We start from the raw sequence: 115,343 nt of genomic DNA, 5'->3' as shown, positions 1-115,343 counted from the left end.
AAAGTAATAACAGTGGACTTAAGATAATTCCTCCGCCAATTCCAATCATGCCGGAGAGTAAACCGATAGCCGCTCCCGAGAAAATGCCTAAGACAGCAGGCAAACTCCTTTGAGTAGCCTCTTTCAACGAAATCACCATTCGAATAACTGCTAAAAAAAGACAGGCCCCTAAAATCTGTTTATACGTCGAATCAGTCAATGGAATACGTGCGCCTAAAAAAGCGGCCGGAATGGATCCGAGGGCAAAAGGCCAAAACAAAGTCCATCTAAAGAAGCCTTGCCGATAAAAGGCAAGAAATGACATCAACGAAACACCCAGATTTAATAACAAAGCCGTTTGTTTCATGAGCGGCGGTGCGATAGCAAATAGAGCCATCACGGCAAGGTAGCCGCTGGCGCCACCGTGTCCCACGGAGGCATATAGAAAGGCCATGATGGCCAATAGAATAATTAATTCCACACTATTTTCGGATGGCTAATTGGAAATATATAAACATCTTTTCCCAGTCTGCTACGCGAATACGCTCTTCTTTGATGCGAGAGGCAGGCAAATCTTTAATCTTTTCAAAAAGGCGAATATAATACTCATAGGCTAACAAACAGCCTTTACGGGCGACGGTAGGTAAGCGGTGAATACCACGTAGACCCGCGTCAAAATCCAATTGAATATCTGCTTCGATTTCCTTTTTCTCCGCATCCGTGAAAGTCGTAAAATCGACTCCCGGGAAATACACCCGACCTCGTTCGTCGTAATCAGAACGGATATCTCGGAGGAAGTTGATTTTTTGGAAGGCAGAACCTAAGGCGCACGCATCCGCCTTCAAAGACTCGTATTCTGCTGTATCTCCTTCACAGAAAACACGCAAGCACATCAAACCGACTACTTCCGCTGAACCATAAATGTATTGCTTGTACTCTTCTGGATTATAATCGCGTTTTGTTAAATCTAACTCCATCGAGTACAAAAAAGCGTCAATCAATTCCCGTTCCATCCCGAACTTGTTCACCGCCCATTGAAAAGAATGAAGTATGGGATTTAAACTAATTCGCTCCTCAATGGCGCGGTAAGTATCTTCGCGAAAACGCTGCAATAAGGCAGCTTTGTCCTGATCGTGAAAGGTATCCACAATTTCATCCGCTAATCGAACAAAACCATAGATGGCATAAATGGGATCGTGCACTTTTTCATCCAGCGTTCGAATACCTAACGAAAAGGACGTCGAATAGGCCTTCGTCAATAACTTACTCGAGGCAAGGGAAACTTGTAAGTATAAATCCATATTATCCTTTTAATTCTTTATCGACCTCAGTGGCCACCACAATCCCTGAAATCAAGGATGGCGGCACGCCAGGACCTGGAACCGTTAATTGACCTGTATAATACAGGTTATCTAGGTGCTTGTTTTTCAAGGTAGGCTTCAAAATTGCCGTCTGCATCAGCGTGTTCGCTAAGCCATAGGCATTGCCTTTGTAGGCGTGGTAATCCGATTTAAAATCCCGGTGTGCATACGAACGTTTGTATAGGATTGAATCGCGAATAGAGACGCCACAATGTGCTTCTAATCGATCCATTAATTGTTCGAAATACTTCTCTCTACCTTCTTCTGTATCCTCTAAATCTGGAGCCACTGGAATCAATAAAAAGATATTTTCACATCCTTCCGGAGCGACAGATGGATCAGTCACCGATGGTGCTGAGGCATAAAATAAGGGATCGGAAGGCCAAGCCGGATCGGTATAAATTTCGTGCGAATGCACGGTAAAATCACGATCAAAGAATAAGTTGTGGTGCTTTAAATTAGGTAAGCGCTTCGAGATTCCTAGATAAAACAACAAAGAGGAAGGTGCCATCACGCGCTTATCCCAATAAGCCTCATCGTAATTACGCAATCCATCGCCTAGTAATTCTTCTACGTGGTGGTAATCTGCGCCAGCCACGAAAGCATCCGCCTTTTGTAATCCGGCAGCCGTCTTAACTCCTATTACTTTTCCTTTGACGATTTCGAATCCTTGCACTTCAGCGTTATACGTAATCTTGACCCCTTTTTCCTCTGCCAAGGCCACCATCCCTTTGACGATATGGTGCATGCCCCCCATTGGATACCATGTACCTAATTTGATTTCTGCATAATTCATCAGCGAGTACATCGCGGGTGTATTTTGTGAAATCGCCCCTAAAAATAAAATAGGGAATTCCATCAATTTCAATAAGGTAGGCGAAGTAAAGAATTTGCGGATATGCTTGTAAAAGGACGAGAACACATCGATGCGAATCGCGTCAATAAGTAGTTTAAGGCTTAGGAATTCCGTGATTTTCCGAGAGGGTTTCCAAACAAAATCTTGAATTCCCACTTTGTATTTGTAAGCGGCCTGCTCCATAAACGCATCTAATTGCGCCGCTGCACCCGGTTCATAGGACTCGAATAAGGTTTTCAAATCCTCATAATTAGCTGGAAGATCGATTTTTTCCGTCTCTGACAAGATCACTGAATAGGATGGATCCAAGCGAACTAAATCATAATAATCCGCTGGTTTTTTCCCGAAACGATTAAAATAAGTCTCAAAAATATCCGGCATCCAATACCAAGACGGCCCCATATCAAAAGTAAAACCTTCCGATTGGAAAACACGAGCACGGCCACCTGCGTGATCATTCTTTTCTAAAATTTGGACTTCATATCCTTTTGAAGCTAATTCTGTCGCTGCTGAAAGCCCAGAAAAACCTGCTCCTATGACGATTACTTTCTTCATAATTACGCTAATTTAACAAATATACCGATCTTTCTTTTGGCCCAAAGCCTAAAAAGAAAAAGTCAGATAAAATCTGACTTTTTAACCTCCTTCTGTTAACCAAAAAACTAATCAAAACCTATTAATACTAACCTAAGCGTACATGTGAAGATGGTTCTTCAAATCACGTCTCGCCATAAATATTCTATTTTTAACAGTACCAATAGGTAACTGCAATTCTTCTGCAATCTCATGGTATTTAAATCCCTCGAAGTAAAGCATAAAAGGGACTCTGTACATCGAATCTATTTTCGACAAAGCACTTTGGATATCTTCATTGATAAAAGAATTCACTGCTTTGTTTTCCTGCAATGATTCCATCGAGTTAATGTAATGTAAATTATCAGTCGTGTCGATAAAGGTGTTACGTCTCACCATACGTTGGTATTGGGTGATAAACGTGTTTTTCATAATCGTAAATAACCAAGCTTTCAGGTTTGTCCCGTCTTGGTATTTATCCCGATTCGTGAAAGCCTTCACTAAAGTATCTTGCACCAGGTCATTTGCATCATCTCCGTCTTTCGTCAAACGAAGCGCGAATGGGCGTAAAAACTTTGAAAAAGTGCCTATTTGGTAAGTAAACTCAAGAGCTGTCATATCGATGTTCTATTTTGTTCAACAAATTTATAAAAAGATTAAACAAAACAAATACTTTGTTTAAAAAATTTCAAAAAAAATTAAACAAAAATTTTAGTTGCCAAAAAAGTCGCGTTCATCGATAGAGAAAATCCATTCATCTTTTAAGCAAAGGAAGATTCGCATAAAAGCAGGTTTTAACCTATCTTTAACCCTCTTATTCCCATGAAATACCTTTACCTACTTCTTGTACTCTATTCGTTTTCAAGCTTTTCGCAAACGAATTGCCACTGCACCTTAAAAGGTATTGTGGCATCGAAAGAGAATAAAGAAAAGGTTCCTGGCGCCTATGTCTACCTGAAAGGCACGAAGAAATCAACGACTTCGGATGCTAAAGGGGCTTTTATTTTAAAAGATCTTTGTCCCGGAAAATACACGCTCGTCTGCCAAATGGCCAGTTTTGACCTGATCGAAACAGAAATTTATCTAGAAGACGAAAAAGAAGAAGATTTTCTATTAAGTACGCACGACGAACATTTGCAGGAGGTTTTTGTCCAAGGAAGAAAGCAAGAAATTACGTCTCAAATGAAGTCAGCCTTGAGCGCGGAGGAACGCTCTCAAAAAGAAGGTTTGTCCCTGGGAGAAATGCTAAAAGGACTGACAGGCGTTCAGAGTCTACAAACGGGAAGTTCCGTTTCTAAACCCGTGATTCATGGCTTGCACTCCAGTCGCGTGATCATTTTAAATCAAGGAGTCAGACAAGAAGGCCAAAACTGGGGCAGCGAACACGCGCCTGAAATCGACCCCTTCGTATCTAAAAACATTCAAGTAATCAAAGGTCCTGGTGGACTTCGCTATGGTGGAGATGCTATTGGTGGCATTGTCATGCTGGAACCCAATGCGCTACCTGACAGCTCTGCCATTCATGGATCCGTTCAAAGTATCTATTTTAGCAATGGTCGGCAGGGCGTTATTTCCGGACTCTTAGAAGGAGGAATCCCTCGACTGAAAGGCTGGGGCTGGCGCATTCAAGGTACTTTAAAGGATGGCGGAAACGTCCGAACAGCTGATTACTACCTCAGCAATACGGGGGTGAAAGAAGAAAATGTTTCGATGGCCATAGGCTATAAATCCGCTGGATTCGGAGCGGATTTATTCGTCAGCCGATTCCATACGGTCATCGGTATCTACGAGGGTTCTCATATTGGAAATATTTCGGATTTAGAGCGATCCATTACGCTGTCTCGGCCTTTAGCGGCCTTTACACCGGCTGAATTTATCCGTCGAATTGATCGCCCTAATCAGGATGTGTGGCATGATTTGGCCAAAGTCAAAGCCTTCTACCACCTCCCTAATCAAGCTACTTTACGAGCGACCGTTGCGGCACAATCAGATGAACGCTGGGAATTAGATGTATTAAGGGCAGGAAAAAACATCAATACACTCCGTTTTAATTTAAATACGCATAGCGGAGAGCTCGTGTATGATGAAACGAACACGAATAAGCGCTGGAAGGGACAGGTTGGTTTCACCTTTCTGGATCAAGGCAACATCACTTCCGGCAATAAAGTCCAAAACCCTGTCTTAACCACCAGCCTTCTTCCTAATTATTCCTTACAAAATCTAGGTGTTTTCGCCATCGAAAGAAGAGTAACAGAAAAGTGGGAACTAGAAGCGGGTCTGCGGTATGATATAAAAGAAATAGAAACGCATCGCCCCAAAGCCAATTTCTCCCAAAGTATTCTTCGAAGCAAACACCATTTTGCAGGCGTTTCGGGCAGTCTAGGCTTGACTTACCATTGGAATCCCTTGACGGAATCGCTATTCACTATTTCGCGTGCCTTCCGGGCACCCGGTGCGAATGAATTATTCTCAAACGGCGTTCACCACGGTGCCGGAGCCTATGAAATAGGGGATCCTACTTTAGAAGGAGAAACAGGAACGAACTTCAGCTTTTCAACGAATTACAAGCCGGAGCGTTGGGACATTGAAGTGGGATTGTATTCGAATCACATCCGCAATTTCATCTATTTACGCCCTTCTGTGATCAATTTGAATGCCGTATATGCGACCACGGTTAGAGGGGTCTTCCCCATTTTCAGCTACCAGCAAATCGATGCTCGTTTTCAAGGAATAGATTTCCAAGCGACTTATTCGCTTAGTCCGCGACTAACGGTGCAACAAAAGACGAGTATCGTACGGGCTTTTGACACCCTAAACGAACAATACCTGGTCAATATACCAGCTGATCGATTTGAATACCTCCTCCGGTATGCTTTTAAATCGAATAAGGCCTATGTGAGCGGTGGAATTACTCAGGTGTCCAAACAGACACGGGTGGAAGGGGGCTCTGATTATGCTGTCCCGCCTGCAGGGTACTTTTTAGTACAGGTGAATGGGGGGATGACGTATAAAAAGCTAGAAGTAAACCTGAGCGTTTCCAATGCGTTAAACGCCGCTTACCGCGATTACCTTAATCGATTCCGCTATTATGCAGATGATCAAGGTAGAAATATCAGCTTAAAAGTTTCGTATTCGATCTAGCGACGAAGCTTTAGCGACGAAGCCAGGATTCTGGATTTTGGCGCACCGTATTTTTCCAAACCTGGAAATTAATCTCTGCCGTTCCATCCTCATCCGAGGCTACAGAACCGATGCGTTGACCCGTTCTCACCCGCGTTCCTACACTCACAGATACATTCGCCAGCTTACTATAGACGGTAAAATAGTCACCGTGTTGAATCGCCACCACCATATTAATCCCCGGAATATTGACCACGGATTGTACTACGCCATCGTACACGGAGTGTACCGGAGAACCAGGGGAAGTTTGAATATCAATTCCATTGTTATTGATCATCACCCCTTTTAACAGGGGATGTTTATGAACGCCAAAGTGATCCGAAATAAAACCCGATGGAACCGGGAATGGCATTCGACCGCGCAGTGCCGCAAAGGAACTAGCTAATTTTGCTTCATCCGCATTCATATAATAGGTATTGCTTTCGATCTTTTTCTCCTCGACCGCTGCCGCTGGAGCGGGTTCCGCTTTCGACTTTTTAGCCTCCGCAACAGCTGCCTTCTTTTCTTCTTTAGGAGACTCCTTCTTTTCTACTTGTTTTTCAGCCAAGATCTTCGTCGTCTCCCCTTTCTTTAGTTCCGGTAAAGTAGGTTTAGCTACCTCCACTTTCTTCACTTGACGTGCTTGACGAAGCTTGCGCTCCCTTTCAATACTTTTTTGGATCTCCCGCTGTACAATTCCTGCAATTAAATTATCCAATTTGCGAACGGATAATTTCTTTTTTTCTAATTCAATTTTTAATTTCTTCTCTTGTTGGGTTAAGACTGTGACTACTTGGTCTTCTTTGGTTTTCAAGACCTCTAACTTCTTCTTCTCCCCTTCCTTCTCTACAATGACCTTTTGCTCCTCTTGTTTCTTGAAGACCACTTTTTGCTCTTTCGTCATCAAATCTTGACGCGTCTTAAAGATCAAATCTGCCTGTTTCTTTCGATTCGTGGAATAGTGACGTAGGTAATCAAAACGTCGAACAAATTCTCCTAAATCGTTCGAAAGCAACAAGAAACTCATCTTATTGTACACAGAGGATGTTTTTTGAGCCTCATAAATCATCAAAGCGTATTGCTTCTTCAATCGCTCTAATTTTGCCTTTAACACATCGCCTTCATTTCGCAATTTCTGTGCCTCCTCTGCTAAAATTTGTTGATTTTGTTCCAAAACCGAAATCTGCTTTTTCTGCACCCCGATCTGCTCTTTCAGTACATTGAGTTTTCCAATCGAGGCTTTTTTCTTCTTGGATGTTCGCGAAATGATGGAATTCAGCTCCTTAATTTTGGACAAATTATCTTTCTTCTGCTGCTCTAAAGCGGCTTTCTTGTCTGCCTGAGCGAAAGACGAACTCGTAAATAGGAACGCGAATAGAAGGAAAAGGTATTTCAAGGCTTTAAGAGTTTGGCTGGCACTTTAAAAGGGAATTCCAAAGGGGTATCTAACAACTCTACTTTGGAATATTTAATAGATATCAAGGTCTGATTCACCTGATTTTCTTTGTTCTTTACATCTAAGGTAATCGAACTAGAGAACGGGAAAATCGCTGAATTTAAACTCGCAAAATCCTCGTAATCTAAGGTTAACTTGTTCGATGAAGGCAAATCACTCACGGACAATTTCTTTAATTTCCGATTAGGCCCCACCCAATTATTCACCTCCACGTGCCCCTCTAGCTGTTTGACTAAGAAATTTTCGTTCTCTCGAACGACACGGCGCGTATTATTTTTCTTGTAGGGCTGGTCGCCTACAATCATATTTTGAATCAAATCATAACTTACTTTAAAGCCCAAACTTGTGCTCAAACTATCGTAAGTCAGATTCGTGTATTCGTTGTTAATCTTATGGTAGAATTGAACGCGTTCTTTAGTGAACAAAACAGCAGCACCAGAAATCATCGAAACGGAAATATTCGCCCAAATAATACTGTCCTTCTTCATCCGAATATCTACGATGTAATTATCCGTGTTCGTGCGTGTTTTCCACATCACCTTCGATTTCGCCTTTAAATAGGTAAAATTCAAATCATCAGAAGTGGACTGTTGATCAAGGACATCTGCCTGGGGAAGCGCCGCCACGACGGGAACAGAATCTACCTGTATGGTATCCACCTGCACCGGATTTGTCGTAGCCACTGTCGCTTTAGGTGCGCAGGCACCCAGCAGAGAAAGAAAAACTAGACTGAAAAGAATCCGCATAGAAAGGAATTTTGGAAACAAAAATAGCTCAATTTTCGGGAATTTGACGCATTCGAATCTTTTTATCTACAGATTCACGAGCCGGATCTAAGCGAAGTGCCTCCTTCCAAGCCTCTAGTGCTTTTTCCACTAATTTCAAGCGAAAGAGCACATCGCCATAATGTTCCCATAAGGTGGCAGACGCATTTTCTTTATCTTTCAACGCCGCCTCCATCGCCACGCGCGCTTCCGGATAACGTTTCAGTTCAAATAACACCCATGCCCGCGTGTCTAAATAGGTGCCGTTACGCGGGTGATCCGCCACTAAACGGGCAGAAAGCGAATCGGCTAAGGCTAATTTCTCCTTCCTGATTGACAAGAAATAGCTGTAATTATTGAGCACATGGTCATCTTTCGGATTCGCAGCTAAGGCTTTATCGAAAGCGGCATCGGACGCTGCATGATTGCCTAAAGCCTGGTAAGCATCTCCTAAAATAGGAAACACCCAGGGAGCCATTCGAGGGTAATTTTCTAAAGCCTCTAAGGCGTGTTCCACCACGGCCTCTTTTCGATTTAATTCCCAGTCCAGTTGAATGATGCGCACCCAAAGTTCTTCTTGAACAGGCCCTAAATTCGCTGCTTGTAGATAGTAGGTATTTTTATCGGCGAGGTCTTTCGACTCATCGCCTTTAGACAAAAAGACGAATTGCTTCACCCGAATCATGTCGGGTTCTGCATCGAAGCGATGGTCGTCGTAGGCCAGCAGTTTTTCGAAGCATTCCAATGCCTTTTTGTATTCCTTGTTCGCTAAAAGCAAGTCTCCATATAAAAGACCATAATCAAACGAGTAAGGCGATAACAGATGTGCTTTCTCCGCGTTTGAGCGGGCTGAGGTGAGTTGTTTGTCGGACAGATAGCTTTTGGCCAAATAATAGAAGACCGCCGGCTCCTGCGACTTCACTTTCGCGAGCTTCTCGAAAACAAGAATTGCCTCGCCAAAATCCTCCTTCATATACGCCCGCATCCCATCCACCATGAGTTCTTCAGACTGCGCAGCCACAGAAAAAAACCCACCTAAAAGTAAAATCAAATAAGTGAGTTTTCGCATCATTTTAAGCTACCGTGACATTCACGAACAAGTTAGACTCCTCAAAAGTAAGTTCCGTCGAAGCCGAATCCACCCATTCCAAACTCAAGGCTTGCACCTCCTGCGAGATATAGGCTTTGAATTCGTTCAAGCTGGCCGTCCATTCTTCGTCCGAACGCTGCACTTGGATATATATTTTGTCTGTCACATCGAAACCAGAATCTTTACGTAAGTTTTGGATACGATTCACAAATTCACGTGCGTTCCCCTCACGAACTAATTCTGGCGTTAAGGTATTATCTAACGCGATCGTCAATCCACCCTCGCTTGCCGTCAAATAACCCGGCATATCCTCTGTCAAGATTTCAATGTCCGCTAGTGCGATCTCAAAACCTTGAATCTTCGCAGATCCAGCTGATTCGATCAACGCTAAATCCTCCGAAGACATTCCCGTGATGGCCTCCGCGACCACTTTCATATCTTTCCCGAACTTAGGGCCTAAAGCCTTGAAATTAGGTTTCACTTTCTTGTTCAATACCCCAGAAGCGTCATTTAAATAATTAACCTCCTTCACGTTTACCTCTGATTTGATCAGATCTTCCACGCGACGAATTTGGTCTCTCACGGACTCTTGCAAAACCGGCACTAAGACTTGCGCTAAAGGCTGACGCACTTTCAAACGGTGCACCTTGCGAATCGAGTGAACCAGCGAACAAATACCTTGCGCTAATTCCATCGACGTTTCTAATGCTGGGTTTTGTAGGCTCGGATTTACCTTCGCGAAATGCGTTAAGTGAACCGATTCCTTACCCGTCAAATTCTTGTACAACCATTCTCCGTAGAACGGCGCGATCGGCGACATTAATTGCGCCACCGTCTCTAAACAATGGTATAAAGTCTCATAAGCCGCTTGCTTGTCCGCGTTGATTGCCTGGTTAGCCGTCTCCGGATTCCAGAAGCGTCGGCGTGACAAACGAACATACCAGTTAGACAAATGATCACACACGAAATCTTGGATCGCACGACCTGCTTTTGTAGGCTCGTAGGTCTCAAAAGCCTCATCGACCTCCGCAATCAAATTCATTAATTTGGATAGAATCCAACGGTCTAATTCCGTTAAATCTTCCTCTTTAATGCCTTTTTGCTCAAACCCATCGAGATTAGCATAAAGAGCGAAGAAATTATAGGTATTTGTCAGTGTGCCAAAGAACTTGTTGCGCACCTCCGTAATCCCAGCTAAATCAAATTTCAAGTTATCCCAAGGCTGCGCATTCGTGATCATGTACCAACGCGTCGGATCCGCTCCGTAAGCTTTCAGGGTCTCGAATGGATCGATGGCGTTGCCTAGGCGTTTGGACATCTTGTTTCCATTTTTGTCCAACACCAATCCCGTCGAAACGACATTCTTGAACGCCACAGAATCTTCCACCATGCTCGAAATCGCGTGCAGCGTAAAGAACCAACCACGCGTTTGATCCACCCCTTCCGAGATGAAATCCGCCGGATAACTCTGCTTGAATATATCTTGATTTTCGAATGGATAGTGCCACTGCGCAAACGGCATCGCACCTGAATCGAACCAAACGTCGATCAAGTCCAATTCCCTTGTCAACACATTTCCTGTCGCTGAAAGCAAGAATACCTCATCCACAAATGGACGGTGCAAGTCTGCCTCTCCAGCTGCTAAAGCCTTTAAAAAAGCTGCGTTACCTTTTGCCTGAACGTCCGACAGAGCCCCTGAAGCCTGCGCCTTCTCAATCTCCGTTTTCAATTGCTCTAAAGAACCGATGCAGATTTCCTCCGAACCATCTTCTGTCCGCCAAATAGGCAACGGCGTTCCCCAATAGCGAGAACGAGACAAGTTCCAGTCCACTAAATTCTCTAACCAGTTCCCGAAACGACCCGTTCCAGTCGACTCCGGTTTCCACTGAATCGTCTTGTTTAAGGCGATTAATTTATCTTTTACCGCCGTCGTCTTGATGAACCAGGAATCCAATGGATAATATAAGACCGGCTTGTCCGTTCTCCAGCAATGTGGATACGGGTGATCAAATTTCTGTACGTTAAACGCTTTATTTTCCGTCTTTAATTGAATCGCAATACGCTCATCCACTGACAAATACTTGTCGCGGCCTTGCTTCACGCGCTCCGCTTCTTTCTCCTCATCCGTTAAGTAAGCTTCTTTTACGGGTTCCAAAGCGTAGTCCGTCACCTGAGCCACAAAACGGCCCTGGCGATTCACCAATGGCACTTCTTTGCCGTTTTCGTCGGTAATTAATAGCGCTGGAATGTTGTTTTGGGCGGCTACTCTAAAGTCATCTGCTCCAAAAGTCGGTGCGGTGTGCACCATTCCCGTTCCATCTTCGGTCGTCACAAAATCTCCTAAAATCACGCGGAACGCTGGCGCCGATGGCTGCACGTAGGGCATCAATTGCTCGTATTCAATTCCTTCTAAATCCGATCCTTTGCAAGTCGCCACGATCTCGTATGGAATCGCCTGTGGCTTTTTCTCGGCTGCTTCGTAGGCTGCAAAGTCGCCGTTTTCAGCGGCTGCTTGGAAGTAGTTTTTGACTAAGTCTTTGGCTAACACCACATACACCGACACGTAGGTGTACGGATTAAAAGTCTTCACTAGCACGTAGGAAATATTCTTTCCTGCGGTTAATGCCGTATTCGATGGCAAGGTCCAAGGCGTGGTCGTCCAGGCCAATAAATAGACCGGCGCATCGCCTGACGCCTTGAATAAAAACTCGGATTTCGCGTTCTTGATCGCCTTAAATTGCGCCGTCAAGGACGTATCCTTTACATCGCGGTAGCAACCCGGCTGATTCAATTCGTGGGACGAAAGACCCGTTCCCGCCGCTGGCGAATACGGTTGAATCGTGTAACCTTTATATAATAATCCTTGATCGTATAAACGCTTCAATAAGTTCCAAACACTCTCAATATAGTTCGCCTGGTAAGTCACGTAGGGGTTTTCAAGATCCACCCAGTAACCCATTTTCTCCGTCAAACTATTCCATTGATCGGTGAATTTCATCACCGTCTCGCGGCACTTTTTGTTATATTCTTCGACCGAAATGCTCTTGCCAATATCCTCTTTTGTAATGCCTAATTCCTTCTCCACCTGCAATTCTACCGGCAAACCGTGTGTGTCCCAGCCCCCTTTACGCTTCACCTGCTTCCCTTTTAGGGTTTGGTAGCGGCAAAAAATATCCTTAATCGCCCGCGCCATCACGTGGTGAATACCCGGCGTTCCGTTTGCAGAAGGAGGTCCTTCAAAAAACGTAAACGTAGGCTGTCCCTCTCTGCTGGAGATCGACTTTTCAAAGATGTTATTCGCGTTCCAGAAATCTAGAATTTCATCTGCCAAAGCGGCGTAATCTAAATTTTTGTATTCCTTAAAGCTCACAGACGTGTGGGGTTAAAATGAAAAAATTGGCAAAATTGAGGCAAAAATACAAAATTATACGGAACATCTCACGTGAAGATTTGTATTCCGAACGCAATTAACTAGGTTTGAATATGAAGAAGGCCGAGATTCGAAAAATAGTGTTGGCGCAGCGCACACAACTAGCGGAAAAAGAATTCCTGGAGCGCTCCCAGCGTGTCATCGAAACTTTGGCTCCTTTTTTAAATCCCGCGAAAACCATCGCCAGCTTCAAAGCCATCCCCCATCGCAATGAAATTAGTTTAGATTCACTCGAAGGCGACTTTGCTTTTCCGCGCGTTATTTCAGACGCGGAGGGTTCGATGGAGATGGTGCTAGCGGCAGAATTTGCTAACTCGGACTGGGGCATTCCCGAACCAGTGGGCGGGACCGTCGTAAAACCGACCGATTTCGATATTGTCCTATTGCCCCTTTTAACCTTTGATCTAAATGGCAACCGGGTAGGTTATGGTAAAGGTTTTTATGATCGCTACCTGGTGAATTGCCGACCAGATTGCCTTAAAATAGGCATCAGCCTGTTCGAGCCAGTGGATCTAATCGAGGAGGTGGAAAGCCATGATATACCCTTGGACATTGCGATTTGCCCAGCGAAATTGTACGATTTTCGCTAGTTTTCCTTTCGATTCCCCATTTTAAGCCCTAATTTTGTGGACTAAAATCCCAGCTTTGCTTTGAAAATCAGGAGCTTACTTTTCTTTCTACTATTGGCCTCAGGCGGCGCTCTGGCGCAGGAAAAGAAATTAATTCCCATTGAAGAAGTGCAAGGGGTTTGGACGAGGAAATTTATGTATGACAGGCAGTTAGTTGACCATCCTTTGGCATTACAAATACCTTTAATGGAGGCCAGAGACCCAGAAGTCAATGTCGAATTCTTGAAATTCAAACGTCAACGTAAACTTTCTGGCTGGTTAGCCGGTTTCTCTACTGTGTTCGCTTTTTCTACCTATTTGAGTAAAGGAAGCATATCAGAGGGCTTTTACTGGTCAGCGGTGGGAGGCGTAGCGTTAGCAAACGTCTACATCGGAGCCGTAAGTAACAGACACTTCAACAAAGCGTTAAAACGATATAATGAATTAAGTAAGGCTCAAATGGGCTTAAAATTAAGCTCCTCGGGGCAAACAGGAGTATCAGTAGGAATCACATATCCATTATAAAATAAACAGAATGAAAGTTGCAGTTGTAGGCGCCACTGGACTAGTAGGCGGAGAAATTTTGAAAGTATTAGCGGAAAGAAATTTTCCTGTCACGGAGTTAATCCCGGTAGCATCCGAGCGTTCGATCGGCAAAAAGGTGAATTTTAAGGGCCAAGACTTCACGGTGGTAGGCTACGAAACAGCGATTTCGATGAAACCAAACGTGGCTATTTTCTCTGCTGGTGGAAGCAGTTCATTAGAGATGGCTCCTAAATTTGCGGCGGCTGGCATCACCGTAGTAGACAACTCTTCCGCTTGGCGTATGGACCCTACTAAGAAATTAGTCGTTCCAGAAATCAATGCGAGCACCTTAACTCCAGCAGATAAAATCATTGCAAACCCGAATTGCTCGACCATCCAAATGGTAGTCGTGTTAAATCCTTTGCACAAAAAATACAAAATCAAGCGTGTGGTCGTTTCTACTTACCAATCCGTAACAGGAACGGGTAAAGCAGCTGTCGATCAATTATTTGATGAGCGCGCTGGAAAGACGGATTACGCGAAAGTATATCCGTACAAAATCGATTTAAACGTTCTTCCTCAAATCGACGTGTTCTTAGAAAACGGCTACACGAAAGAGGAGATGAAGATGATTTTAGAGACGAACAAAATCATGATGGACGACTCCATCAAGGTGACAGCCACGACGGTTCGTATCCCTACGATAGGTGGACACTCCGAAGCGGTGAACATCGAGTTCGAGAACGATTTCGACTTAGCTGAAGTTCGTGCCATCTTAGAAAAAGAAGAAGGAATCATTGTTCAAGATGATCCGAAGAACTTAGTGTATCCAATGCCGATCACGGCACACGGTAAAGATGAGGTTTTCGTAGGTCGTATCCGCCGCGATGAATCTCAAAAGAACTCGTTAAACCTTTGGATTGTTGCCGATAACTTGCGTAAAGGAGCTGCTACAAACGCGGTTCAGATCGCCGAATACTTAGCTGCACACCACTTGATCTAATGACTAGACTCAGCGTCAATATTAATAAAATTGCCACCTTGCGTAACTCGCGAGGTGGTAATAACCCGGATCTGATCCAGGTGGCGTTGGATTGCGAACGTTTTGGCGCACAGGGCATTACGGTGCACCCGCGTCCAGATGAACGCCATATTCGCTACGCGGATGTGTATGCCTTGAAAAAAGCGGTGAAGACGGAATTTAATATCGAAGGAAATCCATTAGAAGCCTCTTTTGTAGAATTGGTCTTAGCGGTTAAACCGGAGCAAGTGACCTTAGTCCCTGATGCTTTAGGCCAAATCACCTCCAACCACGGCTGGGATACCATCGAACACCAAGAATTATTGAAGCGCCTGATTGCTCCCTTTAAGGAAGCGGGCATTCGCACCTCTATTTTCGTGGACCCTGTTTTAGAAATGGTTGAAGCCGCTGCCACGACAGGGACTGATCGCATCGAATTATATACGGAACCTTATGCGAATGATTTCCCTACCAATCCGACGCAAGCTGTTGCTGCTTACCGAAAAGCCGCTTTTAGAGCCCATCAATTAGGTTTAGGCATTAATGCCGGCCACGATTTAAGTCTAGAAAACTTAGCCTTTTTCCAGGCAAACGTCAATCCTCTGGACGAAGTCTCCATTGGACACGCACTCATTTGCGATGCCCTTTATTACGGATTAGAGAATACGATTCAACTCTACCGCAGACAATTGAAATAAAAAAAGGGCTTCGTCACATAACGAAGCCCTTTTTTTTATGAATGAAGAATAATTTACTCTACATCACCAGTTAATACCACAGCACCACCAGCTACAGATAATTTGATCGTTTTTACTTTTCCAGCCGCACGGCCAAAAGTAATTTCCGCCTCATATCCTTGCAAAGTCGTAGCAAACGTATCTGGAGTAGATGCCGCTATTAAAACAGCGCCTTCAGATGGATTGGAATCAGATGAGATTAATAATTTACCGTCTTTAGAAACGACAATCATTTTCTTCACGTATTCGTTATCAGCCATCTTATAAGAAGCTGCGTATTCAGATCCACCAGCTGATGCAGCTGCACCTGCTTTCACGCCTTCTAAGGTTTGACCTTGCGCTTCGATTTTTAATTTAGTTACCGCACCACCTTCACGTGTGAAGACGATGTCGCCACCCATTCCGCCTAATACAAACGCATCTGCTTTCGCTCCAGCCGTCAATTCCGTATCTGGAAAACCTTCTGCAGACATGATTAACTTACCTTCTTTGTCCGCTAATTTCAAGACTTTCACATAAGGATTATCGCTCATTGTGTATTCGCCAGCATAATCAGCGGCTTTTTGAGCATTGGAAACGAAGGCCAAACAAGTCAGGGCCAAAGCTGACACAATAGAACGTAGATTTTTCATTTTTTCTTTAAAGTTTAGGAGTCCAAAATTAAGGATTTAAATGAGCTTCCAAATTTTGTCACTCAATTTTATTCAAAATCGATTAAAATTTTGGATGTAAAAAAGATTTCTATCATATTGCGTCACAATCAATTCGCCCAATTAGACCCTACTGCATGAGATAAACCTCTACATTAACCATTTTACTTTTTTATGAGCAAAATACCCGTTAATGATGCAGCGTTAATTTCTGCCTACATTCAAGGTGATTCTAAGGCATTCGAAACACTACTAAATCGTAGTAAATCAAAAGTATACACGACTATTTATTTAATTGTAAAGGACCGCTACATCGCGGAAGACCTTTTGCAGGAGACCTATATCAAAGCTTTGGACGTCATCAACCAAGGCAAATATAACGAAGAAGGCAAATTCCTTCCTTGGATCGTCCGCATCGCACACAATATGGCGATCGATCACTTCCGGAAAGAGAAGCGCTATCCCAAAATCGTGTTAGATGATGGCTCGCCGCTGTGGAACAGTTTTCAATTTGCAGAAGAAAGTTCGGAGGACAAACAATTAAAAGAAGATATGATCGTTAATATCAGGGACTTGATAAAAAAACTTCCTACTGAGCAACGCGAGGTCCTCGTGATGCGCCATTACGAAGAATTAAGCTTCCAAGAAATCGCCGAATTAACCCAAGTTAGTATCAATACCGCATTAGGGCGTATGCGTTACGCTTTAATTAACCTTCGTAAAATGTTAGACAAACAAGAGTTAGCCTATGACAAAAAGCTTTACCCCAAATGACCTGATTAAACACCTTTATGAACCTGAAACAGGGTTCCTACAAACATTAAATGAAGACGAGAAGCAAGAACTTGCTCGTTTAAAACAGGTCCAAAACTTGCTGAATTCGGCTTACACAGAGCCCTCCGAAAGGAGCCTCGAGAAAATTCTCGAGCACGCGCGTACTTCTAAAAAGCCCCTAGCACACTAGGGGCTTTTTTATTCGAAAATTCTGGGTAATTTTAGCAAAAATCAAATCCTATGGACGCAGCTAAAGTTGACTTATTCATCATGACACATGCGAAGAGCTTCGAAACGCATCATTTGTCCTATATACGTGAGAGATTGCTTGCTCTAGATGATTCACAATGGATTATCCTCCAAAGCATAAACATAAAAGACCCTACCGTTTCACTGATTGTATCTATTGTGGGTGGTCATTTCGGTGTAGACCGTATTCTCCTGGGAGACATTGGTCTAGGCGTCGGAAAGCTGATTACGTGCGGAGGATTGGGTATTTGGACCATTATCGATTGGTTTCTCATTATGGATGCCACCCGTGAACACAATTTCAAAACACTGCAACCATATCTAGTTTAATGAGCCGGAAGAAGCTCTATTTCATCATTCTACTTTCTTGTAGTGCCGGTTTTTTCTACCTGTGGACAGGATTTGCCTTTACCTGTTTTTTCAAAACCATCACCGGCATTCCTTGTCCCGCTTGCGGAACGACGCGCTTTATCCTGGGCGATTTCACTCATGGAAACCCGCTTGGGATTATCGTAGGGGCAACCATGTTATTACCCATTCTTGTCATTTTTGACCTATTTACGCGTGGTGATCGGGTATTTCGGATGTATATTTGGCTAGAGGAAAAATTTCGACAGCCCGTGGTGGCAGTTATTTTGATTGTATTGCTTGTATTAAATTGGGTTTGGTCAATATCTAAGGGATTATAATGTTAAAAAAAGAGCGATTTCAGGCATTTGTGGAGCACTTTTCCACTCGTTTTCCAGAAGCGGAAACCGAGTTGCATTATTCGAACCCATTCGAACTACTAGTCGCGGTGGTATTGTCCGCGCAATGCACGGATAAACGTATCAACCAAGTTACTCCTGCCCTATTCAAGCGTTTCCCAAATGCTAAATCCCTCGCAGATTCGAGCGTAGAAGAAATTTTCTCCTACATCCGCTCCGTTTCTTATCCGAATAATAAGGCAAAACATCTGTTAGGTTTAGGCCAAAAAATTACCGACCAATTCGCCGGCGAAGTTCCTGAAACGATGGAAGACTTGCAAAGTTTACCCGGCGTGGGCAGAAAAACGGCGAACGTTATTGCTTCCGTCATCTATAATCAGCCCGCCATGGCGGTGGACACGCACGTTTTTAGGGTATCTCAGCGACTGGGCTTAGTCCCCAAAACAGCCAATACACCGCTAAAAGTAGAGATGGCCTTAATTAAAAATTTACCTGACGAAGTCATCGCAACGGCCCATCACTGGTTGATTTTACATGGACGCTATGTCTGTTTAGCTAGGACACCTCAGTGCGCGAAATGCGATATCACGCATTTCTGCGCCTTTTACCAGAAAAACCACAAGGAATGAGTCCGATTGAGATCTTAGCAATCATAGCTTCTTTAGGTGGCGTAGTTCTCAGCATGGCGAAGAAAAGCCTTGCTTGGGTTTGCAACATCATTGCCTCAGGTCTTTACGGGTACATTTTTTATCAAAATGGTCTGTATTCCGACATGGAATTACAGGGTTTCTTTATCCTAATGGCCATCTATGGCTGGTGGACTTGGTCGAGATCTGAGCCAGATTGGGTGCCTGAAAAATCGAGGCGCAGCACCTTATTTACCGGATTAGCGGTGGCCTTTCTTTTCGGTGCAGGATCCGGCTTTTTACATCAGCAGTATTTCCTCTCGGTCAGTTTTCCGTTTCTAGATGCTACCCTAACTGGGCTAAGTATTTACGGGACTTGGCTGGCAACGCGACGTAAAATAGAAAACTGGATTGTCTGGATCGGAGTGGACATCGTCTACGTGGGAATGTATGTAAACAAAGGGTTATGGGGCACGGCGGCACTTTACCTTGTCTTTATTGCTTTGGCCTTAAAAGGCTACATCGACTGGCTTAAGCCCCTGAAAAACAGGGACTAAAAAATTTGTCAGAGATTTTATCGGATTCATTACCTTATTAAGCTCAGCCTTTTTATATTTGTGTTTAGGTAAAAGACTACAATTTAGATAGATTTATGGCCAACGAAGAAAAACAAAGATATTCTGCCGAAGAATTAAAAGAGTTTGAAGAAATTATCCGTGCTAAATTAGATGATACGAATGCTGAATTAAAGTATTTACGCGAGTCATTGAATAAAAAGAATGATACGGGTACAGACGCTACCTCCGGAAACTCGAAAGTGATGGAAGACGGGGCTGACACCGCGGAGAAAGAAAACTTAAATCAATTAGCTGTTCGTCAGCAAAAGTTCGCGAAGAACCTGGAAAATGCCTTAATGCGCATTAAGAATGGGACTTACGGGATATGTATTGATTCAGGAAAGTTAATTTCCAAAGAACGTTTGCGTTTAGTACCGCACACGCAACACTCGATTGAAGCGAAGTTAAAGCAAAAATAAACCATGGGTTTTTTCGAAAATAACCGCCTTGTAGAATTGATAACGAATTATCTCAAAACGCAATTTGAGCTTATCAAGTTAGACATTCAGGAAAAATTAGAGGAGATTCTTGTTCGAATTTTCAAACTTATTTTTGTGGCAGCGGGTTTCACAATTACCCTATTTTTCCTTCTTTTAGGAGGATCGGAGTGGATCAACCAAGTTTTAGAGAGCCGTTTTATCGGCTATTTCATCATGGCTGGCATCATTGGCCTAGCCAGCCTATTTCTTTTCTTATCCCTAAAACCGAGCGAAAATGAGTCAGAATAAAGAAAAGAGAGCAGAATTAGAAAGCCAAGCGGCTGAAATTCAAGAGCAATTAACTGAGACCGTTACTGAATACAAAAAGGTAGGCAACCAGCTGTTAATCGCAGGCGGCATCGTAGCAGGTGGCTATTTACTTTATTCCATGTTCTCGGGCTCGAAAAAGAAAGGCTCCTTCGTGAGCGATGCGATTAAATCTTACGCCCTGGCGCTCGCACTTTCCTACGCAAAGGACTTACTAATAGATTACCTGGCATCATTGGAAGCAGAAACCGAAGCCGCGGTAACAGTGGAAGATTCTACCGTCAACCCCTGATTACTGACTACTGTCCACTGTCTACTGACTACTGGATACTGACTACTAATTCTCCATCAAATACGCCTTAATAAACTCATTAATCTCCCCGTCTAACACCGCATCTGTATTCGATGTCTGGTAATTTGTGCGGTGATCTTTCACGCGGCGATCGTCTAATACATAGGAACGGATCTGCGAACCCCACTCAATCTTCTTCTTGCCAGCCTCCACTTCGGCGCGCGCAGCGTTGCGTTTATCGATTTCGATTTGGTATAATTTAGACTTCAAAAGGCGCAATGCCACTTCTTTGTTCATTAATTGCGAGCGTTCTTGCTGGCAAGCGATGATGATTCCAGAAGGTTTGTGAGTTAAACGAACCGCGGTTTCGACTTTGTTGACGTTTTGGCCACCTGCACCACCGGAACGGAAGGTATCCCAATCGATATCCGCTGTATTAATCTCAATTTCGATGGTATCATCTGCTAAAGGACAGATATAGACAGATGCAAATGAGGTATGGCGGCGTGCATTCGAGTCGAAAGGAGAAATACGCACTAAGCGGTGCACACCGTTTTCTGATTTTAAATTACCGTAGGCAAATTCACCATCTACTTCGATAGTGACGGATTTGATTCCCGCTACGTCTCCAGGATTTTCATCCACTAAACGAACCTTAAAGCCGTTCTTTTCTGCCCACATGTGGTACATGCGCAATAACATGGCTGCCCAGTCTTGGGATTCGGTTCCACCAGCACCCGCATTGATTTCTAACACAGCGCTCATATTGTCGCCTTCGTCAGACATCATTTTGCGGAATTCCAAAGCCTCCAGATTTGCCTCCAGTTTTTCGCCTTCTGCATCCACTTCAGCCTCAGTGGCTTCACCCATTTCGTAAAATTCCCAGATGGTTTCTAAATCACCTTGTGCGTTCGCGAGTTTATCGAACCCATCCGTCCAAAACTTCAGCCCACGCATCTCGCGCATCGTGCCTTCGGCTTTGTCAGGATTGTTCCAAAATTCGGGATCCAAGGTGACCGTCTCTAGTTCAGAGATTAAATATTTCTTGTGATCGTAGTCAAAGATACCTCCTTAAAGCCTCTATTCTGGCTTTCAGGTCATTGAACCTGTCTCTAGTCATGTGTTTTTCTACTTAATAAAGTGCAAATATACCCGATTTTGTGCTAAATTGCGGCCTCATTCATTTAAATCAAGCAATAAAATGGCGCAACAATACGATTTGATCGTGGTAGGCTCAGGCCCAGGGGGTTATGTAGCAGCTATCCGAGCTTCTCAATTAGGTTTAAAATGTGCAATTGTAGAGAAAGAATCCTTAGGTGGTATTTGCCTAAACTGGGGATGTATTCCTACCAAAGCCCTTTTGAAATCTGCCCAAGTTTTCGAATACATCAAGCACGCGGCTGATTACGGAATTACCGTAAAAGGCGCAGAAGCTGATTTCTCTGCGGTTATTTCCCGTTCTCGTGGCGTGGCGGATAGCATGAGCAAAGGCGTTCAGTTTTTGATGAAGAAAAATAAGATTGACGTGATTATGGGTTTTGGAAAAATCCAACCTGGTAAGAAAGTCGAAGTAACAGACGCAGACGGGAAGAAAACCGTTTACGAAGGAAAAAATATCATGATTGCAACGGGTGCTCGCGCTCGTGCCTTGCCTAATGTGCCTATCGACGGCGAAAAGGTGATTGAATACCGCAAGGCGATGAGCTTAGAGAAACGTCCAGATTCGATGGTCGTGATCGGTTCAGGTGCGATCGGAGTTGAATTTGCCTACGTTTATGCGGCGATGGGAACGAAAGTAACGATCGTAGAATTCATGCCAAACATCGTTCCTGTAGAGGACGAAGATGTTTCGAAAGAATTAGCGAAGCAATACAAGAAAATGGGTATCGACATCTTGACGTCTTCGAGCGTGGAGTCAGTGGATACGAAAGGAAAAGGTTGCAAAGTGAGCATCAAAACTCCAACGGGTAACCAAGAAATCCAATGTGATATCGTTCTTTCTGCGGCGGGTGTAATCTGTAACTTAGAGAACATCGGTTTAGAAGAAGTGGGTATTATCGTAGACAAAGGCCGTATTCCAGTAAACGCTTGGTACGAAACGAATATCCCTGGTTATTTCGCGATTGGCGATGTGACTCCGGGTCCGGCTTTGGCACACGTTGCCTCAGCGGAAGCGATTATTTGTGCAGAGAAAATGGCTGGTCACAAGACGGAAGCTTTGGACTACACAAACATCCCAGGTTGTACGTATTGCAACCCGGAAATTTCTTCCGTAGGTATGACCGAGAAGAAAGCCAAAGAAGCAGGTTACGATATCAAAGTGGGTAAATTCCCATTCGTGGCTTCTGGAAAAGCTACGGCTGCCGGCGCTCGAGATGGTTTCGTGAAAGTAATTTATGATGCCAAATACGGTGAATTATTAGGCGCTCACATGATCGGTTACAACGTAACAGAATTGATCGCAGAGGCGGTTGTGGTTCGCAAGTTAGAAAGCACGGCTTACGAGATTATGAAAACAGTTCACCCTCACCCGACGATGTCAGAGGCCTTCAAAGGCGCGACAGAAGCGGCGTATGGAGAAGCAGTGGATTTGTAATCTTCAGCATTATATAAATAGAAAGAGGAGCTCAAAAGGCTCCTCTTTTTTTATGGCTGAAAATAGGCCTCTGTTCCTCCTTCTAGCCAATCGGCTCCTGGAATAAGTTTTGCAGCATCAGCGGATCTGCCTCCTCCTTTTCCACAAACCGTTACCACTTTTCGGGAGGTCGGAATTTCATTCATCCGCTCGGCTAATTCCGTGAGAGGAATGTGTAAGGCTGACGGGATATGTTTCGCATCGTATTCTTCCTTTGAACGAACGTCCACAAGAATAATGCGATCAGTATTCAAATTGGATTTTACTTCTTTTTGTGTAATCATGACCCAATTTGGGCATTTTTTCAGCAAAAAAATTTAACAAATGTAAAAATCAATTCAGACGCATCTGAATGCTTTTGTAGTCAATCTTACTTTTAGGATCGTGAGCCTGAATGGCAATGGTCCCAGGTTGAATTCTTTTCTTGTCTGCTGGCTCATCGTATTCGACTACAGTTCTACCATTTATCCTCGTGGTGATGTGTTTCCCCTCTACTTTTATGTATAATTCGAACCATTCTTCGTCGTGCACTAATTTTTCCGCGGTGTCGATAATACCATAGAGACTACCCGTTCTGCGCCAATCCGTGTGGGAATTATTGACTTGTATTTCGTGGCCTTGAGAGGGCCAGTCACTGGGTTGAAATGCCGTACAAACATATAAGCCAGAGTTCGCTCCAGGATAGGTTTTAATCAGGGCTTTTACTTCGAAGTTTTTAAAGGAATGGTCTCCAACAGGTCCATCATAGAAAAGATGTCCGCGGGGGCCTTCGATGCGTAATTCGCCGTCCTTTACTTGGAATGAACTTGGATTTTCACTGGCTTTCCAGCCTGTTAAGTCGCGGCCGTTGAATAGTTCGACCCATTGGGCGTGGGCGGAGAAGTTTAGTAAAAGAAGGAGGAGGAAGAGGTTTTTCATGTTAACTTATAGGTTTAATTTATGGAGGTAAATATTAACTTAAAAGTTTAAAAATGAAATAGTGGCGGAGGATTAATCTACTTTAATTATTTCTTCACCATTCTCCCATCAAATACCAGCGCCTCCACTGAGAAGACCTTGATTTTAACACTATCAGGATGAGCAGGATTAATGAGGTAATTAAATTCTGGAGGCACAATACTACTCGGTACTTTTAGGACAGCAGCTGATTTCAGCGCAACAAAATCGTCGCCTATAAACTGAGTTTCTAAAATAGGTGGTTTGGAGTCCCAGTTTTCAGGCAAATCATTTACATTCAGTTCTACTATTTTTATTTCGTCTGGTATCTCTATTTCAACATAAAATCGATCTGACGGCAGATCTTCAGATAGATCAATGTGAACGGAAACTTCTAGAGTAGCAAGGGCTCGAGATGCAGAGGTATAAACTACCGAAGTGTTTAAGCTATTCCATCGATAACCTTCCATTCTGGACGCACCTTCACCTGACAATGTGGTATCTAGGTATTTTTCCCGCTCAATTCGATATACTTTCATTAGGCAAAATTTCCAAATTCAATTCGATTCAGACAATTTCGAACTTCTTGAATGCCTGTGTTAGAGTCCAATAAACTTTCTGGTGTATTATTTCCCAACGAATAATTGGGCTTTTTCATCCAACGTTGAAATTTATCCTCTTCTTGATTAAAAACTTCGATTCCATAATCAACTAATTCCGTCAGAAGTAAAATAACTTCACTATCTCTACCATTCAGCAGTGATTTTTCTCTTCTTTTTTTATTGTAGGTTGTTTGAGGTAGGCCAAACATAGTTAAAACTGATTTTACCGGAACGTTAATGCGCTTACTAATTACTTCAATGGAGGAATAAGGAACACCTCTTCTTATAATGTCGACTCTATCTAATGTAGATTGCCATGCATATTCAATCCCCTCAGACTCGAATCGCCATTTCGGCGTAGAAGCTGCAGCAACTCTTGCGCGTCTTATACTCTTTCGCGTATCAAAAATGGCAGGTTCATTCATTTCCTTTTTCATGTGTGTAGCATTTATGCTGTAAATGTACAATATAAATGCTATCTTAGTTATGAAAGGGGAAATTAAATTATGTAATGATTTCAAATAAATATTGGCTAAATCCTGAGAGCATCTTCTATCTCTTTTTCAATATTATCGAATTGATTTACGAAATCACTTAAATCCGGATTCATCCATTTCAATAAATCATACAATCCATTTTGAATGTGTTTTGCATGTTTGAAATCAATATTCATTTCATTGAAACAGATTGCTTCATTATGGTAAATTCGATTTCTGAATTCTCTGATTTCTTTTAGAGTAAGAGCTAAATAATTTCGATTGACTGCTGACGGCTTATTGGGAAAACAATGAATGACATAACCTTCTAAAAGCTTATAATGCTTGGGTTCAAAAAGACAAGTCCAAAAGCCAAATGATTGCTCTGCCAATATTTTCCCTTTCATACCTTTAGCTCTTAAGTCAGTTTGTGCTTTATGCACTTGAGTTTTTAACCAAAACTTTGGCCCTAATGAAGCGTCATTCATAAAGCCAACTTTCTGATTAATTATCCATTCGCTATCGGAAAAATAAATGCCAAGTTTATCATCAATACCATTTCTTAGAAAGATCTCAAACAAATTCAATACAGGATAAAATGCTTTTGATACTCTCAAATTAGCTCCATAAAGCATCATTGCTTTTTCTTGCGAGTAACCACAACTAACTAAATATCTTTCTAATCTAGATTTCGAAACAAAGTTCTCAAAGGCGCTGTATTTCATTTATGTAAGAATTTTATTTCTAATTGGAAATCTTGTGTACATTTGTATTGTGATGGTTGGTAAAGCCTCTTTCTGAAAAGGAACGTAACCAATCAGAAGATTTTAAAAAAACCGCTGAGAAATCAGCGGTTTTTTTGTGCCTGAAAGTATAGAATAGTAGTCAGGAGTCCTAAAACAAGATCCTAGATATTGGAGATTATCAGTTACTTGATACCGGATAAAAGGGAGTGACAGCTCCATTCCATTCCGCTGTCAGCCCGCAGGGCATCTAGCACAAAGCCTTTCACCATTCGCTTCGCGAATAGTGCCGCCTTTTTATTTTCATCCGCTCGCCCAAGCAAGCTTGGCTCGCAATGAAAAAAAAAAGCCTCTCAGCTAACGCTGAGAGGCTTCGTAGAGGGGAAGGATCTACGTGTACCCAAAAAGAACAGAACCCCTATGTTATTCAATCAGCTAATTTTTGGAAAAAATCGATTTATTTAAACAATTGTAGCACAAAAGTTATTAAATCCGTTTGTATAAAATTGAATCAATTTGCAAAAATGTGGGCTAGATGTGGACTAGTTTATGTACATTTGAATCGATTATATAATACACAATGGCTTCGATTAACCTTATTCTACAAGGAACTAAAAATCCAGCAGTTATCTATATCCGTTTGCGCGACGGCAGAAAACTAGATATTAAAGCTAAAACGAACTACCACATTAATCCAGCTAACTGGGATGAAAAGGAACAAAGACCAGTCAAAAAACTACTTAAGAATATTGATTATGCTAATTTAGACACGGATTTAAGCGGTCTGAAAATATCCTTGTTAACTGAATATAATAAATCAAAAGGAGTTAAGACGATTGATTCCAAATGGCTTAATGAGTTCATTAACCCAACCGAACCCGAATCAAAATACCCATTAAATCTGGTCGACTATATTGATACGTACATTGAATTCAAGAAGAAAGATGTTAAAGAGACAACCATTAAAAAATGCAAAGGGATAAAAGAATTGCTTATCCGATATGAAAAACACACCAAATCCGTAATTTTTATAAAAGATATTAATCAGGATTTCAAGGTTGGCTTTGAGAATTATTGCGAAGAAATGGGTTACGCCAAAAACACCACGGCTAAAAACCTAATTTATATTAAAGCATTTTGTAATCATGCAAAATCAAATGGCTTAGAAACTCATTTCCAACTTGACAGCGTGAAAATCAAATACAATAGAGCTAAACATATTTATTTGAACAATGAAGAAATTGCCAAAATTGAAAGCCTCGAGGATAAAAGTTTAACGGACGGTTTAGTAAATGCTAAGTACTGGCTATTAATTAGTTGTTATTGTGCTCAGAGGGTTTCCGATTTTATGCGCTTTGACAAATCGATGATCAGGCATGAAAAAAATAGAAAAGGGGAACTTAAGCCGCTCTTAGAATTCACCCAGGTCAAAACTGGTAAAATAATGACTATCCCACTTCACTCAAAAATTATTGAGATATTAGAAAAGTTCGACGGCAACTTTCCAAAAAAGATATCTGACCAACGATATAATGACCACATTAAGAATGTATGCAAAGCAGCAGGAATAAACGAATTAACATTAGGTAAGTTATTTAATCCAGAAACCAAACTCCAACAAGAAAAATTATACGAAAAGCATTTACTAGTATCATCGCACATTGGAAGAAGATCGTTCGCGACTAATAATTACGGCAAAATCCCCACAACCTTTTTAATGCAGATGACTGGTCACGCAACAGAATCAATGTTTTTAACTTACATAGGCAAAAGCAACAAGGATATAGCGATTGAAATGACCGATTTTTTTTAATATCCCGGTAAACTATTTACATAATTTAACCTGAATTATCCATGTTAAAATATACATTAAAAGAGTACAAGGAGGAATTTGACATAAAATTATCCGAATATTTATCGTCATTCGAAGACAATACTCCTGTATCGTTTATTGACCAACAAAAAGCACTTTTCACAACCTACAATAATGCACTACTATTAATTGCCGATGAATTAAAGAAATACGGGGAGCTTGAAGCCAATAATATCTTCTTGTCAAACACTGCTTTTGATGATCTAAAGAAGATAGCTAGTGAAACGTACGATGATATCAGGATAGAAGAAAAATTCAAACCCTTGATAAAGGGGTTTCAGACTTTGGAAGAATTTCTAGTAGACCGCGATTCCAGTTCAGAAAATCATTGTACTAGAATTGACTATACTAAACTAAGGAATCATTTAAATAGCGTTGGTAGGATATTAGAGTTTTTATCGACTAAGTATTTAAAATATCAAAGCGAACCTTCAAAAGATGATGAAAATGATTCGCCAATTTTTATAGAAACGCAAGAATTCGATATTAAGGCAAATGTAGATGGAAATCAACAAATTATTAATGACCATTTAGGTCCTTTTGAATCTTACTTATCTAGTGATGATTATATTTTATTATCCAACTCATTGATTCATTACTTTAATTCAGGCAGTTTCCCCACACTTGAAAAAAAAATAAATTTTAAGACAATAAACAAGAAATGGATTGGTTGGGCATTAAAAGAAATTTTCATTAGTATTTCTACAGCTAAATTAAGCTACGATCTTCTCTCATTTGCGCAAAGAAACATTAATATTTTTGATAAAGAGGTTATTGATAAGAAGCATTTTCAGGATTCAAATCTCTATAAATCTTTTACCGAAAAACCTAAATCATATAAATACCGCCAAATCCACCTAAAATATTTAGAAAACCACTAAAAACACTTTTTTATCGCCTTTTGACCACCAAATCCACTCCTGAATTTTGAGCCATAATTTAAACAACATAAAATTATGGTTACTAATTCGGTATTACTCGAAGCCCTAACCGTTGAGGAACTAAATCAACTAATAGGCACGTCCGTTAAAAACGGCATCACTGAAATTCAACAGGAATTTCATTCAAAACACCAATCAGAAGAACTTCTCACTCGAGAGGAAGCTTGCAATTTTCTAAAAATAGATGGCTCGACCCTATGGTCTTGGACAAACAAAAAGAAAATTAAGGCGTATGGTATTGGAGCACGTCGCTATTACAAGCGTAGTGAACTGTTGGAATCTTTAACCTTATTAAAAAAATAAGCGATGGAAGAGACCTACTTAAACCCCAACCAAGACAAATCGCTCCAAGTGAGCCAATTGAACCTGGAGGCTGTAATCTCTAGGCTTCCTAAGACGTTACAAGATTGTGTAACGGAATTCAAAACGGAGGAGCAACGGTTGATTGCTACGTATGCTGTCATTGCACTTACTGGCTCATTAATGCCAGAGGTATGCATACGCTATGCGAACAAAATTGAACACCCTTGTTTGATGCTACTCATTTCAATGCCCCCTGCCTCTGGTAAGGGTGGCTTGAATTTGATGTACAAGCTCGTGGAGGAGGTAAATTCCAAAATGCGTACAGAGAATGATGAGGCAATGCGTTCTTATTTACGTGAGCTGAAGGAAATTGAGGAACAAAAGGATAAATCCATTCCTCTGCCAAAGCCTCCAAAGCAACCACTTCATTTGATTCCTGGTAACACCACATCGTCGAAAATGAACGAACAGCTAGCTGAGAATGATGGCCTAATTGCTTCTCTAATCATGGAAACAGAGACAGATGGACTAACAATGATGCTCTCTAATAAGATGGGAGAAGCAAATTCCATCCTATTTAGGAAAGCATTCCATCATGAATACGAGAGTCAACTCAGAAAGCGCAAAGGCGAGCACTTAGTTATCTCACGTCCTAAGCTTGTCATCATTGTCAGCGGTACACCATCTCATATTAAGAGCCTATTTAGAGGTAATGAAGATGGATTGTTTAGCCGCTTCATGATTGTTACAGGAAATAGTCCCCTTGTTTGGGAGGATGTACGTCCAACACCTGGTAAACGATCTTTGGATGAGGCATTTGCTGAATTAGGCAAGAATTTCACGGCTTTATTTGACCATTATAAAGACAAGAAGCTTGAAGTACAATTTAGTTCGTATCAGTGGGATAAAATCAATTCCGTAGGAGAAGATTATATGATCCATTCGGTTGAAGAAGCTGGTGATTATGCTTCCAGCATAGCTAAGCGACACGCGAATATGCTTTGTAGAATAGCAGCTATACTTACAGCTGTACGGCACTATGAAAGCAAATCAACCTCTGAGGCAATTTACTGCAATGGTGCTGATTTCGAAACAGCTCTTTGGTTAATTGATCAATCTGCAAAGAATGCCTTGGAGGTTTTCAAGCAGTTAGGTGAATTTACCAAGGGAAGCACTAAAAAGGAAGCGTTTTTTAACGCTATGCCCCAAACCTTTGTCCTGTCTGAGGTGGCAAATCTGTACGCGGATTTGAATATCAAAAAGCGAACAGTAAATAGGTACGTTCAGCAGTTGATGAAAGATGGACTTCTTGAATGCCTCTCTTACGCGGTATATAGAAAGATACCTCCTAAGAATTAGATGAATGGCGAACTGACGTAGTGGCAAAGTTCATTCTGAAGTGAGCCACTACGCCACTGCGCCATCTTATGTGTTTAGGGCTAAATGCCCATTTTACTAACCGCAACCAGATGTCTGGTATGCATTAAATTTTAAAAATATGAAGAATACTAGTATAGAATGGACTGATAAGTCCCACAACTTTTGGCACGGATGTACCAAAATTAGCTCAGGATGCAAATTCTGTTATATGTTTAGGGATAAGGATAAGTATAAACAAGACGGATCTGAAATCCGACGATTAAGCGATCAAACGTTTTACAGTCCGCTTTCAATACATGAACCGTTAAAGGTATTTATTAACTCGTATTCTGATTTTTTCATAGAGGAAGCTGACGATTGGAGAGCTGACGCGTGGGAAGTGATACGTGATACCCCGCATTTAACATGGCAGATATTAACGAAGCGACCAGAACGAATCTTAGAATGTCTACCCAACGATTGGGGTGATGAGGGATATCCTAACGTTTGGCTAGGTGTTTCGATTGAAGAGCAAATGTATTTTCATCGAGCAGAGACTCTTGCCAAAATACCAGTCAGGGTTCGATTTATCTCAGCAGAACCGCTGTTAGAAGAACTAGATATGCTAGTTGTTAAGAACGGGAAACGTATCATCGATGATTTTCATTGGGTAGTAATAGGCGGTGAATCAGGTAATGAATATGGACCACATCGTTACAGACCATCTGAGATCTCTTGGTATGAACGAATTGTTCAGGATCTAAAATTACGAACAGAAGTTGCTGTGTTTGTCAAGCAGCTTGGTAGTCATCTTAGAAAAACGATGCGATTACAGCATTATCATGGTGGCGAACTGGCGGAGTGGCCAAGTAGTCTACAAATTAGGGAGTTTCCTGAGTAAATTAATGTTAAGAATGGAGGGGCTAATGTCCCTCCATTAATTCATAGATACCACATATGGTTTGTGTTTTTGTAAATAGTTTTCCCATTCTTCACGTGACCCCCGAAAGACATTAAGGTCTACTTTATGAGTAATAGCGGAAAGGTTTGCATCAATATTAAATTGCCAAAAAGTACAATCCATCATCGCAGGTCGCCAAGTATTAGTAGAACTAAGCCAAAGGGTGTGATCGTTAAAGTCATTGCTGATAAAATCTGAGTACCCAATTCCATTTGTATATATAATAGGCTTCATTCCAGTTTGGTTTTTTATTTCTTTCATGAAAGCTCGCAAACGGTCAATTACTTTTTCTCTTGAAACGACCGGGTTGTTGTCATATTCCACATCTACAATCAAAGGCATTTGCAATTCTTTACCATGCAAATGATTTAAAAAATGTTTTGCCTGTGCTTTACCATCGATATCAAATCTAAAAAAATGGTAGGCCCCGATAGGCACTTCACGTTCGCGAAAAGCTTCATAATGCCTAATAAATGTTTTATCAGTCCAACTTTCTCCCTCTGTCGCTTTCAAGAATACAAAATCGAGCGAGTCTAATTCATCATAATTTATATTTCCATTATGGTGGGACAAATCAAGACCTCGGACGGCATATTCTTTACTTAATACCCACGGATTGTTTGATCCTCTTTTTTTAAATTTACACGATACTAATCCTAAAATAGAAGCAAATGAAAAGATAAGTAAGAGTGGAATAATTTCGCGGTTCATTTTAGTCTTATTTTAACTGCCCGCGGAAAGAGGGCATAAAATGATTTACAACATAATACAAAACATAAAAAACACTATTGCAGATTACACTACGAAAAAAGGCTATCCCAAAATCCGATTGAAATTGAATTCCTCCTAAAAAACCTGGAATGAGGAGAAAAATAATCAAGCCAAGTATCTTCAAGGGCCATAGAGTCACATATCGGTTAATTATAACATAGATGTAATAGCCTATGGTATAAAATTCGAATGCCTTAATAATCCATTCCATAGGAGCCTCATATATTGGACCATTCCCTAACATCCTAATCTCACCTAATAAAGTACTAAATATAAATTCATCAAGCACAGAATAAATCAATCCAGATACCAATGGAACTAAAACTCCAAAAAGAACTAATCTTGCAAACATAATAGGTAACAGATTTGCCTGATATGGTTTTAAATTATTATTTAGCATCGCCCGTCAATATGATTTGTTTCTTCTGATTATCAATCGTGATTTTACCATAACGACCCATGGCGCTTTGGCCGAAAAGCATACCTGCTGTGCGGTTTTTAGAAACAGAAGCTCGGACATTTTTCAAGACTAAACCGCCTATCTCCACTTCTCGTAACATGATTGTGCGAGACACTTCTTTCTCTCCATTCGCTAGCGTGTACCTGGCTGTTCCTATGTAATCTTGTTCATTGAGAAAACCGTTTTTGATCATAAAGTCTACCTCTGTTTGAGAAATAGAGATATCACTAGCCCCTGTATCGAACATCATACTTAATGGCAAGCCATTAATTTTGCTTTGAACCTCATAGGTTCCACTACCAGAAGGCTTGTATGGAATCACGTATGTACCTATGATTCGATTAGTCAATTTATCATTTGAATTACCTACAACCTTTGTTTCTATAAATTTTGCTTTCCAACGAGTAATCAAAGCCTTGAATTCGGGTTGATTTCTAACATTATCTAAATCGTCGTCCTTTGCTAAGTGTTCGAAATCACGGTAGCCTTTTATGAAAGCGGTATCCAAGTACGCAAGTGACTGGGTGGGTAACTTCATTAATGAATATAAACAAGCGGCATCATAGAAGTTTCCGTCTTCTGGAAATTTCTGGAGGGTTTTATTCAACCAGGCTTTGGCCTGATTAAACTGCCCCAATTCGAAATAGGCATAGTGGCGAGCATTTCCACCAGATCCCACGATGGTGTCTAGCTCGACGACTTTACGGAAATCTGCATTTGCACGCAATGTGTCTTTATAGTGCTTTGCATATAAGCGACCGCGATGTAAATAGGTATAAGAGTAATCGCGATCCACTTCAATCGCTGAGGTATAATCTGCAAGACCTCCTTCAGAATCTTTTAGAAATTCATCTTTCACCCAGCCACGACGGTAGTAAAACCATGGTTCTTCAGGATCCATTTCGATGGCTTTGTCAAAATCCTTCACGGAGGCAACATAATTTCCAGTCAAGCGATATTCATCTCCCCTATTCCCAAAATCATGTGCAGAGCTAGAGTCTAAAGAAATCGATTCAGTGTAATCCACAATCGCTTTATCGTGCATTCCCATTTCTGCATATAATTCAGCACGAGCGGTTAAAAATGAACTGCGATAGTTTTCTGGAATCATTTCAAATATTTTCACAAAATCAGCTAATGCATTTTTGTAGTCTTTTTTATATCGATAGAGCTGAGAACGAACGTAAACCCAGATGTCCTTTTGGGGGAATTCCTTAATTAGAGAGGAGATTTTTGCGAGCCCTAAGGTGAAATTTTTCTTGGAGAAAGTGATGAAGTTTCCTCGAATTCGAGAATCTTTTTCATCTAGGCTTATGGCATTATAGGAGTCAAGAATCGCTAAATCGTATTTTCCTACCATATAATAGGCATAGGAGCGATTATCATAAGCGGATGCGAAGGTGGGATCTAGCTTGATGATTCGATCGCAGATTTTGATCAGGTCAGCGTATTTTTCTTGCTGGAGGTAAATGGTGGCTAATAGATCTCTGGCGCGGATATTGCCTTCGTCTAATTCAAGTACTTTGTTAATGTCAGCGATCGCCTTCTCGTATTGCTTGAATCCACAGTAGTCGAATGCTCTTCCATAGTAAATGGATGGTTCAGTGGGTTTGAGAGATATGGCTTTCGAATAGCTGGATTCAAATTTTTCCAAATCATCTAGGTGGTAATAGATATCCCCTTTAAATTGCCAAGCATACGAAACTAGGGTATCCGTGGATGCTAGATTTGCGATGGACAGATTGACTTGGGTGAGTCCTTGCGCGTAGGTCTTGTTTTCTACATTGATTAAGGCTAGGTAATAGTAGGCTTTCCCTTCTTTCGGGTTTTGGGCGATTTCTTTTTTTAAGAAGGCCAAAGCTTCGTCATATTTTTCTTCTCCGTAGTTATTGATCCCTGATTGTAGGTTATAGGTTTGAGAAAAGGTGGTGAAGCTTAGGAGTAGGAATAGAAGGGTGTTTTTCATGAGGGGGTTAGTAATTCTGGAATGGGAGCATACTCCATGTTTCGTGATCTTAAAATATAATAAAACAGATTATCTCTTAAGTAATACATCTGATCTTCTTCTGTGTAGGAGAGGAAATCCTCCCAGGTGATGTCCATATATTGTTTTAATAAATGGGCATAGTGTTCGGCATACAGTGTAGAAAATTCAAAGATTTTCGCGAGGTCTTCCTTGTGAATGTGAATTCCCAAATGGCTAATACGATAATAGTCTTGACTATTGCAATCGCAGTCAGAATTGTAAAATAGGTGCTCCGCAATTTTTTCATTTAGGTCTTGGTAAGTGAACAGCCAGTTAGTCAAATTGCGTTCTACACTCATATCAAACTTGCTGTAATCATCTAGTGCGAAATAGGCGTTCCAACCTTCTTGGTCCATGAAAAGATAGGCAGTGAAGACAGCATCGAATAGGTAAAAGAATCGATCAAATCCTTCGTAATATTTTAGTTCTTTTTCCACTTCATGGAATAATTCCGTGTATTGATCAATTACAGATTTCAAGTCTACCAATCGGTAATTCAGCACATCTCCTGTTAGAATATCAGCATAAGCAGCATCACTGCGATGTAGTAAATCAGTGTATTCTGCATCTGGAACAAAATCTAGTGCAGCGTCTAAACCTGGTTGCCATTCGAAGGGGTCAATGGTGCGATCGAAATCTTTATTTATCACTTAAACAGTGTATGAAGTTTTATTTAGCGTTCTAAAATACTTTGTTTAATACTTGACATGTACATTATCCTGTCTTTGTTAAATGTTATTGCATTATTGGTTCTACTTAAAGAAATGGAATAATTGTCAATATTAACGACATACCGTCCATTTACATAAGATAACGGGAATGGCAAAACGGCTTGAATTAAATTAAGAATTTCCTTAGGGACTCCTATATCACTATTCTCAGGAATCATTAGATAAATTGTTTGGGCAATGTGTCCATCTTTTACACCTACAATTATATCACCTAATTGCCTTCCATAAAATCGCGCGCTTACATGTCTTTTATAACGATAAGCCGACACTCCCGTTTTAGACGAAATACCAATAAGTTCAAAATCGGACTTTGATGGATTCAAAGATTCTCCAAGGCTGTAATTTTGACCATACCCATGAGTAGATAAAATCAACAAAAAAATAGAACATACCGTAGCTTTTAAGTTAATCATCTAGGCGTATTTGTAATTAAGGAATTTGTTGCATCAATATTTTGATCAGACCCCAATGAAGCAGCTCGTTTTTTCTCAAGTATAATGAGCCTTTCCTCTCTTATTTTTTCTTGGAACGCGACTATTTTATAATAATCATTCTCCCCATCAGAAAATTTCGCGATAACTATAAATAACTCTATAAAAACAAAGAAAAATAAAAATATGAAATACGCGAAAGCAGAAATAAACGAGCTTGTAGCTAAATCATGAATGATATTTAATTCATCTAAAAATCCTGGCGGTTCTTTTCTTACACGATCTTTTTCTTTTTCGAGTTTACCTTGAAGTTCATTAATCTCTTTGTTTTTCAAATTGTCATTAAATGCAATTTGTTGTCTAAGATTTGCATTCTCCGACAATAATGGATGTGAACCGAAGGTTTTGTTTGTGGTAGTTTGAGTATTACCAGGAGTATTCTCAACAGGGTTTTGAGGGGTACTTACTTTTGTTGTACTTGTAGCTAACTGTATTTTAAATCCTGATTTTGCAATTATCTCATTGTTTTTGCCTATTTGGGAATTTATTATCGAGTTATTGCTGTCAAGTTGAGCTATGGATAATTTAGCTTTATTATTGATAATTTGAGTTCTTTCACTAATCCGTGCTTCTATCAAATCTTCTTTTTTTCTCGCAATATCATTTTTAAAAAAAACTTGATCTAAAATCAAAGCACCGATAAATGCTACGATAAGACCTAAAAGACCTCTAATTACTAGTGTTAAAATTATATTTTTTGTAGAACCTAAGATAATCTGCCGTTCAATTTGAATAATTATTAAACCAGCAAAAAGACTTCCAATTATTCCTCCAAATACGCCACTTTCGGCATACCTAGTTGCAAACAGATATCCAACAAAACTCCAAATAGTGCATATAATTAATAGCGCAGAAGTAAGTTTCCTGACGTATTTTTTACTTGTCTCGCTACATTCAGACAACAATTTATAGTTATGACCAGATAAAAAGCATCCAAATTTTAGCCAGAGATCTTCTGGTATTATTAATTTATTCATGGGAATTAGATTTTTCTGTTAATGATATCCGCCATAGTTAAAGCTGCAAGTCCTTTATTAAATCCGCGTTTATAAGCTAGAATAATTCTTACGGCCGTACCCGTTTCATTGGTTATATCGTTTTTAATATCTTCCATTATTTTTAGTCTTTCTTGACAAATCGCTCTTTTTGACTCAAGCTCTTCAACCAAATCTAATAAATCCGCTTTTGTTCTTGAATTAATATGAAAATCGACTTCTTTTAAATATTCCTTAATATCAATTTCAGCTTCTTGGATATCTGCTTCTAAATCTAATTTAAGGATTTGAATATTGTCATCACGGTATTTATTATCTGCTGTACTTAAAGCATCATTGTAGCCCTCAAGTTCGTAATTACGTCTAATGCGATCAAAAATTCTTTTCCAAGAAGTATCAGATTGTATTCCAGGAGTATTCGCCGCCTTTTCATCTTTTACGAATAAGTTCCTGTCAATAATTTTTACATCATCTTGTGTGATTTCTGATGTTTGTTGTATTTCGGATGATATCCCTGATACCGTATCCTTAGGTTTAAATAAATCCCAAAATCCCATAGTTTATATATTAATAGTTGGTACTTTAAATTGTTTATGTCCTTGATCGTGACATGCTTTACAAAGGGTAATTAATACGTCATGTGAGTAATCCCATGGCTTTTTAAAGTCTCCCAAAGACTTTACATAATGATATTGCCTATGATGAACCTGGAGGAACTTAGCATCACCGCAGTTTAAGCACTTTTTACCATCCCTCTCTTTAATTTGGACGCTTTTTGCTTTCCACCTAATATCATTCAGTAAGTCTTCGTATTCCATGTATTCACTTTTAATATTACTGATTGCTAAAATGTTAGATCTAACTTTTCAATGGCAATTGCTTTTATCTCATTCAACTTCTTCTGATCGTTTTTAAATTGATTTAGTTGAGTAGCTAACTCACTTGCGATTTTATTTTTTTCTAAATCATTTGGAAAACGATCTGGGTGTATTTTCTTCTTTAATTTGTCGTAAAGAATTGGTGCATTGAACATACTCTCAATTACATTGTCCATATCAATCTCTTCGTGTTTTGAATCCAAAACCTGTTTGTCGACATAAAATTCGTCTGCTTTTTTCTTGCTAAGGATTTTACGAATTAATATAGCTATAATTCCTAACTCTATAATGGCAGAAAGTTTCCACGGATCAATATTCCATGAGGAGATATATTGCAAAATGTCAATTTTTTTCATGATGTCAATTTCCAAGTGAACGTGTATGCTTTTTTAATTGCCATTTCAAACCAATTAATCCGTGGGAATCATGTATTTCCAATGTGTCCCAACCATTAGAAACCAATTTTCTAACTAGCACGTCGTTATCAAGAATCATTTTCCCAATTCCCATAAGTTCATCTCGAGACATAGCTTTGCCAGATAAAGCCTTAACGCGGAATCCTCCAGCCATAAATTTTGAAAATTCATGTCTAAATTCTATCGTTCCAATCGTAGTTCGCGCTTCTAACAAAGTAGGTACAACCCCATCTATGTAAGCATTTTTTGCTGATCTATTCCAATCTCTTAAAAAATCGTTCCGCTCTTTTATATCAGAAAACCAATTGAGCAGTCTATCCCAAATCATATTAGCTATTTAATTTCTTCGAATTTATTTTGATCGTTTTCATGCAGTCTTAAAATCGAAATTATAGCTGTTAAAACAACCGCGATAATGGCCATTAATCCAAAATGTTCAAACGTACTTTTTAGTATTTGATCAAAGCTTAACTCTGCAGAGCTAAATTCCCAAACTGACATTCCTTCGGTTTGAATTGTATGAGTTTCGCCGAAAGCACATTTGAAACTACCGCTAGCGATTTTATCAGCATAAGTATAGTAGCTAGATCCATTGGAATTTGCCCAAAATGTTCTGTCTTTATTTCCTCCTCCCATGTGAGGGAATAGCAGTACGAAAAAAGCAATTGTTGCAGCTATTAGCAATGAAGTAAAAACAACCTCTTCCTTGTGTTGCGGTGCGCTCATATTATTTTGTTTCAGGATTGTCGGACTTTTTTTCAACGTCATTCTTTACTTCCTCAAACTTTTTTCCGTTGACAGCTTTTTTTGCTCCTCGGAACAAAGAGACAGCCCCCCAAATCACTAATCCTTGTAATAAGCCAACAAGAATAGCTTCTCCACCTGATTTGTATTGAGTTAGGAGAATTGTAGTTAGATGATCCATAACTAGATATTTATAAATTATTTTTCAAAATGAAGTACATCCCGTAATGGAAGGTCGAGTTTTTTCGAAATGATGTAAATCTGGTAAATACTTGTGTTAATCTTACCTAACTCGATGCGACTTATCTGCGTGTAATCAATACCTGATTCGTGAGCAAACTTTTCCATTGTAAGACCTTTGTTCTCACGCGCTTCTCGGATTTTAGTTCCAACATGTTTACAAACTTCCTCTTTGGTTAGCTCCATTGTGACAAATATGCGATAACCACTAAAATCTCACAATGGCAGATTTGCCATATTGATTTAACGGTATATTTAAAAATTGGTTGATTTTTCATCGTCTATATAAAAAAAGCCTCTTAGATTTCCCTAAGAGGCTATATTGTTTAGTTAACCTACCTTAAAATGGTGATAGGCATACCATTTACTACCGATGCAGTAGAGTATTTTATGTTTGTTATCTTTTATTGTAGCATCGATATACACTTTTGTGCCTTTAGGAAGATTACCTATCTCGCGAATCACTTCTGCTCGTATCGGAGTGTACAATTCGAGGATAATTCCCTTGGGAGTGATTACCAGCAGTACATTAGGATGGAGAAACTCGACTTTCTGTTTCTTCATATCAATTCAAGTACCAATTAGTACCACCGCCTGTGAGACCTGGTTGAAGCTGGTGCGTGAACTCAAATGCATTAATACTTCGTTCTAGGAAGCTATCTACATAACTTGACTTGTTTGCACCCGTAAACAGATTATACATCCTCCAAAGGTTTATATCCCCATTCTCGTTACGGCAGAAGCTGTTGTCTTGGAAGTAATCCTTTGCAACAGAACCTAATTGTGTATCCGTGAACAAGAGAGGAGGTATTTCTTTCTTAACTTCATTTGGTAGGTAATTGTACAAGCGTGCACGTCCTAGCACCTGAGCAAATTGAGCCTCTTTTAAGTTATGCTCTGTCAACCGTTGCATAGCTTTTAGGTGTTGCTCAGGGTTGTATACACTTATCATATTCATTATTGCATCCATTAGCTCTCCTTGGCTTCTAACCACGAGCTTTACTTGCGCGCCGTCTGACCAAACACAAAGATTGGAGCACACCTTGACTGAGAAACCAATGAAGATCTTGAAGTGCTCAGAAGATCCTTTCTTGTTGTTTAGCTTGTCATCCCCGTAGCACTTTACTCCACCTATGGTAAGACTAAGCGTCTCCCCATCAATGTTTCGTTGTATGCTGGGTATTTCGAAAACAAACATGGCTCTCTCGTAATAGATGGTTCTTTCGTGATCCTCCAATTGATTAGCTGGTTTGTACCGTGCTTCTGGTGTTCTTCCTTTAATAGGATGAGAAACACGGATGCTAGGAGAGAGGATATCTTCTCCTTTGAAGCAATGGTTAATCACATCGTAGGTGGTCTGAATGAAATCCCCGTGACTAATCAATGGTTCATTGTCCTTACTAAACACGGGTATAATGTGCTGTCTTTGAATCTCTTGTAGATTAACTTCTATAGTATTCGCACCGATAAATGCTGAGCTACTTGACACGATCTCTTGCTCCTCTATTTCGATATAAGAAGCGTATTCTTCCACCTCTATAGATGGGTTAACTGTTAGTTGGTTGTTCATTTGGAATGGGGTTTAAGTTGCCCTCTAAGGCGCGATTTTTAGCTTGTCTTAGTTCTTGCTTTCTCTTCTCATAATAAGGCAATAGCAGGTCATTAAACTGGGCAAATTGGTTGTACAATCCCAGTAATTCGATGATGGTAGATGCGTTGTTTATACGATCCTTTACATACTCGATTTGAGGTTCTAATTCCTCCATGCACCATTTAGAGATGATGTTTCCTGTCGTAGCGGTTAAGCGATGTTCTGGTTTACCAAAGAACAATCCCGTACGGTCTTTGCTAGCATGTGCAAGGTTCTTGTTGTCTAGATCAAATACGAGCGTGAATTCATAATCTAATCCATCTCGCTGTACAGATTTCAATCCTACCTTTTCAGGTATGGTTTTACCGTTCTTCTCTGTTAGCACGTAGTCCTGTTTAGTTCTCACGGTAGCGATGATGTGCACAGGTGCTTGCAAGATCTTCTGTACAAAAGCATTGTGCCGCGGTGTTACCTTGTTCCAATTGGTAAATGAGTTACCTGACAGAGAACCGTGGTAATCAAGCAGGCATTCCCATTCGTGTGTTATAGAGTCTATAACTACCACTTCGATACCTGATGACACACAGAAATCAATGGCTTCTATGTACTTCTCTGGTTCGAACGGAGCTGAAATACCTAACACCTTGTATCCTCCTAAATGAGCGTATAGATGTGATGATTCATTCTCTGTATCTATAACAGCCACCTTTTCCCAAGATTGAGATAATCCGTGAGCAACAAGCAAGGCAGAATATGTCTTACCGCTACCACTATGACCTTGAATAGCCATCTTGATTTTAGCCCGTTTGCGATGGGCGATTTGAAATTCCATAACATATGTTGTTTATGTATAAATGCAAAAAGGGGCATAGCAACCTGCTACACCCCTTGGTACGAAGAAATAACTAACTTGATTAGACAGCTAGCTTATAACTTTTTTGGTTAATTTTCTCCTCAACCACTTCTAAGCGGCTTTCGCCCAATAGCTCCATACTTCCTTTAGGTCTGTAAGCATAAGAATGAGCTAATGTGATGATTTCACCCGTTGTTTTGTTGGTGTATTCGTAAGGATCTGATTCAACCCGTACAATGTCTCCCTCAATCTGCTGACCGACCATCAGTTTAGCTACATCAGCTGTAAAGGTGGACGGAATCCGACACTTCCTGCTAGTAGCATAGAACTTCCCAGTGTTCTGAGATTGAACAAGCTCTAATCCTCCTGAAAGCTCAAGAAGAATGAATGTTTGGCCACTCGTGGCGTTTACTTTTTCCATGTAATCTGATACAATTACCATAACGTTAATAATTAAGAATGTGAAAAATGATAGGCCAGAATTGACCTAGGGGCAGACACCCGCCTGCCCGAGACCTGGGAGGGGTTGCAGTCTGGAATAGACGTTATGGGGGGATACACAAGAAATTTTGAATTTTTGAAATTTTTAGTATTTTATGTCAATTATTGACATATTGTTTTGAGATTATTTAACAATAATTCAAATTTCAGTAGGGATAATAGCCTTTCGCATAATTTAAAGCCCAATTTTGTGTCAGTTAATTGCCACTTAACATATAAACACTTGTAATTATGAAATTAAGATTTTCAGATCGAATCGGTAAAACAGAAGTAAAAATAGAATTATTAAAAGAAGTACCCATCGAAATGGCTAATGCTTTATGGACTCTAATATTTGAATTAATAGATCAAAAATCTATTAACTTAACCTACGGACATACTTATTCTGATTTAACGCTTTTTTATAGAAAACTTTGGGTTTACTTTTTGAAAAAGCCAATTGATGAAATGCCATTCAGATATGGGCAGGTTGAAGCCGAATACGCGTTAAAATTTTTAAGAGCATGGTATTTTAAAGCCGAATGGTATGAAAAATTAAACCTACTTGAATTCTGTTTTGAAGACGAAGAAAAAGAATTACATGAAATATGTAATTCTTTTTTACAAAGAGAATTTTCAGCTTATCGTTTTGTGGGAGGAGTAATCGTTGAAGTTAATTCACAGGAAGAAATTATTGAGATTGAAAAAGCCTTAAATCAAACGGACAAGTTTAAACCCGTAAAGACGCATCTTTCTACGGCATTAAATTTACTATCTGACAAAAGGAAACCGGACTATCGAAATTCAATTAAAGAATCCATTTCTGCTTTAGAATCATTATGTAAAATAATTACAAATAAAGAATCAGCAACTCTTGGTCAAGCATTAAATGAAATAGAGAGGACACATATTATACCTGGTAGCTTAAACAGCGCTTTTAGTAAACTTTATGGTTATACTTCAGATGAAGCAGGAATTAGGCATGCTATATTAGAAGGTGATAGTAAAGTTGACTTAGCAGAAGCAAGATTTATGCTGATAGCATGTTCGGCCTTTATTAATTACTTATTATCAAAAATATAAATTGCAATTCTAGCCGCAAACGTAGTTTAATGCTATATATATATTACTGCAAGCAAATTAGATTAGACGCTAGAAAGACATAAATAATAGGGGAGTGAGTACACCTCTTCTCTCATGCATAGAAATAAATTCACCATTTTCGCAAATGCCATAATTAGAAATTTAGAACAAATGTGGGCTAAATGTGGGCTAGATATTAAAACAAAAACCCTTAACTACTTAATAATCAGTAGATAAGGATTTTGTGTTGTAGAGGGGAAGGGATTCGAACCCTCGGTAAGCTTGAGACCTACACACGCTTTCCAAGCGTGCTCCTTAAACCACTCGGACACCCCTCTATAAGCGCCCGTGGGGTTGCAAAAATAGCAAATTATTTCGACGAATCGAAAAAGGAATCGATATCCTTCTTGAATTGAATCAAGGATGGTTTGTGGATATAGTACATGTGGCCTGATTCGTAGTATTTAATGTCTACGCGGGAGCGTTGCTCCGGGCGCAAAAACATGTGCTCGATGTCGTAAACCGCCGTGAAGTACGGGGTTGCGAAATCGTAGTAGCCGCAGCCGAGGTAGACTTTGAGGTTTGGGTTTTTGGCCATCGCATCGCGAAGACTTTCGGCGACGTTTAGGTATTTGTTTTGTACGTTTTTGTAGGACCAAGGGTATACTTCGCCGAAGACGTTGTAGCCTTTCTCCTCCGTGAACTTCAATTCTTTAGATAAATAGTCGTTGATCGTGGCGGTGAAAGGTCCATCGATGTTTGTGAATGATGGATCGAAATCGACGTATTCACCTGCGTCATCTAGGTTACGGCCGGTGAAACGAGCGTCCAAGCGACCGATCGAAAGCCCGTCTGCGCGGCGTAAAGCCTTGTAGAATCGGTTCTCGTCGAGGCGAAGGTTTGCTTGAAGGCAAAGCTCTTTGGAAAGGCCTGTGTAGTAGGCCATCTTCTCAGCAATGGCCGTTTTTTCTGCGTCAGACATCCAACCGCCTTTGATTAATGCGGTGGCGTAGGGTCCGATCGCCCATTGCTCGGATTCCTTTAAAACGTCTGCGATTGGTCGCGCTTGTAAAGCGGGCGCTAATTTTTTGTGGTACCAGGCTGCGGCTGTGTAAGAGGGGATATATAGCGCACGAGGTAGATCGTTTCCGATGTTGTAATCGTTTGTGCCAAAGTTTAATACCGCCGAGATTAAGATGACACCATTGATGTAGATGCGGTGTTCGTCTTGCAAGAATTTCGATAATCCTGCGGCACGCGTGGTTCCGTAGCTTTCGCCAGCAAGGAATTTAGGCGAGGCCCAGCGGTCGTAGCGGCTCAGGAAGTTGCGCACGAAGTCGCCCACGGATTTAATGTCCTCGACATAACCGTGGTATTTGCTGGCAGGTTCGCCCACAGCGCGGGAATAGCCAGTGGAAACGGGGTCGATGAAGACTAAATCCGTTTTGTCTAACCAAGAAAATTCATTGGGGATGTAGGAATAAGGGGCTGCGGTGGCGGTGCCGTCGTCTTTCAAGACAACGCGCTTAGGGCCTACACCGCCCATGTGTAACCATAAAGAGGCTGAGCCTGGGCCACCGTTGAAGGTGAAAGTGACAGGGCGCTTGGCGCCGTCTTCGTCGTCTTTGGAGTAGTAGGTAAAGAAGATTTTGGCCAAAACCTTACCCGTATCTGCCTTCATATGCATATAACCGGTAGTCGCCGTGTAATTAATCACCTTGCCGGCAATTGTAATCGAGTGCTTCGTCTTCACAACCTGTACGCCAGCCGGGTCTTTCCCGATTTGCGCATTTGTTTGCGCGTTCAGGCTAAGCGTAAGTGCACAAAAAAGAATCGTCAATAGTTTTTTCATCGTTTGAAGATTTATGAAAACGAATATAAAAATTCTTTGGCAATAAAAGGTTATTTCGTAGATTTGCACCTACTCTATATATTATATAGACTTTATAAACATTTCAAGATTTTATTATGCAAAGTTTCCGCTCTGAGATAGAAAACCCCGTTGTTGAAAAAGACATCCTGGATTTAGCGAAAAAAATCGCTCAATTCAAGGCTGGCGAGATTCACGAGGAAAAATTCAGAAGTCTTCGCCTAGCGCGTGGTGTCTACGGACAACGCCAACAGGGGGTGCAAATGATCCGCATTAAATTGCCCTATGGCAAGATTCAATTCCACCAATGGAAGCGAATTTCGGACATTTCAGACGAATACTCGACCGGAAACCTGCATTTAACAACGCGTCAAGACATCCAGATTCACTATGTGTCGTTGGACCGTACGCCGGAACTTTGGGCAAAATTAGAGCAGGACGATATCACCTTGCGCGAGGCTTGTGGAAACACCGTGCGTAACATCACAGCCTCCCCTACTTCTGGGATTGATCCGAAAGAACTTTTTGATGTAAGCCCGCACGCCGATGCGGCATTCCGTTACTTTTTGCGGAACCCGATCTGCCAAGAAATGGGTCGTAAAATCAAGATGTCGTTCTCGAATACGGATGAAGATACGTCTTTGGCCTATTTACATGATGTGGGTTTTATTCCCAAAATCGTGGACGGCAAACGCGGTTTCAAAGTAGTCGTGGGTGGTGGCTTAGGTGCACAACCGATGCTGGCTCACGTGGCACACGAATTCCTAGCAGAAAACGAAGTGATCCCATTCATCGAAGCGATTTTACGTGTTTTCGATCGCCACGGCGAACGCAATTCCCGTCACAAGGCGCGTATGAAATTCTTGATCCAAAAAGTCGGGTTCGAGGCCTTTATGGATTTAGTAAAAGCGGAATCGAAAGCCTTAAAAAATCACTCTTTCGAAATTCCATCGGCTACGGCTTGGGAGGTTACACCACCTACCTTAGTCGCGTCGACGGAAACTCCTACCTCAGAGGCTTACGCCACTTGGTTAGCGACCAACACCTTTGAACAAAAGCAAAAAGGATTCCACGCGGTCTATGTGCGTATCCTGAACGGCAATATTTCCAGTACAACATCTCGTTCTTTAATTGAAGCCTTAACGGGGTATATCGGCGATGATATTCGCATCACGATTAACCAAGGCTTGATGCTAAAATATGTTCCTACCGCGAATTTGGCCTACGTCTACTCCGTATTAGACGCACACGGATTAGCGGCTCCGGGCGCTAATTCCATCGCGAACATCACGGCTTGCCCGGGAACGGACACGTGTAATTTAGCGATCTCTGATTCGACGAATATCACCTCGAAATTAGAGGCGGTCATCACCGAAGAATTCCCGTCTTTAATCCACGACAGCGCGATGAAAATCAAAATTTCCGGCTGTATGAACGCCTGCGGACAACACAGTATGGCGTCGATCGGCTTCCACGGATCTTCTTTGAAAGCGGCAGACAAACGCGTTTTACCAGCTTTGCAGGTCTTATTAGGCGGGGCGACACTAGGCAATGGCGAAGGAAAAATCGCGGATAAAGTGATTAAAGTTCCATCGAAAAGAGGTCCTCAAGTGTTGCGCACCTTATTAAATAACTTCGAAGAGAACGCCCAGGCAGACGAGTATTTCCACAGCTATTACGATCGCCAAGGCGAGAAATACTTCTACGATTTATTAAAGCCCATCGCAGATTTAAGCACACTGGTGGATGACGATTTTATCGACTGGGGCGCTTCAGAAAACTTCGCTACCGAAATCGGCGTGGGAGAATGTGCAGGTGTCGTGATCGACTTAGTGGCGACTTTGTTATTTGAATCAGACGAAAAATACGAATGGACAGCGGCGGCATTAGAAGACAAACGCTATGCGGATGCGATCTACCATGCCTACAGCGTGTTTATTTCGGCGGCGAAAGCACTCTTATTAGATAAATCGATTTCGGTTCCTACCCAAACTTCGGTTATTAACAAGTTTGATGAAAACTTTGTAGCAACGGGTGATTTTGCCGTAGATGCCCCTAGCTTCGCTGAATTAGTGTTACAGATCAACCAAAACGAGCCATCAGCGGAATTTGCGGCCTCTTATACGGCGCAAGCACACGCCTTTTTACAATCTGCCAAAATAGCCCGCTCTTAATCCTATGAAGAACTTAAGCCATTTCAGAACATTAGAACCTCACCCGAAATTATCGGTGGTGGGTGCTGGCCCCGGCGATCCAGAGTTGATCACCTTGAAAGCCATCAAAGCTATCGCGTCAGCGCAGGCCGTTTTATACGATGCTTTAGTTGACCAAAGCTTGTTAGCATATTGCTCCCCCACCTGCGAGCAGATTTATGTGGGTAAGCGTGCAGGTGAAAGCCATTCCCAAGAGGCCATTAATAAATTGATCGTGGAGAAAGCCTATGCTTTAGGACACGTGGTTCGCTTGAAAGGCGGCGATCCTTTTGTCTTTGGACGTGGTCAAGAAGAAATCGAATACGCCCGCGAATTCGGTTTATTAACGAATTACATTCCAGGCATTTCCTCCTCGTATGCAGCGGCTGGTTCAGCTGAAATACCCTTGACGATTCGGGGGGTGAACGAGAGCTTTTGGGTGATGACGGGGACGAAATCGGATGGTTCTTTGACGGCAGACCTAGCTTTAGGCTTGCAATCTTCTGCCACTTTAGTCATTCTCATGGGAATGAATAAGCTAAAAGAGATTTCAGATTTATGCCAAAAATACGGCAAAGGTGACATCTCCGCCGCCATTATCCAAAACGGCACGATGAAAAATCAACGAATTGGCGTATCTTCAGCTGCAGAATTAGCTTCCATGGCTTCTAAAGAAGGCTTGAGCAATCCGGCTGTCATCGTCATAGGCGAGGTTGTGCGTCACGCAAAGCCGGAATTATGGCAACAAATCACTAAAATTAGTAAAGAAAATGAGCAATAGAATGAACATCTCCAGCGGTTCACCCTTCGAAGATACCTTCGGCTACTGCCGCGCGGTAAAGACAGGAAACTTACTAGAAATCTCCGGCACAGTAGCCCTAGTGGATGGCGAAAAAATAACGGCTGACGATTTGTATGCCCAAACCTATAACATCATCGAACGCATCGCGGTGGTTTTAGAAGAGGCTGGTTCGTCTCTTAATGACGTAGTCCGCACGCGTATTTTCACGACAGATATTTCCAAGAATTTAGACATCGCTCGAGCTCACGCCCATTTCTTTGGAGACATCAAACCTACGACTGGGATTTATGAAATTTCAGCCTTGATCGCTCCGCAATATAAAGTGGAGATTGAGTTTACGGCTTGGGTGGGATAAATTTAATAAGCCCGTAAAAAAGCCCCGAACAAAAATTCGGGGCTTTTTTTTATATTTTTGCGGCTTCTTTTTTCAGCAACTCCACGTCAATCGGAACCACTCCCAGAGATTCGCAGACTAAGCCTCCGCCTAAGTTAGCGAGCTCCGCGATTTGCGCAGCAGATCCGCCAGCGGCAAGAGCGCAAGCCGCAATGGAAATTACGGTATCACCGGCACCTGATACATCAGCGATTTGGCGGATGTGTGCGGGAATTTGAATTTGGTCAGTTGCGAAATCCATATAGACACCGCGTTCAGACATCGTCACAAATAGACCCGTAAATGATTGCGCAGCTTTGAAATCCGCCACTGTTTTCGCGATGGCTTCTGGAGCAATGGCTGAGGCATCTAAACCTAAACCATCCCGTAATTCATTCAAATTGGGTTTGAACAAAGTGGCTCCGCTATAGGCGAAAAAGTTCTTTTTCTTCGGATCTACGACGGTTGGTATTTGCTTCGCTTTGGCCATCAAGATAATTTCCTGAATCAACTCTGTGCTTAAAACTCCTTTGTCATAATCCTCAAAAAGAATCACATCGACCTCTGGTAACCACGCTTTCACTTGTTCCAATAAGGCTTTGGAGGAAGCAGCAGAAATAGGCGCTTCTGTTTCCGAATCCACACGAATCAATTGCTGGGATCCAGCGATGACACGTTCTTTGACCGTCGTAGGACGACCTTTTTCGGTTATGATACCTGAAGTGGAAAGACCAGCGGCTTGTAAAATTCCTTGTAAGGTTTCGCCTGTGGCATCGTCTCCGATAACGGAGCAAACGTAGGGTTTTGCGCCAAGGCTCGCGATGTTTAATACCACGTTTCCGGCTCCGCCTAAGCGAGATTCGCGCTTGATGACGTTCACCACGGGAACGGGAGCTTCCGGCGAAATGCGATTCACCTTTCCCCAGGTATAGGCATCCACCATTAAATCACCTATCACCAGAACGCGCAGGCTTGAAAATTTCTCAATCAGAGTAGATAATGGATTCATAAACTTACTACTTAATTAGCCTCCAATAGTCGTCATCGATTCGGTGATGACTCCTTTTCGTTTATTTTCTGCTTCAAATCCATCCAACGGACGCGATTTAAATAATGTCAAAAATTGTGCTTTCACCTCCTCATCGCTCACTTCGCTACGAAGATACGGCTTCATATCAAAAACGCCATCATCGTAGAGGCAAGTCTTGACTTGACCTTTGGCCGTTAGGCGAATGCGATTACAGCTTCCGCAAAAAGTCCGGGTAAAGGCCGCGATGATACCCACATTGCCTTTAAATCCAGGAATGTCATAGGTATTTGCTGTTTCCCCGAACAAAAAGGGTCTCGCTTTTAGGTCCGGAAATTGTGAACGGATACGTTCTAAAATACGGGCGTGATCCCAAAATAGCTTTTCTTCTACCAGTCCGGAACCATTAAACGGCATTTCTTCGATGAATCTCACCGATACCGGATGCTCACGAGCGAACTCCGTCAAAGCAAGAATATCGTCCTCGTTTTTACCTTGCATCACGACCGCATTGATCTTGACATGGAAACCGGCGTCGATTAAGCGGATTAGATTTGCATAGACTTTGGCAAAATCATCCCTCCTGGTGATCTGGTGAAAGCGATCCCGATCGAGGGAATCCAAACTCAAGTTAATGTGACGAATACCTAACTTTTTCAGCGCCTCTATGTACTCACCGATGAAAACGCCATTCGTCGTCAAACAAATTTCGAGGTCCTTCAAGTCCGCTAAATTCGTTAAGAAATCCAGCAAACCATTCCGAACAAATGGTTCTCCACCCGTGATGCGAACCTTTTTAATCCCCATTTCGTGTAAAATCCGGGTCAACCGAAACATCTCCTCCCAGCTCAACAACTCCCGCTCCGGCATATACTTTATCCCCTCCGCCGGCATGCAATAGGTGCAGCGCAGATTGCAACGATCCGTCACCGCAAGACGTAAATACGTCAATTCGCGGCCGTGATTATCTAAAAGCTGAGGATTATCCAATATATTTGTTCAATAGTTACCAAAGGTACAAAAAACGATGTCAACCTACCACATCTTGCTGTTCGGTATTTGCCGGGATTTATTAAAATCGTCTACGATTTCAATCGAAAAAGAGGGCGCTGTGACCGTGGAGGAAATGTTACAAACGCTGCGCTCATTGCATCCGGCTTTAAAAAGTCTACCTTCTTTACGTCTTGCAGCCGAACATCGGTTCCCAGAACCGGATTTTATCCTATCTGATACGATGGAAATTGCCTTAATTCCTCCCGTGAGTGGCGGATAATCCGTATATTTGTTTTTAAATCTATACAAAGTATATGGGATTAAATCTCCTGTTTCTTGGAGTGCTTTTGTTGCCTTGGGCGTCCGCGCTGTTGGTGGCTCTTTTTCCCAAACCTCTTTTTTCGATTTTTCTTTCGGCAATTTTTAGCGTTGCTGCATTGTATTTTTGCACCACTGCACCTATCGATTTCAAAATCGCCTATCCTTGGTTTAATTTGGGTGGGCAACCGCTGAATCTGAGTTTTTGGGCGAATGCCTCGGCGCAATTAGTTCTAGGATTAGTGGCGATAGTATCTTTTTGTGTTCAGCTTTTCTCCAAATCATATCTGAAAGACGACCCCTCCATCGGTCGATACTACCTGTATTTACACCTATTTGTAGGTTCGATGACGCTTTTGCTACTGACCGATTCCATCCTCATTTTCTACGGGGCTTGGGAATTAGTGGGGGCCTGTTCGTATTTATTAATCAGTTTTTGGCACCAGAAAACGGCCGCCATACAAGCCGCAAAAAAAGCCTTTTTAATTAATCGACTAGGAGATATTGCCTTATTGTTCGGATTAATTGCACTCGGATTGCATTTCAATACCTGGCAATTTTCAGCGATGCACGGCATTGCCCCTACCCTCATCGGAATCGCGATTATTGCGGGCGGAATGGCTAAATCAGCTCAATTCCCCTTGATGTCATGGTTACCTGATGCGATGGAAGGCCCTACGCCAGCCTCTGCACTTATTCACGCCGCTACGATGGTGGCCGCGGGTGTATTTGTGGGCGTTCGCGTTTTCGATATTACGGGACCGGAGACCCATCTTTTTATGGGGATCATCGGCGCGATTTCTTTTCTAGCAGGAGCTGTTTTCGCTCTATTCCAAAACGACATCAAAAAAACGCTCGCCTATTCCACCATCTCCCAACTAGGTTTAATGTGGATGGGAATGGGCTCTGACGCGTCTTTATTTCATTTATTGACCCACGGAATTTTCAAAGCGGGCCTCTTTTTAGCGGCCGGTGCTGTCATTCACACCGTACATTCCCAAAGCCTAAACGACATGGGTGGCCTTCGCAAGAAAGCCCCAGTGGCGGCTTTGGCCTACCTCATTTTCGGTGCCGGATTAATGGGATTGCCTCTCACGGGTGGTTTTTACAGCAAAGAAAACATCGCCGGATATTTATACACATCAGGTCAAGTAGAATTGCTAGTTGTTTTAGCACTAGGGATGGTATTAACCAGTTTCTACATCAGCCGACAGTTCTATTTGATTTTTATGGGGCCATTGAAAGAGGGCTCATCGACAAAAGAATTCGCGCTGCCGATCAGTATACTGATCATAGCAAGTCTTTTCATCTGGATTTCGGTAAATCCATTGGAAATGCACGAAAATACGTTAATAAGCATTTACCACATTCCATCATTCTGGTTGTACATCACAGCTGCCACCTGGGTGCTAGGAATTGCAGGAGCGTATGTAACAAGAAACTGGATTCCCGCGGGGAATTACCAATTCCTGCCTCGCTTTTGGCCTTCCTTATTCCGCTTTATTCGCTGGAAGAGCAGATCTGCACAGGTTTTCGAAACCCAATTCATCGATCGCTTCGTGAATGGGATTGCTGCTCTGCAAGTGATCATTGCCCATCTAACCGCCTGGTTTGATAAACACATCGTGGACGGCATTTTAGTGGGTGGTAGTGCCGGATTGAGCGCCGGAACCGGAAGAATTTTAAGTCGCTGGCAATCAGCTAAAGTCCAAAGCTATTGGGCTATGATTATTGTGACATTTGCCTTATTTTTACTTTACGCGCTATTTATTAAATGACGAATTTACCTCTATTATCGCTTTTGATTGGATTGCCTCTACTCGGTGCTTTAGCGCTTGGCTTGGGTCAATTGAAAGAACAAGCGAGAAGCATTGCCATCGGCCTTTCGACGCTGCAATTAGCGCTTTTGGGCTATATTTATAGCGCCTTCGATAATACATCTGGCTTATTTCAATTCAACGAAACGCACAATTGGTTCTCCATTTCAATTGGATCGATGGGGCAATTTATGTCCAAATACACGCTAGGAGTTGATGGATTGAGCATTTCCTTGATTCTGTTAACTGGGCTAATTACCTGGGTGGCGCTTTGGAATTCGACAGACATCAAGGAGAAAATAGGCGGCTATTATGCCTTGGTTTTGCTTCTGAATGCGTCTATTATGGGTTGTTTTTTGGCCAAAGACCTCTTCCTCTTCTACGTCTTCTTCGAGTTCATGTTACTGCCCATGTATTTCCTGATTGGAATTTGGGGTGGACCACGTAGAAACTACGCGTCCTTAAAGTTCTTTATTTACACCCTAGTGGGCTCCCTTTTGATCCTCATCGTGATGCTCGGAATGGGCGTTGCCTACGTGGATCCCTACGAAACAGCTTTATTGAATGGCTTGATTCGGCCAGAACAAGGCTTTAACTTAGAGGCCTTGAAAGCGGTGCAGCAACTGATTCAGTCACAAGAATTAGCGACCTCCTCTTTAGTGCATAGCTTCGATATGCAGGCTTTGGCAGACTCCAATAATTGCCAAATCACCAGCATTCTACACGCCAGCTCAGGCTGGGCTTTAGCCGGATTGAGCGCGCGCGAATGGGGATTCTGGCTTCTTTTCATCGGGTTCGCCATCAAATTACCGATGGTTCCTTTGCATACTTGGTTACCCGATGCGCACGTAGAGGCACCCACCCCGATCTCCGTTTTATTAGCGGGTGTTTTATTAAAAATCGGGGCATATGGCTGGTTGCGAATCACCATTCCGTTCTTCCAAGCAGAAGCCATTGAAGCGGCGAATATTTTGGCCGGCTTAGGAGCTTTATCTATCGTTTACGGCGCCTACAACGCACTTGCGATGACAGATTTAAAGAAATTAGTGGCTTATTCTTCCGTTTCCCACATGGGCTTCGTGCTGATTGGAATCGCGGCCTTTACAGCTGAAGGATGGCAAGGGGCGATCTTCCAAACCATCTCCCACGGGGTTTTATCTGCGCTTTTATTCTTGATGGTGGGTGTATTATACTCCCGTACCGGCAACCGCGAAATCGATGCTTATTCCGGCTTAGTTACCTTGATGCCACGCTTCACGGTCATCTCCGGGATCGCTATTTTTGCATCTTTGGGCTTACCGGGATTCTCGGGATTCATTGGAGAATTCTTCAGCCTGATGGGCGCGTTCACGAGCCCATTTGTGCATCCAGGGATTGCCGTATTCGGAGCTTTGGGCTTATTATTAGGCGCTGGATACCTATTATGGACCTTCCAAAAAATCTATTTGGGAAAACACTACCAAAAAAATGCCGACTGGCCTTTACCAGATTTAACTAAATTAGAATTACTTAGCCTTTTTGGTTTAGGAATTATCAGTATATTGCTAGGCGTTTACCCGGGCTTGCTTTTTGAGCTCAGTGAAAAATTCGTCACCGGATTACTAAAATAAACCTATTAACATATAAACCTATGGAAAACAAATTCAGCCGCAGAGACATCCTAAAAAGCTCTGCTGGATTCGCTGGCCTTGGAATGATGGGACATCGTTTTCAAGAAGCGGACATCCAAGCGGGCCTAGACCTAAAAGGAAAAGTGCATCACTCAGCGTGTCGCTGGTGCTACCAAGACATTCCGTTTGAGGAATTAGTCATTAATGCCAAAAAAATCGGCTTACAATCCATCGAATTAACAGGCCCCGATGAATGGGAAATCCTGAAAAAACACGATATGACTGCGGCGATCGGCTGGGGAAAATACCCGGACGGTATGAACATCCCGAACTTCTTTAACCGCCCGAAAAACCACGACGCTTTAGTCGGGTTCTACGAAGATATCATCCCCAAAGCAGCGAAAGCCGGCGTTAAAAACATCATCACTTTCTCTGGAAATAGAGACGGAATGAGCGACGAAGATGGCCTAATCAACTGCAAAAAGGGCTTACAACGCATCATGAAAACGGCAGAACGCTACGATGTAACGATCTCCATGGAGTTATTAAATTCCAAAGTAAACCACAAAGACTACCAAGCTGACACAACCGAATGGGGTGCTGCACTTTGTGAGATGGTGGGTTCTGATAAATTCAAATTACTTTACGATATCTACCACATGCAAATCATGGAAGGGGACGTAATTGCGACCATCAAAAAATACCACCCATACATTTCTCACTACCACACAGGTGGTGTTCCAGGTCGTAACGAGATCGATGAGACGCAAGAATTAAATTATGCGGCCATCATTCGTGCTATCTACAATACAGGATACAAAGGCTTTATAGGACAGGAATTTATTCCAGCCCGTAAAGACAAAATGGCGTCCTTAGAACAAGCAGTAAAAATCTGCGACATCTAAGAATACCAACACCTTGATAAAAACGCAAACGACTCGAAGCGAGTCGTTTGCGTTTTTTATTTATCGGGTTCCTGATATTGATTTTCTTCGGCTTGTTTAGCCCTCGTTTTCTGCTCTATTTCGAGTCATGAAAACGCTCTTTTTTCTCTTTTTATCTTTCTTGTCTTTCGCACAATGTGCCACCATCAGCACCCAGCCACTCCCTCAAATCACCTGTGAGGGGGATTCCATTCGATTGATCGTAGGTAGTTCCGGCGGCACTTTTCAGTGGGAAAAACGTAGACCCTCAGACACCAAATTCACCAGCATCACAAACGCGCGTACTACGCGCTATACCTTTCTTTCCGGAGGAGCCACACATCCTACAGGATCTTATTATCGACTAAAAATCACTTCAGGGAAATGCATCAGCTATTCAGATTCTGTACTGGTGGTGCTCCGAAAAGCACCTGTAATTTCAAGTGTTAGCGTATGTGAGAAAACGCTTATTTCATTTCCCTATTCCTGGAAACTCAACGGACAAACGGTGGATTCAATTATTGCGACTCCCACACTGAATGGGTCAAAAATAAAGGCATTCGTACGCTTTCCGACTCTTCCTTTGGGATCCTGTGTGCTAGCTTCTAATGAGGTTTCGTTGACTGTTACCACACTTCCAGCTGCTCCATCACATGCCGTGAAGCTGGTCAAAGCCTGTGTAGGATTACCTTTTTCGCTCAATGCGACCGGCTGTTCACCCTCCCTAACTTATTGGTATAATTCGGATGGCCATAAAATAGGCGAAGGTAGTCGATTGCCATTAATCGCTTCAGATAGCTCGTTTTACCGAGCCTCTTGTGTTAAATCCGGTTGCGAGGGCCCCCTGTCGAATGGTGTAAAAACGACCATCTACCCTATTCCAGCGCCGCCGCTGAATACCTCCTCCAATTACTTTTGCTCAGATACACCGTTCTCATTACAGGCCAGCGGGGGCTTGAATGATATTTGGTATGAATCCGAGTCCGCTAAGTCTAGTCTTAGTACCGCAACTGCCTTAGCCATGAAAGCCATTTCAAACTCCGGCAGAAATGATTCGCTACTAGTCCGATTTGCTTCCGTCAAAATCAACGATTGCGAGAGCGCCCGCATTCCGGTGGAGATTCGCATCAAGCCTCGAATCATTTTACGACCTTTAAATCCCATTTCACTCACCGGTGAAAAAACCATTATTATACCTGAAACACTACCCTACCGGATCTCGTATAGTTCCACCGCCAAAAGCCCTTTAGGCCCCTTCACTACGAATGGATACTTGTTTCGCACGGTCATCGATTCTTTAGGCTGTACAGCGAAAGACACCACTGAAGTACATTACGTGCGAAACGGCCCCATTATCCACCGATTAACCGCTCAAATGGAAACCAATTGCCTAACGAGCAATTATCGCATTCGAATCAGTGGCTGCCCTCTGAAAACCTCGGCCATAACGGGGAGCAAACGTTACGAATCCACATCGGCAGATTTCACCTTGAGCGGCGGAAATTACACCTTCCTCTGTAACGATGGAGAAACAGATACGTTATTGCTGAATTTGCCCATTTTAAAGCAACCGAGTTCCCTCATTCACAAATCCTTTACCGGTCCCATTTGCGAAGCGGACAGCGCAAGTATTAGCCTTATAGCAGACTCTAGCGTTTATTTCATGGGCTGGGAAATGAACGGACATCTATTTACAACCGATAAAAACCTAAAAGGCCTTCTACCCAGTGGAGAATACCAATCTGTTCTAGAAGAAAATGGTTGCTTCTATCGCTCGGAGAAAATCCTACTGGAGAGAAGAGAAAATCCTCCCGCTCCTTACGTAGAAAAATTGGGTGCCTATTTTGTAAAGACTCGGTCACTTGGAATCCCCGAATGGCTCATCGACCAAACCAAATCCTACGACACTTCATCCATTCGCAAAATAACGGAAGGGCGCGAATTCTATGTTCGAGCCAAATGGATGCACAAAAGCCTCTCCTGCTTTTCTCCTTATTCGAATGTGTATTATCTAGATCAGCCCGCGAGCTACGAATTTGCGGCCTATCCTAATCCGAATCAAGGAATACTATCCATTGAAATTGCCTATGAAACGGCGGATGCAGAGCTCTACCTATTTGATTTAAAAGGCAAATTACTGGACTCCACTGAAATAGAAAATTCCAGCAGGAGAATGGATTGGAATATCTCCTGTTTCCCTGCTGGAACCTATGTAATCCGACTGATCTCAGATGGAATAAGTCAAGAAAAAACTATTCGTAAATCCCTTTAGCCACTTTCTCTGAAATCGCTTTAGGTGCTACCCAAGCCAAGAACGCACCTAATTTATTAATAAATCCAGTGATCACTTCTTGCTTTTTCGCAAACATGCCATCGACTGCTAACTTTGCCACAACAGCTGGAGTCATCGTTACTTTCTCTGCCGCCTTACTAGCCTTAGCCGGTAAGTTCGCTCGGTCATTAAAGTTCGTAGTGGTAGCCCCAGGGCTTACTGCTGTTACGGAAATACCTTTCGCTTTCCACTCGTGAAATAACCCACGGGAGAAATTCAAAACAAATACTTTAGAGGCAGCATACACACTCATCAAGGGAATCGCTTGGTATGCCGTGGAACTCGCAATGTTTAAGACATAAGCTTGGCCTTTCCCTGATAGCATTGGATAGAAACGGTAACACGATTCCACCAAAGCATTCATATTAACTTGCATCATTTTTTGGGTTTCCTCAAACGAATATTTTTCGAATTCTCCCACTAAACCATAGCCTGCATTATTCACTAAAATACGCAAATCAATCTGCTTCGCCAGCACCCAATCATATAGGGTATTGACAGCAGCAGGATCCGCTAAGTCTGCCACTAGGTAATCCACCTCTAGAGAATACTTCTTCTGAATCTCCTCTTTTACCTGCTGAAGCTCATACGAATTGCGAGCTACTAGTAACAGGTTATACCCTCTTTCTGCTAATTGCAAGGCAATTTCTTTGCCTATCCCTTTACTTCCTCCGGTAATGATTGCGTATGACATCGTGCTAGTGTAAATGAAAAAAGCCGCCCGATGAGCAGCTTTTTTCGATGATTAATTTCTATTTATTTCTTAGGTGCCGCGGCTGGAGCAGGATTCAAATAATCGTTGACCTCTTTGTCATCCGATTTTATCTCCTGAGCCTTCGTGAAATAGTCTCTCACTTTCGCATCATCCTTCGTTACCGTTAAATGATATCCACCTAAAAATTTGTACGCTTCAAATAATTGATTCTTATCTTCTTTAAACGTAGTTGATTTTTCTTCTTTCAACTTAGCAATCGTCTCTAAGAATTTCTCATAGTGTGGAACACCTAACCATTTAGTTCCAGTATAATCAATTAAGTTATTAGCTCTTGCACGATTCAGGTAGAATGGAGGCCATTTTTCGTTAACTGAAATAGCTTTAGCAAACAAGGTATCCGCTTTCATTGCATTCAATGGACGATTAATCGTATCCGTTCTAGCCGTATAAGCTGCTACAAAATAATAATCCATCGCTGCCTTGAAGTAATCTCCTGATCCAATCGCTTGATTTTTCTTTTGCTTCCACTCAATTCCTTTCAACGCTGCATTCGCTGCATCATTGTAACGTTTTTGCTTGTACCGAATATCGTGAATGATATTGTATACGTTATTGTTCGTATCTAAAGGTGCAGCGCGCTCTAAATAAGTCAAAGCCACTGAATCTTTACCTAGACCTTGGTATCCTTTTCCGAAGTATAAATCATCCATGAAATAGGGCTTTACTCCTGAACGAACCATACCCTCTAAGTTATCAATACCTTGTTGGTAGTTCTTCATCTCGACATTAGAATATCCACGCATACGGAAGATATCGTTGTCTTTCACGCCTTTCTTGTCTGCCTCATCCGTGTACTTCATCGCACCTTCGTAATCTTGAGACAAGAATAATAATTTTGCCGTTTCCAAAGTCACCTCTGGAGTAGCCTCCGCTTTCTCTAAATACTTTCTGAAATAACGTGACGCATTTTTATACTGGCTACCCACGATCAAATACTCTCCATAACGCTTATGAGCTGGAGCAAAGTTTGAATCTAGCTCAATCGCCTCTTTATAACGAGATTGTGTCTCCCGGTAGTTTTTACCACGCAAGAAAACCGTTCCAATCTTCACTTTCGCTTTCACGTTTCTAGGATCTTGCATTAAGGCTTGCTCGTAAGATGAAACAGCATTACCACCGTCATTCTTAATCAAGAATGCATCACCACGAACAATCATTTGCTCTGCGTTAGGCCCTTTCTTTGTTTTTTCTAACATCAAATCAATCAAGCGAATCGCTTCAGCCGGATCGTTATTGTTCGCATTGAACTCCGGGTCACGTCCTAATTTATAGAACATCGCATAAGCCTCAGCAATACGATGCAAAACATCCCCGTTCTTATACTTCGTTTCAGATAAAATGCGGTCAAAATCTACTTTCGCCTCATTCACCTTGTTTTGTCCTACTTTAATAGAAGCTAAACCTACTTGATTCAAATAATTTTTAGGATCAGCAGCTAAGCCTTTTTTGAAAGCATCTTCCGCACCCGCCCAATCTCTACGAGATAAATAATAATAACCTAAATAGTAATAATTTTCACCGGTAGGAGAAGCAGTCACTAAACCTTCAAAAACTTGTTTAGCTCTACTAGGTTGATCGCGATCGATTAAGCGTAATCCGTCTGCGATAGTTTGACCCATTGCCAAATTGGTAACCAATAAACTGATTGCCAATAGCCACGATTTCATTTTCTTCATTTTGTCTTTTAATTAATAGCTTTCAATATTTTTCCTAGGCATCGAACACCGAAATGTCCAATTTTATACACTTAAAATAAAATCTTAAGAGGAACAAAAATAAAAACAATCTTCTATTTTCCCTACTTTAAACCGAATAAAAATGCACTATTGATTGATTTGATACGTACGAATCGTGATGGGTCGGGTTAATGGAATTAATCCAGCCTTCAAAACGATTAATTGTCCGAGATCACCCGACACATAATTCAAGAAACCAGTACCTAAACCTTGGTGGGCTTCTTTCAAGATATACTTGATTTCCCGGCGCAGAGGGTATTTTTTAAGGGCTAGATTATACCCAAATGGCTGAGTATAAGGCATACCTTTAGCTTCTGCCACAGATACGACATTCACGGAGCGAATAAAACCAAGCGAAGTGGGATTATCTCCATCACTAATCCAATTAGATCCCACAACTCCAATCGCACGCGGATCCTTTTTTACCTGATTAATGACTTCTAGGTTAGAACCTGCCGCCACTACATGCAAATTCTCCGAGCTTGCAATCTTTAATTTATCTACTAAAAATTTCAAATTACTTGAGTTCGCCTTGTCTACTACAAGCGTATATTTCGAGGAAGTCCCTACCATTAAATCCTTTAAATCAGCTAAAGTCAGTAAGGTATCTGAATTGGATTTATTCGCTAACAAGGCAATGCCATCTGCCGCAATATTGAAGCTGCGGTAGGTAACAGACTTGCGCGTAAAAATTTCTTTTTCTTTGGCCGTCAAATCACGCGTCACAACTACCCCCCGAATCTTATCATTCAGCATATCCGCAATGATTTCGTTCTCTGGACTGAATTTATACTTAATTTTCGCGTATTTGTATTGCTCTTCAAATGCGGTCTTCTCCGCCTTCATCAGAGGTTCAAAAGATTCATCTACCCCTAAGGTAATTTCTCCCACAGTAGCAGAATCCGTGGGCGTCTCCTTTTTATCTGTGGAGCATTGAAAAAAACATAGCCCTAGAAGGACTAGACTAATATTCCTGGTATTCTTCATCATTTTCCTCTGTTGAGTTAAAATAGGCATAAGCTCTCCAAATCCGAAACAAGCCATAGGCCATAAAAAGTAGTCCAAATAATACAATCGTAGGTATGCCAAAGTTCATACCTAAATCAAATTCCGAAAAAAAAGCGACATAGAGTCCTACAAGAAAATAGGCTAACGCAACTAGTAAACGAAATCCAACATTAATCCAAATAGCAACAGGTCTTTTCATTTTCTTTAAAAAAACAGACCTGCTAAAAATACATTCAGCAGGTCTGTCTATGGTTAATCGTTTAGTTCTTATTCAGATAAAACGAACGTGATCGGTTGTGTAAAACGAGATCTAACCGCGCGTCCAGATTGTTTACCAGGATTCCATCTTGGCATAGATTTGATCACACGAATAGCTTCCTCATCACATCCGAAACCAACACCCTTCAAAACTTGTACGTCTTGAACAGTACCGTCCGTATTAACAACGAATGAGACGAATACTCTACCACCTACGTTTGCACGTTGAGCAGCAGATGGGTATTTCAACGTTTTCTGTAAGAAACGTCCCCACGCACCCGCACCACCTGGGAATTCAGCTTGTTGCTCTACTGCCGTGAAGATTTCATCTTCAGCTGGCTTAGGAGGTTCAACAGGTTCTGTTCCCTTTGCATCTGGATCTACTGGCGGCTCATACGTTTCCGTCTCGCCTTTCACCGTTTCCGATGCTGTATTTCCAATTACCGTTTCTGGCGGTGGTTCAGATTTTGTAACCTGCTCATCAGGTTTGATTTCTGGAGGTAAGAATTTCGTCGTAGTCACCTTAGGAATTTCCTTGGGTGGTGGTGGCGGCGGCGGAGGAGGCAACTCTATCTTTTTGGTAGGAGCTGGCTTATCCAATTTCATTACTTCAGCAGTCACCTCAGTCTTATCTTCCGCTACGGCAGTTAACTGTTTCCAGAAAGCTGCAATCAAAAGAGCACCGACAAAGAGTGCAGAGCCTAGTAATACGGACCGCTTCATTACTTTAGGATATGTCTTGCGCAGAACGAAGGCACCGAATTCACGGTTCTTGTCTTTGAAGATAATATCGTCCAAAGTAGCATCTTGGCTTATTACTTGTGACATAATATTCGTTTAATTTAAAATTAATTTATACCCTTATTTTCCTGATCGTTTAATCAGTGCCTCCGTATCCGGATCGATTTCTAATAAAGCATAACGCTTATTATTAGTAATCGCACATTCATCAAGCATGTCAATCATATTGCGATACTTCGCTTTTTTGGTTGGCTTGATCACGATAGTAAAATTATTACCCACTTTCGCCTTCATGTCCGCGATAACCTTGCGAATTCCTGTTTCCGAATAGTTAGTAACTTGCATTACTGTACCTGCCTCAGTTGGGATACCTTGGTAATAATACACCTTATTTTCATCAGGACACACCGTAAGTGATTCTGATAATTTAACAGGTGATGTTTCCTTTGTATCCGTTTTATCAGGCATGTTTAATTGCATGGTAACGGGCTTTGCTAACGTTGTAGTTAACATAAAGAAAGTAATCAAAAGGAAGCCTAAGTCCACCATAGGTGTCATGTCGATTTTGGTCGACATTTTCTTACTACGCTTCTTTCCGCCTTTCTTCCCGCCACCGGAGCTATCTATTTCTGCCATTTCTTTTCGTAATTAAAAATGAAAACTTATTTCGGTTTATTTTCCGGTCCAGTTACTAATTGGAAGATATTGATATTCTGAGCCTGCAAAGTACCGATAATATCAGCAAACACTTTGTAGTTAGATTCTTTATCTCCTTTGATAGCAACTTTCAACTCTGGATTAGACAATTTCGCATAACCCACCCAATACGAAAGTTCGTTATTAGATGAATCAATTGGAATCCCCTTACTTAGTGCTTTCGCTTCTGAAGGTTTCATATTTAACACCTGACGCATTGCTCCTAGAGGATAGCCTACGATTTCTGAAGCCATAAAGTTCTTCTTCATCTCAGCCGTTACAGCGATACCATAGCGATTAGCCATACGCTCTAACATAAACTCACGAGCCATTTGATCATCAGTTGCCAAATAAACGCCACCTTCTGGTGAAACACTAACCATCAGCATACCATCTTTCGTATTCAAAGGTTTCTCTGAGATAGAAGATGGAGGAGTGATTGTAACTGCCTCTTCTGGACGGAACTTCGCGGTTAACATGAAGAACGTCAAAAGAAGGAAAGCCACATCACACATCGCTGTCATGTCGAGTGAGACACTATGTCGTTTAGCTTTAACTTTTGGCATAACAATTATTTTTTTGAACGGTGAATAAAATTGAATGAAAGGGCTAAGCCCCTAAATCAGTTCAAATATTAATTGTGATGCGTAGCGTAGTTTTGGTTAACACTTAAGCCGATTTCGTCGATGCTATAAGTTAACTCATCAATTTTCGCTGTAAATACGTTGTATGCAATGATACAGATCGCTGAAGTACCGATACCTAATGCCGTGTTGATTAAGGCTTCAGAGATACCATTTGCTAAAGCGGATGAATCAGTTGATCCACCTGAGTTACCTAATGACGCGAAGGCCTTGATCATACCGATTACCGTTCCTAATAGACCGATCAAAGTTGATACGGATGCTAAAGTCGCGATGATTGTCAAGTTTTTCTCTAACATTGGCAATTCTAATGAAGTAGCTTCTTCCACTTCTTTGCTCAATGCAGCTAATTTTTGCTCTTTATCTAATGATTTCTCCGTAGTTAAAGCCTTGTATTTTTTGATTGCAGCTAACGTTACGTTACCTACAGATCCTTTTTGCTTATCACAAGCTTTCAATGCACCTTCTACATCATCTTTATCTAAAGATGCTTGTACCGAACGTACGAATGCATTTACATCACCAGTACCTTTTGCTTTACCGATTGTGAATAAACGCTCAATTGAGAATGTTAATGCAGTTAAGAAACAAGTCATCAAAACTGGCACGATAACTCCACCTTTGTAAACTACACCAAAGTAGTCACCTGGAAGTGGGTGTCCTTCATTTGTTCCGCCTTCAAAGTGAGAACCATCTCCCATTACGAAAGTGTAAATTGCAATAGCAATCGCGAAAAGGACAATTAGAATTAAACCTGCAGAAATACCGCCAGATTTTTTTTCGGTTGCAGCTGGCTTAGCAGCTGGCTTTGGTTGTTGTGTACTCATTAGTTTGGTAATTTGGGGTTAAAGAATTATTTTTTTGTTAATAAAACTTGTAGAAAATGCGGCGATCGTAGTTTTCATAGTTTAGACTTTCGCTTTCCTTTTCAGTAAAGGCAAAAGTAATAGAATTCTAATATAATTTTCATCCTTTAAATAATCATTAGGAGGTTCCTCTCAGGTCATCGAAAGAAGACTATTGTACTAATCTGATATTTTCTTCAATTTATCGAAAGAATTAGGGTACTATTTTGGGATTATCAAATTTTAAAAAAATGAAAAAAAAATTCCCCTACCACAAAAAAAACTCTCAAATACCCCGATAATTGAATAAATTTGATCTCCAATAAGAACAATGATAGACTCTCCATTCAACCCGAAAGGCCCCCGAGCTTCCACCAGAAGCAAGGACAATATGAGCTTGAAAGAGGCGATTGAATCGCTTTTACGGGTCTATCAATTGCAGAATAAGTTCGACGAGACCTATATCGTAGCCCATTGGGAAGAGATTATGGGCAAACCCATCGCTGCTCGAACAACGAAAGTCTTTATAAAGGACAAAAAACTCTTTTTAGGACTAGATTCCGCTCCCTTGAAGAAGGAACTGCTGATGGCAAAGCAAAAAATGATTGAGCTGTTGAATAAAACCGCTCAACAGGACATCATTACTGAGGTTGTTTTTCTGTAAACAAGTCCCAGGCCAACCACAGCCACACTCCGAATAGAGGCAGTATCATTAAGGCTAAAGGATTGATGATTTCATTCCTTATATAGGCCGGAAATAAATCCGTAGGAGAAAAGCTCGAAATCAATAAGGTAAAGATCAACATCGCCCAGCGTTCCTTGGTTTTTTCTCCTAACACAAACCAAATTCCAACCGCCGGGAAAGCCATCACTAAGGTAGGAGATTCCGTACCGGTACTAGCGAGCATAATATAGAGCAGCACAAAAGCTAAAATGCGCAGCCTAAAATCAGGGTTAGACCATTTCTTGGTTTGGAAGAACAAATACACGTTTAAAATCATCGAAGGAATAAGGAACCAGAGATTTGACACAGTCGGATCTCCTGTCCAGCGGCGAATCATTCCCATCACACAAACATCCGTTCGGATGTTTTTAATGTTTTCGTTCAACTCATTTTTGTGCGCTAGAATGCCCATCCATTCACGGTAAGTTTGAATCCCGTAATCGAATCCGCCTAAGGCCAAAGGAACAAAACCGATCACTAGCAACCAGAAAACGAAGTAGGCGGCGAAACGGAGGCGATCTTTGGCAAAAAAGAAAAACGCTAAACCCACCACACCATACAACTTAATATAGATTCCTAAAACGATCCAAAGCGTCGCCCAGAAGTAGTTTTTCTTCTCCATGCAGATGTAGGACCAAATAATCAAGGCCAAACACAGCGCATGAAACTGCGTATTTAACAAAGCTGTAATAGACGAATTCAACACAATCCAGGTGATGGCAACCCGTTTGTTTTCAACGATAGGCAAGTGCCAAAGCGTCACAAACAATACCACCGAATTCAACACATTCCACAAAATGACACTAGGGCCATCAGGCAGCATCGAAAATGGAGCTACCAGAATAGCGAAAATGGGGCCATATAGATAAAGGTCAAAATATTCTTTGGGGTATTCTAAATAGAGCGGCATTCTATGGATAAAATGACCGAAACTTGCCTTGAAAATCTGAAAATTATTGATGTGCGAATGAACAGCACTTAAAGAAAACTGCTTCCAGCCAGTCACTAACCCTGCTAACGCCCAAATAATCAGTAAGGTGGATTTCTTATTCATTATTCTCTAGCATTTTAGCCATCGTCGTAAATTTCCCCTCCCCTTTCATCTGCTGCAAAAAAGAACGCAATTTATCGCGTAAGGGTCCATTATGACCTCTTTTCACGTGAATAGGTAGCGGATACTTACTCAAGTCCGCGAATTCCCAGGGATGGAAATAGATATTTAAAAAACCTTGTTTGCGTAGGGTTCGCTTCGCTAACAAGGTATAAATCCACAATGGAAAGTTCTTAAATGCCAGCCAAAACAACGGAATCCGCAACCAAGGACTCACGGAAGCGGGCACATTCCATAACCCTTTTTCAAAGAATGGTTTCGTTGGTTTATCCCGATGATCATAGCGACCCGGAATCCAGGTAGGATTTAAAGACGAATGATAAGCATATCCCGCCTTCAAAATCTCACTCTCGTCCACATATTGCATACGAGCCATGCGGAAACCAGTGACGGATTTTCCGCTTAGTTTTTCCAGTAAATCCTTCGAATTTTTCAGATCTTTCGACGCCTCAAAATGTCCGTGAAAATAGCCGTGAGAGGCTAATTCATGCATCGGATTCAGCGATTTGATCCAATCAGGATTGTTTTCAGCATAAACGCCGGTACAAAAAATAGTAACAGGGACACCGGCCTCCTCCACTAGCTGCATAAAATACGCTAAACCCTCTCTAGAAATAGCCAGCTGCTCCTCTAAAGGTATCGAAAAACCGTATTCTAAAGGAATATCGCATTCCTCCACATCAATCGTGATCAGAATTGGTTTCATTTCTCGCGTTTTCATCGGTTACCGCTAAATAAGATGGAAGCAAAATTGGCTAATTCGGTCAAAATAGTCTGCGCGCGCATCGTCGAAAAGACGATTCCTTCTCTAGCTTTCACATAAATCCATTGTATACGAATGTCAGTTCTTCTAGAGGCTAAAACCAAAAACTCCATATCAAACAGGAAAGCCGGAATCCGGGTTTTCAAGAATACTTCCTTCCCTTTTTGATTAAATCCTTTCAGTCCGGATTGCGTGTCTTTGACCTTCAATTGAGGAAAAAACAAATAGTTCATCACCTTCAACGAAAGGGAAAATATTTTACGCCCCAAGGGCAATTGATCATAATAGTGTTCGTCGCGTACCCCCACGACCACATCTGCCGCATTTACGGATAGCAAGCGATACATCTCCACGGCATTCTCAATTAGATAAGGGTAATCGGCATCGGTATAAATGACGTATTTACCAGTCGTTAGGCGAACTGCATCCCTGAGTGCCCCTCCTTTCCCTTGATTCACCGGTGAATCAAGGTAGGTAAATCCAGAAACAGATGTTTTTAATAAGTCGATATCCTCCGGACAAATCCCTGTTTTACTTCCATCATTCACTACAAACATGTGAACAATCGTTTCAGAAGGAATCGCCTCCTTAAATAAAGTATAATAATGCACTAATTCCTCCGCCCAGCCCGGATGCGGGTTGTAAATAGGATGGACAAGATTTAAATCAATGGGTGCGATAAGGGATTTTTTTTACAATATTACGAAATTTAGCATTTGAGGATCCTAAAAAAAAGCAGATATTTACGCTATGACTCGGATTATTCCCCCGTATTTACAACCTGGCGACGAAGTCGCGATTCTTTCTCCTGCTTCTTTTCCTCCCACGGAAAATTGGAAACAAGGAGTAGCGGTGTTAGAAAGCTGGGGACTTCGCGTGCGGAAGGCGCCCCATTATTTGTCACGGCATTTTGGTTTAGGCGGCACGGATGCTGAACGTCTAACTGATTTGCAGCAAATGCTGGATGACCCTCAGATTAAGGCCATTTTCCCAATTCGAGGTGGCTATGGGTCCTCTCGATTGTTAGATTCCCTGGATTTTTCAGGTTTTATATCGAATCCCAAATGGATTGTTGGCTTCTCTGACATCACCGCCCTTTTATGTGAGGTAGATCGCTTAGGTTTTGCCAGTATCCACGGTCCTATGCCCCATAATTTTTGCCAAAGTGGCGGAGAATCTGCCCTCCAAAACTTGTATACTGCGCTCTTTGAGGGTGTGGTATCGGTATCAACTCCAGCGCACCCATTGAACCGCTTAGGTGAGGCCTCTGCAGAGATTATTGGTGGAAATTTATCGCTTTTATGCCATTTAGTGGGCTCCCCTACTTTTTCTCAAACAGCTGGGAAAATCTTATTTTTAGAAGAAATAGGCGAACGTTTGTACCACGTAGATCGGATGCTTTTGCAATTAAAAAGAGCTGGTATGTTCCAAAACCTAGCCGGTCTCATCGTGGGTGGATTTACGGACTGTCAGGAAGCCAGTCTGACGATTGGTAAAACAGCTTTCGAATTAGTAGCGGAACACACTTCTGGGACTTCTTTCCCCATCGCTTTCGATTTTCCGGCGGGTCATATTCCCAATAACCAGCCGTTGGTTTTAGGGGTAAAAACCAAGTTGTTGGTAAATACGGAAGGTGTCCAATTAACTGATATGTAATTCGGAATTGTTCGCTTAACATTGTGTCTTAAACGACCACTATGTTAGCAAAAACTTTTGGCAGTGCCCTCGTAGGCATTCATGCCTCCATTATCACCATTGAAACCCACGTAGGTCAAGGATCCAAATGTTATTTAGTGGGCCTCCCCGATTCCACCATCAAGGAATCCATTCAACGCGTCGAATCTGCCATTAAGCAAATTGGTTATTTCTTTCCTCGCCGAAAAGTGGTCATCAACCTCGCCCCCGCGGACATTCGCAAGGAAGGCTCAGGATACGACCTTCCTATTGCGCTAGGTTTATTGCAAGCCTCAGAGCAGACCAAGATGATCGGACTTGCAGACTATCTAATTATGGGAGAGCTATCTTTAACTGGAGAAATTCGCCCCATCAAAGGCGCCCTTTCCATGGCGATTGAGGCTAAAAAGCAAGGCATCAAATCACTCATCCTCCCGCGTGAAAATGCCATCGAGGCCGCCTTGATTGATGGAATATCGATTTTTGGCATGGCTACTTTGCGAGACACGATTCGCTTCTTGCATGGCAGAACGCAAGCGCCTGTGAAAGCACCTAACACCGGACAACAGGTGATTCAATACGAAGATGATTTTTCCCAAATCAAAGGCCAAGAAAAGGCAAAACGTGCGATCGAAATTGCGGTAGCTGGCGGACACAATCTGCTTCTAGTAGGACCTCCAGGCGCAGGCAAAACGATGATGGCAAAGCGTATCCCTTCTATTATGCCACCCATGAGCCTTCGGGAAATCATCGAGACTACACAAATCCACTCAATCGTGGGAAAGCTAAGTTCCGAAAACCCTTTAGTTACAGAACGGCCATTTCGTGCCCTGCACCACAGCATCACAGCTCCAGCTTTAATTGGAGGACGCACGAATCCTCACCCAGGCGAAATCTCGCTTGCACACCAGGGGGTCTTATTTTTAGATGAACTCCCGGAATTTCAACGCCACGTTTTGGAACTGTTAAGGCAACCTTTAGAGGAACGAAAAGTACCTATTTCCCGTGCACACGGGACGGTAGAATTTCCAGCCAATTTTTTATTGATCTCCGCGATGAACCCCTGCCCTTGTGGCTATTTCCATCATCCTGATAAACCCTGTACCTGCAAACCCTTTCAAGTAGATCGGTATTTGCACCGCATTTCTGGTCCCTTATTAGACCGCATCGATATGCATTTAGAGGTATTTCCATTAAAATATCCTGAAATGTTTAATGGGAAGGCGAGTGAATCAAGTGCCTTGATTCGAGAACGGGTCATTGCAGCTAGAGAAAAACAGCTCCTCCGATTTCAAAATACCCGTAAAATTCAAACGAATGCGGAGATGAATTCAGAGCAGGTTAAACAAGTTTGCCTACTCGATTCTCCCTCCTCTAATCTCTTGGAAAGCGCCATTGAAAAACTGCAATTATCCGCTCGAGCTCACGATCGAATTTTAAAAATGGCACGAACCATTGCAGACCTCGCTCATTCGTCAACGATACAAGCGAAACATCTTGCTGAGGCCATCACTTACCGAAATTTAGATCGCGAAAATTGGTCAGGCTAATTGCGTTATTCGACGAAAAAGCCTACATTTAAGGTGATAATTCAAAATCAAGTATGAGAAAATTGACCCTTGGAATTTTAGCCTTATCGGTGACCCTTTTCACCAGTTCATTTACTCCTGTGGAGGGAGAACAAGAATGGAAAGGCGTTTTCAAAAAAATCAAAGAAGAAGTTGAAATGCACTCGAAAGCGTACAAAACGTTAGGAGATGCGTGCAAGACCATAGGCCATAGATTAACCGGTAGTGACAAAGGAAAAAAGGCCGAAGAATACGCCTATCGTTTACTCAAGGAATATGGATTTAAAGATACTAAGTTTCAAGGATTTCAAGTGGAAGCTTGGGCGCGCGATACGGTAACTTTATCCATTGCTCCTCCTAAATCAGATGATTTCAGAGAAGTCCCTGTCGTGTCTTTAGCCATGACTCCTGTAGAATCAAACATTCAAGGTACAATAGTGGATGTAGGCAATGGCCTAGATGCCGATTACACGGGCAAAGACGTGAAAGGGAAAGTGGTTTTAGCAAATATCGGTCTATTAGAGGCTGCCGCAGGAACGAAAAACTTACACCGCTCTGAAAAGACGGCTTTAGCGATTCAACATGGGGCCATAGGAGTCATTTTTGTTAACACAGTAAAAGGGCAAGTACTATTAACAGGCACAGCTTCGGTAACCGGAAATTTAATTTCGATTCCAGCGGTTTGTATTTCGTTAGAAAACGGAACCGAAATCAGAAATTGGATGAAAGACCAACCGGGTCTTTTGAGTTTAATCGAAATGCATAATGTGAGCAAACCAATCAAGGCACGTAACGTCGTAGCGACCCTGAAAGGAACGAGCGCAAAATTAAGAAACGAGAAAATTATCATCGGCGGACACTTAGACTCGTGGGATTTAGCTACTGGCGCGATTGATAATGGAATTGGATCTTTCTCGGTGTTAGATATAGCTAGAACGTTCAAAGCCCTTGGATTAAGCAGCAAGCGAACCATTGAATTCGTAGCCTTTATGGGGGAGGAAGAAGGTCTTTTAGGTTCGAAAGCCTATGTAGAACGAGCTAAAAAACTAGGCGAACTGGACGAAGTGGTATACATGATCAATCTGGACATGACTAATAACGTCAATGGTTTCAATGGCGGCGGTCGTGATGAAATGATGCCTATATTGAAATCCATTGGGGATCAAATCAAGGCAATTGATGGGGAATTTGGTAATCTACTAGAAAATTCACCAGGATTGCATTCGGATAACCAGACTTTCCTAATGGAAGGAATTCCGGCGGCTGATCCTTTGGGAAAATTAACCCGAAGTGTCTTAGATTGCTATCATGCGAATTGCGATGATTTCAGCTTAGTGAATAAAAAAGAAATGGAGAATACGGTGAAATACACCGCTATGTTATTATATGCCTTAGGCAATGCAGATCAGATCCCCGCTAAGAAATTAGACTTTTATTCAACGAAAGAATTTTTCATCAAGCACAACCTTCGCCACGAACTAGAGTTAGGCAACGAATGGCGCTGGGGGAACTAAAAATTAGCAGAATTCTATTATTTTTACGTTTTAGAAAATTTACCTTGACTTATGAGTAGCCAAAATCCTTCCTTTTTTAACCATCAAATCGAAGTAGTACCGGAAACCTCGTTCAAATCCATCATCAAAGTGATCGGAATTGGGGGTGGCGGATCCAATGCGGTGAAGCACATGGACAACCTGAAGATAAAGGGTGCTGATTTGATTATTTGCAATACGGATTCACAGGCTTTGGCCTCTAATACGGTTCGCACGAAGATCAAATTAGGTGAGCAGGGTTTAGGAGCTGGTACGGATCCTGAAGTAGGGAAGCAGGCCGCTCAGGAGAGCCAAGAGAAGATCAAAGCGGTGCTTTCGAACGAAACGAAGATGGTTTTCATCACCGCAGGTATGGGTGGTGGAACTGGAACTGGGGCTGCTCCGGTGGTTGCGGAGATCGCTAGAGACCGTGATTTATTAACGGTGGCGGTTGTCTCATTCCCGTATAACTGGGAAGGAAAAGAGAAAATCCAATATGCAAGAGACGGAATTGAAGAACTGAAGGCGTATTGCGATACGGTTTTGGTGATCATGAACGACAAAATATCAGAACATTACAAGGATTTAGCGGTAAAGCACGCCTTCGCGAAAGCAGATGACGTACTAGCGAAAGCGGTGAAATCTGTAGTAGATGTGATTGCCAAACCAGGTGATATCAACACGGACTTCATGGACGTGAAAAAGGTATTAACGAATGCTGGGCAAGCCATGATGAGTTCTGCTTTAGGTAAGGGAGAGGAAAGGGCAAAGGCGGCCATCGTAGAAGCGTTGAATTCTCCTCTACTGAACTCCCAAGAGATTAAAGGGGCTAAACGCATCCTGGTGACTGTTTCCACGAGTAGTGAGAAGGATTTGTTGATTTGGGAAAAAGACGCCATCATCGAATACCTAAACGAACGAATCGATGCACAAGCCGATATGGTGAAATTCGGATTCTCAACCGATGAAGAATTAGGTGATGATTTATATTTAACGGTTATCGCAGCCGGCTTCGAGCAAGATTCGAGTGGAATGGATGGCGGTATGCGCAAAGTGGTAAAGAAAGCGGCTCCCGTATTCTTAAATCCTGGCGATAGCGTTGAACTAGATGGTGAACTAGAAACAGCCGCTCCGGCAGCTGCAGATTCAGAGGAAGCGCGTTTTGCTTTGATGATCGAGAAATTCAAAAACGGAAACGTTTCTGATGCAGAATTCAAAGTACCTACCTACAAGCGTACCGAAGTAGGTTTATATGACATTACGACTATGCCTGAGAAGGCATGGCAAACGACAGATTTATTCGCTGAATAAGTCTTGAATTTTAGAGATAGCCGCTCGAATGATTTCCTCACTCGAGTAGGCTACCTCGAATTCCGAAATCTCCGCCACTCCTCCCATCGAAATTCCAGGACGTCTATACTCCATTTCCGAATTACGCGTGGTTCTTGCACTTAGGTGAATCGCATCCACTCCTATGTGGACGAAGTCCAAACAATTCATTGGGTTAACGCCGCTACCAGCCATGATCTGAATGCGTCCTTTAGCGGCCGCCACTAATTCGGCCAAATTTTCTATTCCATCTAAAGCTTTATTCTTTCCTCCTGAAGTCAAAATTCGATTAAAACCGAGGCTAATTAGTTCCTCCATCACTTGAATGGGATCACGTGACACATCGATTGCCCGGTGGCAAGTTAGCTCGCGGTCTTCCGCTATTTTGCGAAACTCCTGCATAAACTCCACATCCAAATCTCCATTCGGTTTGAGTGCTCCTACCACAATTCCATGAACCCCTTGAGCGATCAATGAACGAGCCTCTGCTAACATCGTCTGCTTTTCCGTTGCATCGTACACAAAATCTCCTCCTCGAGGACGAACCATCGCATGAATCTCTAGGGAAGTTTGCTTCAACGCCTGTTCTACCAGCCCTGCGCTGGGTGTCGTCCCGCCTTCCCAAGGGGATGCGCAAAGTTCAACCCGTTGTGCGCCCGCTCGATCTGCCGCAAGACAAGAAAACAAAGAATAAGCACAGACTTCAACTGAAACGGGAGTAGATGAACGCATAAAAGGGGGTTTAAATCAAGGTTTTGATAATTAATGAAAATTTAAAAAATAAATCTTTCATAAATACATTTTTATTTTACTTTTGCAGTCAGGAAGGGTTTACCTAAAGCAAAACCCTTCGTTTATTTTAGAAATAAAAATTAGCTATAAACTATGTATTGGACACTAGAACTTGCCTCCTATTTAGAAGACGCGCCATGGCCAGCGTCAAAAGATGAATTAATCGACTTCGCCATCCGTACGGGTTCACCACTAGAGGTGGTTGAAAACTTACAAGAATTAGAAGACGATGGTCAACCATTCGAAAGTATTGAAGAAATTTGGCCGGATTATCCGACGAAAGATGACTTCTTCTTTAACGAAGACGAATATTAAAATCAAGAGGCGAAAGCCTCTTTTTTTGTGGCTTGCAGTTTTTCCGCAAGTACCTCATCTCTGAGCGAAACACCCCAACGACGCGCTAACACATCGTCCCATGTCTCCGCCATTTCGTGTTGCTTTAAGTAGATTAACTCTCCAGAAAGATAAGGTTCGCTGGGCAGTAAACGTTCCGAACCGAAAGCATACACCTCGCCAGCTGCCGGACCATAGAGTTCTTCTAAATGGGCTACTATATCCTCCGCAACACCTAATGGCAACTCCACTGACGCGAGCGGAATAAGCGAATGATCTTTTGTCAAACAAGGACTCGCAGAAACGTGTAGCACTTCCTTTTCTAACACGTCAAGCGTATCAGAAGCCATGACGCGGTAGGTCGTCCACTTACCACCCATGATGCTCACTAATTTAGATCGTCCATCCACTTCCACCTCGTGATCACGCACTAAGGATTTTGTATCGGTATTCATGGCTGAATCGAGCTGGACTTGCAAGAGCGGTCTTTGGCCTACAAAAGTCGCACTGATGTCTGTCAAGCTTGCTTTCTTCGCAGAATAGCGATTAAAATAGGTGACGAGGTATTCCTTTTCCGCCTCTAAAATAACCGGGTTTTCCGATAAGGTATCTGGATCGTCTGTCGTCCCTACTAAGACTGCACCGCGCCATGGTATGACGAAAATCACTCGCCCATCATCGGTTTTAGGGATCAATAAGGCCGTTTCTCCTTGCCAAAATTCAGCAGGCAACACAATATGCGCTCCACGACTCACTTTCATCCGAGGCTTCAAACGCGGATTTGCGAGCACTCTAACGGAATCCGTAAACGGACCAGTCGCATTAACCACCGCCTTCACAGGAATCGTGTAAGAGGCTTCGGAGCGAAGATCCGTGAAAAGCACTTTCTTTATTTTCAAACTCTTAGGACCTAGTTCAAACGAATCCAAACGCGCGTAATTCAATACGCAAGCACCTAAACGCTCCGATTCTTTTAAAATCGCGAGGGCATAGCGAGCGTCATTCAATTGGCCGTCATAATACAAAACGCCCCCTCTTAAATGATGTGATTCGATGGATGGGAATTCGGTTTGTATTTCTTTTTTGCTCAGACCGCGGCTTGATTTCAAATTCGTGCTTCCGGAGATTTTATCGTACAACCACATTCCGATTCGGTAATACCAGCGTTCCCAGCGGGTATAGCAAGGCGTTAACAAACCGAGTGAATGGGCTAAATGAGGAGCGTTCTGCAGTAAGGTCTTGCGTTCGTGCAAAGCCTTGTAAACCATTTTAAATTGATGCCAATCTAAATTCCGAACCGCCTGTTCCAAGTAGCGTACGCCGCCATGGACTAGTTTGGTCGATTTAGAGGAGGTTTGGCTAGCGAAATCACCTTTTTCAATTAAGAGGACTTTATAGCCTCGTAAGGTAGCATCCAAAGCTACTCCTGCGCCCGTTGCGCCGCCACCGATGATACAAATATCGAAGGACTCGTTGAGTTTACGGAGCTGGTCAAGGCGATTAAAGGACATATAGGTTTATTTACCCCTAAATTGAAAAATAAAATGCAAAAGATTCCATTAATATGGATAAAAATGAAAGAGATTTTATAATTTTGCAGTCCTTTGGCACCTATAACAATCTGCCAACCGAATTAATGACCTTATGGCAAAGAAAGAAAAAGTAGAATCAATTGAAATTATCGAAAGTCCAGAAGCGCTTCAACAAGAAGTTTCTAAAGTGACTGAACTAGTAGACAAAAATAAAACGAGCGTTGCAACGATCTTAGGCGTAGTCGTAGTAGTGGTAGCAGCCTATTTCGGATACCAATGGTATTCAGCTACACAAGATGCGGAAGGCGAGAAGAAATTATTCAAAGCGGTTTATGCCTTTGAATCTGATTCTTTAGCAGCAGCTTCAAAAGATTTAGCGAAAGTATCAGACGAGTTTGGTGGAAATACACAAAACTTAGCTGATTTATACTTAGGTATTACCTTATTAAAGCAAGGAAAATTCGATCAATCGATTGAGAAATTGAAAAACTTCTCTAGCTCAGATTTATTAGTTCAAGCTCGCGCCTATTCTTTAATCGGAGATGCGTATGCTGAAAAGAAATCATTCGCTGACGCAATTGATTACTATAAGAAAGCAGCGGAACACAAGCCGAACAAATTCTTCACTCCTACCTATTTGTTAAAATTAGCGAACGCTTACGAAGCAAATAAACAAGTGAAAGAAGCAGTGGATACGTATTCCATCATCGTAGAAAAATACGGTCAGTCGTCTGAATCAATCCCTGCGAAGAAATACAAAGCGATCTTAGAAAGCTCTATCTCTGAATAATTTTTAGAACAGATTATAGGATGAGGGATAAGAGCTTGAGCTTTTATCCCTTGTTTTTTTAACCCCCTACTATGTCTTCAGCGTTAAAAAACTTAAGCGATTTTACAACGGATAATCTACCGGATATTTCCGGTAAAACCTTCGCCATCGTCGTATCTGAATGGAATACCGACGTGACCCACGCCTTGTATACAGGTGCCTACGATACGCTATTGAAGTTCGGGGCAAAAGAAGAAAATATTATAAGTGCCAAAGTGCCAGGTAGCTTCGAATTAAGCCTAGGCGCTCAGAAGATGGCGCAGCAGGCGAATATCGATGCGGTCATTTGCCTAGGCTGTGTGATTCAAGGTGAAACAAGGCACTTTGATTTCATCTGCCAGGCTGTGGCGGATGGGATTACGAATGTGAGTTTGAAGTTTGACAAGCCGGTGATTTTTGGGGTTTTAACTCCTAATACGCAAGAACAAGCGATGGATCGCGCAGGCGGCAAGCACGGAAATAAAGGCGATGAGGCGGCCATTACTGCCATCAAAATGTTAGGAATATAATACGAGAACATATGCAAGTTTGGAAATTTGGAGGCACCTCCGTAGGAAAACCCGAAAGAATGAAGTCGATCCGTCAACTAATTACGGAAGATGGTCAACCCAAAATCGTGGTACTTTCTGCCCTTTCAGGCAGCACAAATACACTTCTTTCTATTTCAGAATCCTTGAATGCAGGAAATGCCGCTGAAGCAAAGTCTAAAGCGAGTGAATTGCGTGCGCATTATGATCAGTTTTTAACTGAGTTGTACAGCACTCCAGCAGGACTTGGTCAAGGACAGGCGATTGTTGCAAAAGAATTTACCTTCATCGATAGCCTAATCGCCACTTCACCTTATACGGTGAAGCAGGAAAAGGAAATGGTGGCCTTGGGCGAATTGCTCTCTACCCAAATTTTCGAAGCATTCTTGCAAGAAGAAGGCATCAGCTCTGCTTTATTACCCGCCTTAGATTTCATGGTGATCGATGAAGACAACGAGCCCATTTTAAAAGTTATCGAACAAAAACTAGCCGCATTTTTAGCTCCTGTCAAGGATAAGCAAATATTCGTTACACAAGGATTTATCTGCCGCAACCCAGCTGGTGAAGTAGATAACTTGAAGCGTGGCGGATCGGATTATACGGCTTCACTTATTGGAGGTGCCATTCAAGCGGAGGAGGTCCAGATTTGGACAGACATCGATGGAATGCACAATAACGATCCTCGTATCGTGAAGAATACCTTCCCTATCCGCGAGCTATCGTTCGCTGAAGCGGCAGAATTAGCTTATTTTGGCGCTAAGATTCTACACCCAAGCACGATTACACCGGCTAAGTTGAAAGGCGTTCCAGTTCGGTTGAAAAATACGATGGAGCCGAGTGCTTTTGGGACCTTGATTTCAGAAAAATCGACTGATATTGAGATTAAAGCGATTGCTGCAAAAGATAATATTACTGCGATTTACATTCACTCGACGCGTATGCTGAATGCCTACGGCTTCTTGAAGCGCGTATTTGAGGTGTTTGAAAAATACAAAACGCCGGTGGATATGATCACCACTTCAGAAGTTTCTGTCAGTGTGACCATTGATCAAACGACGCATTTAGACGCGATTATGAGTGAATTACGTGAATTTGCAGAATTGGAAGATCCCGATATGAACCAAGTGATTATCTGCATCGTGGGTAATTTCTGGGCAGATAAAGAGGGCATTGCCATTAAGGTATTAGAGGCCATCAAGAAGATTCCTATTCGCATGATTTCGTATGGCGCTTCAGAGCACAATATCTCTTTATTAGTGGATGCTTCCCACAAGAATGACGCATTAAACGCATTAAACGAAGGACTTTTCTAAAAACCGAGCTATGTTAACCTTACCCTTTATTCGCGCGAATCAAGAAACCACGATCGCCGGTTTACAAAAGAAGCATGTGGCGAATGCGGCGGAAATCGTTGCGAAATTGATCGCACAAGACGATCAACGCAAAGCCCTATTGCAGCAAGCTGAATCCGCATTAGAGAAATCAAATGCGGCGGCGAAAGAAATAGGTGCGTTAATGCAATCCGGCCAAAAAGAATTAGCCGAAGGCAAGCGTGCAGAAACGTCTGCCTTAAAAGCATCGATTAAGGAGATGGAAGAGGCTGCCAAAGCCGCAGATAAAGAATTGACCGATTTATTAGTCACTCTGCCTAACCTTCCCCACAGCTCTGTGCCACAAGGCAAAACGGCGGATGACAATGAGGTCGTTTTGACCTGGGGGTCTCTACCTGAGCTGCCTGCGGACGCACAGCCTCACTGGGATTTGATCAAGAAATACGACATCATCGATTTCGATTTAGGCAATAAAATTACAGGTGCCGGCTTCCCTGTTTACAAGGGAAAAGGGGCTCGTTTACAACGCGCATTAATTAATTTCTTCTTGGATGAGGCGATCAAAGCGGGTTATTATGAGATTCAACCTCCGATTTTGATTAATGAAGATTCAGGTTTTGGGACAGGACAATTGCCTGATAAAGAAGGCCAAATGTATGTCACAAAAGAAGAGGGCTTATTCTTAATTCCGACGGCTGAGGTGCCTATCACGAACTTATACCGGGATGTGATCGTGAACGAGAAAGAATTACCCATTAAAAATGTGGGGCACACGCCTTGCTTCCGTCGTGAAGCTGGATCTTGGGGTGCACACGTACGTGGTTTGAACCGCTTGCACCAATTCGACAAGATTGAAATCGTTCAAATCCACAAACCAGAAAACTCGTATGCGGCTCTAGAAGAAATGTCGCTACACGTTCAGGGATTACTTCAAAAGCTAGGATTGCACTACCGCGTCTTACGTTTATGCGGTGGAGATATGGGATTTGCTTCGGCATTAACCTACGATATGGAAGCCTGGTCAGGTGCCCAAAACCGTTGGTTAGAGGTAAGTTCTGTCAGTAATTTCGAAACCTTCCAAGCGAATCGCTTGAAGTTAAGAACGAAAATCGATGGAAAATCGATCTTGTGCCATACGTTGAATGGATCGGCTTTGGCCCTGCCTCGTATCGTGGCGTCTATCTTAGAAAACAACCAAGGCCCGGATGGAATCAAGATTCCTGAAGCATTAGTGCCTTACACGGGCTTTACGCACATTAACTAGAGCCCCTCTACACTCAATCGGAAACCCTCGCCGTGCAGATTCAATAGCTGAACGCGAGGGTCTTCTTTTAGCATCTTGCGCAACTTCGTCATATATACGTCCATACTCCTAGCGTTGAAATAGGTATCATCCCCCCAAATTAGTTTCAAAGCATAACTTCTGCTCACCGGCCGTCCCAGATTCTCGCACAAAAGCTTCATTAATTCGTTCTCCTTAGGGGTGAACTTTAGCTCCGTTTCTCCGATTATTAAGCGCATTTTACCCGGAATATAGGTGTAGTTCCCTAAGGCAATTTCGTCCGCTAAACTAGGCACAGACTTATCCGAATGGCTTCTGCGCAAAATGGCCTCCATTCTTGCCACTAACACCTCCATGGAGAAGGGCTTGGTCAAGTAATCATCGGCCCCTACTTTAAAGCCTTGTAAGGTGTCTTCTTCCATGGACTTCGCGGTTAGGAAAATGATGGGCACTTGCTGGTGGTTTGCTCTGATGTCTTTGGCCAAAGAAAAACCGTCTTTCTTAGGCATCATCACGTCTAATAGGCATAAATCGAAGTTTCCCTTCACGAATAAATCAAGCGCTTCGTCCCCATTCTGGGCCCATGAAACAGCATAACCTTTCTTTTTCAAGAATTCTGTTAACAATAATCCTAAATTTGGATCATCCTCCGCGACTAAAATTTCAGGCGTCTTTGACATAGGGCAAATAGATTTCAAATGTACTTCCTTCTCCTAATTTACTTTTCACGTTCACTTTTCCACCGTGGGCTTCCACGATTTTCTTCACATAACTTAGTCCTAAACCGAAACCTTTTACGTTATGGACATTACCTGTAGGCACGCGGTAAAAGGCATCAAAAATATTGCTGAGTGCTTCTTTAGGCATGCCCATTCCTTGGTCTTTCACTTCGATTACAATTCCTTGATCCTGCTCTCGCGCCTTGATTTCAACCTTCGGATTCGCAGGACTATACTTCACCGCATTATCCACTAAATTATTCAACACATTAGATATATGTACTTCATCGAGGGAAATATGGGGAGGCAAATCAGCTAATTGAAGCGATAAAACCCCATTGACCGAATCAAGCAATGGCCCATTAATCTCTGCCACGTGTTGAATGAGAGCCGCCACATCGACCGATTTGCGTTTAAGCGTGATTTCCTCCCGCTCCATTTGAGCAGTCTGCAATACCCGTTCTACTTGCTGTCCTAAACGCGTATTTTCCTCTTTGATGATTCCCAAATAACGCAGCATCGACTCGTTTTTTCCCGGCTTCAACTCTTCTTGTAATAATTGCGTAGCCAGGGAGATCGACGTGATAGGCGTCTTAAACTCGTGGGTCATATTATTAATGAAGTCATTCTTCACTAAGGCCAATTTCTTTTGGCGTAGAATCGTCAAAACAGCAAAGTAAAAACAGCCGATCATCACCAATAATAACAGACCCGAACCCGCTAAACTGAGGCCCATCGTTTGCCAGATATACGTACCACTGTCTGGAAAATAAATCTTCAACACATTTTTAGAGGGGTGAATATCATTCGGAAACAAGGCTGCCTCAAATATGGCCTTTTGTTGCTTAATTTCTGGCGAGGAGATATAGGACCAGGTTTTAGGGGAACTTTGAATGCCAAAAGAATACGTTAAATTCACCCCCTTATCCGCTAATTCTTTTCGAATCAAACTATCTAAATAGCCTGGTTGAATGCGCTGAAGTATCGGTCTTTCTTTAAATAAGAAATCGGAGAATACTTCTTTAGCTAACTGTGTTTTCTGTAATACCTTCTCTAAATCTTGGCGCTCCGATTTCTCCTGCACTAATTTTGCCTGTATTTGAGCCTGGCGATCTCCCAAGTTTTGAATGACGCGATTCGAACGACGGCGCATCTTTTTTAAGATTTTTTGTTGCTCGCGTTTGATGATTCGGTTCATCTCTTTTTCCACTTGCACGCGCTGTTTTAATTCTTCTGGATCTTCATCCACGGTATATTCTTCTGTTACCTCCGCTAATTGACCGTTCGGCAACATAAATGATTTACGAACGAAAATAACATCTTGGCGTGGTTGTATTAGCACGGGATGTTCTTCTTGAATAACGGGATCTGGAACGTATGCCGGAGTCGGCTTCGGTTTAGCCGTCTTAGTGGCCACACTTTCGAATTTTTTTTGGCGTTCGGCTAATACTAAAATCTCTTGCTTCTCCAGTTTTCTGACCACTTGCTCGAGGCTATTGCGAACGTCTTTGGCAAAATTCTCTCGCTTTGCTTCTACCATAAAACGCAACCAATAGGCCTGAAACCCAATTAATCCTAACAGGGCAAAAGACATTAAGGCAATCAGCAAGCGTATTTTACGTTTCGACATAAAGAAAATAATTCGCTACAAATGTAATGGATTAATGGCAGCCGCTCATCACATTAACATTCTTTAACAGGTAGTAAACTACCGCTTTTCGTAAGTTTGCACCGGATCAAAAAACAAATTCATGAAAATCCTATTCATCACTGCCTTAGCCGCTTGTATTTCCACAGCTGCTTTCGCACAAGAAAAAAAAGAAGCAACCGTTAAAATCGTCATCAACGAAAACGGCAAAGAACGCATCATCGAGAAAAAATTCAATGACCTCGATCAGGTAGATGCCATAGTTAAAAAATTAAGTGACTCCTTAGAAATCAACGTGACTTCATCAGGCGGTAAGAGAAAAATCGTTCGCGTCGATGTAAACAAATCTCACTCCCGTATGTCAGGCCATCCAGGCAATGTCATCATCGAACAAATCGAAGGCGGAGCAGAAGGGGGCGCTGACAAGCGTGTAATTATTCGCCGCGGTGGACCAGGAATGGCTATGGCTCCAGGAGCTCCAGGTGCTAACGGAGGAGATGCTAATGTGATGATCTTTCGCGGAGAAGAAGGTCCTGAGGGGGTAGAAAAAGAATTCAACATTCAATTAGATGGCCCAATGGGTGGTCCAGGAATGAAAATGAAAGGCTTGAAAAAATTACAAAAATGGGCAGAAGATACAGGTTCTAAAACTATCCAAGGTCTTTCTGGCAAGCAAAATCAACCTTTTAATGGTAAGATCAATGTCCATTTCACAGCCCCTACGAAAGGAAATGTATCGATCGCCGTTTCAGATGTGAACGGAAAAGAGATCGCAACTGAAACAGTGAAAGATTTCCAAGGCGATTACTTAGGACAAATTGACTTAAAGAAAGCCGCTGCTGGCGTCTATTTCTTACGCGTTACGCAAGGAAATGACGGAGCAGTTAGAAGAGTAGAAGTAAAATAGTCCGCTTGAGGTTTGAGAATGAAAAAGCCTGGAGATTTATTTCCAGGCTTTTTTTATTTATTTCCCCATGTTATACAGGACGAAGGCATAGGAGTCAGCCGTCAGTTCAATCAACTTCGCGGTGTTCGACGAACCGTGTCCGCTATTCGTATCAATTCGAATGATCATTGGTTTAGCCGCCGTATTCTTCTCCTGCAGCGTGGCTGCATATTTAAAGGAGTGAGCCGGAACTACTCGGTCATCGTGATCCGATGTAAAGACCATCGTGGCTGGGTAATTCATTGCTTTAATGTTGTGTAAAGGCGAATAAGCATACAAGGCTTTGAATTCCTCCGCATTATCGCTGCTGCCGTAATCTGCGACCCAGTTCCAGCCGATGGTGAATTTTTGGAAACGTAACATGTCCATTACGCCCACACCCGGCAAGGCTGCCGCAAATAAATCTGGACGCTGGTTAATCGCTGCCCCTACTAACAAACCACCATTTGAACGACCAGAGGCCGCTAGATAAGCTGGCGAAGTGTATTTCTCCCGAATCAAATATTCTGCTCCGGCAATGAAATCATCAAACACATTTTGCTTTTTCAATTTCATTCCCGCTTCGTGCCATTTCTCGCCATACTCACTTCCGCCACGTAAATTAGCCACCACATAGATACCTCCTTTTTCTAACCAAGGAATAAGGCTAGCCGAGAAAGAAGGAGTAGAACTGATGTTGAATCCGCCGTAACCATACAGTATCGTTGGATTTTTACCGTTTAATTCAATACCCTTTTTGCTGACGATAAACATCGGAACTTGAGTGCCATCTTTCGATGGATAGAACTTTTGAACAACCGTATAATCTGTGGGATCAAAAGCTAGGGTTGGCTTTTGGAAAACGGTCGACGTATTAGTCGCCAAGTCATAGCGGTAAATCGTGGGTGGAAAATTGAAGGAAGAATAGGTATAGAAGGTAAATGTATCCTCTTTCTCACCGCCAAAACCACCGGCATTTCCTAGGCCTGGTAAACTAACCGATCCCAATTCTTTCCCGTTATAATCGTAGCTAATCACGCGAGATGCCACATCTTTTGAATAATTTAAAAACAAACGTTTCCCCACCGTATTGACTCCTTGCAAAGGCTCCGGCTTTTCGGCGACGATGGTTTTCCAATTCGCTTTTTCAGGATGCGCCGGATCCACGCGGACAATTTTCTTATTCGGTGCTCCCTCATTTGTTTCTAAGACCAAGATGTCGCCGTCGTTATCCACGATACTGAAATCATATTTACCTGGCTCCGCGACGATTGGCTTGAATTTCGTTTCCTTTTTAGCCGCATCCATGATCCACAAGGCATTTCCATCTAAACCTTTCCCGCGATCCGAAATAGTCAAGAACGCAAAGCGCTCATCATCCGAGGTGCTAACCGTATGGAATCTTTGTGGGTTTTTAGGATCCTCGTAAATTAATTGATCTTGTGATTGCGGCGTTCCTACCGTGTGAAACCACACTTGGTGGTTCTCGTTTTTCGTACTTAATTCTTTCCCTTTACCCGGTTCAGGATAGCGTGAATAGAAAAAGCCGTTGCCTTTCCAAGCCACACCACTCACTTTCACCCAGCTCAATTCGTCCGCGAGGTTTTTACCCGTTTCCATATCCCGAACGTAATAGGTTTGCCAGTCGCTGCCGCTTAGGCTTAATCCCACGCAGGCATATTTACCTTTTTTATCTAACGAAAATACGGTTAAACGAGTGGTACCGTCTTTTGATAAGGTATTCGGGTCAATGACTTGTTCTGGTTTCCCGTTCAAGCCTTTTTGACGGAATAACACCGATTGATTCTGCAAACCGCTGTTTTTGTAGAAATAATACCATTCTCCTTTGCGAGAAGGGGCAGATATTTTCTCGTAATTACTAAGTGCCTCGATGCGCTTTTTGAATTCTTCGCGAAGCGGAATTTGGTTTAAATAACCGAAACTAACTTCGTTTTGCGCCTTCACCCACGCTTTTGTTTCTTCACTATTATCGTCCTCTAACCAGCGATAAGGATCCGCGACCTGCGTTCCGTGGTAGTTATCGACGTGATCGATTTTCTTCGTTTGTGGGTATTTCATTTGGGCCAAAGCAGACGCAGAAACAAACATCATTCCTGCGATTAACATTTTTCTTGTTGACATAGGTATAGATTAAAATAACGATCCAGTTTCAGCTCTAGGTGCAATCCCTACGTGGCGGTAGGCTTTCTCTGTCGCCTCACGCCCTCTAGAGGTACGCTTCAAGAATCCCTCTTGGATTAAAAAAGGTTCATACACTTCTTCGATGGTTTCAGCTTCTTCACCACAAGCGGTAGCTATCGTAGTCAAGCCCACTGGACCACCTTTAAATTTCTCAATAATGGTCAAAAGAATGCGGTTATCCATTTCGTCTAGACCATTTTGGTCTACATCCAAGGCATTCAAGGCGATTTCGGCGATCTTGACATCGATCGAACCATTGCCTTTCATTTGGGCAAAGTCCCGCGTGCGTCGCAATAAATTATTCGCAATACGTGGCGTACCGCGGCTACGTCTCGCGATTTCGTAGGCCCCCGATTCATCGATAGGCATATCTAAAATGGAGGCAGAGCGCTTTACGATTTTGGTCAATAAAGCGGCGTCATAATATTCTAAGCGGGCATTAATTCCAAAACGCGCACGCAAGGGCGAGGTCAAAAGTCCTGCTCTAGTCGTAGCCCCAATTAAGGTAAAGGGATTCAAACCAATCTGAATGCTACGTGCATTCGGGCCCGAATCCAACATAATATCGATCTTGTAATCCTCCATGGCAGAATACAAATATTCCTCCACGATGGGGTTCAGACGGTGAATTTCATCAATAAATAAAACGTCGTAGGGTTGCAAATTCGTTAGCAAACCCGCTAAATCAGAGGGTTTGTCCAAAACTGGACCAGATGAAATCTTCAAACTAGAACCTAATTCATTCGCGATAATGTGCGACAAGGTGGTCTTTCCTAAACCCGGAGGCCCGTGCAACAAGACGTGATCCAATGCCTCCTCGCGCGCTTTCGCAGCCCCTACGAAGATTTGCAAGTTATCGACAATCTTACCTTGTCCAGAGAAATCGAGAAAACTCAGCGGACGTAGTGCTTTGTCAAACTCCTTTTCCTGTGGATTTAAGGATTCTGCATCTCCAGTTAAATAATCTTCGCGCATAGGGCATTCAGCTAAATTGAAATCAAAGATAATTTTTTTATTGCGAAGATTTTATAGTTTTGGAAAACCAAAAATAGAACCTCAACCTATGTCATCCATTTTCATCGGCGAACTCGCCGGAACTGCTACCTTATTATACCTCGGAAATGGCGTTGTTGCCAATATGTTATTAAAAGACACAAAAGGAAATGGCACTGGTTTATTAGCCATCGCAGCGGCTTGGGCCTTCGCAGTAACGGTTGCGATCTATGTTTCTACCTATTTTGGTAGCTCAGGGGCTCACTTAAATCCCATCGTAACGATTGCAGGTTGTGTGAAATCAGGGGATTGGAGTTTATTCCCTACGTTTATTGGGGCTCAGCTTTTAGGAGCGATGTTAGGTCAACTATTGGTTTGGTTGCATTACAAGCCTCATTACGATGTAACAGAAGATAAAGGTGCCATTCGCGCTTCGTTTTGCACGGATCCAGCGATTAAAAATACCCCCTTCAATTTTATTTCAGAAGCCTTTGCCTCTGCCCTCGCCGTAGTCGCTTTAGGGACTTTTTCTACGATTGAAACAGGTTTAGGGCCCTTTATGGTGGGAATTTTAGTATGGGCGATCGGCCTTGGTTTAGGTGGAACGACCGGTTATGCAATTAATCCAGCACGTGATTTAGGCCCACGTATTATGCACGCTATTTTGCCGATCCCAAACAAAGGTGATTCTGGCTGGGACTACGCTTGGATTCCGGTGTTAGGTCCAGCGGCGGGAGCTGTTTTAGGTGCTTTCATTTTGACCCTCAACTAAAAAACTATGTACGTAGGATCGATTGATCAGGGGACCACGAGTTCTCGTTTCATCATATTTAATAAGGCTGGAGAGATTATTTCTGTAGGCCAAAAAGAGCACCAACAAATCTACCCCCAAGCGGGCTGGGTGGAGCATGATTCACACGAGATTTGGAAAAATACCCAAGAGGTGATCGGTCTGGCGCTCGGGAAAGCGAACCTTTCTGCGAAAGATTTAGCGGCGGTAGGAATAACGAACCAGCGTGAAACAACGGTCGTTTGGAATAAAAAAACGGGCAAGGCGTATTATAATGCGATTGTTTGGCAAGATACACGCGTAGGTTCTGAACTAGCAGAACTAGCGAAGGATGGCGGAATGGATCGTTTTAGAGCTAAAACGGGTCTTCCTCTAGCCACCTATTTTAGTGGTTTAAAACTGCGCTGGTTATTAACTAATATCGACGGATTGCGAGCGGATGCGGAGAAAGGCGATGCGCTTTTCGGTACCATGGATACCTTCATCGCTTGGCATTTAACAGGCGGAGTTGATGGCGGAATTCACATCACTGATGTGACGAATGCTAGCCGCACCCAGTTAATGGATTTACAAACTTGTGCTTGGGACGAGGAGATTCTGAACGTACTAAGCATCCCTAAAGCGATGCTTCCGGAAATTAAATCTAGTTCATTAGTGTATGCGAAAGCAAAAGGAGTGCTTGGTGGCGTTCCGTTAGCGGGCATTTTAGGTGATCAACAAGCGGCTTTAGTAGGCCAAACTTGCTTCAATCCCGGCCAAGGAAAAAATACCTATGGAACCGGCTGTTTCTTACTAATGAATACGGGAACGAAAGCGATTCCATCCCAATTTGGCCTCTTAACTACGGTTGCCTACCAATTAGGCAATGAGCCTGTGCATTATGCACTGGAAGGTTCTGTGGCCATTACGGGCGCACTGGTTCAATGGTTACGCGATAATCTGGGCATCATTAAACATAGTCCAGACATCGAAAAATTAGCAAAACTCGTGGACGATAATGGGGGATGCTATTTCGTGCCCGCCTTTTCAGGCTTATACGCACCCTATTGGAAACAAGATGCGCGCGGAGCTTTAGTAGGTTTAACGCGCTATATTAATAAATCACATATTGCCCGTGCAGCCCTAGAGGCAACGGCTTTCCAAACTTGGGAAGTACTCGAAGCGATGGAAAAAGATGCAGGCATCCCGATCGCCTCTCTTCGAGTAGATGGTGGGATGGTCGTAAATCAATTATTGATGCAGTTTCAGTCTGATATTATTGGGGAAGAGGTGATCTGTCCAAAGATTATAGAAACCACAGCCCTAGGCGCAGCGTATGCGGCTGGACTTGCCGTAGGTTATTGGGCAAACTTGGATGATCTACGAAAGAATTGGGGCATTGCGCATACCTGGAAACCAGCGATGGATTCCGATAAGCGAGCGCATTACCGCAAGCAATGGAAGAAAGCGGTGACTAAAACCTTTGACTGGGAGGATTAGTATTCGCACGGGTCATTCCATAGGCTGGGCAAGCGGCTTGTCTCGAACAAGAGATCAATGCGCAGGCTAAAGCCAGAATCAAGATTCCTTTTTTCATCTTAGACCGAAGCTAACTTCGCTTTTGCAGGTGTTTCCTTTTTAGCGGTAACAGGTTCTGAATGCTGGTATCCTAAAATATCTAACATCGGTGCACTCTTTTGTTCCTCTGAGAACAAGCGAGTCGTGATCGTACCATCTTCTAACCGGTCGATAATCACGTGCTTAGGGGCAGGAATCAAGCAATGTTGAATTCCACCATAACCTCCTAAAGATTCTTGATAGGCTCCCGTATGGAAGAACCCTACGTATTGACGTTCTGATTCCTCTTCAAAAATAGGCAAGTATAAATCGGAGCTATGCGCTTCTGTATTATAGAAATCCATCGAGTCGCAGGTCAAACCACCTAGGTTGACCTTTTGATAAGGTAAACCCCAGTTATTCACCGGCAACATAATGTATTTCTGGTTCATACCCCAAGAATCCGGCAATTGCGTAATGAACGATCCGTCGATCATGTACCAAAGCTCCTTGTCATTCTGCAGTTTTTGGTCAATAATCTCATACAAAACAGCGCCGCTTTCACCTACGGTGTAGGATCCAAACTCCGTAAAGATATTAGGTACTGGAACGTTGTTTTTGTTGCAAATCCAAGAGATCGACTCAACGATTTCGTCGACCATTGCTTGGTAATCATAATTGAATTGCAATGAGGTTTGGATAGGTAAGCCACCACCTAAATCGATCGAATCCAATTCTGGACAGATCTTCTTCATTTCGCAATACTTGTAAACGAAACGGCTTAATTCAGACCAATAATAAGCTGAATCTTTAATTCCTGTGTTAATGAAGAAGTGCAACATCTTCAAGTTAAAGCGAGGATTAGGCTTAATTTTTTCGTTGTAAAGGGTGTTTACATCCGAATAACGTAATCCTAAACGAGAGGTATAAAAAGCGAAATCAGGCTCTTCATCTGTGGCAATACGAATAGCGATGTTCACTTTTTCAGCAGTTACCGATTTCTCATAGAAATCGATTTCTTTCAGGTTATCTAAAACAGGAATACAGTTGAATCCGTCATTGATTAACTCCGAAATGTATTGGGTATACAACGGCTGTTTATAGCCATTGCAAAGAATGTAAGTCGATTTAGAAATTTTTCCTTGGTTGTACATATCGCGAATGATAGGAATATCAAAAGCGCTAGAGGTTTCTAGGTGTACATTTTGCTTCAAAACTTCCTCTAAAATGAAAGAGAAATGTGACGATTTCGTACAATAGCAATAGGTATAGTTTCCTTTGTAGTTGTACTTTTTGATCGCATTTCTAAAGAGAAGTTTCGCATTCTCGATGTGTTCAGAAATTTTAGGCAAATAGGAAACCTTTAAAGGCGTACCATATTGCTTAATGATTTCCATTAAAGGCACATTGTTAAACAATAATTCATTGTTCTCATTGATATTGAACTCCCGAGTAGGAAACTCGATGGTTTGGTCAATTAGATCGATGTAATTTTTCATCCTTCTGTTTAAATGTACCCGAGTTCACCTCGAGTTTGTGGAAAAACGTGCAAAACTGCAATAAAAGTATGTACTTTGCAAGACAAATCCCTATTAAGTTATTATGTCCAAAATTCATTTTATCGCCATCGGTGGTGCAGCGATGCACAACTTAGCCCTAGCCCTTTTAGCTCAAGGACACGAAATAACAGGCTCAGACGATGAAATCTACGAACCTTCCAAAAGCCTCTTGGAGAAACATGGCATCTTACCCGCCGAGTTTGGTTGGGTCCCAGAGAAAATAAACTCGGACATAGACACCATTGTTTTAGGGATGCACGCACGTGCAGACAACCCTGAACTTTTAAAAGCGCAGGAATTAGGATTAAAAATTGAATCCTATCCTTCCTTCATCTACGAACAAAGCAAAAACAAACAGCGAATTGTCATCGCCGGAAGTCATGGAAAGACGAGTATAACGTCGATGATTTTGCACGTTTTAAAGACACTAAACAAGAAATTCGACTACTTAGTGGGAGCGCGAATCGAGGGATTTGACTTAATGGCATCCATCACCGATGCCCCTATTATGATCATCGAGGGCGACGAATACCTAGCCTCTCCTATCGATCGCAGAGCAAAATTTCTTTTATATCAACCGCACATTGCGTTGATTTCCGGCATCGCTTGGGATCATATTAATGTCTATCCAACATTCGAATCGTATACACAAGCCTTCGAAAATTTAGTGAAAGAAATGCCTAAAGCGGGGCATTTATTCTTTGACAAAACGGATAAAACGCTAGAGGCCATCGCCGAAGCCTGCCCAGAGCATTGTCAATCAGAGGGATACAAGGCACACGATTCTATCATTAGAAACGGCCAAACTTTCTTGAAAGGAAACGATGGAAAGGAATATGGCCTGCAGGTTTTTGGAGAACATACCTTGAAAAATTTGCAAGGGGCTTTGCATATCTGTTCGCAATTAGGCGTGAATAAAACAGAATTCTATATCGCAATACAATCTTTTAAAGGAGCTGCCAAACGTTTAGAATGGGTAGGAGAATCCGATACGCAATTGCTATACAAAGATTTCGCACATGCTCCTTCGAAAGTGAAAGCGACCACGCAGGCTCTAAAAGCGCAATTCCCACAACGGAAATTAGTGGCTGCGCTGGAATTACATACGTTTAGCAGCTTGAATCCTGCTTTTCTACCGGAATACAAAGGGACGTTAGCGGATGCGGATATGGCGATTATTTACCTAAGCGAACACGCGCGTGCTATCAAGCAAATGGATAGAATTGAAGCTGAAACGGTTCAGTCCTATTTTAATCACCCAAACTTGGTCGTAGTACGTGAACAAGAAGACCTAAAGCAAATCCTGTTAAAACAAAATCAGGAAAACCAAAACCTGTTGATGATGTCGTCTGGCACCTTCGATGGTCTCGATTTTCCTGGATTCGCAACTGAACTCGGTTTACGAATTCAATAATTGATCTAATTCTTCTTTAAAGCCCGTTAGCAAGATCTCCTTCATGGAGATTTTGCGCTTCTGGGTATTGATTTTACTCAAGGTAATTTTATCCTCCATCATGCGAGTAGCCTCCGATTCAGCAATGAACGATTCTAGTTCTCCTCGCTCCTTTTTTGCCATGTAATCCATCTGATTGATCATGATCTTCAACTGCTCGATCCGTGGCTTCTCATTTAAGTTCGCATGGCGATACGAAATCACACGCAATAAATAATTCATCTCGAAGATCTTATCGCAAATGGTTCTGAATCGTTCGGCGAGCGAGCGATCCATATTTTTGATTTGGGACGAAATCTCTTTCCACTTCACTAAGTAGGCTTTCGCTAAATCCGCGGTCGCTATAATATTTACTTGATCGCGTAATTTCAATTCCAATTCCCCCGTCATCGTCGTTAATTCTAACACACGTGGATCAATCCGAGGTTTGTAATCGATTCCTTTAATACGGTTGTACTTCTCGAAGAACATATCATTTGCCTTCTTGAAGTTTTTCCAAAGCATCGACTGCTTCTTGGGCGGCAATCCGATCACATTCTTCCACTCCTTTTGGATCTCCTTCACTTTCACCACGGAATCATCGATATCCTCAGCCTTACGCAATTGGTGCACGTTATCGATGTAGCCTTGCAAGATTAAAATCTTCTCGTCTATCTGGCGGTTCTTATCTTCGAAATAGGCCCGGCGCTTCAAGAAGAAGGCATCCATCACCTCTTGGAATTCTGCGGTTAATTGATCTTGGAATTGTTTATCGACTGGACCCGTCTTCACCCACTTCATCTTCACCTCCATCAATTTGTCCGTCGCTTCCACCACCTCTTCTTCCTCTGAGATTTCTTTTGCGTCTTGAATCAAGGCGCGTTTGATTTCTAAGTTTTTGATCTGATTCGCCTGAATTAATTCTTTCAAATAAGCCTCGTGCTTCTCTAATTCTGCTAGTAAAGGTTTAAAATCACCTAGTCCATCGAATTCGATTAGGTAGGTTTGCATTTGCAAGACTTTGGTCAAAAACGAACCTTTATTCTGCGCCGCTTCAATTTCAGCAGATAGACCTTTTACCTTGCTTACGGCGAGGTCAAAACGTTTCACAAAATAGGCTAATGCTTCCTCTTCCGAATGACGCACGAAACCGATTTCGCGCTCAGGATAGCTTAAATAGGCATTGATGAAAACTTTACCGTCGCGGCAAAATCCAAACTCGTTTGATGTGGGCTGGCTCATATGTTTTAAGGAAAGAGCTTCAAGCAGAGGCTTTGGCTCAAATGTTAATCGTAAATCTTAATTCACCTCTAATTTATTTAAAAAATTGCGATATTTGTGGGTTGTATAAAAATAAAATTTAATGAGTAACGAAACAATCATCTTTTCGATGGAGCGTGTGTCGAAAGTCATCCCTCCTCAAAAGACCATCATAAAAAATATTTATTTGTCCTTTTTCTACGGGGCAAAAATTGGTGTCTTGGGTCTGAATGGATCTGGAAAGTCCACTTTATTGCGCATAATCGCCGGAATCGATAAATCCTACACGGGTGATGTTGTATTTTCACCTGGTTACACCGTAGGTTTATTAGAGCAAGAACCGCAATTAGATCCGAACAAAACGGTGATCGAAGTCGTGGAAGAAGCGGTCGTAGAAATCAAGAACCTGTTAAAGGAATTCGATGAGATTAATGAGGCTTTCGGGGATCCTGATGCCGATTTTGACAAATTATTAGCGCGCCAAGGTGAGGTCCAAGAGAAGCTGGATCACTTCAATGCCTGGGAATTAGATACGCGTTTAGAAAAAGCAATGGATGCCTTGCGTTGTCCTCCGTCTGACGCCTTAGTGAGCACCCTTTCTGGGGGTGAAAAACGCCGTGTGGCGCTTTGTCGCTTATTATTACAAGAGCCAGATGTCCTTTTATTAGATGAGCCGACTAACCATTTGGATGCGGAATCCGTAGACTGGTTAGAGCAGCATTTACGTCAATACAAGGGTACTGTGATCGCCGTAACCCACGATAGATACTTCCTAGATAATGTGGCGGGCTGGATTTTAGAACTAGATCGTGGCGAAGGGATTCCTTGGAAAGGAAATTATTCTTCTTGGTTAGAGCAAAAGCAAAACCGTTTAGCGCAAGAAGAGAAGACGGAATCTCGTCGTCAAAAGACCTTGCAGCGTGAGTTAGAATGGGTGCGTATGGCGCCCAAAGCTCGTCAGGCGAAGTCTAAAGCGCGTATTGGAGCCTACGAGAAACTCCTTTCAGAAGAGAACAGACAGAAAGAAGACAAGCTAGAATTATTTATTCCAGCAGGTCCTCGTTTAGGAAATAAAGTGATCGAGGTACAGGGTGTATCGAAATCGTTTGGCGACAAATTATTGTACGAAAACCTGAGTTTCTCTTTACCCCCAGCCGGTATTGTGGGAATTATCGGGCCAAACGGGGCAGGTAAAACAACCTTATTTAATTTGATTACTGATAAGTTACAGCCTGATTCCGGGACTTTTGAAGTGGGGGAAACGGTAAAACTGGCGTATGTGGATCAAGAACACAATCAATTAAAGGCGGAGAAATCGGTGTTTGAAACCATTTCTGACGGCAATGATTGGGTGATGTTAGGCGGAAAGCAGGCGAATGCGCGTGCCTATGTCAGCAAATTCAACTTTAATGGCGCAGATCAAGAGAAGAAAATCAGCATGTTATCCGGTGGAGAGCGTAACCGTGTTCACTTAGCTATGATGCTGAAGGAAGGTGCCAACGTATTATTACTCGATGAGCCGACCAATGATTTGGACGTAAATACGCTCCGCGCTTTAGAGGAAGGTTTAGAAAACTTCGCGGGTTGTGCGGTAGTCATATCCCACGACCGTTGGTTCTTAGACCGTATTGCTACGCATATTTTAGCCTTTGAAGGAGATTCACAGGTGACTTGGTTTGAAGGAAATTATTCAGAATACGAAGAATCACGTAAGAAACGCTTAGGGGATACAACGCCTAAACGTATTCGCTACAAGAAATTGCAGTAATTATGAGCTCGAGAGAAAAAATTCAGGCCGTCATTGACGAAATGGGCAAAGTGGTCATTGGCCAGGAACGCCTCATTAATCGCTTATTAGTAGGTCTTTTTACGGGCGGTCACGTCCTGTTAGAAGGGGTGCCTGGCTTAGCGAAGACGTTAACGATTAACACCTTAGCTAAAATTCTCGACCTTCATTTTCACCGTATCCAATTCACTCCAGATTTGTTACCTGCGGATTTAGTAGGGACGATGATTTACAATCCGAAGAAATCTGAATTTGAAGTCAAAAAAGGACCTATTTTCGCCCAAATCATCCTAGCAGATGAGATCAACCGTGCTCCTGCCAAGGTTCAATCAGCGCTTTTAGAAGCGATGGCAGAAAAGCAGGTGACCATCGGGGATACGACCTATCCTTTAGACAAGCCCTTTTTAGTTTTAGCCACTCAAAATCCAGTCGAGCAAGAAGGTACGTTCCCGCTTCCGGAGGCGCAGGTAGACCGTTTTATGCTCAAGGTATTCTTGAATTACCTGGACAAAGACCAGGAATTAGCGGTGATGCGCCAAAAGTCCAACATGGACTTCAATTACGAGCCTAAAACCGTGTTAAATGCGGAAGATATCGCTAAAATTAGTAAGGAAATTAACGAAATCACGATCTCGGAGACCCTAGAAAAATACATCATCGAACTTGTTTTCGCGACCAGAAATCCGGCTGAATATGGATTAACGCAAGAAGCGGGATATATCCAATTCGGGGCATCACCACGTGCGAGTATCCAACTGAATCTAGCCGCGAAAGTGATGGCCTATTTAGAAGGACGTGATTATGTATTGCCGGAGGACATCAAAGAAATGGCCCCAGATATCCTGAATCACCGCATTATCTTGAATTATGTGGCGGAAGCGGATAACATCACCACGCTTCAAATCATCCAGTCTATCTTAAGTAGCGTCGCAATTAATCGCTAATTTTTTAGGTAAAAATGAGTTCTTTTTTGCTTTTAAGGCAAATTAGATCCTATGAAATACCTGCTGATTCTTTGCGTCTTCTTCTTCAGTTTCACCGCTTCGGAACCGATGCGCGTTTTCCTCATCGGTGATTCGACGATGGCAGATAAAGTATCTGCTGATTTTCCGGAGACAGGTTGGGGAATGCCTTTTGCTTCGTTTTTCAATGAGGCAGTAGAGGTCCAAAACCACGCCTACAATGGCAGAAGCACGAAAAGCTTCCGTCGTGAAGGACGCTGGGCGAAGGTATTTAACCAGATCAAAAAAGGGGATTATGTGTTGATTCAGTTTGGCCATAATGATGCCAAAGTCTCCGACACCAGCCGTTACGCCCCAGCACAAACTGACTTCCGCGAAAACCTCGTACGCTATGTGCGCGAAACACGTTCAAAAGGCGGAATCCCTGTCTTATTAACTCCCACTCAACGCAGAAAATTTGATTCTACAGGTGTTTTTGTAGACCAACACGCGGATTATCCAGCTGTGGTTCGCGAAGTAGCAACTGCGGAAAAAGTGCTTTTAATCGACATCGAGAAGGAAAGCAAGAAATACATGGCAGCAGAAGGTCCCGAGGGGGCAAAGAAGATGTTTCTTCATTACCCAGCTGGCATCTTTAAAAAATTCAGCAAAGGCGTGGCGGATGATACGCACTTCTCCCCTTTTGGCGCTAAGAAAATAGCCTCCCTGGTTGCTGAAGGCATTTTAGCTTCGAACGAGCACCTACGCAGCTTCTTACAAAAATCGTCCTTCTCTCAGAAATATGTATTCGAATTACCGAACGTAGCGACGACTGCGTTTAAAAAAGATACGTTTAATATCGTTTCATACGGTGCCGTTTCATCGGCGAGCAAGTTGAACACATCTGCTATACAACAGGCCATAGACATCGCCGCGAAGCAAGGCGGTGGTGTGGTACGCGTTCCGGCGGGTTTCTTCGTGACGGGTGCCATTACCTTACGCTCTAATGTCAACTTCCATTTAGATGCAGGTGCAGTCTTGCAGTTCAGCGCGGATGCAGCCCAATATCCGCTTGTCAGAACCAACTGGGAAGGCGTGGATGCCATCAGAGCGCAATCCCCAATTACGGCGATAGGCGAACGTAACATTGCGATTACGGGTTCTGGAATCATCGACGGAAACGGCGAGGCTTGGCGACCGGTGAAGAAGGGAAAATTAACACCTGGCGAATGGGATAAACTGGTTCGTTCAGGTGGCGTGTTAGATGACAAAAAAGACACTTGGTATCCGACTGAACGTGCATTAAAGGGATCTAAAATGGATCAGCCAGGCGTCATCGCCGCAGGTTTCAATGAGGCAAAAGCCGAGGAGATCAAAGAATTCCTTCGTCCTAATATGATCTCCCTGCGCGAATGCGAGCAGATTTTATTAGAAGGCGTTACCTTCCAAAACTCCCCAGCGTGGAACATTCACCCACTACTTTGCAAACACCTGACCGTGGAAAACATCACGGTAAAAAATCCATGGTTCGCCCAAAACGGCGACGGAATCGACATTGAATCGTGTGAATATGTTTCAGTCCGTCATTCAAAATTTGATGTGGGGGATGACGGCATCTGTTTGAAATCGGGTAAGGATGCCGAGGGCAGAAAAAGAGGCCGCCCGAGCGCCCATATCACCATCGAGAATTGCGTGGTATTCCACGGTCACGGTGGCGTCGTAGTAGGCAGTGAAATGTCTGGAGGCGTACATGATTTATTTGTTTCCAACTGTCAATTCCTCGGAACTGATGTGGGATTGCGTTTTAAAACAGCCCGCGGACGTGGTGGCGTAGTCGAGAATGTCTACATCCAAGACATCAGCATGAAAAACATCTCAGGGGAGGCCATCTTGTTCGACATGTACTACCAAGGAAAAGATCCGGTGGCTACTTTTGGGAATGGCGACGAAACACCTAAAATCGAAAGCAAACCAGTCGATGCCGGGACTCCTCAATTCAAAAACATCTTCGTGGACCGCGTCGTAGCAAAAGGAGCTGAAACCGGATTACTCGTGCGTGGATTGCCAGAAATGCCGATTCACCATATTTATCTTTCTAACTTAGACATCGAAGCGAAACAAACATACCGGGTGATCGAAGCCACAGATATTCAGTTGACGAATGCTCATTTTACGCAAACTGGAGACAAAAAACCGGAGTTAATCAACGTAAAACGCTGGAAACTTAACGCTCAATAATGATACTCGGATCGACCACATAGCGGCCAGATTTATCTCCGTAAAGAGACAATCCGCCTTCTGTGGACTCGAATCGCAAGATCAGTTTCCCCGTTTTGGCAGCCTGCTGCCATGCCGCTGCTGGGATTACACCTTGCACTAAGTAGCCGTAGGTTCCAGCTTCGTCTAGCTTGTTATTTCGCGTCTGGTAATGCCAAGACAATATTCCTTGATGATCCGCAGGATCATCCGCTAAAATCGTTTCTGAAGAAACTACGCCGTTTGCACTCACTTTCAATTTTGCTGGACTAGCGTATCGATCCGTTTGCGGATAGGCATTCGGGTTTACGCCTGGGTCAAAAGTTCCTTTCCCCAGCATGTAGTCACCATCCATTTTCCCTGCATCATCCCGGTCTTTTCCTAGGATGGGTTTAGAAGAGGCCTCCACTAAGAAACGAACTTGTTTGATACCCTCAGCGCCAGCGGTAGGGAATGGAATTTCGTATTCGAAATAACCTGCTCCTGCCCCGTTTAATTTATGCCCTAAAACGCCCGTCCATTGTTTTTTCGGCCAGCTAGATGAGCTATAACGCTCCACTGGCACCGATATCAATTGACCTTTCAAAGGTTGCGAAGCACCTTCTTCCACAATCAAATGCACGAAATTACGGTGCACGACTTTTCCCGCAGCATCGCTTAATTCAAACGCTAAAGTATTGATCGATTTATCTGCTGGCAACGTAATGGACAATGAATCCAAGGCCTTCACGTCCCAGGCAGCATAAGTTAAAGCGGAAGTTTTCGACCAGCGACTCACTTTTTCTCCCGCCGCATTAGTACCCGATAGCGTCATTTTTAAATTTAATGAACCAGCATCGTTGGTCATGGAAGATAAATGCAAAGGAATTTTAACCTGTTGGCCGGCTTTCCCAGCCCACGTGATTTCTTGTCCTGTAGACAGGTAAATAGGTCCGTGAAAATCTTTCAGTGACATCCCAGGGACGATGGCGTTTAGGCCTGTCTCTTTCTCTGTTCGGTCAAATTTGTAGTAGCCATTCCATTCATTAATCACATCGTGGTGTTCTGTGTATAACCAGCCGGCCATTTGCGGATGGTTTCTAAACGAGTTCAAGGCTTTGTGGTAATCGAAGGTATAATCGACATCTCCGGTGCTACCTTGGTAGCCCCATACGTTCCCAAATTCCGAATTAATCATCGGTTGTGATCCTTGATGGTATCCTTTCTCAAAGTTCCAGGTACTTCCAGGGTAGGTCTTTGCGGCATAATCGCCCACTAATTTATCCCATTCATAGCCCGCTTGGTAGGCATGCCAGGAATTAATATCGGTCTCCGTGTGCCCTATACCGCAGCAAACGGAATTATCTTCGACGAGGCGGGTGGGGTCTAAGGTTTTGGCCAAATGATAAACCGACGCCACCCACTTCTGCGTTTCCGGCGTATAAATCGATTTATTATCCTTGTGCGTAAACAAACCCCAGGTCTCATTGAACGTAATCCACGAGAAGATCGCCGGGTGATTGTAATCGCGTTTGATCATCTCGTGCAAGGTATACTCTGACTCCTTTTGCATCGCTGCCTCCGGATCTCCCCACGAATTAGGTAAATCTGACATCACTAAAAGTCCTAATTTATCCGCCCAATACAGCTTACGCGGCACATCCACCTTAATGTGCGTCCGGATCCCATTCAACCCAATTCGCTTGCTGCGTATGATCTCATCTTTCATAAACTGATCTGATGGGAAAGTATAAAATCCAGTAGGATGATAACTTTGGTCTAAAGCTAATTGCACATAAATAGGTTTGTTATTCAATCCGATATACGGAATCTTCGAACCAGGTAAATTCACCACAGAAATCTTCCGCATCCCGAAATAACCATTCACAACATCATTTCCCGACTGTATTTTTAGCCCGTATAAATACGGATCTTCTAAAGACCATAGGTGCATCGCTTTTACAGCTATGTCTGCGGCGCCCTCCTGTTTTCCTACTGGTATCGAAATCGAGGCCATTTGGCCATTCGATAAGGTAATTTTAACTTCTTGATTTTTCGAAGCAGGTGCTCCTAGATAAACTTTAACCTGTGCCTTTTTCGAGTCAATATCCGGATTCACTGCATAATGATCGATAAAATTTCCGCCTCTAGCCTCTAGATATACGGTCTGCCAAATTCCCCTCGCATTCCCATACCCTTGCTTTCCATACAAGGTGAACATCCGACGCTTATCATCCACACGAATAGCGATTTGGTGCACTGAACCCGGTTTAACCCCTACTAATTCAGCATCAAATGGCGTGTAACCACCTTGGTGTTTCCCTATTTGTACCCCATCTAAAAAGAGGGTCGTTTCCCAATCTGACGCTCCAATGTTAAAAAAAATACGTTTTCCGGTCCAAGTTACTGGAATTTTAATTTCCTTGTGGTACCAGGCCACATCGGCCTCATCTTTCACCTCTGAAAGGGGCGATCCCCACGGAAAAGGCACGAGAATTTTCTTCGCATAGCGAGTAGGAGCCGTTAGCGACGAATCAAAAGTAAAGTCCCAGTAGCCATTTAAATTCAACCATTGATCCCGTTGTAAGTCAGGGCGAGGATGTTCCGGTAGCGGTTGATTTTTTTGAGCATGCGCGTAGAAGGATAAACCCGCGAGCAGGAATAGAATGATTTTTTTCATAGGTTTAGATTTGAGCACCAGGTTGGTGGACGTACAAATTTGGCAAAAAATCCGAGATATTTATCAAATAAGCGTAATTTTACAGAATGAGTGAATTAGCAGAATTAAAGAAAAAAATTCCTACCCAGGTAGCTGTGTTAGGCGGAGGTAGCTGGGCGACAGCTTTAGTGAAAATCCTTTCTGAAAATAATGTGAAAATCAAGTGGTGGATCCGTCGTAAATCAGACGTTGAATTCATCCGAAAATACAACCACAATCCGAGTTATTTGACTGATGTGGCCATCAATCCACGCAAAGTAAAGACCTACAGTAAGATGGTGGATGCTTTAGCTGGCGTAGAATACATCATTCTTGCCGTTCCTGCCGCTTTCATTCCGAGTACCTTAAAAGACCTGAATAAAAAACATTTCGAAGGCAAAAAAGTGGTTTCTGCCATCAAAGGAATGATTCCTGACGAAAACCTGTTGGTAACCGACTGGATGGAACGCGCCTTTAATTTGCCTTTAGGCCAAACCTGTGTCATCGCTGGTCCTTGCCACGCGGAAGAGGTAGCTTTAGAGAAACAATCTTATTTGACCATTGCTTCACCCGATTTAAGTTTAGCGCAATCCTTCTCGAATCTATTGAACAGCCGCTTCTTGCAGGCGCACGCGATTCAAGATTTGTATGGCGTGGAATACTGTGCGGTCATTAAAAATATCGTGGCGATGGCCTGCGGGATTACGCGCGGGTTAGGTTTTGGGGATAACTTCCAGGCCGTACTGGTGAGTAATGCAATGCAAGAAATCAAAATCTTCTTAGATGTTGTTTATCCGGAGAAAAACCGGGATTTGAATAGCTCAGGCTATCTGGGTGATTTACTGGTGACGGCTTATTCGCAGTTTTCGCGTAACCGGACCTTTGGAAATATGATCGGTCGCGGGTATTCCGTGAAGTCAGCGCAAATCGAAATGAATATGATCGCGGAGGGCTATTATGCCGTGCGCAGTATCTACAGCATCTCGCGCCAGCACAACATCAAATTGCCTATCATCGAGGCGGTATATAACATTGTGTACGAGAAAGCGAATCCGATGCTCGAGATGAATAAATTAAAAGGCTTCTTAAAGTAAGAAAGAGCGAATTAATTCGGCTGTTTTTGCCAAAGATTCAGCCGACGGCTTCATCTTCTCCTGCGAGAAATTAATATCTAACATGCGGTTCATGGGCACTAAATGCACATGCGCGTGTGGCACCTCTAAACCGATCACCGCCACTCCTACGCGCTTGCAAGGAATCGCTTTTTTGATAGCAGGAGCAATCGTTTGAGCGAATTTCATTAAGTCCCCCAGCAATTCAGGTTCTAAATCAAAGATATAGTCGATCTCTTGTTTCGGAATAACTAAAACGTGACCTTCCACTAAGGGCATCACATCTAAGAAGGCCAGAAAGCGATCGTCTTCCTTGATTAAATGACAAGGAATCTCTTTATTGACAATTTTGGTAAATATCGTGCTCATCTTACTCGATACGTTTTAAATTACATTTAGTGATCGGCTTAATGATCATAGGTACTTTCTCTAGTTTTACCGCATCCGAATCCAAGCCAAAGTATTTGTCCTCTGAATGCGTAAACTGCTTCACGAAGAAATACGCCTTCATGACCATTCGGTCTAACAAAGGTAATTCGTTATCGAAGGATAAGAATTTCTCCAAAACAACGAAACGGAAATCACCGATCACATTTTGCTCATTCAAGGACTTATAACGAGAAGTGATATCCACTTCTCCTCGAGAAACCATCTCTTCTACTACTTTACGGAAGTATAAATTAATACGTTGCTCTACTTTGAAACCTAGCTTAAAGTTCACCTTAATGATGTCATCCGGCTCGATGACCGTCACCTTGTATTCCATTGCATACGGATCATCCAAGGTATCCACATGGACGAACCAATAGATATCAGCACGCTTCGGGCGACGTTGGAAAATAGAGTAAATAATCTTCGATTCAATATCCGTTACACGTCCTGCATTAGACATAAAGACTAAGTGCGTGGCGTATTTAGGAATCGTCTCATCTTTACTCAACTCTTTTAATGGCTCGATATAATCCGATAATTTCTCGTATTCCGTTAATTTTTTCTTAATACGAGTCGCTCTAAACCACACCCACATGATCAAAATAATGACCCCAGCAATGAATAAGGAAACATAACCTCCGTGCCAGAACTTCTGCAAGTTCGCTACTAAGAAGGATCCTTCTAAGGAGACATAAACCGCCAAGAATAAGAGAATCCACCACATATCCACTTTCTTGATATGCAGGTAGTAGGCCATCAAGGAAGTGGTCATTAGCATCGTCATGGTGATAGCAAGACCATAGGCCGCCTCCATATTAGCTGATTCTTTAAACCATAAGACAACGCCCACGCAACCCATCCATAATAAAATATTGATGGAAGGAACATACAATTGTCCTTTTTGGTCAGATGGATAGACTAAACGTACACGAGGCCAAAAGTTCAATCGAATCGCCTCCGAAATCAAGGTGAAGGACCCTGAAATCAAGGCCTGCGAAGCGATCACCGCTGCAGCCGTCGCAATCATAATACCCGTAAATAAGAACTCACGAGGCAATAATTCGAAGATTGGTTTACGAACACCTAACAAAGCGCCTTCGTGCGCTAATAACCAAGCGCCTTGCCCGAAATACTGTAAAATCAAGGCAATCTTCACAAAGACCCAACTAACACGAATATTCTCTTTACCGCAGTGACCTAAATCAGAATACAAGGCCTCAGCCCCCGTTGTACATAAAAATACGGCTCCCAAGGTCCAGAATCCAGCAGATCCCGCTTGATGAGTCGTTAACAATTCCCACGCATACACAGGAGATAAAGCTCTGAAAATAGACCAATCTTGACCAATCCAGATCAAACCCGTCAATCCTAACATCGAGAACCACAACAACATAATAGGTCCAAATAGCTTACCTACGACCTTTGTGCCAAAGATTTGGAAGATAAATAGAACCGTTAAGATGACAATAACGATAGGCACGGTATCTGTTACGAAAGGGGTACCGTCCTTATGATGAAGCATTTTTAATCCTTCAATCGCGGAAGAAACCGAGATAGGCGGCGTAATAATCCCATCCGCTAATAAAGTCGCACCACCAATAATGGCTGGTAAGGTTAACCACTTCGCATGACGTCTTACTAACGCAAAAAGGGCAAAGATCCCGCCTTCACCCTTATTATCCGCTCTTAAAATTAAAATCACATACTTTAACGTTGTTTGTAAGGTCAACGTCCAAAAAATACAAGACAACCCGCCTAAAACGGTTAAAGAATTGATCGGATTATCTCCAATGATTGATTGCATTACATACAATGGAGAAGTTCCAATGTCCCCGTAAATGATTCCCATTGCTACCAATAGACCGGCAGCAGTGGCTTTACTTTTGTGTTTGTGTTCCATTATTAATCTCTAGGGAGTAAAAGTCTTATCAAGCGGCTTTGTTTATCTTAAAAATTAAATGCAATAAATGCACAAAATTGTACTATTTCCATCTGTTTTCTTGAAATATTTCAAGAAACGGATGCAAATATAGATTTAATTTCCTGATAATGAATATCCTTTGAAATTAATTTAGACGGTAGGTATCGAATGATTCTCCGGGCTCGATTTTTAACACACGCGTAAGGACCAAAAGGACTAATTTTCTGGAAGCCAGCCAGATAGGGATTTGGGCTTCCTGAACCAATTGGGCGAGGGTGATGTGGCCATTTTTCCGGATATGATCTAGCAATAATCGCTCGATTTCCCCGTAGGCGAAACTGATGCCGTCATTGTTTTGGCGTCGTAAAATTTGCTTCATTTCCTTACTTGCCTGAATGGTGCGATCCTCTACCCGCACATAGCAAATAGGGTGTGGATCCGCAGCCAATTGAACAAAATGAGGCTTATCCACACTTTCAAAAACCTGGTAGACCAAAACCTCGCGGCCATTATCTAAGCGAATTCGATAGGCGCGGTACGTGAATGCCGGGAAACAGAATTTTTCAATGGCGCGCTCCAGTAAAAATTGCTCCTCCTCCGCGAACTTCACTCCTTCGATTACCCCCGCATCACTCACCCCTACGAATAAATGACCTCCCTCCGTATTCGCGAAAGCCACCAATTCCTTGATAATCTTCTCCGGGAACTTAACCTTCATCTTGAACTCCAAGCGCAAACCTTCGCCATGACGAACAAGATTTCGCAGATTTCGAAGGTCTAACAAGTTCTCCTCCTCATCTCCTAAGGACCTATCCAACAAAATTTCTGATCCAATCCGCATAAGGCCCTAATTTAGGAATTATTTTTTTATTTATTAGTATAGTTATTCAATAGACAATGTGTACCTTTGTAAAAAATAGGACAAAATGCATCTCAAAACGCTCGAAAAGGAATTACTATCCAGATCATTGCCTGAACGAATTCAGTTCATTGCCTCCTATTTTGCGGGTGAACGCCTCGTTTTCTCTACCTCCTTTGGGCAAGAAGATCAGGCCATTACGCAAGCCATTGCTAGTACAAAATCGGCCATCGGTATTTTCACGCTTGATACCGGCCGTCAATTCCAAGAATCCTACGAATTGATGGATTTGACGATTAAAAAATACGGCATTTCGCTACAAACCTTTTTCCCTAACACCTCCGCAGTGGAAACCTTAGTGGCAGAAAAAGGATTCAATTCCTTCTATACCTCTGTAGGGAACCGAAAAGAATGCTGTTTTGTTCGAAAAATGGAGCCATTAAATCGGGCCCTGCAGGGGGCGAAAGTCTGGATTACCGGATTAAGAGCCGAACAATCAGACAATAGAGCTGATATGCCTATCATCGAATGGGATGAGAACCGTCAATTGTGGAAAATCAACCCCCTAATTGATTGGAGCTTTAGCCAATTAGAGAATTACTTACAAGAACATAAAATTCCCCAAAACCCCTTGCACAAAAAAGGGTTCATCTCCATCGGATGCGCTCCATGTACGCGGGCTATTTCGGAAGGAGAACATCCTCGGGCGGGTCGTTGGTGGTGGGAGAATTCCCAAAAAGAATGTGGTTTACACGCTTAAGTTATGCAGACAATACAAGACAAAATCGGTCATTTTCCTCGCCAGCTAGAGGATGAATCTATCTACATCCTTAGAGAAGTGGCGGCGCAATTTGAGCGCCCTGCCTTACTTTTCTCGGGAGGAAAGGATTCCATTACCTTGGTTCGTTTAGCCCAAAAGGCTTTCTTCCCAGGTAAAATCCCATTTCCTTTAGTCCATATCGATACAGGACACAACTTCCCGGAGACGATTGAATTCCGCGATTGGTTAGCGAAAGAAACGGGGGCTGAATTAATAGTCCGTTATGTCCAAGATTCCATCAACCAAGGAAAGGCGACGGAAGAGTCTGGAAAATATGCCTCGCGTAATGTCCTTCAAACCGTAACGCTTTTAGATACGATTGAAGAGTTCAAATTCGATGCTTGCATCGGTGGAGCAAGACGTGACGAGGAAAAAGCGAGAGCGAAAGAACGTATTTTTTCGGTGCGCGATGATTTTGGACAATGGGATGCAAAACGCCAAAGACCCGAATTATTCGATATGCTCAACGGCCGCATCGCAGTGGGAGAAAACGTGCGCGTGTTCCCTATTTCGAACTGGACGGAGCTCGATGTTTGGAACTACATCAAAGAAGAGAAGATGGAGATCCCTAGTATTTACTATTCGCACCAACGTCAAGTTATCGAGCGGGATGGAATGCTTTGGGCAGACTCTGAGTACTTGAACAAAGAGGCAGATGAGATTCCATTTGAGGCGACTGTTCGTTTCAGAACAGTGGGCGACATGACGTGTACGGCAGCTGTGGCTTCCGATGCGACGGATATCGATGTGATCATTGAAGAGATTCTTTCTGCCGAAATTTCAGAACGTGGTGCGCGCATTGACGACAAACGTTCGGAGGCGGCGATGGAAAAGAGAAAACAACAAGGGTATTTTTAATTCAATCTCAGACAAGAACACATGGATATTTTACGCATAGCTACCGCAGGTTCCGTTGATGATGGAAAAAGTACCTTAATCGGCCGCCTGTTATACGAGACAAATTCGATTACCAAAGATAAAATAGAAGCCTTAGAAAGCGCTTCTAAACGCAAAGGACTAGACTTTCTTGACCTTTCCTTATTAACCGATGGCCTCATCGCAGAACGCGAGCAAGGAATCACCATCGATGTGGCGAATATTTATTTCTCCACGCCTACCCGCAAATACATCATCGCGGACACGCCAGGACACGTGGAATACACCCGCAACATGGTCACAGGAGCTTCGAACGCGAAGGTTTCCCTCATCTTAGTAGATGCCCGCCAAGGCGTAGTGGAACAAACAGCGCGTCACTTGTCAATCGCCGCGATGCTGCGTATCCCCAAAGTGATCATTTGTGTGAACAAGATGGACTTAGTCCAATACCAAGAATCCACTTTCAATACGATAAAAGACAGCTTGGCGGAATTAGTCGCACAGACCACTTTCGTGGGACAAGAAATCAGCTTCCTACCTATTTCCTCTTTGTATGGCCAAAACATCACGCAAAAGGCCAGTGAAATGCCCTGGTTTAGCGGCAATACACTGTTAGGCGAATTAGAAGCCTTTGAATACGCTTCTACACTAGCGCACGCACCCGCTCGTTTCCCGGTTCAATTTGTCGTGAGACCCATGACAGAGGCCTACCACGACTTCCGTGGCTATGCCGGAAAAATCAGCTCTGGCACGTTCAAAGTGGGTGATGCGATTCGCGTTTTGCCTACGGGACAAGAAAGCAAGATTGCGACCATTGAGAAATTTGAAACGAAATTAGATCAAGCGATCGCAGGGGATTCTGTGACGATTACGTTGACGACGGATGTGGATATTTCCAGAGGAAACACGCTTGTGTTAGCTTCAGAGGACAATGCTCCGGCATTGAAAGATTTTTCAGCACAAGTATGCTGGTTAGATCACACAGCATTAAGCCCAGGTAAGACCTACTTATTACAACACGGAATCAATACAACGAAGGCCAAAATCTCTCAAATTACGGAGCGCCTTGACGTAGCGACTCAAACGTCTACCCAGGGTGTAGATACGCTGAAGTTAAATGAGATAGGAACGATTGCGTTGCGCACGGCACAACCGATCAGCGCAGATCAATATGCAGCTAATCCAGCGAATGGAGCCTTCATCCTGATCGATGAATTCTCGAATTCAACCGTCGGTGTAGGGTTCGTAAAATAAGTTTATTGGTATTTTTTAGGGGCGTAGAGGAAGCCAAAAGCCTCTGCGCCTTTTTTTGTGTGCACCTCGTGGTGCACGTAATGCGCTTTCATAATGCGTTTCATATACGCAGAACCCGCTTTGTACTTAATTTTAATCCGGCGGTGCACAATGATATCGTGGAAGATGAAATAGAAGATGCCATACGTTGCAATCCCTAATCCGATGTAAAATAGCGGCCAGTAGGCTGGAATTTCAGCTCCTACGATAATAGTTAGCGTAGAGGAGATTCCGAAAACAACCGAAAACAGGTCATTTTTTTCCAATTTATTTTTGTGGTGCACGTGATGCGACTCGTGCCAGTTCCACATGATCCCATGCATGATGTACTTGTGCGTAAACCATGCGAAGCCTTCCATTCCCAGAAAGGTACCTAACCAAAGTAAAATTCCCATTAACATCATAACGCTATTTCAACCAAAATTACGGCGAATTGTTTTAAAATCCACCCTCGACCTTTGGCCTAAATCAATTATCTTTGTAGGCTTAGAGAACACATATGATAGATAAGAATTACGCCCCGCAGGAAATTGAACAAAAATGGTATGCCTACTGGTTAGAAAACAAGCTTTTTGCTTCGAAACCTAATCCGAATAAAGAGGCGTACACCATCGTCATTCCTCCTCCTAACGTCACTGGGGTGCTTCATATGGGCCACATGTTGAACAATACGATTCAAGATGTCTTGATTCGCAAGGCGCGTATGGAAGGCAAAGAGGCGTGTTGGGTACCGGGAACGGACCACGCATCGATTGCGACAGAGGCGAAAGTAGTGGCCATGTTGAAGGAAAAAGGCATCTCTAAGGCCGACATTACTCGCGAGGAATTCTTGAAATATGCCTTCGAATGGAAGGACAAATACGGTGGAATCATCCTTGATCAATTGAAAAAATTAGGGGCTTCTTGTGACTGGGATCGTACCCGTTTTACGATGGAACCCTCTTTATACCAAGCGGTTATTGACACCTTTGTGCGTTTATATAACAAAGGTTTGATCTACCGTGGAGTGCGAATGGTGAACTGGGATCCACAAGGAAAAACCGCTTTATCAGACGAAGAAGTTATCTACAAGGATGTTCAGGCCAAATTGCATTACATCAATTATCCTCTAATCGATGGATCTGGATTTGTCACCATTGCAACGACTCGACCTGAAACCATCATGGCGGATGCAGCCATTTGTGTAAATCCGACAGATGAGCGCTACCTGCATTTGCAAGGCAAAAAGGTTCGTATCCCGTTGATTGATCGCGAAATTCCGATTATTGCTGACGAATACGTTACTGCGGATTTTGGAACGGGTTGTTTAAAAGTGACCCCTGCTCACGACTTAAATGACTATGAGTTAGGTTTAAAACACAAGTTGCCTGTCATCGATCTATTGAACGACGATGGAACCTTGAATGAAAAGGCCGTCCTATTTGTGGGTGTTGACCGTTTCGAGGCGCGTAAACGCATTGTGAAACAATTAACCGAAGAAGGTTATTTAGCTAAAACAGAAGAATACAAATCCACCGTGGGAACTTCGGAGAGAACGGGCGCTGTTATCGAGCCCAAACTATCCTTGCAATGGTTCATGAAGATGGAGGAGATGGCGAAGCCAGCTTTGGACAACGTCATGAATGACACTATTCAATTACACCCGGCGAAGTTTAAGAATACGTACCGTTCTTGGATGGAAAATGTACGCGATTGGTGTATTTCCCGTCAATTATGGTGGGGGCAACAAATCCCTGCCTTCTATTTAGAAGACGGCACGGTGATCGTAGCGAAAGATAAAAAAGAAGCCTTGCGCATCGCAAGAGATACATACCAATTGTATGCCTTAGTGGAAGATGATTTGACACAGGATCCGGATGTTTTGGATACTTGGTTCTCCTCTTGGCTATGGCCTATCTCGGTTTTTGATGGTATCGAAAACCCAGATAATGAAGAGATTAACTACTATTATCCTACGAATGACTTAGTGACTGGACCAGATATTTTATTCTTCTGGGTAGCGCGTATGATCATGGCGGGTTACGAATGGAGAGATGAATTGCCATTCAAGAATGTCTATTTAACGGGTATTGTGCGCGATAAGCAAGGTCGTAAGATGTCCAAATCATTAGGCAACTCGCCTGATCCTTTGGAACTGATCGAACGTTTCGGCGCGGATGGCGTACGTTCTGGCTTATTGTTCTCCGCTCCGGCTGGGAATGACTTATTATTTGATGATAAATTGTGCGAACAAGGGCGTAACTTCTCGAACAAGATTTGGAATGCGTTCCGACTTTTACGCGGTTTAGAAGTGGTTCCAGGTGCCTCATTACCTGAACACGTTTTAGCAACGGCTTGGTTTGAATCAAAATTAAATCAGACTATCATCGACGTTCAAGATCACTTCAGCAAATTCCGTATTTCGGATGCCCTATTAAGTATTTATGAGTTGGTTTGGGATGATTTCTGCGGTAAGTATTTAGAAATCATTAAACCAGCCTACCAAAGCCCAATACAGGCAGACACGCTACAAGCGGCGCTAGGTTTATTCGATTCTTTGATGCGCTTAATGCATCCGTATATGCCGTTTATTACAGAAGAAATTTGGCAGGTAATCGATGAACGTAAGGAGGGAGAGTCCATCTGCAAAGCTGAATTCCCGTTAGCAGGCCCTGTTAATGCGGCGTTAGTCGCTCAATTCGATGTCGTATTCGAGGTGGTAACGAAAGTACGCGAGATCCGTAATTCGAAGCAATTGTCACCTAAATTGGCTTTGGCTTTGTGTATTAAAGCAGAAAATAAAGCCGCCTATGCTCCGCTAGAGGCGATTATGATCAAACTAGCTAATTTAGAATCCATCACGTTTGTTGCAGATGCCGTAGCAGATGCGCAAACCTTTGTCGTGAAAGCGGATCAGTTCTTCGTTCCATTAGCGAACGACGAAGATCCAGCAGTCGTGAAGGCGGAATCAGAGAAGGAATTAGTGTATCTGTTAGGTTTCAAAAAATCAGTGGAAGCGAAACTTGCCAACGAAAAATTCGTAGCGAATGCAAAAGCGGATTTAGTGGAGCGTGAAAGACAAAAATTAGCGGATGCAGAAACCAAGATTCAGTCCTTGCAAGAATTGTTAGCCCGTTTAGGATAATGAAATTTCTTTACGCGATTTTCTTCGGTTTGCTACTATGGTCTTGTTCTTCAGAAAAGGAAGCGCCGGCCATTCAGTGGGATTTTCAGCGAGTGGAACGCGAAATGTCCTCAGCTAAATCGGATGCGGAGATGAGTGCGGTGCTAACTAAATACCCGGAGATCAGCGTGGGGTATTTTGGCGCTACAACCGAAAACACCCCCTTTCTTGCTCAAGATCTCTATCGATTATATGCTAATCCCGCGTTGCGTAAATTCTATGATCAAAGTCAAGAGGCTAGCTTTTTTGGTGGCGATTCACTAGAAATAGAACTCAAAACAGCGTTTACCAAAATTCAACAGGAATTCCCTGGCGTTAAAACACCGAAAATCAGAACGGTATTCTCCGGTTTCGGAGGTGTGGGAGGCGGCGAATATACTGCACAGAACCTAGTCGTTTCAGACTCCTTGATCATCATTGGTCTTGACTTCTTTATGGGATCACGTGGTCTCTATAAAGCACCCAATGTGTATGAGTACCAGATGCGCCGTTTGGAACCCAAAGCCTTAGTAGCCCAGGTGATCCTACAATATTCTGCCTTTTTGATCAAACAAACAGAGAATGATGCGAGTTTATTAAGCGATATGATTTGGTATGGCAAAGGCTACGTTTTCACGAAAACGATTTTACCGTCCGTCCCTGATAGTCTATTATTCGGCTACACAAACCAAGAAATAGCGGAGACAAATGCCTTCCAAAAAGAAGTCTGGGAACATTTTATCGATCGCAAATTGTTATTCAGTAGCGATAAAAACGTCAAGGCAAAATACCTAGATGATCGTCCCAAAACGACCGAAGTCGGTCCCGCCTGCCCAGGCAGCATCGGACGCTGGTTAGGCTGGCGCATTGTGGACTCCTATTGGAAACAAAAGCCTAAAACAACATTAGCAAAGATATTGACTGACCCAGAAGCCAATCGATTATTCCTCGATTCGGGCTACCGCGGCGAAGCAGACAAGAAATAAGATGGCAAAAAAACAACATGGTGATATAGGCGGAGGAGTGGATCCAAAAGATGCCGTCAAAGTAAGCAAACAGGGTCTATCTAAGGCCATTAAAATCTTCCGATTCGTCATTCCTTACAAATGGACGTTCATCGTGGGGATGGCTTTCTTGTTGTTATCTAACTTAACAACCCTCAGTTTTCCCCTTTTAATCGGGGAAATGACCAAAGTCATCGAAGGCAAATCAACCTATAAGATCAACGAAGTAACCCTATTTTTCTTCGCGGTTCTGATCGTGCAAGCCATTCTCTCTTTCTTCCGCATCTATACATTTGCGCAAGTATCGGAGAAAGCAATGCGCGATGTGCGCCAAACATTATACGCCAAAATCATCACACTACCCATCTTTCACTTTGAGAAAAGACGCGTAGGGGAATTGATGAGCCGCATCACGTCCGATATCACCCAATTACAGGATGTGTTATCGATTACCTTAGCAGAGTTCTTTCGCCAGGTTTTCACCCTCGTGGGTGGCGTTGCGCTCATTACCTATATCTCCTGGAAGCTGACCCTATTTATGCTGGCGACATTCCCGGTATTGGTTATTTCAGCCATCGTTTTCGGTAAATTCATCCGGAAGATCTCCAAAAAAGCACAAGACGAACTAGCCAATACGAACATCATCGTAGAGGAAACGTTAACGTCCATTCAAGCCGTTAAAGCCTTCACCAACGAGAAATACGAAGTCGATCGTTACACCTCTTCCTTAAATAAGGTAGTAGGCGAGGCCTTAAAAGCGGCGACCTTGCGGGGAGGATTTGTCAGTTTCATCATTTTCGCCTTGTTTGGCGGCATTGTAGGCGTGGTTTGGTATGGTGCTTCCTTAGTTGCGAATGGCGATTTAATACTAGCAGATTTATTAACTTTCATTTTTTACACGGCCTTCATTGGTGGCTCAGTGGGTGGATTAGGTGACATCTACGCCCAATTACAAAAGACCATTGGTGCCTCAGATCGTATCCTAGAAATCTTGGGCGATCCATCGGAGATTGATTTGACGCGTGATTCATCCGCCTCTGCGGTATCATTCGGCCAAATAAAGGTTCAAGACCTCGAGTTCTCCTACCCTTCACGTCCATCCGTTCAAATCATTAAAGGCATTAACTTTACCATTGAACCGGGTCAAAAGGTTGCGATCGTAGGAACTTCTGGAACGGGTAAATCAACCCTAGCCCAATTGTTTATGCGTTTCTATGAACCCAATGCAGGTTCTATCTCCCTAGGAGATCGCTCCATCGCGGACATCGACATCACGGAATGGCGTAAAATGGTGGCGCTAGTACCTCAAGAGGTTCTACTATTCGGAGGAACCATACGTGAGAACATAGCCTATGGTAAACCAGGAGCAACGCAATCAGAAATTGAATCCGCTGCTGAATTAGCCTACGCCAAAGAATTCATCGAATCATTCCCAGAAAAATGGGATACCATGGTAGGCGAACGCGGAGTGAAATTATCAGGTGGCCAAAGACAACGCATCGCCATCGCCCGCGCCATCCTAAAAAACCCCAAGTTCTTATTACTAGACGAGGCCACCAGTGCCCTCGATTCAGAATCAGAAAAATGGGTACAATCCGCTCTCGAGGAACTCATGAAAAATCGGACGAGTTTAATCATCGCACACCGTTTATCGACCATTCGTTCGGCAGATTTAATCATCGTAATGGAAGAGGGTAAGATCGTTGAATCCGGTTCTCACGAAGTATTGATGAAGAAAAAATCGGGGATTTACCAAAATATGGTCAAATTGCAAACGGAACATTTAGGCTAAATGAGTTCATCCTATTCACTTTCAGATTTTGACCTTCGATCAACCCCCTGCAGAGTTGATGTGCTAGCTACCTTTCAAGCGGTAAATTTTGCCTTAAGCCAAGGAGATATCGAACAAAAACTGAGTGATCAATACGATCGCGTAACGGTATACCGCACCTTAAAGACCTTTTTAACACAAGGCCTACTCCACAAAGTTTTAGATGATAATGGTGGCGTAAAATACGCTTTATGTAAGGAACTCTGCCACCAAGGAGATCATACTCACCAACACGACCACGTACATTTCAAGTGCAATCAATGTGGCCAAACAACCTGCCTAGAAACAGTTCATATTCCAAGTATACAGTTACCTGCAGGCTTTACGAAGCAAGAGAGCAATTTGTTGATACAGGGGACATGCTCAATGTGTAGAGTATAGATAATAGAGTAGAGAGGATAGATGGCGAAAGGAGATAGTCGATAGTCAAGAGTCGAGAGTCGCTAGTCGCTAGTCGAGAGTCGATAGTCAAAGACCAAAGTTCAAAGAGCAAAGAGCAAAGTTCAAATTGCTGAGTGCGGGGGGCGATATTTCATGAATGAATAAAAAACGAGGCGGCAGCCTCTTTTTTATGCCGTATCTCTACTCTTTGCTCTATACTCTCTACTCTATTTCCTAATTACTGATTACTGACTACTGGCTACTGGCTACTCGTTCTTATGCATAAAAAAAGACCCACACTTTTGGTGCAGGTCTTCTATAATAACTTGGAGCTTACTTACTTTCCCGGGTTTGATCCCAGTATCATCAGCGGTGCGGGGCTTAACTTCTCTGTTCGAGATGGGAAGAGGTGAACACCCGTCCTATCGGCTCCATACTTTTTGCAAGGTTTTAGCCTTTAGCCATATTGTGAGATAAAATAAACAGCAGTGTGTAAATTAATAAAAGGTAAGCTTTCGGGTAATTAGTACTACTCGACTTTGACATTACTGTCTTTACATCTGTAGCCTATCGACCGTGTCGTCTACACGGACCCTTCATGGAATACTCATCTTCAGGTCAGTTTCGCACTTAGATGCTTTCAGCGCTTATCTGGTCCCGACGTGGCTACTCAGCTATGCCCTTGGCAGAACAACTGATATACCAGCGGTCAGTCCAACTCGGTCCTCTCGTACTAAAGTCAGAACCTGTCAATATTCCTACGCCCACAACAGATAGGGACCGAACTGTCTCACGACGTTCTGAACCCAGCTCGCGTGCCACTTTAATCGGCGAACAGCCGAACCCTTGGGACCTTCTCCAGCCCCAGGATGTGACGAGCCGACATCGAGGTGCCAAACCTCCCCGTCGATGTGAGCTCTTGGGGGAGATCAGCCTGTTATCCCCAGAGTACCTTTTATCCTTTGAGCGATGGCTGTTCCATACTAAACCACCGGATCACTATATCCTACTTTCGTACCTGATCGACTTGTCGGTCTCACAGTCAAGCTCCCTTTTGCTATTGCACTCTACGCACGGTTACCAAGCGTGCTGAGGGAACCTTTGAAAGCCTCCGTTACTCTTTTGGAGGCGACCACCCCAGTCAAACTACCCACCAAGCAATGTCTCCCCTTTGGGGATTAGAATTCCAGTACAAGAAGGGTGGTATTTCAACGTTGGCTCCCCGATGCCTAGCGACACCGGCTCACAGCCTCCCACCTATCCTACACATCCAGTACCAAAACTCAATGCTAAGCTATAGTAAAGGTTCATGGGGTCTTTCCGTCCCGTTGCGGGTAAACGGCATCTTCACCGTTACTACAATTTCACCGAGCTCACGGCTGAGACAGTGCCCAGATCGTTACACCATTCGTGCAGGTCGGAACTTACCCGACAAGGAATTTCGCTACCTTAGGACCGTTATAGTTACGGCCGCCGTTTACTGGGGCTTCAGTTCAATGCTTCGTGTTGCCACTAACATCCCCCCTTAACCTTCCAGCACCGGGCAGGTGTCAGGCCTTATACGTCATCTTTCGATTTAGCAAAGCCATGTGTTTTTGTTAAACAGTCGCCTGGGCCATTTCTCTGCGGCCACGATTGCTCGTGGCTCCCTTTATCCCGAAGTTACAGGGTTAATTTGCCGAGTTCCTTAGCCGTGATTCACTCGAGCGCCTTAGAATATTCTTCTCGACCACCTGTGTCGGTTTACGGTACGGGTTACTTATAAGTTATACACGCCTAGACTTTTCTTGGAAGTTTACTCACTACACTCGTTTTGGCATTGCTGCCGCCTCTCAAAGACACTATTCCGTCAG

Annotated in this window: 110 protein-coding genes, 1 tRNA gene and 2 rRNA genes (2 of these 113 cut by a window edge); 53 read left to right on the top strand and 60 right to left on the bottom strand. The window is 42.7% G+C overall.

Annotated elements, in window-relative coordinates; all coding sequences use genetic code 11:
• The 4 genes from G9X63_RS07340 to G9X63_RS07325 form a co-directional block, all read right to left on the bottom strand.
• A protein-coding gene (locus G9X63_RS07340; RefSeq protein WP_252622196.1) for a sulfite exporter TauE/SafE family protein crosses the window boundary here: on the bottom strand, positions 1–460 show its 5' portion. 254 nt of this gene lie to the left of the window's left edge; 460 of the gene's 714 nt are visible here — the first part of the coding sequence; it begins with the start codon at positions 458–460; the stop codon falls past the left edge of the window.
• A 1-nt stretch (position 461) separates the two neighbouring features.
• A complete protein-coding gene (locus G9X63_RS07335) occupies positions 462–1,280 on the bottom strand; it encodes a phytoene/squalene synthase family protein (RefSeq protein ID WP_130895968.1) in 819 nt (272 codons plus the stop codon).
• A 1-nt stretch (position 1,281) separates the two neighbouring features.
• Positions 1,282–2,751, bottom strand: a complete 1,470-nt coding sequence (locus G9X63_RS07330; protein ID WP_420840735.1) for a phytoene desaturase family protein — start codon at positions 2,749–2,751, stop codon at positions 1,282–1,284.
• A 132-nt stretch (positions 2,752–2,883) separates the two neighbouring features.
• Positions 2,884–3,387 (bottom strand): RNA polymerase sigma factor, encoded by a 504-nt coding sequence (locus G9X63_RS07325; protein WP_130895966.1) that lies wholly within the window; start codon positions 3,385–3,387, stop codon positions 2,884–2,886.
• 204 nt (positions 3,388–3,591) lie between these two features.
• Between G9X63_RS07325 and G9X63_RS07320 the strand changes: the two genes are divergently transcribed.
• On the top strand, positions 3,592–5,910 hold the full coding sequence (locus G9X63_RS07320) for a TonB-dependent receptor (RefSeq protein ID WP_252622194.1): 2,319 nt from the start codon (positions 3,592–3,594) through the stop codon (positions 5,908–5,910).
• Positions 5,911–5,920: 10 nt separating this feature from the next.
• Here the strand turns inward: G9X63_RS07320 and G9X63_RS07315 are convergent, their stop codons facing one another.
• Genes G9X63_RS07315 through ileS form a run of 4 tightly spaced genes read right to left on the bottom strand, consistent with a single transcriptional unit; the run spans position 5,921 to position 12,608 of the window.
• Entirely contained in the window at positions 5,921–7,324 is a 1,404-nt protein-coding gene (locus G9X63_RS07315) for a murein hydrolase activator EnvC family protein (RefSeq protein ID WP_130895964.1), read from the bottom strand.
• Positions 7,321–8,130, bottom strand: coding sequence for a lipoprotein insertase outer membrane protein LolB1 (lolB1, locus tag G9X63_RS07310; protein WP_252622192.1), 810 nt, complete (start codon positions 8,128–8,130; stop codon positions 7,321–7,323). The genes G9X63_RS07315 and lolB1 overlap by 4 nt, the downstream gene beginning before the upstream one ends.
• 28 nt (positions 8,131–8,158) lie before the next feature.
• Positions 8,159–9,220, bottom strand: coding sequence for a tetratricopeptide repeat protein (locus G9X63_RS07305; RefSeq protein ID WP_130895962.1), 1,062 nt, complete (start codon positions 9,218–9,220; stop codon positions 8,159–8,161).
• Between the two features lies 1 nt (position 9,221).
• Complete coding sequence (ileS, locus tag G9X63_RS07300; protein ID WP_252622189.1) at positions 9,222–12,608, bottom strand: isoleucine--tRNA ligase; 3,387 nt, start codon at positions 12,606–12,608, stop codon at positions 9,222–9,224.
• A gap of 113 nt (positions 12,609–12,721) precedes the next feature.
• Here ileS and G9X63_RS07295 point away from each other — a divergent pair, with 113 nt between their 5' ends.
• Genes G9X63_RS07295 through G9X63_RS07280 form a run of 4 tightly spaced genes read left to right on the top strand, consistent with a single transcriptional unit; the run spans position 12,722 to position 15,520 of the window.
• Entirely contained in the window at positions 12,722–13,258 is a 537-nt protein-coding gene (locus G9X63_RS07295) for a 5-formyltetrahydrofolate cyclo-ligase (protein WP_252622187.1), read from the top strand.
• A gap of 60 nt (positions 13,259–13,318) precedes the next feature.
• Positions 13,319–13,801 carry a hypothetical protein gene (locus G9X63_RS07290; RefSeq protein WP_252622185.1) on the top strand — a complete coding sequence of 161 codons (483 nt, stop codon included), beginning with the start codon at positions 13,319–13,321 and terminating at the stop codon, positions 13,799–13,801.
• Between the two features lie 10 nt (positions 13,802–13,811).
• Positions 13,812–14,804: an aspartate-semialdehyde dehydrogenase gene (locus G9X63_RS07285; protein WP_252622183.1), complete on the top strand. Its 993-nt coding sequence runs from the start codon at positions 13,812–13,814 to the stop codon at positions 14,802–14,804.
• The gene (locus tag G9X63_RS07280; RefSeq protein ID WP_252622181.1) at positions 14,804–15,520 is read left to right on the top strand and encodes a pyridoxine 5'-phosphate synthase; all 717 of its coding nucleotides are present in this window, start codon (positions 14,804–14,806) and stop codon (positions 15,518–15,520) included. The genes G9X63_RS07285 and G9X63_RS07280 overlap by 1 nt, the downstream gene beginning before the upstream one ends.
• Before the next feature lie 53 nt (positions 15,521–15,573).
• Here G9X63_RS07280 and G9X63_RS07275 read toward each other — a convergent pair whose 3' ends face one another.
• On the bottom strand, positions 15,574–16,191 hold the full coding sequence (locus G9X63_RS07275; RefSeq protein WP_130895956.1) for a hypothetical protein: 618 nt from the start codon (positions 16,189–16,191) through the stop codon (positions 15,574–15,576).
• 192 nt (positions 16,192–16,383) lie between these two features.
• Between G9X63_RS07275 and G9X63_RS07270 the strand changes: the two genes are divergently transcribed.
• The 8 genes from G9X63_RS07270 (at position 16,384) to G9X63_RS07235 (ending at position 20,220) form a co-directional block, all read left to right on the top strand.
• Positions 16,384–16,983, top strand: a complete 600-nt coding sequence (locus tag G9X63_RS07270; protein WP_130895955.1) for an RNA polymerase sigma factor — start codon at positions 16,384–16,386, stop codon at positions 16,981–16,983.
• A 240-nt stretch (positions 16,984–17,223) separates the two neighbouring features.
• Positions 17,224–17,562 carry a TM2 domain-containing protein gene (locus tag G9X63_RS07265; protein ID WP_130895954.1) on the top strand — a complete coding sequence of 113 codons (339 nt, stop codon included), beginning with the start codon at positions 17,224–17,226 and terminating at the stop codon, positions 17,560–17,562.
• Positions 17,562–17,921, top strand: coding sequence for a DUF2752 domain-containing protein (locus tag G9X63_RS07260; RefSeq protein ID WP_130895953.1), 360 nt, complete (start codon positions 17,562–17,564; stop codon positions 17,919–17,921). The genes G9X63_RS07265 and G9X63_RS07260 overlap by 1 nt, the downstream gene beginning before the upstream one ends.
• Positions 17,921–18,568: an endonuclease III gene (nth, locus tag G9X63_RS07255; protein WP_252622179.1), complete on the top strand. Its 648-nt coding sequence runs from the start codon at positions 17,921–17,923 to the stop codon at positions 18,566–18,568. Before G9X63_RS07260 ends, nth begins: the two co-directional genes overlap by 1 nt.
• Positions 18,565–19,122: a nicotinamide riboside transporter PnuC gene (pnuC, locus tag G9X63_RS07250; protein WP_252622177.1), complete on the top strand. Its 558-nt coding sequence runs from the start codon at positions 18,565–18,567 to the stop codon at positions 19,120–19,122. Before nth ends, pnuC begins: the two co-directional genes overlap by 4 nt.
• A 95-nt stretch (positions 19,123–19,217) precedes the next feature.
• Positions 19,218–19,601 (top strand): TraR/DksA family transcriptional regulator, encoded by a 384-nt coding sequence (locus G9X63_RS07245; RefSeq protein ID WP_130895950.1) that lies wholly within the window; start codon positions 19,218–19,220, stop codon positions 19,599–19,601.
• 3 nt (positions 19,602–19,604) lie between these two features.
• Positions 19,605–19,910, top strand: coding sequence for a hypothetical protein (locus G9X63_RS07240; RefSeq protein WP_252622175.1), 306 nt, complete (start codon positions 19,605–19,607; stop codon positions 19,908–19,910).
• Positions 19,897–20,220: a hypothetical protein gene (locus G9X63_RS07235; protein ID WP_252622173.1), complete on the top strand. Its 324-nt coding sequence runs from the start codon at positions 19,897–19,899 to the stop codon at positions 20,218–20,220. The genes G9X63_RS07240 and G9X63_RS07235 overlap by 14 nt, the downstream gene beginning before the upstream one ends.
• A 45-nt stretch (positions 20,221–20,265) precedes the next feature.
• On the opposite strand, the gene prfB is transcribed toward G9X63_RS07235, so the two are convergent.
• A protein-coding gene (gene prfB / locus G9X63_RS07230; RefSeq protein ID WP_420840734.1) for a peptide chain release factor 2 occupies positions 20,266–21,340 on the bottom strand; the annotation gives its coding sequence in 2 pieces (ribosomal slippage) (positions 20,266–21,288 and positions 21,290–21,340; 1,074 coding nt in all).
• An 81-nt stretch (positions 21,341–21,421) separates the two neighbouring features.
• On the opposite strand from prfB, the gene lpdA reads away from it, so the two are divergent.
• The gene (gene lpdA / locus G9X63_RS07225) at positions 21,422–22,816 is read left to right on the top strand and encodes a dihydrolipoyl dehydrogenase (RefSeq protein ID WP_130923742.1); all 1,395 of its coding nucleotides are present in this window, start codon (positions 21,422–21,424) and stop codon (positions 22,814–22,816) included.
• 50 nt (positions 22,817–22,866) lie between these two features.
• Here lpdA and G9X63_RS07220 read toward each other — a convergent pair whose 3' ends face one another.
• The 5 genes from G9X63_RS07220 to G9X63_RS07200 form a co-directional block, all read right to left on the bottom strand.
• Positions 22,867–23,139, bottom strand: coding sequence for a rhodanese-like domain-containing protein (locus G9X63_RS07220; RefSeq protein ID WP_130895945.1), 273 nt, complete (start codon positions 23,137–23,139; stop codon positions 22,867–22,869).
• Between the two features lie 49 nt (positions 23,140–23,188).
• Positions 23,189–23,773, bottom strand: a complete 585-nt coding sequence (locus tag G9X63_RS07215; protein WP_252622168.1) for a 3-keto-disaccharide hydrolase — start codon at positions 23,771–23,773, stop codon at positions 23,189–23,191.
• Positions 23,774–23,859: 86 nt separating this feature from the next.
• Positions 23,860–24,330 carry an RES family NAD+ phosphorylase gene (locus G9X63_RS07210; protein ID WP_252622167.1) on the bottom strand — a complete coding sequence of 157 codons (471 nt, stop codon included), beginning with the start codon at positions 24,328–24,330 and terminating at the stop codon, positions 23,860–23,862.
• Positions 24,330–24,830: a type II RES/Xre toxin-antitoxin system antitoxin gene (parS, locus tag G9X63_RS07205; protein ID WP_252622165.1), complete on the bottom strand. Its 501-nt coding sequence runs from the start codon at positions 24,828–24,830 to the stop codon at positions 24,330–24,332. The genes G9X63_RS07210 and parS overlap by 1 nt, the downstream gene beginning before the upstream one ends.
• A 95-nt stretch (positions 24,831–24,925) precedes the next feature.
• Positions 24,926–25,594: a hypothetical protein gene (locus G9X63_RS07200; protein WP_252622163.1), complete on the bottom strand. Its 669-nt coding sequence runs from the start codon at positions 25,592–25,594 to the stop codon at positions 24,926–24,928.
• Positions 25,595–26,192: 598 nt separating this feature from the next.
• Between G9X63_RS07200 and G9X63_RS07195 the strand changes: the two genes are divergently transcribed.
• From G9X63_RS07195 to G9X63_RS07175, 5 genes are all read left to right on the top strand, one after another.
• A complete protein-coding gene (locus G9X63_RS07195) occupies positions 26,193–27,425 on the top strand; it encodes a tyrosine-type recombinase/integrase (protein ID WP_252622161.1) in 1,233 nt (410 codons plus the stop codon).
• Between the two features lie 41 nt (positions 27,426–27,466).
• Complete coding sequence (locus tag G9X63_RS07190; protein WP_252622159.1) at positions 27,467–28,366, top strand: hypothetical protein; 900 nt, start codon at positions 27,467–27,469, stop codon at positions 28,364–28,366.
• 75 nt (positions 28,367–28,441) lie between these two features.
• A complete protein-coding gene (locus G9X63_RS07185) occupies positions 28,442–28,729 on the top strand; it encodes a helix-turn-helix domain-containing protein (RefSeq protein WP_252622157.1) in 288 nt (95 codons plus the stop codon).
• A 48-nt stretch (positions 28,730–28,777) separates the two neighbouring features.
• A complete protein-coding gene (locus G9X63_RS07180; protein WP_252622156.1) occupies positions 28,778–30,088 on the top strand; it encodes a DUF3987 domain-containing protein in 1,311 nt (436 codons plus the stop codon).
• A 139-nt stretch (positions 30,089–30,227) separates the two neighbouring features.
• Positions 30,228–30,989 (top strand): DUF5131 family protein, encoded by a 762-nt coding sequence (locus G9X63_RS07175; protein WP_252622154.1) that lies wholly within the window; start codon positions 30,228–30,230, stop codon positions 30,987–30,989.
• 36 nt (positions 30,990–31,025) lie between these two features.
• Here the strand turns inward: G9X63_RS07175 and G9X63_RS07170 are convergent, their stop codons facing one another.
• The 15 genes from G9X63_RS07170 to G9X63_RS07100 all read right to left on the bottom strand — a co-directional run bounded on the left by G9X63_RS07170 (position 31,026) and on the right by G9X63_RS07100 (position 41,687).
• On the bottom strand, positions 31,026–31,760 hold the full coding sequence (locus tag G9X63_RS07170; protein WP_252622152.1) for a glycoside hydrolase family 25 protein: 735 nt from the start codon (positions 31,758–31,760) through the stop codon (positions 31,026–31,028).
• 7 nt (positions 31,761–31,767) lie between these two features.
• Complete coding sequence (locus G9X63_RS07165; RefSeq protein ID WP_252622150.1) at positions 31,768–32,172, bottom strand: hypothetical protein; 405 nt, start codon at positions 32,170–32,172, stop codon at positions 31,768–31,770.
• A 37-nt stretch (positions 32,173–32,209) separates the two neighbouring features.
• Positions 32,210–34,246, bottom strand: a complete 2,037-nt coding sequence (locus tag G9X63_RS07160; RefSeq protein ID WP_252622148.1) for a TPR end-of-group domain-containing protein — start codon at positions 34,244–34,246, stop codon at positions 32,210–32,212.
• Complete coding sequence (locus G9X63_RS07155) at positions 34,243–34,956, bottom strand: hypothetical protein (protein ID WP_252622146.1); 714 nt, start codon at positions 34,954–34,956, stop codon at positions 34,243–34,245. The genes G9X63_RS07160 and G9X63_RS07155 overlap by 4 nt, the downstream gene beginning before the upstream one ends.
• A 23-nt stretch (positions 34,957–34,979) precedes the next feature.
• Positions 34,980–35,450 (bottom strand): hypothetical protein, encoded by a 471-nt coding sequence (locus tag G9X63_RS07150; protein ID WP_252622145.1) that lies wholly within the window; start codon positions 35,448–35,450, stop codon positions 34,980–34,982.
• Complete coding sequence (locus G9X63_RS07145; RefSeq protein WP_252622144.1) at positions 35,447–36,505, bottom strand: DUF4407 domain-containing protein; 1,059 nt, start codon at positions 36,503–36,505, stop codon at positions 35,447–35,449. The genes G9X63_RS07150 and G9X63_RS07145 overlap by 4 nt, the downstream gene beginning before the upstream one ends.
• Before the next feature lie 5 nt (positions 36,506–36,510).
• Positions 36,511–37,080: a hypothetical protein gene (locus tag G9X63_RS07140; RefSeq protein WP_252622143.1), complete on the bottom strand. Its 570-nt coding sequence runs from the start codon at positions 37,078–37,080 to the stop codon at positions 36,511–36,513.
• A gap of 287 nt (positions 37,081–37,367) precedes the next feature.
• Positions 37,368–37,757 (bottom strand): hypothetical protein, encoded by a 390-nt coding sequence (locus G9X63_RS07135; protein WP_252622142.1) that lies wholly within the window; start codon positions 37,755–37,757, stop codon positions 37,368–37,370.
• A 4-nt stretch (positions 37,758–37,761) separates the two neighbouring features.
• Entirely contained in the window at positions 37,762–38,145 is a 384-nt protein-coding gene (locus G9X63_RS07130; RefSeq protein WP_252622141.1) for a hypothetical protein, read from the bottom strand.
• 5 nt (positions 38,146–38,150) lie between these two features.
• Entirely contained in the window at positions 38,151–38,543 is a 393-nt protein-coding gene (locus G9X63_RS07125) for a hypothetical protein (protein ID WP_252622140.1), read from the bottom strand.
• A 1-nt stretch (position 38,544) separates the two neighbouring features.
• Positions 38,545–38,742: a hypothetical protein gene (locus tag G9X63_RS07120; protein WP_252622138.1), complete on the bottom strand. Its 198-nt coding sequence runs from the start codon at positions 38,740–38,742 to the stop codon at positions 38,545–38,547.
• A gap of 17 nt (positions 38,743–38,759) precedes the next feature.
• Entirely contained in the window at positions 38,760–38,987 is a 228-nt protein-coding gene (locus G9X63_RS07115) for a helix-turn-helix domain-containing protein (RefSeq protein WP_276532674.1), read from the bottom strand.
• A gap of 379 nt (positions 38,988–39,366) precedes the next feature.
• Complete coding sequence (locus tag G9X63_RS07110) at positions 39,367–40,371, bottom strand: DUF3871 family protein (protein WP_252622133.1); 1,005 nt, start codon at positions 40,369–40,371, stop codon at positions 39,367–39,369.
• A complete protein-coding gene (locus G9X63_RS07105) occupies positions 40,349–41,224 on the bottom strand; it encodes an AAA family ATPase (RefSeq protein WP_252622131.1) in 876 nt (291 codons plus the stop codon). Before G9X63_RS07105 ends, G9X63_RS07110 begins: the two co-directional genes overlap by 23 nt.
• Positions 41,225–41,306: 82 nt before the next feature.
• Complete coding sequence (locus G9X63_RS07100) at positions 41,307–41,687, bottom strand: hypothetical protein (protein WP_252622129.1); 381 nt, start codon at positions 41,685–41,687, stop codon at positions 41,307–41,309.
• Between the two features lie 290 nt (positions 41,688–41,977).
• Between G9X63_RS07100 and G9X63_RS07095 the strand changes: the two genes are divergently transcribed.
• On the top strand, positions 41,978–42,808 hold the full coding sequence (locus G9X63_RS07095; protein WP_252622127.1) for an AbiJ-NTD4 domain-containing protein: 831 nt from the start codon (positions 41,978–41,980) through the stop codon (positions 42,806–42,808).
• Positions 42,809–43,058: 250 nt separating this feature from the next.
• Here the strand turns inward: G9X63_RS07095 and G9X63_RS07090 are convergent.
• Positions 43,059–43,146, bottom strand: a tRNA-Ser gene (locus G9X63_RS07090).
• Between the two features lie 32 nt (positions 43,147–43,178).
• A complete protein-coding gene (locus tag G9X63_RS07085; protein WP_252622125.1) occupies positions 43,179–44,660 on the bottom strand; it encodes a S10 family peptidase in 1,482 nt (493 codons plus the stop codon).
• A 116-nt stretch (positions 44,661–44,776) separates the two neighbouring features.
• Between G9X63_RS07085 and G9X63_RS07080 the strand changes: the two genes are divergently transcribed.
• Genes G9X63_RS07080 through G9X63_RS07070 form a run of 3 tightly spaced genes read left to right on the top strand, consistent with a single transcriptional unit; the run spans position 44,777 to position 48,027 of the window.
• Positions 44,777–46,852, top strand: coding sequence for a HEPN domain-containing protein (locus G9X63_RS07080; protein ID WP_252622123.1), 2,076 nt, complete (start codon positions 44,777–44,779; stop codon positions 46,850–46,852).
• Positions 46,853–46,856: 4 nt separating this feature from the next.
• Positions 46,857–47,651 carry a uroporphyrinogen-III C-methyltransferase gene (gene cobA / locus G9X63_RS07075; RefSeq protein ID WP_252622121.1) on the top strand — a complete coding sequence of 265 codons (795 nt, stop codon included), beginning with the start codon at positions 46,857–46,859 and terminating at the stop codon, positions 47,649–47,651.
• Positions 47,641–48,027: a RidA family protein gene (locus G9X63_RS07070; protein WP_252622119.1), complete on the top strand. Its 387-nt coding sequence runs from the start codon at positions 47,641–47,643 to the stop codon at positions 48,025–48,027. The genes cobA and G9X63_RS07070 overlap by 11 nt, the downstream gene beginning before the upstream one ends.
• 49 nt (positions 48,028–48,076) lie before the next feature.
• Here G9X63_RS07070 and G9X63_RS07065 read toward each other — a convergent pair whose 3' ends face one another.
• Positions 48,077–49,054: a bifunctional heptose 7-phosphate kinase/heptose 1-phosphate adenyltransferase gene (locus tag G9X63_RS07065; protein ID WP_252622116.1), complete on the bottom strand. Its 978-nt coding sequence runs from the start codon at positions 49,052–49,054 to the stop codon at positions 48,077–48,079.
• A gap of 15 nt (positions 49,055–49,069) precedes the next feature.
• Positions 49,070–50,062: a GTP 3',8-cyclase MoaA gene (gene moaA, locus G9X63_RS07060; RefSeq protein WP_252622114.1), complete on the bottom strand. Its 993-nt coding sequence runs from the start codon at positions 50,060–50,062 to the stop codon at positions 49,070–49,072.
• Between the two features lie 37 nt (positions 50,063–50,099).
• Between moaA and G9X63_RS07055 the strand changes: the two genes are divergently transcribed.
• From G9X63_RS07055 to G9X63_RS07035, 5 genes are all read left to right on the top strand, one after another.
• Complete coding sequence (locus G9X63_RS07055; RefSeq protein ID WP_252622111.1) at positions 50,100–50,345, top strand: MoaD/ThiS family protein; 246 nt, start codon at positions 50,100–50,102, stop codon at positions 50,343–50,345.
• 34 nt (positions 50,346–50,379) lie between these two features.
• Positions 50,380–52,161: an NADH-quinone oxidoreductase subunit 5 family protein gene (locus G9X63_RS07050; RefSeq protein WP_252622109.1), complete on the top strand. Its 1,782-nt coding sequence runs from the start codon at positions 50,380–50,382 to the stop codon at positions 52,159–52,161.
• Positions 52,158–53,810, top strand: coding sequence for a complex I subunit 4 family protein (locus G9X63_RS07045; RefSeq protein WP_252622107.1), 1,653 nt, complete (start codon positions 52,158–52,160; stop codon positions 53,808–53,810). The genes G9X63_RS07050 and G9X63_RS07045 overlap by 4 nt, the downstream gene beginning before the upstream one ends.
• 20 nt (positions 53,811–53,830) lie before the next feature.
• Positions 53,831–54,715, top strand: a complete 885-nt coding sequence (locus tag G9X63_RS07040) for a hydroxypyruvate isomerase family protein (protein WP_252622105.1) — start codon at positions 53,831–53,833, stop codon at positions 54,713–54,715.
• Between the two features lie 127 nt (positions 54,716–54,842).
• On the top strand, positions 54,843–57,005 hold the full coding sequence (locus G9X63_RS07035) for a T9SS type A sorting domain-containing protein (protein ID WP_252622103.1): 2,163 nt from the start codon (positions 54,843–54,845) through the stop codon (positions 57,003–57,005).
• Here G9X63_RS07035 and G9X63_RS07030 read toward each other — a convergent pair.
• The 8 genes from G9X63_RS07030 to G9X63_RS06995 form a co-directional block, all read right to left on the bottom strand.
• The gene (locus G9X63_RS07030) at positions 56,986–57,759 is read right to left on the bottom strand and encodes an SDR family NAD(P)-dependent oxidoreductase (protein WP_252622101.1); all 774 of its coding nucleotides are present in this window, start codon (positions 57,757–57,759) and stop codon (positions 56,986–56,988) included. The genes G9X63_RS07035 and G9X63_RS07030 overlap by 20 nt on opposite strands.
• A 62-nt stretch (positions 57,760–57,821) precedes the next feature.
• Positions 57,822–59,516, bottom strand: coding sequence for a tetratricopeptide repeat protein (locus G9X63_RS07025; RefSeq protein ID WP_252622099.1), 1,695 nt, complete (start codon positions 59,514–59,516; stop codon positions 57,822–57,824).
• Between the two features lie 147 nt (positions 59,517–59,663).
• Complete coding sequence (locus tag G9X63_RS07020) at positions 59,664–60,566, bottom strand: PstS family phosphate ABC transporter substrate-binding protein (RefSeq protein ID WP_161566442.1); 903 nt, start codon at positions 60,564–60,566, stop codon at positions 59,664–59,666.
• Positions 60,541–60,783 (bottom strand): hypothetical protein, encoded by a 243-nt coding sequence (locus G9X63_RS07015; RefSeq protein ID WP_161566443.1) that lies wholly within the window; start codon positions 60,781–60,783, stop codon positions 60,541–60,543. Before G9X63_RS07015 ends, G9X63_RS07020 begins: the two co-directional genes overlap by 26 nt.
• A gap of 68 nt (positions 60,784–60,851) precedes the next feature.
• Positions 60,852–61,670, bottom strand: a complete 819-nt coding sequence (locus G9X63_RS07010; RefSeq protein ID WP_130895928.1) for an energy transducer TonB — start codon at positions 61,668–61,670, stop codon at positions 60,852–60,854.
• Between the two features lie 33 nt (positions 61,671–61,703).
• The gene (locus tag G9X63_RS07005) at positions 61,704–62,219 is read right to left on the bottom strand and encodes an ExbD/TolR family protein (protein ID WP_130895927.1); all 516 of its coding nucleotides are present in this window, start codon (positions 62,217–62,219) and stop codon (positions 61,704–61,706) included.
• A 26-nt stretch (positions 62,220–62,245) separates the two neighbouring features.
• Positions 62,246–62,845: an ExbD/TolR family protein gene (locus tag G9X63_RS07000; protein ID WP_130895926.1), complete on the bottom strand. Its 600-nt coding sequence runs from the start codon at positions 62,843–62,845 to the stop codon at positions 62,246–62,248.
• A 68-nt stretch (positions 62,846–62,913) separates the two neighbouring features.
• A complete protein-coding gene (locus G9X63_RS06995) occupies positions 62,914–63,750 on the bottom strand; it encodes a MotA/TolQ/ExbB proton channel family protein (protein ID WP_130895925.1) in 837 nt (278 codons plus the stop codon).
• A 409-nt stretch (positions 63,751–64,159) separates the two neighbouring features.
• Here G9X63_RS06995 and G9X63_RS06990 point away from each other — a divergent pair, with 409 nt between their 5' ends.
• Positions 64,160–64,432, top strand: a complete 273-nt coding sequence (locus G9X63_RS06990; RefSeq protein WP_130895924.1) for a DciA family protein — start codon at positions 64,160–64,162, stop codon at positions 64,430–64,432.
• On the opposite strand, the gene G9X63_RS06985 is transcribed toward G9X63_RS06990, so the two are convergent.
• The 3 genes from G9X63_RS06985 to G9X63_RS06975 are packed head-to-tail and all read right to left on the bottom strand — an operon-like array spanning position 64,410 to position 66,977.
• On the bottom strand, positions 64,410–65,546 hold the full coding sequence (locus G9X63_RS06985) for a glycosyltransferase family 87 protein (RefSeq protein ID WP_252622097.1): 1,137 nt from the start codon (positions 65,544–65,546) through the stop codon (positions 64,410–64,412). The two genes, G9X63_RS06990 and G9X63_RS06985, sit on opposite strands and share 23 nt — an antisense overlap.
• Complete coding sequence (locus G9X63_RS06980) at positions 65,539–66,309, bottom strand: polysaccharide deacetylase family protein (RefSeq protein WP_236633194.1); 771 nt, start codon at positions 66,307–66,309, stop codon at positions 65,539–65,541. Before G9X63_RS06980 ends, G9X63_RS06985 begins: the two co-directional genes overlap by 8 nt.
• Before the next feature lie 11 nt (positions 66,310–66,320).
• Positions 66,321–66,977, bottom strand: a complete 657-nt coding sequence (locus G9X63_RS06975; protein WP_252622095.1) for a glycosyltransferase — start codon at positions 66,975–66,977, stop codon at positions 66,321–66,323.
• A 139-nt stretch (positions 66,978–67,116) separates the two neighbouring features.
• Here G9X63_RS06975 and G9X63_RS06970 point away from each other — a divergent pair, with 139 nt between their 5' ends.
• Genes G9X63_RS06970 through ftsZ form a run of 4 tightly spaced genes read left to right on the top strand, consistent with a single transcriptional unit; the run spans position 67,117 to position 72,451 of the window.
• A complete protein-coding gene (locus tag G9X63_RS06970; protein ID WP_252622093.1) occupies positions 67,117–68,022 on the top strand; it encodes a S66 peptidase family protein in 906 nt (301 codons plus the stop codon).
• A gap of 41 nt (positions 68,023–68,063) precedes the next feature.
• Entirely contained in the window at positions 68,064–69,590 is a 1,527-nt protein-coding gene (locus tag G9X63_RS06965) for a YifB family Mg chelatase-like AAA ATPase (protein ID WP_252622091.1), read from the top strand.
• A gap of 53 nt (positions 69,591–69,643) precedes the next feature.
• Positions 69,644–71,122, top strand: a complete 1,479-nt coding sequence (locus tag G9X63_RS06960; RefSeq protein WP_252622089.1) for a M20/M25/M40 family metallo-hydrolase — start codon at positions 69,644–69,646, stop codon at positions 71,120–71,122.
• Positions 71,123–71,173: 51 nt separating this feature from the next.
• The gene (gene ftsZ / locus G9X63_RS06955) at positions 71,174–72,451 is read left to right on the top strand and encodes a cell division protein FtsZ (protein ID WP_252622086.1); all 1,278 of its coding nucleotides are present in this window, start codon (positions 71,174–71,176) and stop codon (positions 72,449–72,451) included.
• On the opposite strand, the gene G9X63_RS06950 is transcribed toward ftsZ, so the two are convergent.
• On the bottom strand, positions 72,437–73,201 hold the full coding sequence (locus G9X63_RS06950; protein WP_252622084.1) for a copper homeostasis protein CutC: 765 nt from the start codon (positions 73,199–73,201) through the stop codon (positions 72,437–72,439). The two genes, ftsZ and G9X63_RS06950, sit on opposite strands and share 15 nt — an antisense overlap.
• 153 nt (positions 73,202–73,354) lie before the next feature.
• On the opposite strand from G9X63_RS06950, the gene G9X63_RS06945 reads away from it, so the two are divergent.
• Positions 73,355–73,576: a DUF2795 domain-containing protein gene (locus tag G9X63_RS06945; RefSeq protein WP_130895915.1), complete on the top strand. Its 222-nt coding sequence runs from the start codon at positions 73,355–73,357 to the stop codon at positions 73,574–73,576.
• A 2-nt stretch (positions 73,577–73,578) separates the two neighbouring features.
• Here G9X63_RS06945 and G9X63_RS06940 read toward each other — a convergent pair whose 3' ends face one another.
• Positions 73,579–75,105, bottom strand: coding sequence for a glycerol-3-phosphate dehydrogenase/oxidase (locus tag G9X63_RS06940; protein ID WP_252622082.1), 1,527 nt, complete (start codon positions 75,103–75,105; stop codon positions 73,579–73,581).
• 133 nt (positions 75,106–75,238) lie between these two features.
• Here G9X63_RS06940 and G9X63_RS06935 point away from each other — a divergent pair, with 133 nt between their 5' ends.
• The 4 genes from G9X63_RS06935 to serS all read left to right on the top strand — a co-directional run bounded on the left by G9X63_RS06935 (position 75,239) and on the right by serS (position 79,077).
• Positions 75,239–75,916, top strand: coding sequence for a tetratricopeptide repeat protein (locus tag G9X63_RS06935; protein ID WP_130923768.1), 678 nt, complete (start codon positions 75,239–75,241; stop codon positions 75,914–75,916).
• Positions 75,917–75,987: 71 nt separating this feature from the next.
• Positions 75,988–76,464, top strand: coding sequence for a 6,7-dimethyl-8-ribityllumazine synthase (gene ribH, locus G9X63_RS06930; protein WP_130895912.1), 477 nt, complete (start codon positions 75,988–75,990; stop codon positions 76,462–76,464).
• Positions 76,465–76,475: 11 nt separating this feature from the next.
• Positions 76,476–77,795 (top strand): aspartate kinase, encoded by a 1,320-nt coding sequence (locus tag G9X63_RS06925; protein ID WP_252622079.1) that lies wholly within the window; start codon positions 76,476–76,478, stop codon positions 77,793–77,795.
• 10 nt (positions 77,796–77,805) lie between these two features.
• Positions 77,806–79,077 carry a serine--tRNA ligase gene (gene serS, locus G9X63_RS06920; RefSeq protein WP_252622077.1) on the top strand — a complete coding sequence of 424 codons (1,272 nt, stop codon included), beginning with the start codon at positions 77,806–77,808 and terminating at the stop codon, positions 79,075–79,077.
• Here the strand turns inward: serS and G9X63_RS06915 are convergent.
• Together G9X63_RS06915 and G9X63_RS06910 are read right to left on the bottom strand one after the other, a co-directional pair.
• Entirely contained in the window at positions 79,074–79,775 is a 702-nt protein-coding gene (locus G9X63_RS06915) for a response regulator transcription factor (protein WP_130895909.1), read from the bottom strand. The two genes, serS and G9X63_RS06915, sit on opposite strands and share 4 nt — an antisense overlap.
• A complete protein-coding gene (locus G9X63_RS06910) occupies positions 79,759–81,444 on the bottom strand; it encodes a sensor histidine kinase (protein ID WP_130923773.1) in 1,686 nt (561 codons plus the stop codon). Before G9X63_RS06910 ends, G9X63_RS06915 begins: the two co-directional genes overlap by 17 nt.
• Before the next feature lie 121 nt (positions 81,445–81,565).
• Between G9X63_RS06910 and G9X63_RS06905 the strand changes: the two genes are divergently transcribed.
• The gene (locus G9X63_RS06905; protein WP_130923774.1) at positions 81,566–82,369 is read left to right on the top strand and encodes a T9SS type A sorting domain-containing protein; all 804 of its coding nucleotides are present in this window, start codon (positions 81,566–81,568) and stop codon (positions 82,367–82,369) included.
• 57 nt (positions 82,370–82,426) lie between these two features.
• Here G9X63_RS06905 and G9X63_RS06900 read toward each other — a convergent pair whose 3' ends face one another.
• Both G9X63_RS06900 and ruvB read right to left on the bottom strand, forming a co-directional pair.
• Complete coding sequence (locus tag G9X63_RS06900) at positions 82,427–84,529, bottom strand: prolyl oligopeptidase family serine peptidase (protein WP_252622074.1); 2,103 nt, start codon at positions 84,527–84,529, stop codon at positions 82,427–82,429.
• A 9-nt stretch (positions 84,530–84,538) separates the two neighbouring features.
• Positions 84,539–85,564, bottom strand: a complete 1,026-nt coding sequence (gene ruvB, locus G9X63_RS06895) for a Holliday junction branch migration DNA helicase RuvB (RefSeq protein ID WP_130895906.1) — start codon at positions 85,562–85,564, stop codon at positions 84,539–84,541.
• An 88-nt stretch (positions 85,565–85,652) separates the two neighbouring features.
• Here ruvB and G9X63_RS06890 point away from each other — a divergent pair, with 88 nt between their 5' ends.
• Positions 85,653–86,354, top strand: coding sequence for an MIP/aquaporin family protein (locus G9X63_RS06890; protein WP_130895905.1), 702 nt, complete (start codon positions 85,653–85,655; stop codon positions 86,352–86,354).
• Positions 86,355–86,360: 6 nt separating this feature from the next.
• The gene (gene glpK / locus G9X63_RS06885) at positions 86,361–87,851 is read left to right on the top strand and encodes a glycerol kinase GlpK (protein WP_252622072.1); all 1,491 of its coding nucleotides are present in this window, start codon (positions 86,361–86,363) and stop codon (positions 87,849–87,851) included.
• Positions 87,852–87,949: 98 nt separating this feature from the next.
• Here the strand turns inward: glpK and G9X63_RS06880 are convergent, their stop codons facing one another.
• Complete coding sequence (locus G9X63_RS06880) at positions 87,950–89,407, bottom strand: type III PLP-dependent enzyme domain-containing protein (RefSeq protein WP_130895903.1); 1,458 nt, start codon at positions 89,405–89,407, stop codon at positions 87,950–87,952.
• Positions 89,408–89,510: 103 nt separating this feature from the next.
• On the opposite strand from G9X63_RS06880, the gene G9X63_RS06875 reads away from it, so the two are divergent.
• Complete coding sequence (locus G9X63_RS06875; protein WP_252622070.1) at positions 89,511–90,881, top strand: UDP-N-acetylmuramate--L-alanine ligase; 1,371 nt, start codon at positions 89,511–89,513, stop codon at positions 90,879–90,881.
• On the opposite strand, the gene G9X63_RS06870 is transcribed toward G9X63_RS06875, so the two are convergent.
• Positions 90,867–92,141 (bottom strand): DUF349 domain-containing protein, encoded by a 1,275-nt coding sequence (locus G9X63_RS06870; protein ID WP_130895901.1) that lies wholly within the window; start codon positions 92,139–92,141, stop codon positions 90,867–90,869. The two genes, G9X63_RS06875 and G9X63_RS06870, sit on opposite strands and share 15 nt — an antisense overlap.
• Before the next feature lie 121 nt (positions 92,142–92,262).
• Between G9X63_RS06870 and ettA the strand changes: the two genes are divergently transcribed.
• Genes ettA through G9X63_RS06855 form a run of 3 tightly spaced genes read left to right on the top strand, consistent with a single transcriptional unit; the run spans position 92,263 to position 97,124 of the window.
• The gene (gene ettA, locus G9X63_RS06865) at positions 92,263–93,927 is read left to right on the top strand and encodes an energy-dependent translational throttle protein EttA (RefSeq protein ID WP_130895900.1); all 1,665 of its coding nucleotides are present in this window, start codon (positions 92,263–92,265) and stop codon (positions 93,925–93,927) included.
• A 2-nt stretch (positions 93,928–93,929) separates the two neighbouring features.
• A complete protein-coding gene (locus tag G9X63_RS06860) occupies positions 93,930–94,889 on the top strand; it encodes an AAA family ATPase (protein WP_130895899.1) in 960 nt (319 codons plus the stop codon).
• Positions 94,890–94,940: 51 nt separating this feature from the next.
• A complete protein-coding gene (locus G9X63_RS06855; RefSeq protein WP_252622068.1) occupies positions 94,941–97,124 on the top strand; it encodes a glycosyl hydrolase family 28 protein in 2,184 nt (727 codons plus the stop codon).
• Here the strand turns inward: G9X63_RS06855 and G9X63_RS06850 are convergent.
• Positions 97,111–99,801 carry a glycoside hydrolase family 2 protein gene (locus G9X63_RS06850; RefSeq protein WP_252622066.1) on the bottom strand — a complete coding sequence of 897 codons (2,691 nt, stop codon included), beginning with the start codon at positions 99,799–99,801 and terminating at the stop codon, positions 97,111–97,113. The two genes, G9X63_RS06855 and G9X63_RS06850, sit on opposite strands and share 14 nt — an antisense overlap.
• An 86-nt stretch (positions 99,802–99,887) precedes the next feature.
• Here G9X63_RS06850 and G9X63_RS06845 point away from each other — a divergent pair, with 86 nt between their 5' ends.
• A complete protein-coding gene (locus tag G9X63_RS06845) occupies positions 99,888–100,913 on the top strand; it encodes an NAD(P)H-dependent glycerol-3-phosphate dehydrogenase (RefSeq protein ID WP_130895896.1) in 1,026 nt (341 codons plus the stop codon).
• On the opposite strand, the gene G9X63_RS06840 is transcribed toward G9X63_RS06845, so the two are convergent.
• The 3 genes from G9X63_RS06840 to G9X63_RS06830 all read right to left on the bottom strand — a co-directional run bounded on the left by G9X63_RS06840 (position 100,905) and on the right by G9X63_RS06830 (position 104,125).
• The gene (locus G9X63_RS06840; RefSeq protein WP_252622063.1) at positions 100,905–101,300 is read right to left on the bottom strand and encodes an HIT family protein; all 396 of its coding nucleotides are present in this window, start codon (positions 101,298–101,300) and stop codon (positions 100,905–100,907) included. The genes G9X63_RS06845 and G9X63_RS06840 overlap by 9 nt on opposite strands.
• Before the next feature lies 1 nt (position 101,301).
• Positions 101,302–103,263, bottom strand: a complete 1,962-nt coding sequence (locus G9X63_RS06835; RefSeq protein ID WP_130923782.1) for a KUP/HAK/KT family potassium transporter — start codon at positions 103,261–103,263, stop codon at positions 101,302–101,304.
• A gap of 166 nt (positions 103,264–103,429) precedes the next feature.
• A complete protein-coding gene (locus tag G9X63_RS06830; RefSeq protein ID WP_252622060.1) occupies positions 103,430–104,125 on the bottom strand; it encodes an AlbA family DNA-binding domain-containing protein in 696 nt (231 codons plus the stop codon).
• 85 nt (positions 104,126–104,210) lie between these two features.
• Here G9X63_RS06830 and G9X63_RS06825 point away from each other — a divergent pair, with 85 nt between their 5' ends.
• The 3 genes from G9X63_RS06825 to G9X63_RS06815 are packed head-to-tail and all read left to right on the top strand — an operon-like array spanning position 104,211 to position 107,093.
• Positions 104,211–104,903, top strand: coding sequence for a phosphoadenylyl-sulfate reductase (locus tag G9X63_RS06825; protein WP_252622058.1), 693 nt, complete (start codon positions 104,211–104,213; stop codon positions 104,901–104,903).
• A gap of 3 nt (positions 104,904–104,906) precedes the next feature.
• On the top strand, positions 104,907–105,821 hold the full coding sequence (gene cysD, locus G9X63_RS06820) for a sulfate adenylyltransferase subunit CysD (protein WP_130895891.1): 915 nt from the start codon (positions 104,907–104,909) through the stop codon (positions 105,819–105,821).
• 21 nt (positions 105,822–105,842) lie between these two features.
• Positions 105,843–107,093: a sulfate adenylyltransferase subunit 1 gene (locus tag G9X63_RS06815; protein ID WP_252622055.1), complete on the top strand. Its 1,251-nt coding sequence runs from the start codon at positions 105,843–105,845 to the stop codon at positions 107,091–107,093.
• 2 nt (positions 107,094–107,095) lie between these two features.
• Here the strand turns inward: G9X63_RS06815 and G9X63_RS06810 are convergent, their stop codons facing one another.
• Positions 107,096–107,533 carry a sterol desaturase family protein gene (locus tag G9X63_RS06810; protein ID WP_130896486.1) on the bottom strand — a complete coding sequence of 146 codons (438 nt, stop codon included), beginning with the start codon at positions 107,531–107,533 and terminating at the stop codon, positions 107,096–107,098.
• A 98-nt stretch (positions 107,534–107,631) separates the two neighbouring features.
• Here G9X63_RS06810 and G9X63_RS06805 point away from each other — a divergent pair, with 98 nt between their 5' ends.
• Genes G9X63_RS06805 through G9X63_RS06790 form a run of 4 tightly spaced genes read left to right on the top strand, consistent with a single transcriptional unit; the run spans position 107,632 to position 113,490 of the window.
• The gene (locus G9X63_RS06805; protein WP_252622052.1) at positions 107,632–110,256 is read left to right on the top strand and encodes a valine--tRNA ligase; all 2,625 of its coding nucleotides are present in this window, start codon (positions 107,632–107,634) and stop codon (positions 110,254–110,256) included.
• The gene (locus G9X63_RS06800) at positions 110,256–111,260 is read left to right on the top strand and encodes a gliding motility protein GldB-related protein (protein WP_252622050.1); all 1,005 of its coding nucleotides are present in this window, start codon (positions 110,256–110,258) and stop codon (positions 111,258–111,260) included. The genes G9X63_RS06805 and G9X63_RS06800 overlap by 1 nt, the downstream gene beginning before the upstream one ends.
• A 1-nt stretch (position 111,261) precedes the next feature.
• On the top strand, positions 111,262–113,070 hold the full coding sequence (locus tag G9X63_RS06795; RefSeq protein ID WP_252622048.1) for an ABC transporter ATP-binding protein: 1,809 nt from the start codon (positions 111,262–111,264) through the stop codon (positions 113,068–113,070).
• The gene (locus G9X63_RS06790) at positions 113,071–113,490 is read left to right on the top strand and encodes a Fur family transcriptional regulator (protein WP_252622045.1); all 420 of its coding nucleotides are present in this window, start codon (positions 113,071–113,073) and stop codon (positions 113,488–113,490) included.
• Positions 113,491–113,814: 324 nt separating this feature from the next.
• On the opposite strand, the gene rrf is transcribed toward G9X63_RS06790, so the two are convergent.
• Positions 113,815–113,926 (bottom strand): 5S ribosomal RNA (rrf, locus tag G9X63_RS06785).
• A 67-nt stretch (positions 113,927–113,993) separates the two neighbouring features.
• Positions 113,994–115,343: ribosomal RNA gene (locus G9X63_RS06780) — 23S ribosomal RNA — on the bottom strand; it runs 1,483 nt beyond the window's last position.

Source organism: Aquirufa antheringensis (genome assembly GCF_023921165.1).
Classification (GTDB): domain Bacteria; phylum Bacteroidota; class Bacteroidia; order Cytophagales; family Spirosomataceae; genus Aquirufa; species Aquirufa antheringensis.
Note: the sequence above shows the minus strand (reverse complement) of the source record. Positions and strands in the feature narration are given on the sequence as shown.

What these genes read in the sequence shown, in the direction of transcription:
- G9X63_RS07105 (WP_252622131.1), bottom strand. Translation starts at nt 41,224, where the DNA reads ATGGAATTTCAAATCGCCCATCGCAAACGGGCTAAAATCAAGATGGCT.
- lolB1 (WP_252622192.1), bottom strand. Translation starts at nt 8,130, where the DNA reads ATGCGGATTCTTTTCAGTCTAGTTTTTCTTTCTCTGCTGGGTGCCTGC.
- G9X63_RS07275 (WP_130895956.1), bottom strand. Translation starts at nt 16,191, where the DNA reads ATGAAAAATCTACGTTCTATTGTGTCAGCTTTGGCCCTGACTTGTTTG.
- G9X63_RS07055 (WP_252622111.1), top strand. Translation starts at nt 50,100, where the DNA reads ATGTCAACCTACCACATCTTGCTGTTCGGTATTTGCCGGGATTTATTA.
- G9X63_RS07045 (WP_252622107.1), top strand. Translation starts at nt 52,158, where the DNA reads ATGACGAATTTACCTCTATTATCGCTTTTGATTGGATTGCCTCTACTC.
- G9X63_RS06935 (WP_130923768.1), top strand. Translation starts at nt 75,239, where the DNA reads ATGGCAAAGAAAGAAAAAGTAGAATCAATTGAAATTATCGAAAGTCCA.
- G9X63_RS06900 (WP_252622074.1), bottom strand. Translation starts at nt 84,529, where the DNA reads ATGTCAACAAGAAAAATGTTAATCGCAGGAATGATGTTTGTTTCTGCG.
- G9X63_RS06965 (WP_252622091.1), top strand. Translation starts at nt 68,064, where the DNA reads ATGTTAGCAAAAACTTTTGGCAGTGCCCTCGTAGGCATTCATGCCTCC.
- G9X63_RS07265 (WP_130895954.1), top strand. Translation starts at nt 17,224, where the DNA reads ATGGACGCAGCTAAAGTTGACTTATTCATCATGACACATGCGAAGAGC.
- ribH (WP_130895912.1), top strand. Translation starts at nt 75,988, where the DNA reads ATGTCTTCAGCGTTAAAAAACTTAAGCGATTTTACAACGGATAATCTA.
- G9X63_RS06970 (WP_252622093.1), top strand. Translation starts at nt 67,117, where the DNA reads ATGACTCGGATTATTCCCCCGTATTTACAACCTGGCGACGAAGTCGCG.
- G9X63_RS06910 (WP_130923773.1), bottom strand. Translation starts at nt 81,444, where the DNA reads ATGTCGAAACGTAAAATACGCTTGCTGATTGCCTTAATGTCTTTTGCC.
- G9X63_RS07005 (WP_130895927.1), bottom strand. Translation starts at nt 62,219, where the DNA reads ATGGCAGAAATAGATAGCTCCGGTGGCGGGAAGAAAGGCGGAAAGAAG.
- G9X63_RS07020 (WP_161566442.1), bottom strand. Translation starts at nt 60,566, where the DNA reads ATGATGAAGAATACCAGGAATATTAGTCTAGTCCTTCTAGGGCTATGT.
- G9X63_RS06795 (WP_252622048.1), top strand. Translation starts at nt 111,262, where the DNA reads ATGGCAAAAAAACAACATGGTGATATAGGCGGAGGAGTGGATCCAAAA.
- G9X63_RS07085 (WP_252622125.1), bottom strand. Translation starts at nt 44,660, where the DNA reads ATGAAAAAACTATTGACGATTCTTTTTTGTGCACTTACGCTTAGCCTG.
- G9X63_RS07200 (WP_252622163.1), bottom strand. Translation starts at nt 25,594, where the DNA reads ATGAAATACAGCGCCTTTGAGAACTTTGTTTCGAAATCTAGATTAGAA.
- ettA (WP_130895900.1), top strand. Translation starts at nt 92,263, where the DNA reads ATGAGTAACGAAACAATCATCTTTTCGATGGAGCGTGTGTCGAAAGTC.
- G9X63_RS07215 (WP_252622168.1), bottom strand. Translation starts at nt 23,773, where the DNA reads ATGAAAAACCTCTTCCTCCTCCTTCTTTTACTAAACTTCTCCGCCCAC.
- G9X63_RS07270 (WP_130895955.1), top strand. Translation starts at nt 16,384, where the DNA reads ATGAGCAAAATACCCGTTAATGATGCAGCGTTAATTTCTGCCTACATT.
- G9X63_RS07145 (WP_252622144.1), bottom strand. Translation starts at nt 36,505, where the DNA reads ATGAATAAATTAATAATACCAGAAGATCTCTGGCTAAAATTTGGATGC.
- cobA (WP_252622121.1), top strand. Translation starts at nt 46,857, where the DNA reads ATGAAGAACTTAAGCCATTTCAGAACATTAGAACCTCACCCGAAATTA.
- cysD (WP_130895891.1), top strand. Translation starts at nt 104,907, where the DNA reads ATGCAGACAATACAAGACAAAATCGGTCATTTTCCTCGCCAGCTAGAG.
- G9X63_RS07070 (WP_252622119.1), top strand. Translation starts at nt 47,641, where the DNA reads ATGAGCAATAGAATGAACATCTCCAGCGGTTCACCCTTCGAAGATACC.
- G9X63_RS07185 (WP_252622157.1), top strand. Translation starts at nt 28,442, where the DNA reads ATGGTTACTAATTCGGTATTACTCGAAGCCCTAACCGTTGAGGAACTA.
- G9X63_RS07065 (WP_252622116.1), bottom strand. Translation starts at nt 49,054, where the DNA reads ATGAATCCATTATCTACTCTGATTGAGAAATTTTCAAGCCTGCGCGTT.
- G9X63_RS07195 (WP_252622161.1), top strand. Translation starts at nt 26,193, where the DNA reads ATGGCTTCGATTAACCTTATTCTACAAGGAACTAAAAATCCAGCAGTT.
- G9X63_RS07240 (WP_252622175.1), top strand. Translation starts at nt 19,605, where the DNA reads ATGGGTTTTTTCGAAAATAACCGCCTTGTAGAATTGATAACGAATTAT.
- G9X63_RS07175 (WP_252622154.1), top strand. Translation starts at nt 30,228, where the DNA reads ATGAAGAATACTAGTATAGAATGGACTGATAAGTCCCACAACTTTTGG.
- G9X63_RS07210 (WP_252622167.1), bottom strand. Translation starts at nt 24,330, where the DNA reads ATGAAAGTATATCGAATTGAGCGGGAAAAATACCTAGATACCACATTG.
- G9X63_RS07280 (WP_252622181.1), top strand. Translation starts at nt 14,804, where the DNA reads ATGACTAGACTCAGCGTCAATATTAATAAAATTGCCACCTTGCGTAAC.
- G9X63_RS06810 (WP_130896486.1), bottom strand. Translation starts at nt 107,533, where the DNA reads ATGTTAATGGGAATTTTACTTTGGTTAGGTACCTTTCTGGGAATGGAA.
- G9X63_RS07295 (WP_252622187.1), top strand. Translation starts at nt 12,722, where the DNA reads ATGAAGAAGGCCGAGATTCGAAAAATAGTGTTGGCGCAGCGCACACAA.
- G9X63_RS06805 (WP_252622052.1), top strand. Translation starts at nt 107,632, where the DNA reads ATGATAGATAAGAATTACGCCCCGCAGGAAATTGAACAAAAATGGTAT.
- G9X63_RS07100 (WP_252622129.1), bottom strand. Translation starts at nt 41,687, where the DNA reads ATGGTAATTGTATCAGATTACATGGAAAAAGTAAACGCCACGAGTGGC.
- G9X63_RS07325 (WP_130895966.1), bottom strand. Translation starts at nt 3,387, where the DNA reads ATGACAGCTCTTGAGTTTACTTACCAAATAGGCACTTTTTCAAAGTTT.
- G9X63_RS07305 (WP_130895962.1), bottom strand. Translation starts at nt 9,220, where the DNA reads ATGATGCGAAAACTCACTTATTTGATTTTACTTTTAGGTGGGTTTTTT.
- G9X63_RS07000 (WP_130895926.1), bottom strand. Translation starts at nt 62,845, where the DNA reads ATGCCAAAAGTTAAAGCTAAACGACATAGTGTCTCACTCGACATGACA.
- G9X63_RS07235 (WP_252622173.1), top strand. Translation starts at nt 19,897, where the DNA reads ATGAGTCAGAATAAAGAAAAGAGAGCAGAATTAGAAAGCCAAGCGGCT.
- G9X63_RS07015 (WP_161566443.1), bottom strand. Translation starts at nt 60,783, where the DNA reads ATGAAAAGACCTGTTGCTATTTGGATTAATGTTGGATTTCGTTTACTA.
- G9X63_RS07130 (WP_252622141.1), bottom strand. Translation starts at nt 38,145, where the DNA reads ATGATTTGGGATAGACTGCTCAATTGGTTTTCTGATATAAAAGAGCGG.
- G9X63_RS07170 (WP_252622152.1), bottom strand. Translation starts at nt 31,760, where the DNA reads ATGAACCGCGAAATTATTCCACTCTTACTTATCTTTTCATTTGCTTCT.
- G9X63_RS06940 (WP_252622082.1), bottom strand. Translation starts at nt 75,105, where the DNA reads ATGTCCTTTAATCGCCTTGACCAGCTCCGTAAACTCAACGAGTCCTTC.
- G9X63_RS07140 (WP_252622143.1), bottom strand. Translation starts at nt 37,080, where the DNA reads ATGGGATTTTGGGATTTATTTAAACCTAAGGATACGGTATCAGGGATA.
- G9X63_RS06830 (WP_252622060.1), bottom strand. Translation starts at nt 104,125, where the DNA reads ATGCGGATTGGATCAGAAATTTTGTTGGATAGGTCCTTAGGAGATGAG.
- G9X63_RS07120 (WP_252622138.1), bottom strand. Translation starts at nt 38,742, where the DNA reads ATGGATCATCTAACTACAATTCTCCTAACTCAATACAAATCAGGTGGA.
- G9X63_RS06945 (WP_130895915.1), top strand. Translation starts at nt 73,355, where the DNA reads ATGTATTGGACACTAGAACTTGCCTCCTATTTAGAAGACGCGCCATGG.
- lpdA (WP_130923742.1), top strand. Translation starts at nt 21,422, where the DNA reads ATGGCGCAACAATACGATTTGATCGTGGTAGGCTCAGGCCCAGGGGGT.
- glpK (WP_252622072.1), top strand. Translation starts at nt 86,361, where the DNA reads ATGTACGTAGGATCGATTGATCAGGGGACCACGAGTTCTCGTTTCATC.
- G9X63_RS07110 (WP_252622133.1), bottom strand. Translation starts at nt 40,371, where the DNA reads ATGAACAACCAACTAACAGTTAACCCATCTATAGAGGTGGAAGAATAC.
- G9X63_RS06980 (WP_236633194.1), bottom strand. Translation starts at nt 66,309, where the DNA reads ATGAAACCAATTCTGATCACGATTGATGTGGAGGAATGCGATATTCCT.
- nth (WP_252622179.1), top strand. Translation starts at nt 17,921, where the DNA reads ATGTTAAAAAAAGAGCGATTTCAGGCATTTGTGGAGCACTTTTCCACT.
- G9X63_RS06850 (WP_252622066.1), bottom strand. Translation starts at nt 99,801, where the DNA reads ATGAAAAAAATCATTCTATTCCTGCTCGCGGGTTTATCCTTCTACGCG.
- G9X63_RS07135 (WP_252622142.1), bottom strand. Translation starts at nt 37,757, where the DNA reads ATGAAAAAAATTGACATTTTGCAATATATCTCCTCATGGAATATTGAT.
- G9X63_RS07030 (WP_252622101.1), bottom strand. Translation starts at nt 57,759, where the DNA reads ATGTCATACGCAATCATTACCGGAGGAAGTAAAGGGATAGGCAAAGAA.
- G9X63_RS06905 (WP_130923774.1), top strand. Translation starts at nt 81,566, where the DNA reads ATGAAAATCCTATTCATCACTGCCTTAGCCGCTTGTATTTCCACAGCT.
- G9X63_RS06875 (WP_252622070.1), top strand. Translation starts at nt 89,511, where the DNA reads ATGTCCAAAATTCATTTTATCGCCATCGGTGGTGCAGCGATGCACAAC.
- G9X63_RS07260 (WP_130895953.1), top strand. Translation starts at nt 17,562, where the DNA reads ATGAGCCGGAAGAAGCTCTATTTCATCATTCTACTTTCTTGTAGTGCC.
- G9X63_RS07190 (WP_252622159.1), top strand. Translation starts at nt 27,467, where the DNA reads ATGTTAAAATATACATTAAAAGAGTACAAGGAGGAATTTGACATAAAA.
- G9X63_RS06825 (WP_252622058.1), top strand. Translation starts at nt 104,211, where the DNA reads ATGCATCTCAAAACGCTCGAAAAGGAATTACTATCCAGATCATTGCCT.
- G9X63_RS07245 (WP_130895950.1), top strand. Translation starts at nt 19,218, where the DNA reads ATGGCCAACGAAGAAAAACAAAGATATTCTGCCGAAGAATTAAAAGAG.
- G9X63_RS07160 (WP_252622148.1), bottom strand. Translation starts at nt 34,246, where the DNA reads ATGAAAAACACCCTTCTATTCCTACTCCTAAGCTTCACCACCTTTTCT.
- G9X63_RS07035 (WP_252622103.1), top strand. Translation starts at nt 54,843, where the DNA reads ATGAAAACGCTCTTTTTTCTCTTTTTATCTTTCTTGTCTTTCGCACAA.
- G9X63_RS06855 (WP_252622068.1), top strand. Translation starts at nt 94,941, where the DNA reads ATGAAATACCTGCTGATTCTTTGCGTCTTCTTCTTCAGTTTCACCGCT.
- parS (WP_252622165.1), bottom strand. Translation starts at nt 24,830, where the DNA reads ATGAAAAAGGAAATGAATGAACCTGCCATTTTTGATACGCGAAAGAGT.
- G9X63_RS07050 (WP_252622109.1), top strand. Translation starts at nt 50,380, where the DNA reads ATGGGATTAAATCTCCTGTTTCTTGGAGTGCTTTTGTTGCCTTGGGCG.
- G9X63_RS06985 (WP_252622097.1), bottom strand. Translation starts at nt 65,546, where the DNA reads ATGAATAAGAAATCCACCTTACTGATTATTTGGGCGTTAGCAGGGTTA.
- G9X63_RS06840 (WP_252622063.1), bottom strand. Translation starts at nt 101,300, where the DNA reads ATGAGCACGATATTTACCAAAATTGTCAATAAAGAGATTCCTTGTCAT.
- G9X63_RS06995 (WP_130895925.1), bottom strand. Translation starts at nt 63,750, where the DNA reads ATGAGTACACAACAACCAAAGCCAGCTGCTAAGCCAGCTGCAACCGAA.
- G9X63_RS06915 (WP_130895909.1), bottom strand. Translation starts at nt 79,775, where the DNA reads ATGTCAAAGACGCCTGAAATTTTAGTCGCGGAGGATGATCCAAATTTA.
- ftsZ (WP_252622086.1), top strand. Translation starts at nt 71,174, where the DNA reads ATGAGTAGCCAAAATCCTTCCTTTTTTAACCATCAAATCGAAGTAGTA.
- G9X63_RS07010 (WP_130895928.1), bottom strand. Translation starts at nt 61,670, where the DNA reads ATGTCACAAGTAATAAGCCAAGATGCTACTTTGGACGATATTATCTTC.
- G9X63_RS07220 (WP_130895945.1), bottom strand. Translation starts at nt 23,139, where the DNA reads ATGATTACACAAAAAGAAGTAAAATCCAATTTGAATACTGATCGCATT.
- G9X63_RS07150 (WP_252622145.1), bottom strand. Translation starts at nt 35,450, where the DNA reads ATGATTAACTTAAAAGCTACGGTATGTTCTATTTTTTTGTTGATTTTA.
- G9X63_RS06950 (WP_252622084.1), bottom strand. Translation starts at nt 73,201, where the DNA reads ATGCGTTCATCTACTCCCGTTTCAGTTGAAGTCTGTGCTTATTCTTTG.
- ruvB (WP_130895906.1), bottom strand. Translation starts at nt 85,564, where the DNA reads ATGCGCGAAGATTATTTAACTGGAGATGCAGAATCCTTAAATCCACAG.
- G9X63_RS07330 (WP_420840735.1), bottom strand. Translation starts at nt 2,751, where the DNA reads ATGAAGAAAGTAATCGTCATAGGAGCAGGTTTTTCTGGGCTTTCAGCA.
- G9X63_RS06800 (WP_252622050.1), top strand. Translation starts at nt 110,256, where the DNA reads ATGAAATTTCTTTACGCGATTTTCTTCGGTTTGCTACTATGGTCTTGT.
- G9X63_RS06890 (WP_130895905.1), top strand. Translation starts at nt 85,653, where the DNA reads ATGTCATCCATTTTCATCGGCGAACTCGCCGGAACTGCTACCTTATTA.
- G9X63_RS06960 (WP_252622089.1), top strand. Translation starts at nt 69,644, where the DNA reads ATGAGAAAATTGACCCTTGGAATTTTAGCCTTATCGGTGACCCTTTTC.
- G9X63_RS07320 (WP_252622194.1), top strand. Translation starts at nt 3,592, where the DNA reads ATGAAATACCTTTACCTACTTCTTGTACTCTATTCGTTTTCAAGCTTT.
- G9X63_RS06860 (WP_130895899.1), top strand. Translation starts at nt 93,930, where the DNA reads ATGAGCTCGAGAGAAAAAATTCAGGCCGTCATTGACGAAATGGGCAAA.
- serS (WP_252622077.1), top strand. Translation starts at nt 77,806, where the DNA reads ATGTTAACCTTACCCTTTATTCGCGCGAATCAAGAAACCACGATCGCC.
- G9X63_RS07115 (WP_276532674.1), bottom strand. Translation starts at nt 38,987, where the DNA reads ATGGAGCTAACCAAAGAGGAAGTTTGTAAACATGTTGGAACTAAAATC.
- G9X63_RS06880 (WP_130895903.1), bottom strand. Translation starts at nt 89,407, where the DNA reads ATGAAAAATTACATCGATCTAATTGACCAAACCATCGAGTTTCCTACT.
- pnuC (WP_252622177.1), top strand. Translation starts at nt 18,565, where the DNA reads ATGAGTCCGATTGAGATCTTAGCAATCATAGCTTCTTTAGGTGGCGTA.
- G9X63_RS07080 (WP_252622123.1), top strand. Translation starts at nt 44,777, where the DNA reads ATGCAAAGTTTCCGCTCTGAGATAGAAAACCCCGTTGTTGAAAAAGAC.
- G9X63_RS07335 (WP_130895968.1), bottom strand. Translation starts at nt 1,280, where the DNA reads ATGGATTTATACTTACAAGTTTCCCTTGCCTCGAGTAAGTTATTGACG.
- G9X63_RS07025 (WP_252622099.1), bottom strand. Translation starts at nt 59,516, where the DNA reads ATGAAGAAAATGAAATCGTGGCTATTGGCAATCAGTTTATTGGTTACC.
- G9X63_RS07165 (WP_252622150.1), bottom strand. Translation starts at nt 32,172, where the DNA reads ATGTTTGCAAGATTAGTTCTTTTTGGAGTTTTAGTTCCATTGGTATCT.
- G9X63_RS06925 (WP_252622079.1), top strand. Translation starts at nt 76,476, where the DNA reads ATGCAAGTTTGGAAATTTGGAGGCACCTCCGTAGGAAAACCCGAAAGA.
- G9X63_RS06835 (WP_130923782.1), bottom strand. Translation starts at nt 103,263, where the DNA reads ATGGAACACAAACACAAAAGTAAAGCCACTGCTGCCGGTCTATTGGTA.
- G9X63_RS07095 (WP_252622127.1), top strand. Translation starts at nt 41,978, where the DNA reads ATGAAATTAAGATTTTCAGATCGAATCGGTAAAACAGAAGTAAAAATA.
- G9X63_RS07040 (WP_252622105.1), top strand. Translation starts at nt 53,831, where the DNA reads ATGGAAAACAAATTCAGCCGCAGAGACATCCTAAAAAGCTCTGCTGGA.
- G9X63_RS07125 (WP_252622140.1), bottom strand. Translation starts at nt 38,543, where the DNA reads ATGAGCGCACCGCAACACAAGGAAGAGGTTGTTTTTACTTCATTGCTA.
- G9X63_RS07285 (WP_252622183.1), top strand. Translation starts at nt 13,812, where the DNA reads ATGAAAGTTGCAGTTGTAGGCGCCACTGGACTAGTAGGCGGAGAAATT.
- G9X63_RS06790 (WP_252622045.1), top strand. Translation starts at nt 113,071, where the DNA reads ATGAGTTCATCCTATTCACTTTCAGATTTTGACCTTCGATCAACCCCC.
- G9X63_RS06845 (WP_130895896.1), top strand. Translation starts at nt 99,888, where the DNA reads ATGAGTGAATTAGCAGAATTAAAGAAAAAAATTCCTACCCAGGTAGCT.
- G9X63_RS06870 (WP_130895901.1), bottom strand. Translation starts at nt 92,141, where the DNA reads ATGAGCCAGCCCACATCAAACGAGTTTGGATTTTGCCGCGACGGTAAA.
- G9X63_RS06815 (WP_252622055.1), top strand. Translation starts at nt 105,843, where the DNA reads ATGGATATTTTACGCATAGCTACCGCAGGTTCCGTTGATGATGGAAAA.
- G9X63_RS06990 (WP_130895924.1), top strand. Translation starts at nt 64,160, where the DNA reads ATGAGCTTGAAAGAGGCGATTGAATCGCTTTTACGGGTCTATCAATTG.